Source organism: Arthrobacter monumenti (assembly GCF_054511255.1).
The window spans coordinates 54,133-164,857 of the sequence record NZ_JBTNCY010000008.1 but is presented as its reverse complement, the minus strand read 5'-3'; the positions used below and the strand labels follow the sequence as shown (position 1 = coordinate 164,857).

Sequence of the window (110,725 nt, the reverse complement as noted above, 5' to 3'; positions counted from 1 at the left end):
CCCGCTGGTTCTTTTAGAGGGTCTCCTGAACAGGACACCGGGGTCCGCACCGTTTTGGTGCGGGCCCCGGTGCGTTCTGTCCGAGGCCCGCCCGTCGAAATGAGTGGGTCTATGTATTGCAGCGTCTGAGTTTATGTATTGCCGCCTTGGTTGATATCGATGGTGATCAAACCTTGGTTCGAGCAGGCCGACAGGAGATTACGGTCGCCGGCTGCGACTGCAGTTGCCGGTCCGTTGACGGTCAAGGCCGAGACAAGGTGCACGGCATCGTAACCTCGGAGATCTTCGATGACGGCCAGGGATGCTGCCTGTTTGAGTATCGGCGTGGTTGGACTGATCAAGGCCATGTCGCCCAAAAGCAGGTCGAGCCGTTCAAGCGCGGGTTCCAGATCTCCCTGTTTAATGCGGTTCATCCGTGCGGCCATAGCCAAGGCGGCGGCGGCCTCGACACGGGCAAGCCCGGACGACACGAGCGTATCGGCGCTTTCCCACAGTTCGGCGACGGAACCGCTGGATGGTTCGCTGATAATCAGTGGGATCAGGGCAGAAGTGTCTAAATAGAGAATCACCGGCGCTGATCAGCAACCAGATCCGACACGGTTCCGCTGGCTGCGAGCGGGTGCGGTTTCGAGCGCCGGCTGCGCACCGGCGGGGTGGCCACTCCGGATTCAATTAGTTCTTCCAGGATGGACCGCTCTTCGATGGGCACAATCCTGGCGACGGGACGACCATGCTCCGTTACTGTCACTGTCCCCCCGCTCTTTACCTGGGAGATGTGTGCGCTCAAGTGGTTTTTCAGTTCCCGCAGGCCAACAGATTCCATGATTCCCTCATCGATAATGTGTCCTCATTATGTCGCTATTGTAGCTACACAATCAAGACCGGAGAACGCATCTGGATTGCCGGGACCGAAACCGCTGGCGCCCTTAAGCTTGGAGGATGACCACGCCCTTCTACCTCAGCCGCCGGTTCTGGCTGTGGTCCACGGGTTCGCACCTGTCGAACCTGCCGGCGGCAATGGCGCCGCTGACGTTCACCGCCCTGACGGCGACCCTGACGGGCTCGTATTCGGCCGGCGCCGGCATGGTGTCTGCGATGATCCTCAGCCAAGTGGCGTTGGCCATTCCGGTCAGCCGGCTGCTGGACCGTGCCTCCTCCAATACCGGACTGCGGCTGCTGTTACTGCTGCGCGCCGCGGTGTTCGGTATCCTTCTCGCCGCCGTCCTCATGTCAGCTCAGACCTATCTGCTAATCGGGTTGGCGGCGCTTGCGGGAGCGGCCGGTTCCGCCGTTCCGGGCGGCTTCCGGGCATTGCTGACCGGCATCGTCGGTTTCGCAGACCTGCGCCGCAGCGTCGCATTGACGGCAACGCTGAACGAGTTGATGTTCGTGATCGGGCCGGTCCTGGTAGGAGTCCTTGGACTCATCACCGAATCGATGCCCCTGATCGTCATGGCAGCCCTCACCGCGGCCGCAGCCGCTTTCGTCCCCGGCAACGCCCCGGCCGCCCCGAGCGCACCACAGGTCAAAGGTGCCTCCATGGTGCCCCGGCTGTTCGGGTGGATGCTGGCCGGTTTCGCCGCCGCGTCCATCGTGGCGATCGTCGAAGTCGGTGCGGTCGCGCTGGCGTTGCGGCTGGGCCGGGATGCCACTTGGGCGACCGTGATCGTCGTCGTACTTTGTATTGCCAGTGTGTCTGGTGGTGTTTTCTGGACATGGCGCAACTACCGCGGTTCGACAGCGATACTGCTGGTGCTGCTCGCCGGCATGATGGCCGGTGCGGTGCTGATCGCGCTGGGCCTGAACTTCGTGTTCGTCCTGGCCGGCGCGGTACTCGTCGGTTTGTGCCTGGCCCCGCTTGGAACGACAGCCTCGCTGCTGGTGGAGGACGCGCTGGACCCACACCGCAGGATCGAAGGATTTTCCCTGCTGCGGACGGCGTCCGGACTCGGCGCAGGCTTTGGCGCCCTGCTGGTAACGCTGGTTCCGATCGGCGCCGCCGCTTCTGCCGGAGTCGTTGCCCTGGCGGGTGCGGTAGCCGGCTTGTACTTCTGGGCACGGCTGTCCACACGGCGGAATCTGACCGAACCCGCGCCGACGTCCGAAGAGGTGGAGATTCCGGCCGCCGGCAGCGATTGATCCGCCGGCTGAGCGGCAGGCTTAGTGGCCGAAATCGTCCGAATCGGCGATGTCGCTGACGCCGGTGTCCATCGCGGAGATGCTGTCCATGTCGTCCGGAGCCAGCTCAAAATCGAAGATATCGATATTCTGCCGGATCCGCTCCGGTTTGGCGGACTTCGGGATGACGACGGCACCCAGTTGTACGTGCCAGCGCAAGACAATTTGCCCCGGCGTCTTGCCATACTTGTCTGCCAAAGATGTGATGGTCTGCTCCTGCAGCAGGTCCCCACCCTTGCCCAGCGGGCTCCACGACTCGGTGACGATGCCGTTCCGGGCATGGAAGTCCCGCGCATCAGGCCGGGTGTGCCGGGGATCGAGCTGGATCTGGTTCACATCCGGAACCAGTCCCTCATCGAGCACCCGCTGCAGATGGGCCGGCTTGAAGTTCGATGTGCCGATCGCCCGCACCCGCTTGTCCTCGAGCAGGGCGGCCAGCCCCTTGAAGGCGTCCACGTACCGGTCCTGCCCGGGATTCGGCCAGTGGATCAGCAGCAGGTCAATGTAGTCGACGTCGAGGAGCTTGGCGCTGTTCTCGAAGGCACGCTGGGCGCCGTCGTAGCTGTGCCAATCCTTGTTGAACTTCGTGGTGATGAACATGTCGCCGCGGTCGATCCCGGAACGGCGGATCCCCTCGCCGACGCCCGCCTCGTTCCGGTAGTTTTCCGCGGTATCGAAGAGCCGGTAGCCGGAACCGATGGCGGTTTCGACGGCGTCGGCCGCCTCCGCATCATCGAGCGGCCAGGTGCCGAATCCCAGCACGGGCATGGAAGCGCCGTTCTTGAGACGGACGGTGGGGGCGGTGGCATCTGTCATGAACTGCTCCTGAAAATCCCGGGTCGGACGGGGTAGGCATTCGAAACATTGCTGTCTGCCCCAGCCTATATTCCCCGTCCGACACTCAGAAGTGTTGCACCGCCCCACCGCGTGGATCAGGGGTACAGTCCGCGGATTTGGTGTGCTTCGGCAACGCGTTCGACGGCGGTCACGGTCGCCGCCTCGCGCAGGTTGAGGCTGCGGCGGTTCGCCACGGTCAGCACATTGTGCCAGGCGGCGAGCATCCGGCTTTCGAGCCGTTCCTCCACCTCCGCGGCGGTCCACCAGTAGGCCTGGTTTCCCTGCACCCACTCGAAGTAGGAGACGATCACGCCGCCGGCATTGGCCAGGATGTCCGGCACGACCAGGATCCCGTTGTCCGCGAAGATCCGGTCCGCTGCCGCCGTCGTCGGACCATTGGCGCCTTCGACAATTACCTTCGCCTGGACCCGCGCCGCATTGTCCGCATGCAGGACACCTTCGACGGCGGCCGGAACCAGCAGGTCGACGTCCAGTTCCAGCAGCAGGTCAGAGGGGATCGGATCAGAGCCGGAGAAGCCGACCACGCTTCCGGTGGTCCGGACGTGGTTGTTCAGCGAGCGGATGTCCAAGCCCTCGGCGGCATGGATTGCCCCGTACTGGTCCCCGACGGCGACCACCCGGACACCGGCGTCGGCCAGGAACTCCGCAGCACCGGCACCAACCTTGCCAAAGCCCTGCACGACGGCTGTGGAGCAGGCCGGCGCGAGGCCGGCGTGGTTCAGCGCCGCCAGGGCAATGTGCACGACGCCACGGGAGGTGGCGGAGGGACGGCCGAGCGAACCGCCGACACTTACCGGTTTCCCGGTGACGACGCTGGGCACGGTGTACCCGACGTTGACCGAATAAGTGTCCATCATCCAGGCCATCGTCTGCTCGTCGGTTCCGATGTCCGGGGCGGGAATGTCCTTGTCCGGCCCGATGATCGGCAGGATCTCGCTGGTGTAGCGGCGGGTAACCCGCTCCAGCTCCCGCTGCGAGTAGTTGCGCGGGTCGATGGTGATCCCGCCCTTTGCTCCGCCGTACGGCACGTTGAGCAGGGAGCACTTCCAGGTCATCCACATCGCCAGCGCGCGGACCTCGTCCAACGACACATTCGGGCTGTAGCGGAGGCCGCCCTTGGCCGGGCCGCGCGAAAAATTGTGCTGCACGCGGTACCCGGTCAGCATTTCGACGCTGTCATCGTCGCGGCGCAGCGGAATTCCGACCGTCATTTCGCGCCGGGCCTTGGCCAGATGCTGGTGCAGGCCGTTACTGAATCCGAGGGTCTGGACCGCGGCGGAGAGCTGTGCCTGGGCGTTTTCGAGCGCCTCGGCGCCGGTATCCCGGAAGGGAGCTGTGGCCGGAGCGGCGGGGGTGGCGGGAGCGGATAATACTTCAGTCGTCATTGACATGTTCCTTGTTGATGAAACGGGGAGGGTGCTTTCCCAGAGTATGGGGCTGTAGGTTTTCCGGCAGTAGGCAGCTGGCCAGTCCTTCAGTGATTGTGTTGTGCAGATGGTCAGCGGTCGGCCTTGGTGCTACGCAGCGTCAGCAGCACGATGACGGCAGCACTGACCATCAGCGCAACGCCGATCGCCGCCGTCGTCGCCACCCCCGAATCAAAGGCAGCCTTCGCTGACTCAAGCAGTGCGTGGCCGGGCCCGGACGGCAGGGAACCGGCGACGTCGATGGCCCCGCCCAGCGTTTCACCCGCCACCAGTTGGTCGGGACCGCTGAGTCCGGCGGGGATGGTCACATTGAGTTGATATGCCGCGGTGACGATGCTGCCCAGAATCGCGGTTCCCAGTACGGCGCCGAGCTCGTAAGCAGTTTCCGAAATGGCCGACGCCGCTCCAGCCTTGGTGGCCGGGACACTGGACAGAATCAGGTCGTTGGAGATGGTCTCGGCCGCTCCCACTCCCGCGCCGAGGATCATGAATCCGGCCATCACGCCGTGCACGCCGCCCTGATCCCCGGTCGAAAGCACAACGTAGTACCCCGCGGCGTTGAGCAGGAGCCCGCCGGCGACGACGTAGGACGGCTTGATCCGCCGGACCACGGGTACGACGGCGAGGCCGGCCAGGATGGTCAGCGCAAGTCCGGGAAGCATGGTCAGGCCCGCTTCGACCGGCGACTGTTCCGCCACCAGCTGCAGGTGCTGGGACAGGAAGAAGATGAAGCCGACCAGCGAGAAAATGCTGAGCAAGTTGGCAGCCAGTGCGCCGCTGAAAACGGGATTCCGGAACAGCCGTACGTCGAGCATCGGGATGCGGCGGTGGAGCTGACGCCGGACAAAGAGCACACCGAAGATCAGTCCGACGGCGATGGGAGCCACGGAAGCCGCACTGGCGCCGTCGACGGCAACAGCCTTGATGCCGTAGACGACCGGCGCCATGGTGAGCAATGCCAGGCCGATGCTGATGGGATCAACAGGTCCGGGCGAAGGATCGCGGGACTCCGGGACGAAGAACGGCGCGAGCACCAGCAGCGGAATCAACACCGGCACAGCCATCAGGAATACTGAACCCCACCAGAAATGCTCGAGCAGGAAACCGCCTGCGATCGGTCCGAGCGCGGCGCCACTGGAAAATCCGGCAGCCCAAATGGCGACGGCGGTCCGGCGTTGAGTCGCGTCGGTGAACATATTGCGGATCAGCGACAGGGTGGCCGGCATCAGCATGGCCCCGAAGAAACCAAGCACAGCCCGCGCCGCGATGAGCATTTCGCCGCTCGGTACGAAAGCGGCCAGCACCGAGACCACGCCGAAGCCTGCGCTGCCAATCAGCAGGAGACGGCGGCGTCCGATGCGGTCGCCCACGCTGCCCATCGGCACCAGCAAGCCGGCGAGGACGAGCGAGTAGACGTCGATAATCCACAACAGTTCCGTGCCGCTCGGATTCAGAGCCAGGGAGATGGAGGGGATGGCGAAGCTGAGGACCGTATTGTCTGCCGCGACAAGCACCACGGGCAGCATCAGCACCAGCAGCCCGAGCCATTCGCGGCGTCCGGCACGGCCCTTGGCGACTACAGGTGTGGCAGTGGAAGTGGACATGGAGAAATACTATACCGTCTAGACGGTACAGTAAAGAACCGGGTACGGTACAGATATGCCTGCCAAACCTTCCGCCCGTGACAAAGTCCTGTCGGCGTTCGAAAGCCTGCTCATAAAAGAAGGGGAGCGGGCCGCCACGATGGACGCCGTGATCGCCCAGGCCGGAGTGTCAAAGGGCGGGCTGCTGTACCACTTCAAGAACAAGGAAGCCTTGGCCGCGGCGCTGGTTCAAAAACTGCAGGCCCTCGCCGATGCCGACATCGAAGCCATGCGGACGGATCCTGATGGCCCGTCGATGTATTTCGTCCGTGAGTCGGTGTACGTCGGCAGTGGCCTGGATCAGACTTTGATTGCCGCTATGCGCATGAGCCAGACCTCGGAGGCCGAGGCCCGCGAGGAACTGCAGCGGATCCACCAGGCTTGGTTTGAGCTGATCGTCGAGGAGGTGGGGGATCACTCCATTGCGCGCGCCATCATGCTGCTTGGCGATGGCCTCTACTACAACGCGACCCTCGCCGGCATCTGGCCCGAGGAGGCCGGCATCGGCAAAGAGGAGTCTGTGCAGGGACTGCTCGAGGTGGTCCGGATGCTCAAGCGGCACGCTGCGGCTAAGGACTGACAGGTAAGGTCAGTGGCATTCACTGTGTGAGCAGAAAATGCGCCGGCCAGACGGACATGACGACATGATGTCCGCCTGGCCGGCGCTTCCGAATATCTAATGCGAGCGTGAAAGAGCGGATTTCTCGTCAGAGTTTGCTGGTGCGCAAGCGTTCAAGCAGTCGTTCCTCGCAGTCCTCACCGGCTGCAATGCCACCTGGAATCCGGATGAAGAAGGCAAGTCCAATCACCCACCACACGCCAAAGAGGATCCATGGAGCCGGCGTCAGTGAAGCCGGCATTCCGGGCATGTAGAGACTTAGTAGTGCCACGCAGAGAACCACTGCCGCAATTCCTATGATGCTGCCACCGGCGCCGCTTCCTCCAACTCTCAAAGGGCGGTCCATTTCCGGCTCCCGCCGGCGCAGGATCAAGAACACCAGGGACACGAGAATGTAGGCAATGATGATGCTCGGTGCGCCTGAATCAACCAGCCATCCCAGCATGGCTTCGCCAAAGAACGGTGCAAGAAAAGACAGGCTGCCAATAAAGACCAGGGCGTTGACCGGCGTGCGGAACTTTGGATGTAGTTTGCCGAACCAGGATGGAAGCATTCCCGAACGTGCCATTGAATACATCAGCCGGGAAGCGCCGAGCAGTAGGGAGTTCCAGGAAGTGAGGATTCCTGCGATTCCTCCCGCAATGAGTACTTTCGCCATGAAGTCGCTGCCAAATAGCGCTCCCATGGCATCCGCGGTCGCAATATCCGTCTCTGCTAATTCGTTGATCGGCAGGGCAGAAGATGTCGTAAGGATAGTCATCACATACCAAATCGTTGCCAGTACAACCGCGATGACTACAAGCTTCCCGACCTTACGTGCCGGAATATTTACCTCTTCGGCTGACTGCGGGATCACGTCGAAGCCGATGAATAAGAACGGTACAACGACCAGCACCGCAAAGTAGCCGCCGATACCCCCATTGAAGAGCGGCTCCATATTGACGGTTGAACCGCCGGTGAATGATCCCAATACCAGCAGCAAGCCGATAATCAACAAGAAAATTACGACGAAAATTTGGGCCGCTCCCGCCATCTTTACGCCGAGAATGTTGATGCCGGTGATCACTACCGCTGCGATGGCTCCTATCAAGGCCCACGTCAAATGAATTTGGTCACCGGCGACTTCCCACAAGGGAATTTGGCTTAGATTGGGAAAAAGATACTCGGCAGTGCGCGGCAGGGCTACCGCTTCGAAAGCTACGATCGTCACATAACCGCCGGTTATAGCCCATGAGCCGATGAAGGACCATCTAGGCCCCATGCCTCGGAGCAGGAAGTTATGTTCCCCGCCGGCCTTAGGCATCGCCGCTGTGAGCTCAGCGTAAGCAAGTCCGACCACTCCCATGATGACGCCGCCGGTGACCATCGCCAGAACCGCCCCCATCGTGCCTGCCGAAGAAATCCAACCTCCGGTTAGGACTACCCAGCCGAAACCAATCATTGCGCCGAAGCCGAGCGCAAGTGCGTCCCAGTTGCCCAGAACCTTCAGCAGGGATGAGTCCTGCGTATCTGACGTCGCTGTTGTCATATACTTCCTTTTTCTCTGTATGTGTTGGTAGTCACATTGATTTCCAAACAAGGGTAGTTCTGCAGTCCTGGCTCCACACTGTGCATCTGAACAGCTGGATCCAGCCTCTCGGGAACATTGGACAATGAGGGAGTGTCGTACCCGCCGCGATCGTGGAGTAGCGACGAACTGCCTTCGGCTAATTCTCCTTCGCGCAGCTGGCGTTGGCCTGAAAGTACCGGTTCGGTTTGCGCGAAGTCATGGCCCGCTTCCGGCGAGCGATTGGTTGCCTCCCATGAATGAAGCGCCGGGGGCGGTCGTCATAAAATTTAAATGAACGATTTTCGTTTTCATCTTGCCAAGCGGGTTTGTCGTCGTTCATACTAAACGAACGCTATTCGTTTATGTGACCGCCGTCTCTCTCTGGAGAATCATGATTGAACTGACCCGCCTCGACCCGCCGGCTTCTTTCGCCCGCACCGCCGACCCGTCCCGCAAGCCACTGCGCGTCGGACTGGTCCAGCACCGCTGGGATGCAGACCCGCATCGTTTGCAGTCTGAACTCAACGAGGGCATCGAACGGGCTGCTGCGCACGGAGCCTCGGTGGTGTTCCTGCCCGAACTCACATTGTCCAGGTATCCGGCCGATACCCTCCCGGAGTCGGAACCCGCAGCTGATGCCGAAGACCTGCTGACGGGGCCGACCTTTACGTTCGCCGCAGCTGCGGCCCGGGCCAATAATGTCTGTGTCCACGCCTCGCTTTACGAAAAGGCCGACGCCGGCGACGGGCTTGGGTTGAACACGGCCATCCTTGTATCCCCCGAAGGGGAGCTGCTGGCGCGGACGCATAAGCTGCACATCCCGGTCACCGCCGGATACTACGAGGACAAGTACTTCCGCCAGGGCCCGGCGGCAGAGGATTCGTACCAGATCCATGCCCCGGCCCAACTGGGGGGCGCCCGCCTGGGGATGCCGACTTGCTGGGACGAGTGGTTTCCGGAGGTCGCACGGATGTATTCGCTGGGCGGTGCCGAACTTCTGGCTTACCCGACCGCCATTGGCTCCGAACCAAGTTTCCCCGCCTTCGATACCCAGCCGCTGTGGCAACAGGTCATTGTTGGAAACGGCATCGCGAACGGCCTCTTCATGGTTGTACCAAACCGCTGGGGCGACGAAGGAAACGTGACCTTCTATGGTTCCTCCTTCATCTCGGATCCCTACGGACGCATCCTTGTGCAGGCGCCGCGGAACGAGTCGGCCGTGCTGGTCGCGGATCTGGATCTCGAACAGCGCAACGACTGGCTGGAGCTCTTCCCCTTCCTGACCACCCGCCGTCCCGAAACGTACAGCCGGCTTACCGAACCGGTGCGCCCCGGCGCCCCGTACGGTGACGTCCCCTCCGCCGCCATCCGTGGGGTTGGCTGACCATGGACACGTTGAACAGCGGATGGAGGATGCCGTCGGAGCCGGCGCCGCAGGAGAAAATCTGGATGGCTTTCCCGCCCGGCGGCTATGCTTTGGGCGATACCCCGGAGGAGGCGCACGCCGCGCGCTCCACCTGGGCTGCCGTCGCAAATGCTGTGGCCGAATTCGAGCCGGTCACCGTCGTCGCCACCGAGGACGACGCCGGCATTGCCCGCAGCTACCTTAAGCCTGAGGTGGAGATCGAAACCGCGCCGCTCAACGATGCCTGGATGCGGGACATCGGACCTACCTTCGTGATGAACGACGACGGCGGGCTGGCGGCGGTCAACTGGGTCTTCAATGGCTGGGGCCGGCAGGACTGGGCCGAGTGGGACAAGGACGAGAAGATCGGCACGGCAGTTGCCAACTGGGCCGGCGTCGAACGGATCGATTCACCGCTCGTCAACGAAGGCGGCGGCATCCAGGTCGACGGCGAAGGCACCGTCCTGGTCACCGAGACCGTGCAGCTGGACCCGGACCGCAATCCCGGACTGACCAAGGCGGACGTCGAGGCCGAACTTGCCCGTACCATCGGCGCCACTCATGTGATTTGGTTGCCGCGGGGGCTGACCCGCGATGCGCAGAAGTATGGAACCCGCGGGCACGTGGACATCGTGGCAGCCATCCCGTCGCCGGGCGTGCTGCTCCTTCATGCACAGAACAACCCGGATCACCCCGACTACCAGGTCAGCCGCGACCTGAAGAGCTTCCTGGCCGGCACACACGACGCGGCCGGACGCAGCTGGAACATCATCGACGTTCCGGCCCCCGAAACCCTGACGGACGAGGAGGGGTATGTGGACTACAGCTACATCAACCACCTCGTCGTCAATGGTGGGGTGATCGCCTGCAGTTTTGATGACCCGAATGACGAGCAGGCCCGATCCATCCTCGCAGCCGCCTATCCCGGACGACGCGTGATCAGCGTAGACGCACGCGAACTTTTCGCCCGCGGCGGCGGCATCCATTGCATTACGCAACAACAACCCCGAAAGGCCCAATGATGAGCCAGACCACCCGTACGCCGGCCCCCGGCGGGAACAAGCCATCCGGCGGAATTACCGCCAAGGGGCTGCAGAAAGGGCAGCTGGGGCTGCTCGCCGTCGTCGTCATCGGTATCTCCACGATTGCCCCCGCCTACGTGCTGACCAGTTCCCTCGGTCCCACCGTTCAGGCCATCGGCGTCCATCTGCCCGCGATCTTCATTGTCGGCTTCATCCCGATGTTCCTGGTGGCGCTCGGCTACCGCGAACTCAACGCGGATTCGCCGGACAGCGGCACCACCTTCACCTGGGTGACCAAGGCCTTCGGCCCGTACATCGGCTGGATTGGCGGATGGGGGCTGCTCGCGGCGAACATAATAGTGCTCTCCAACCTGGCCGGCGTTGCGGTCGACTTCTTCTACCTGTTCCTGGCCCAGCTGACCTCGCAGGGCTGGATCGCCGACCTGGCCGGCAACATCTTCATCAACGTCGCCACCTGCCTGGCCTTTGTCGGGCTCGCGGTGCTGGTCTCCTGCCGCGGCATGCGCACCACCAAGACCGTGCAGTACATCCTGGTCGGTTTCCAGCTGGCTGTGCTGGCCTGGTTCGTGATCGGCGCATTCTCCGGAATCTCCCGTGGCATCACCGGATCCAACCTGGCCTTCAGCTGGGACTGGTTCAACCCGCTGCAGATTGAAAGCTTCTCCGCCTTCGCACTTGGCCTGTCGCTGTCCATCTTTGCCTTCTGGGGCTGGGACGTCTGCCTGACCGTCAGCGAGGAAACCACCAACGGCCGCCGCACCGCCGGCGCCGGAGCCACCTGGACCGCCGTCGTCATCCTGGGCATCTACCTGCTGGGCGCGATCGCCACCGTGATGTTCGCCGGAGTCGGCGATACCGGCCTCGGGCTGAACAACCCCGACAATGCGGGCAACGTCTTCACGGTCTTGGCGGCGCCGGTGATGGGTCCATTCGCGATCCTGTTGTCGCTGGCGGTGCTGTCCAGCTGCGCCTCGTCGCTGCAGACCACGATGGTCTCGCCGGCACGGAGCCTGCTCGCGATGGGCTACTACAAGGCACTGCCGGATAAGTTCGCCTCCGTCAGCGACCGCTTCCACTCGCCGGTTTACGCCACCATCGCCGCCGGTGCCATCTCGGCCGGTTTCTACGCCGTGATGCGCTTCCTCAGCGACAACGTCCTCAACGACACCATCATGGCGTTGGGTCTGATGATCTGCTTCTACTACGGCCTGACCGCCATCGCCTGCGTCTGGTACTTCCGCCAGACCCTGTTCACCAGCATGCGGAACTTCTTCTTCCGGTTGCTCTGCCCGCTGTTGGGCGGGATCGGCCTGCTGGTCGTGTTCCTGCAGACCGCCGTCGACAGCTGGGATCCGGCATTCGGCAGCGGCTCGGAAATCTTCGGCGTCGGGCTGGTCTTCATTATCGGCGTCGGGATCATTGCCCTCGGCATCGTAGTGATGCTCTTCATGCGCCGCAGCCGGCCGGAATTCTTCCAGGGCGAAACGCTGCAGAAAGACACCCCGGCCCTCGTGGTCCCCGAGTAACGCCGCCACGGTCAGGCGCCGGCCGCAGGCCATCTGCCGGCGTCGGGGCCACCCAGCTGCCGGCGTCGGGGCCGCAACAACTGAACAATGAATCAACCGCTACACCAAAAGGAACCCACCATGAGCACCATCGAGCGCGACGTCGTCATCATCGGCGCCGGAGCATCAGGTCTGACCGCCGCCCACGAACTCACCAAAGCGGGGCTCAGCGTCGCCGTGCTGGAGGCCCGCGACCGGGTCGGCGGACGGCTCTGGACCGAGAACATCGACGGCGCGATGCTCGAGTTGGGTGGCCAGTGGGTTTCGCCGGATCAGGATGCGCTGATCGGGATGCTCGCGGAACTGGGCCTGGAGACCTATTCCCGCTACCGCGAGGGCGACAGCATCTATGTCGACGAGGCCGGGGAGAAGACGCGTTTCACCGGCGACATTTTCCCCGTCGCGGCGGAATCGGCGGCCGTGATGGAGGAGCTGATCGGACGGCTCGACACGTTGACCGCGGAGGTCGGCGCCGAGGAGCCATGGAAGCACCCGCGCGCCGCCGAGCTTGACCGGATCTCCTTCAGCACCTGGCTGGAACAGCAGACGGACGACCAGATCGCGCGTGACAACATCGCCATGTTCATCGCCGACGCAATGCTTACCAAACCGGCGCATGCGTTCTCGCTGCTGCAGGCGGTGTTGATGGCGGCCAGCGCCGGCAGTTTCAGCAACCTGGTCGACGCCGACTTCATTCTGGACAAACGCGTCATCGGCGGTCTGCAGCAGGTTCCGCTGCGGCTGGCCGAACGGCTCGGCGATGACGTGTTGCTGGGCACCCCGGTGCGCAAGGTTCAATGGGACGACGACGGCGTCACAGCGGTGGCGGACGAGGTAACGGTGCGTGCCAAGTACTTGGTGATGGCCGTCCCGCCGAACCTGATCTCGCGGGTGGATTTCGAACCGCCGCTGCCCCGGCGGCAGCAGCAGATGCATCAGCACCTCTCGCTCGGGCTCGTCATCAAGGTGCACGCGGTCTATGCCACCCCGTTCTGGCGCGAGGACGGGCTTTCCGGAACATGTTTCAGTCCGTACCAGGTGGTGCACGAGGCGTACGACAACACCAACCACGGGGACACCCGCGGCACACTGGTCGGCTTCGTCTCGGATGAGACCGCCGACGGCGTCTTCGCCCTGTCGGCCGAGGAACGGAAACGGAAAATCCTTGCCTCGCTGGCCAGCTACTACGGCGATCAGGCGCTGACCCCTGAGGTCTACTACGAGAGCGACTGGGGCACCGAGGAATGGACCCGTGGAGCCTATGCGGCCAGCTTCGACCTCGGCGGACTGTCCCGTTACGGCGACAGCCTGCGCGACCCGGTCGGCCGGATCCACTTCTCCTGCAGTGACATCGCCGGAGCGGGATTCCAGCACGTCGACGGCGCCATCCGGATGGGCCACCGCACCGCCACCGCCATCACCGAACTCGAGAACCCGGCCTGAGGGAATCTTGGACCGGGACTCCCCGATGTGACATTTAGACCTGCGCGTCTGGGACGAAATGTCACAACGGGGAGCCAGCCCGGGCGTGTCTTCGATACGACCGAGAACGCGTCCCATTCCCGTGCGCGCCGACCGGGCTACTGCGCGAACCAATTCCGTTGCGGGTTCCGGACCGTCGGCGCGCTCCGGTGCAGCTCAGGTTTCGCCGCCCACCGGACGCCGTTGGCCAGGACGCGGCGGATCTCCGGCCGGTGGTACACCGGATACTCCTGGTCTCCCGGGCTGAAATAGAAGATCCGCCCTTTGCCGCGGTTGAACGTGACGCCGGAACGGAACACCTCCCCGCCCTCGAACGAACTGATGAAGATCAGGTCGTCCGGGGCGGGAATATCGAAGAACTCGCCATACATCTCGTGCTTGTCCAGCACAACCGGATGGTCAATCCCGTCGGCGATTGGATGTGTCGGGTTCACGTTCCAGACCATTTCCCGTTCGCCGTCATTGCGCCACAACAACGAACACGTGGTGCCCAGCAGCCGGGTGAAAATCTTCGAGAAATGCCCGGAATGCAGCACCAGCAGCCCCATGCCGCCCAGGACGTGGCGCTGCACGCGGTCAACCACGACGTCGTCGACCGCGTCATGGGCGATGTGCCCCCACCACAGCAGCACATCGGTGTCCGCCAGGACCTCTTCGCTCAGTCCGTGCTCCTGATCGGCCAGCACAGCGGTCCGGATTTCCGCTTCCGGATAGTGCTTGGCCAGTCCTGCCGCGATGGCGCCGTGGATGCCATCCGGGTAATGATCCGCGATCGAGGCAGGCTCCTGCCGCGCCTCGTGCACGCCCTCGTTCCAGACGGTGATCTTCAATGCCGGGTTGCTCATGGTTACAGCTGCACCTCTCTGTGTTCGGCCGCCGATTGGTAGCAGGCGTCGATGATCCGGGCCCGGCTCAGTGCGACCGACCCATCGTGCTGGCCCCAGACCGTTTCGCCACCGCGGACGGCAGCGATGAAATCCTCGACGACGGCGCGGTGCGCCCGGCCGGGTTTTGCGTCCGGTGTGTAGTCCGCGTTCTTGCCGTCCTTTTCGGTGTAGACCCGCAACTCGGCCACGGGCGCCAACGGTGCACCGGCGGCACGCAGGTCCGCCCCGCCGTCGGTGCCGAAGACTGAGAAGTCCATCAGGTCCGCTTCATCGCGATAGCTGGCCCAACCGGACTCGATGATCAGGGTGGCGCCACCTTCCAGGCGGATGAAAGCCGACGCGAAATCCTCCACCTCGTAGGCGAAATTGGTGCTCAATGCTGTTGCCCTGTCGTTGCCGCCCCGGCCGCGAGGTCCCAGCTCGGCGAAGGTGGCAGCAGAAACACTCAAAACCTTCGGTTCACCAAGCAGGTGCAGCGAGTAGTCCAACACGTGCACGCCTATATCGGCCAGCGGACCACCGCCGGACATTTCCTTATTCGTGAACCAGCTGCCGAGCTTGGGGATCCCGGAGCGGCGGACCCATGAAGCCTTGGCGTAGTACGGTCGACCGAGATCGCCGTCGTCGATAATTCCCTTGAGCACCTGGATATCACCACGACGGCGGTGGTTGAAGGCAACATCGAGGACGCGTCCGGCCCGCCGTGCGGCGTCGACCATTTCCTGGCCCTCGTTCCCGTCCCGGGCTATCGGCTTCTCGCTGAGCACGTGCAGGCCGCGGTCCAGGGCAGCGACGGCGATCGGCGCATGCAGGAAGGTGGGAACGGCGATGCTCACCGCGTCCAGACCCTCCAGATCCAGCAGCTCTTCCCAGGTCCCGAAGGCATGCGGTACTGCATACTCCCCGGCCAGCTGAGTCAAGAGGTCAGCTTCCATCCCAGCCAACGCAACGACGTCGACGCCGTCCAGTTCCCGATACGCGTCCAGATGCTGCTGGCCGGCCCAGCCGAGGCCGATGACTCCGACCCGAAGAGTGTCGCCAGAGTGAGCGTCACCATCCGGGTCGATGCCGCTGTCCCTGGGGATGGTGTCGTCATGTCCAGCTGTCCGTTCCAAATTCAGGTCCTCAGTCTCTGGCTCGCATGCTCCGTCGGATGCAAACGTTTGCATCATTTTGATCGTATCAGCCGGGCACATGGCATGCTGGAATCAAGCAAAATTTCAACCGGCGAGGACAACCCATGAGCGCGAGCATCCACGATGTTGCCCGGGTCAGCGGTGTGTCCACCGCGACCGTCTCCCGCGCACTCCGCGGTCTGCCTACCGTTTCGGAACCGACCAGGCAGAAGGTCCTCCGTGCCGCGGATTCACTGGGCTATGTCATCTCCTCCAACGCCTCCAGCCTGTCGACCGGCCGGACCAACGCCATCGGCGTCGTTGTGCCGGCCATCAATAAGTGGTTCTATTCGTCGGTGCTCGAAGGCGCGGACCAGATACTGCGCAACGCCGGCTATGACCTCATCGTCTACAACCTCGGGGGCTCGGAAGAGAACCGGCAGCGGGTCTTCAACCGGGCCATGCTCCGGGAGCGAATCGACGCCGTCCTGATCCTGTGCCGCGCGCTGCTCGAAGTTGAACAGGCCGTGATCGCGGACCTGCACTATCCCTCGGTTGTGGTGGGTGGAAGGTTCGACGGCGGCATCAGTGTCAGTATTGACGACGGCGACGCCTGCCGGAAAGCCATCGATTACCTTGCGGCGCTTGGCCACCGGCGGATCGGATACATCGGCGGACAGACTGACGACACGTCGTCGTTCTCCGTTTCGAGGGCACGCAACGAAGCCTTCGGGGCGGCGATGGCCGAAGCGGGGCTCGAGGTTGATCCAGCGCATGTGGCCTACTCGGAATTCACCATCGCCGGCGGCGCGCGGGCAACAGAACAAATATTGTCCGACGCCGGGACCGGAGCTGGGTCGGTAACCGGGACTGGGATTGGGATTGCGACTGCGGCCGGCGCGGGCACAGGGACTGGGGCGGGATCTGGCAGCGGCGCCGGGCGGCCAAGCGCGATTTTCGCCGCTTGCGACGAGATGGCTTTCGGCGCCATCAGCGCTGCCCGCCGCAACGGATTGCGGGTTCCCGAGGATCTCTCCATCGTGGGGATCGACAACCATGAGGCCGCGGAAGCGCTGGGCTTGACCACCGTAGCGCAGGATCCGATCGGTCAGGGAGCGGCCGCGGCGCGGATTCTCCTCGATGCCCTGCGCGGTTCTGAAGCGAAGCCGGGTTGGATTGTCACTCCCAGCGAGTTGGTGGTCCGGCGTTCGGCGGCGCCGCTGGCCACGACGACCGGCCGCTGACCACCCGGTGACCACCACCCGCCGCTGAGGGCCCGCCTTGCTCCTCGGCTGGTTCCACTTGGTCGCCGACCCGTCTCACATTCAAATGCAACCGTTTGCATCCCGCCTTGATCACTTGCTAGCGTGAACCGCGTCACAGAGCTGGGTGGGCATCACGTCTCCCGGTCGTCTCATCGAGGAGAAGCAATGTTGAACAACAAGAGATTTGCGCCCATCGCAGCCGTGGCCGTCCTGACGATGGCCTTGACCGGATGCGGAGGCTCCACAGGCGGTGATGGAGGAGGAGCCGGAAGCGAGGGTCCAGCCGCCGAGAATCTGGATGCACGCGGGCCGATCACCTACGTCCGCGGCAAGGACAACAGCGATGTCGTGCGCCCGTTGATCAAGAAATGGAACGAAGCACATCCGGATCAGAAGGTCACCTTCAAGGAACAGTCCGATACGGCCGACCAGCAGCACGATGACCTCGTTCAGAACCTTCAGGCCAAGAATCCGGATTACGACATCATGGAAGTCGATGTTGTGTGGACGGCGGAGTTCGCCGCAAAGGGCTGGTTGCAGCCGCTTGAGGGCGACATGGCCATTGAGACCGAAGACATGCTGGATGCGACTGTCGAAACCGGGATGTACAACGACGTCCTCTACACCGCACCCCAGCGCAGCGACGGCGGGCTGCTCTACTACCGCAAGGATCTGGTTCCCAAGGCGCCCGAGACCTGGGACGAGATGATGGGGATGTGCGACATCGCCGAGGAAAACGATATGGGCTGTTACGCAGGGCAATTCGCCCAGTACGAGGGGCTCACGGTCAATGTCGCCGAGGCCATCAACACCGCCGGCGGAACGATCATTAATGAGGAGGGCCAGCCGACGCTGGAGACGCCGGAAGCCAACGCGGGGCTGGGCAACCTGGTGGAGGGTTTCGAGAGTGGGAACATTCCAGAGCAGGCCATCACTTTCCAGGAGGAAGAGAGTCGACAGGCCTTCCAGAGCGGCAACCTGCTGTTCCTGCGCAACTGGCCGTATGTCTACAACCTGGCCAAGACCGAGGCATCGTCCAAGGTGCAGGACAAATTCGGCATCGCTCCGCTGCCCGGCAAGGATGGCCCCGGTGCTTCATCGCTGGGCGGACATAACCTCGGCATCAGCGTCTACTCGGACCACAAGGCGACCGCGCACGACTTCATGGAGTACATGATCAGTGCGGAATCCCAGACGTTCCGGGCAACGCAGGGGTCACAGGCGCCCACCCTTGCGGCTCTGTATGACGATCCCAAACTGATCAAGCAGCTTCCCTACCTTCCAGTGCTGAAGACCTCGATCGAGAATGCCGTGCCGCGTCCAGTGACGCCGTTCTACCCCGGCGTATCGAAGGCGATCCAGGAGAATTCCTACGCCGCACTCCAAGGGGAGAAATCGGTGGACCAGGCGCTTGCGGACATGCAGCAGGCGATTAAGTCGGCCGCCGCCGGCTCATAGTTCAAAGGGCGGTGACGAAGTCCTTCAGCGCTTCCAACTGGGCGAGCCGCGCTTCCGGTTTGAGATACATCATGTGCCCGGCCTCGTGGTAGTGGTGGCTGAACCGGTCGCGTGCCTGCTGGCTCAGGTTCATGTGGGCAAAGACGTATTCCGCCGCGAAATGCGGCGTGGCGCCGTCCTGGTAGCCGTAGTCCACGTGAACGCGCATGTTCGGGTTGTGCACCATCAGCCGCTCGAGGACATCCGATACGTCCACCGGCGCACCCTCGAACGTCTTGTAGCTCCACGGTTGGACCCTGGCGGTGAGAATTTCGTAGGGCAGGTCGTTTTCGTACCCGAGTTCCACCCGGACATAGTGGTTGATCGCCGCGGCGTAGGGACCGTTGATGGCGCGCAGGCTCGGATCGTCCATGTTTTTTGAATCCTGCTGCCTGGCCGGTTGGGCGGTGAACCGGCCATCGATCCGGCCGACCACCAGGTTGTCTTCACGCAGCAGTTCGGCCGCGAATTCGAAGTAATTCCAGCGCAGATCCGTCCGCCTGATGAACCCCTCATCCAAGGTGGTGATGGCGGCGAGCCGGCTGACGACGTCGTCGTACTCAGCTTCGGTGAGCCGGTTTCCCCGGGTGAGCGCGTAACCGAAGTCCTTGGCCGCAAACTCCTCCGCTTCCTGCACGACGTCGGTCAGCTCCCGTCCGGGATGCCGGCCGTGGTAGTGCGCAATCGCGGCGTAGGTGGGGATGTGCAGGGCGTAGGGCTGGTCGCTGCCGGCGAAGAACCGCAGCGTCGACATGTTCAGCACGGTGGAAATCAGGCCGAGACCGTTGACCGCCATACCGTAGGCGTCGTAGAGCCGGCCGGCGACGGCAACCGCGCGGAGGGTGCCATATGACTCGCCGGCGATGTACTTGGGGGAGAGCCAGCGGCCGTTGCGCGTGACCCAGAGCCGGATCACTTCGGCCACCAGGTCCCGGTCCTCGACAAAGGCGTGGAACTCGTCCGCTTCGCCGCCTTCAACGACGCGTGAGTAGCCGGTGTTCACCGGGTCGATCAGCACCAGGTCGCTGTGCTCAAGCAGGGTTTCAGGGCTGTCGACGATTCCGTAAGGGGGCGCGGTGAGATTGCCGACGTCGCCCGAATCCACTAGGCGGGGGCCGAGCAGGCCCATATGCAGCCAGACCGACGCCGATCCGGGACCGCCGTTGAAGGCGAAGGTCACCGGACGGCTGCCGGGTTCGGCATCGTCCTTCGTATAGGCGACGACGAAGATTTCCGCCTTGGGTTTGTGCCCTTCGGTCTTTCCGTCCTTGTTGACCGATTCCGCCCGCAGCACCAGTCTGCCCGTCGTCGTCGTGTATTCAAGACCGGATGGCCCGTGCTTGTGTTGGCGGATGACGAAGTCGTCGGAGACCTCAGGTGTTGCCTGCTCACCGCTTGTGCCGTCGTCGTTTTTTGTGTCCTCAGTCATAAACCGAGACTATCGTCCGGCTGTGACATTTCTATTTTTGCACCGGTCGTTGGCCGACAGACCGTAAAATGGATGGGTGAACCCTCCCGAGCTGAGCCACGACGAGATCCAGTCGTGCCTGAAAGTCCTCAACGCCATCCACGTCTACGACGAGGAGCACCCGGACTATGTGCGGGTGCGGCAGGCGACGGGCAAGATGTTCAAGGCGGTGAAGCGGTACCGGCGCAACGTCAAGCGGGACGCCGCCAATGAGGCCGACCGGGCCGTGATGGCGCTGACTGCGACTGCCGCTCCGGACCGCATTGACGACGAGACGCGCGGTAACAAGCTCGCGCCCTCGACGACGGGGCGCAGCGCGGGCACTTTGACCCGGTCGCGGCCCTGCTATATCTGCAAGCAGCACTACACGCAGGTGGATGCGTTTTACCACCAGCTCTGCCCGGCGTGCGCCGAATTCAGCCACGGCAAGCGGGATGCCAGAACAGACCTCACTGGCCGCCGCGCCCTGCTCACGGGAGGCCGCGCCAAGATTGGCATGTACATTGCGCTGCGGCTGTTGCGGGACGGCGCCCACACCACGATCACCACCCGCTTCCCCAAGGACGCCGCTCGGCGCTTCGCAGCTATGGAGGACAGCACCGACTGGCTGCACCGGCTGCGCATTGTGGGCATCGACCTGCGCGATCCGTCCCAGGTGATCTCGCTGACCGATTCATTGAACGAGGCCGGTCCACTGGACATTCTGATCAACAACGCCGCGCAGACGGTGCGGCGGTCCGGGAACGCCTATCAACCGCTGCTGGAGGCCGAACTGGAGCCGCTGCCTACCGATAGGCCTATGCCGGAGCTGCTCTCCTTCGGTCACACCCAGGACAAACACCCACTGGCTTTGGCCGCCCAAATGGCGGAGCACCCGAAAATGGCCGGCGATGAAGTAGCCGCGCTGGCCCTGTCCATGGGATCGACATCCCCGGAGCGTATCGCCGCTGGAAACGCCATCGACGCCGGTGGCTTGGCTCCGGACCTGCATACAGCCAACAGTTGGACTCAGGTAGTTGAAGAGGTGGACCCGCTGGAAATGCTGGAGGTGCAACTTGCCAATGTGACCGCGCCTTTTCTTCTGGTGTCCCGGCTCCGGCCCGCGATGCGCCGTTCGATGGCCCGCCGCAAGTACATCGTCAACGTCTCCGCCATGGAAGGTCAGTTCTCCCGCGCCTACAAGGGCCCGGGGCATCCACACACCAACATGGCCAAGGCGTCTCTGAACATGCTGACCAGGACCAGCGCGAAGGAAATGCTGGAAGCCGACGACATCCTGATGACGGCGGTTGACACCGGCTGGATTACCGACGAACGTCCGCACTACACCAAGGTCCGCCTGGCGGATGAGGGCTTTAAGGCTCCGCTGGACCTGGTCGACGGTGCTGCCCGGGTCTACGACCCCATCGTGATGGGCGAAGCAGGCGAGGATCAGCACGGCGTCTTCCTCAAGGACTACAAGCCCAGTCCCTGGTAGGTCGCGGACACAGCCGGGCGGGTCGCTCCAGCGCCCAACACTTCAACGCACGCGCTTATCATTCCGCCGCTATGCCACCGCCGCTAAGATGTGGCCATGGGAGAATCCGGCCGGCTGCGGCAACTGTTGCGCGACGTAGACGTCTTCCCGGAACAGATGCCGGAATTCGATCCGGAGCAAACTCCGGACGAACCTGTGGAGTTATTCCTGCAGTGGTTGGGCGCCGCCGTCGACGCCGGAGTTCTGGCTCCGCACGCGGTCAATGTAGCCACCATGGGGGCCGACGGTATGCCGGACGCGCGGATTGTGATCCTCAAAGATGTCAGTGACGGGTGCTGGTGCTTTGCCAGCAGCAGCACGAGTCCCAAGGGCCAGCAACTGCAGGGCAATCCGACGGCGGCGCTGACGTTCTTTTGGCCCGCGGTAGGGCGCCAGATCAGAATCAGGGGCCGCGTGCACGTGGGTTCGCCCGTGGAGAACGATCAGGACTTCAAGCGTCGTAATCCGGTCGCCAAAGCTTTGGTTCTCGCCGGTCGGCAGAGCGAGGTTTTGCAGAGTGGGGAGTTCCTCGACGCTGCGGCTGCCGGCGCCCGCGAACAATTCGATGTTGACCCGGAAACCGGTTCGCCGTCCTGGACTGTTTACAAGGTCACGGCGCAGACTGTGGAGTTCTGGCAGGCGGACCCTGACCGCCGCCATATTAGACTGCGTTACAGCCGCAACGATGGACACAGGACGTGGAGTAAAGACCTGCTCTGGCCGTAGTCAGATCACCTCGCCCGCCAAGCGTGACTTCCGTTGAACGCTTGGCGGTTTAACGGCCGGCCGCAGGGAAACCGAGGAAGTCGGCGAGGTACATGCGCACAGCCGCCATCGTTTCGGGCAGAACGTGTCCGGACGGCCTCACCAGCCGGCTCCTGGTGACGGTCATCAGTTGTTCCGTCATCGCCCAACTATCCGACTCCAGCCCGGTGGGACCCGCCAACTTAACGTGGTTCGGCCAGTTCCGTCTCACGGTAGTGACCGGTAGGACCATGGCCAAGGCAGTGACGGTTTCCAGATACTCCTCGGAGGCAACTATGAGCACCGGCCGCCGCCCCGACTGTTCGCGGCCTTGGACTGGGTCAAGGACGGCCCAGCAGACCTCGCCGCAATGAAGTTCCATTAATGTTTGGGCCAAGGGGCTTCGATGCGTGCCGCGTCGGAGGTTTCGTCCTGGCAGGAAGCCCAGTCGTCGTCGCTTGTCGCCGCAAAGGCTTTACGCATTTGCTCGAAACGCAGTCGCCGGGAATGTTCAGCCAGCAAGGTCTCCAGAACGCTGTTGACGGGTACGCCGCCGCGGCGGGCCTCCTCGTTGAGGCGGTCGCGAACGGTTGACGAAACCTTGATTGTGGTCATAGCCATAAAATCAGTATACCCAAAGTATACTGAGGGGCAGCCGGTTTCGTGGGGAATTTATGCGAGACCGAACTGCTCCGGGGATTATCAGTGAGCGGACGTTTTCCAGAAGGTGAAGTCGTCCTGGTTCAATGCGCGGCGGGTTCCATCCGCGGCTTGGCGGATCCAGACGGTGCCGAGGCCGGGCGCGGTATCTGCAACCTGGCCGCGGTAGTAAACGCGGGCGCCTCTTCGGACCTCGACTTCATCGCCCCGGTTGAGGGCGCCAAGACTGCGAATACGTTTGGGGAGGGAATTGATCGGTTCCTGACGGATATTTTCAGCTAATGAGATGGCTGACCCCTTTCGTTGATGGCTACAGTTATGTCAACCATCAACGACGCAATGTTATTCCCGTTTATGCATAATCCTGCATTTCCACCGCTACGGTTTCACCAGTTCCCGGCGGACGACCGTTGGCTCCGGATTGGTGTGAACAACGCCATCGAGGATCACAGTTGGCACGGTTTCGTTGCCATTGTTGTGCTCGCGGACGAACGCCGCGGCGTCGGCATCGCGCCAAATATTCACCCAATGCGCCTTCCTTCCGGTCGATCCGAGCAAGGTCTTCATCCGGATACAGAACACGCATCCGGGCCGCCAGAAAATCACTACGCCACGCGACGCCGCCGGCATGTCCCTCAGCTCCGCCCACGCTTCACCCTTGCGGCCAAAGAGCGGGCTCAGCAGCCAGGCGATAACCAGAAGTGCGACGGCGGCAATCACCGCTGAAGCCCAGTTGCCCTCCTGCCCATAGATAAAGACGACGATGACGGCCATGGCCGCGACGGCGATGGCGTTGGACCAGCGAACGAGTGAACTCATAGCTCCACGTTAACGGTATTTCCGGTGCAGGTTCTCCGTGTTTGATGGTCCGGAGACCGGCTCGGTGATCCAGGGACCGGTGCCTTCGGACGGGTCCAGGATGCCGCCTTCCAGCCAGTTGTAGTTGCCCTCCAGGATCCGGTTGGAGAGCTTCCGGTCCGGCCCATCGCTGTTCCGCCACAGGTCCGTGAACAACTGCCGGATGCGTTCCCGGGACTGCAGGCAAAAGGCGTCAGCCAGTTCGTAGGCGCTTTTGCCTTGGGCCGGGTCCTCTGACCTGAGCTGCTCCGCCCGGATGCACGCCGCCGACATGGCAAACAATTCCGCACCGATATCCACGATCCGCCCCAGGAACACCTGCTGGTGCTCGAGCTTTGCCTGCCAACGGCCCATCCCCATGAACGTATGGCGTGCGAGCTTTCGGGATGCGCGCTCAGCGAACCGCAAGTGGCGTGCGAGCTGGCCGAACTCGTTGTAGGAGGCCGGGTTCATGCCCTGCCCGGTCAGCAGGCGTGGCAGCCAGCGTGCATAGAACCCGCTGGCTCCGGCGGCCGCTTTGATCTTCGCGTTCAGATCCGCCTCGACCGAGGCAAGGTCACCGGCGGCGGCGAGGTGCGCGTCGACCGCCTCGCGGGCAATCAGCAGATGCATGATCTCGGTGGAGCCTTCGAAAATCCGGTTGATGCGCAGGTCCCGCAACTGCTGCTCGGCCGGAACAGCCCGCTCGCCCCGGGCTGACAGCGATGCCGCCGTTTCGTAGCCACGGCCGCCACGGATCTGGACCAGCTCGTCCGCAATCCGATAGGCCATTTCGCTGGACCAGAGCTTGGCCAGCGCGGCCTCGATCCGGACGTCTTTCATGCCGCTGTCGGCGAGCCCGGCGGAGAGTTCGAAGACTGCTTCCAGGGCAAACGCCGTCGCTCCGATGAACGCGATTTTCTTCCCGACCGCCTCATGTTTGCCCACCGGCCGGCCCCACTGCACCCTGGCGTTGGACCATTCGCGGGAGATCTTCAACGACCATTTTCCGGCGGACGCGCACATCGCTGGAATGGACAACCGGCCGGTGTTCAGCGTGGTCAGGGCGATCTTCAGGCCCTGCCCTTCCTTCCCAAGCCTGTTGGCGACGGGCACTCTAACGTCGTTGAACCGGGTGACACCGTTTTCGATCCCCCTCAACCCCATGAAGGAGTTCCGGTTCTCCACCGTCATCCCGGGTGCGTCCGCCTCGACGACGAACGCGGAGATGCCGCCCTTGTCGCCGTCGTGCGGGGGAACTTTGGCCATTACGACTACGAGCTCCGCGATCACGCCGTTGGTGGTCCAGAGTTTGCTGCCGTTAATAAGGTATGAAGAGCCCTCCTCGCTGAGGGTCGCGGTGGCGTTCATCCGCGCAGGGTCGGAACCGACGTCGGGCTCGGTGAGCAGGAAGGCGGTGATCGCACCGGCGGCGCAGCGTGGCAGGTATTCCTGTTTCTGCTCCGTTGTGCCGAAGACTTTCACCGGTTCGGGAACGCCGAGGGACTGGTGCGCCGAGACGAGGGCGCCGATGCTCGGATGAATGGAGCTGAGCAGCATGAGTGCGCGGCCGTAGTAGGTCAGCGACAGGCCGAGCCCGCCGTACTCCTTCGGGATTTTCATGCCGAAGACGCCGAGGTCCGCAAAACCGCGGAGATACTCGTCCGGGATCTTTGCATCGCGCTCAATCCGGCCGCCCTCGAGGGACCGCGCATAGGCTTCCAGATCAGCGAGGAACGCTTCGCCCTCGGACTTTTCGCTGGGCGTGGGGGAGGGGTGCGGATGGATCAAGCCGAGATTGAAATCGCCCAAATAGAGGCCTTTGGCGAAGCTTGGCCGCGTCCATTCAGTCTCGCGTGCGGCCTCGGCGGTTTCCCTGGCGGTGCGCTCGCTGACGTGGGTGGAACTGCCGTTGCCGGCAGGCGCAGCGGCATTGTCGCTGACGGATTCAGAAGGCTGCTGCTCGGTTCCGGTGCTCATGGCGTCCCCCTCGACACGGGTCCGCCGTGGCCCAGCGGACCTTGGTTATATCCTCAGGTTACTACCGGGTAACCAAAATGCCGAGAGGGCCGGACAAGTTCATCCATCACGATGTCGTTACCCTCCTGCCGGTATAGACGGTATTGGTCGCGTCCCGGCCCTGCAGCGGATTGGCGAAGCTGACGACTGTGGCCTTGACGTCGTCGAACACCGCGCCGAGTGCCGTCGTGTACTCATCGTCGGGCGGATCGTTCGACCACAGCGCGAAGACGCCGCCGCTGTGCAGATGTTCCCTCAGGCGGCGCATCCCATCCGGCTCATAGAACGGCGCGTGGCTGGGATGCAGAAGGTGCCGCGGTGAGTGATCGATGTCGACAATAATCGCGTGGAACCGCCGGTGCGGGTTGTCCGGATCAAGGCCCGACGGCGATCCCGCCATCGCGAAAAAGTCACCGTGGACATAGCGGCAGCGGGGGTCCGCTGTCAGTGATTTGCCGAGCGGGATCAGCCCGCTCTGATGCCACTCAACCACCTCGCCGAGCGCCTCGACGACGAGCAGCGACTGCACCCGGTCTGATTCCAGAACGGTTTGTGCGGTGTAACCCAGACCAAGCCCGCCGACGACGACGTCGAGGTCAGCTGCCGCAACTTCCGCCAGTCCCAGCCGGGCAAGTTCGATCTCGGCGACGGTGAACAGGCTGGACATCAGGAAGTCGTCGTCAAGCTTGACCTCGAAAACGTCCTTGTCGAAGGTTGGGTCCCACCGGCGTCGGAGGCTGATCTCGCCGAGCCTGGTCCGTCGCCAATCCAGCTCCTCGAAGCGGGCGCTCACGCGCTGTACTCCTGGCGGAGGATGAAACGTTGAACCTTGCCGCTTGGGGTTTTGGGGAGTTCGCTCACGAAATGCACATCGCGAGGATAGGCGTGTGCCGCATACTGCTGCTTGACCAGTCGCTGCAGTTCAGTCACCAGTTCAGGTGTCCCCAGCGACGGGTCCTTCAGCACCACGCACGCCTCGAGCCGCTCGCCGCGCAGTTCGTCTGGAACGCCGATGACGGCGACTTCGCCCACCGCCGGATGGGTGGACATCACCGACTCGACCTCGAACGGGCCGATCCGGTAGCCGGCCATGATGACCACATCGTCGTCGCGCGCCGAGAAGAAGAAGGAGCCGTCGTCGTCGACCCGACCGCTGTCTCCAGTGATGTACCAGCGGCCGTCCGCGCTGTAACGCTCGGCCGTTTTCGTTTCGTCGCTGGTGTAGCCGGGGAACCACATCAGCGGGCTCGCCGGCACGTCGATGGCCACTCGTCCCGTTGTTCCGGACGCGGCGACCTCGTCCGATTCCATTTCCAGCGCGGCAGCGGTGTAACCGGGCATCGGCTTGCCCATTGAGCCGGGCTTGAGCTCGGTCCTGACCTCCTCATGCCAGCCGTTGATGATGCACATGCCCATCTCGGTCTGGCCGTAGTGGTCACGGATCACCGTGCCCAGATGCCCGCGCGCCCAGTCGATCGTGGCGGCGTCGAGCGGTTCGCCGGCACTGGAGGCAACCCGCAGCGCAAGCCCTGGAACGCCGTCGGGCCGTGCTGCCCGCATGGACCGGAAAATGGTGGGCGCCGCCGCGAAATTAGTGATCTGGAACTTCTCCAGCACCTGCCACGCGAGGTCGGCGTTGAACCCGGTGGTCAGCAGCAGGCTGGTCCGGCCGGCGTAGAGGGGTCCGAGAATGCCGTAATAGAGGCCGTACGCCCAGCCCGGATCGGCCGCATTCCAGAACACATCGTCCCCGTGCACATCCAGTCCGTAGTGCAGATAGGCCTCGAACGCGACCAACGCTCCGACCGGTACGACGACGCCCTTGGGAGCGCCGGTGGTGCCCGAGGTGAAAATTTCCACCAGCGGGTCGGCGAGCGTCCGCGACACCGCGGGGAAGCCCGGGCCATGCGAGTCCAGCAACGGATTCAGCGCCAGTTCGCCCTCGGCCGGTTCGGTGTCGCCGCCGGCAACCACCAGCCGCAGGCCTAGTTCATCCGCGAGCCCATCGTCCACGAGCTTGTTCCGCTGCCCGGCATCGACGACGACGAGGGCCGTACCGCTGCGCTCGAGCCGGATCTTGATGGCCGGCGGGGCAAACGCGGTGAACAGCGGCACATGAACCGCACCCAGCCGCCACAGCCCTAGCAGTACGACGACGAGATCCGCGCTTTTGCCCATCAACGTTGCGACCCGGTCACCTGGTTTCACACCGAGCGCGGCAAACGCGGCCGCTGCCTGCTCGGACCGGTCCTGCAGCCAGGCGTAGGTCAGGGGAGTGGCGTCGAGGTCGGCACTAACAATGGTGAAGGCGCTGGCCGACGGATCGTGCCGGTCGCAGAGCAGGTCGGCCGGAATCAGCGACCCCTGTGGCTGCTCGCCCGGTTGAATAGACGCTGACATGAACACCGCTCCGTCCTGCTTCGGATGCGGCCACGTGAACAGGAAGGGCCGCTAGTTGGAATCTACCGCGCAAGCGTCCGGAGCGAAAGCTCGCGCAATCCTTCCTCTAAAGTCCTAATATGACCTTCGCCAATATTGGAACACTCGGCGTCAAGCCTGGAATGCGTGCTGAAGTGGTTGCGATCCTGACTCGCCGCAACGAACAGATGAATGAAGCCGGCTGCCTGCTTTATGAGGTCGGCGTGAACGACCACGAACCGGACACCGTGTTTGTCGCCGAGTTGTGGACTTCCGCCGAGGCGCATCAGAATTCACTGCACCTTGAATCAGTCCGCGCCGCCATCGCAGAGGCGATGCCCCTGTTGTCTGGCGAAATGGGCGGCAACCAATTCTTCGTCAAGGGCTCCCCACTCCGCGACAGCATCGCCGACACCGATGAAGAGCCGCCATCCACGAGCTAAGCCCCATCGTCGCAAGAGGATTTCGGGAAAGTAACCACCGCGGTCAATTTCCTGAAGATATGCGGACTATTCGGCGGACGGCCGTTTTCGTTGCCGTTTCGTTGCCGCCCGCTGTTCTTTTGCGGCGAGGCGCCGGCGGATTGATCCCCGGGTTGGTTTGGTCGCCCGGCGGCGGGCAGCTTCGGGAGCCAGGCCCCTTGCCACGAGATCGGCGAGCTTCGTCCGGGCGATCTCGCGATTGCGCAGCTGGGAGCGCCGCTCCGAGGCAGTCACGGTGATCACGCCGGCGATGAGATGTCGTCTGAGACGCCTAACCAGCATCAACCGTTGACTCTCCGAAAGCGCCACAGAGCCGGCGACGTTCCAGGAGAGCTCGACGCGGGTGTTCGAGGTATTGACGTGCTGGCCACCAGGTCCGGACGAACGCGAGAACCGCCAGTCGAGTTCCGACGCCGGAATCGTGAGCGCGGGCGATACTTCCAGATCCATGCACCCAGCGTTGCACGATTTGGACGCAATCGAGACTTTTACGGCAAGTGGTCCATGGCTTCGCAGGGGCTGGATCCTGGCTGTGAGCGGTGGACGTCCATTGCCAGGCGGCCGATCAGTGCGGCCAGCGTGTCCGCTTCGGATGTCTCGAGTCCCGACAAGAGCCCGGATTCGGCAGCGGCCACGCGTTCCTCGTACCGGGCCAGCGTTTCCCGGCCGTTGTCGGTGGCCACGATTTTGCGTGCCCGGCGGTCCGAAGGGGCCGGGACGCGTTCGACGACTCCGGCGTCCACGAGGGTGTCCAGCAGGTAGGTCAGGACGGTCCGGTCGATGGCCAGATGGGCTCCCAGCGCCTGCTGGTTGGGCGGATCGCGGTGTATGACGGTGGAGAGTATCTGGAAACCGCGGATTCCAGCCGGTATGCCTTCGACGGCGACTTCGAAGCGGGACTGATAGCCGCGCAACACCATACCCAAATGCCAGCCCAAGTCTCCGGGCGCGGTGGCAACGGGACCATTCCGCAGGGCTTGCACGCTTTCACTCATGCGCCCATCCTACCGCAAGTACGCATTTGCGCAGATAGTCTGTTCAGCATATAGTCTGTTTCACAACATAGTTTGAGCTAAGGAAACCCACGCATGAGCACGCCAGCCACATCCACCCGGACCATAGGGATCCTCGGCGCTGGACGCGTCGGAGCCGCCGTGGCCCGTCAGGCATTGCAGGCCGGCTACGCAGTCAAGATCGCTACGGCCAAACCCGCCGAAGAGATCAGTATGCTCGTCGAGATCGTCACACCGGGCGCTGCGGCCGTCGATTCCGCCGAAGTCACTGCGGCGGACCTGGTCGTTGTCCGGTCCCCTTGCACAAATACCGCAGCCTGAATCCTGGGATATTGACCGGCAAGACCGTCATCGATGTCATGAACTACTGGGCACCCACTGACGGCGAAGTCGATGGCTTCGAGAATGAGCATCGCACCAGCAGCGAAATCATTCAGGACTTCCTCGCAGGATCAGCAGTGATCAAAACGCTCAACCACATTGGGTACCACGAACTCGAAGAAGACGACCAGGTGCGCGGCACCCCCGGTCGCAGAGCGCTGGCCCTGGCGGGCGATCACGAGCAGTCCAAACGGTTGGTCGAGTCATTTATCGATCGACTAGGCTACGACCCGGTCGACGCCGGCCCTCTCGCCGCCGGGCGGGCATTTCAGCCCGGCACGGAGATCTTCAACGGAACCCACACCGCTGAACAACTCCATGAACTCCTCAATGCGGCCATCCACCCGACGTACGCCTGAAAACCGGCCACTCGTCGAACCCCACCACACAGACCCTGGAGACATCATGGAAATAGGCGCTTACAGCTTCGGTGACACACCGCTGGATTCCGACGGCACCCCTCGCTCCACCGCCGAGGCTATCGGCAACCTGCACCAGGCCATTGTGCATGCCGACACCGCTGGCCTGGACTACTTCGGTGTTGGCGAGCACCACACCGGGAGCATGCCCGCATCCTCCCCCGGCGCGCTGATTGCTGCTGCGGCCGCCACCACCAACCAGATCACCCTCGGCAGTGCTGCCAGCATCATTAGCACCGACGATCCTGTCCGGATTTACCAACAGTTCGCCACCGCTGATGCGATCTCTGGTGGCGGCCGCGTGGAGATTACAGCCGGACGCGGTTCCTCCGTGGAGACGTTCCCCTTGTTCGGTCACGACTTGGCGGACTACGACGAGCTCTACGCCAACAAACTCGACCTGCTAATGACCATCAACAACAGCACCTCCGAAGAAGTGACTTGGCAGGGAGCGCGGCGCCCAGACATCCCGGGACTGGCCATTGTGCCCCGCCCGGTGAAAGGGAGGTTGCCGATCTGGCTCGCAACTGGAGGCAACGCAGGGTCCTCGGCCCGGGCCGGGCAGCTGGGGCTCCCGGTTTCATACGGGATTATAGGCGGAGCGCCCCAGCGCTTCGCCCCGTTGGCCGAGCTCTATCGCAAGTCCGCAGCGCAGGCCGGCCACGCTCCTGAAAGCACCAAAGTTTCCGTCGCAGCCCTCGGACTGGTCGCACCCAGCAAGAAGGAGGCCCTCGAGCGGTTCTACCCCGGATGGCACAACCTTAACGTCGAGATGGGCCGGCTGCGGGGTTGGCCCGCCCCGGACAAGCGCGCCTACCTGGCCCAGGCAGAAGCTCCCGGCGCCTACTACATCGGTGACCCGGACGAGGTTGCCGACCGCATCGTGCACCTGCACGGCTACATGGGTCACATGCGCCACTTCCTGCAGATGGATATCGGTGGCCTGCCCCATGAGCACTTCCTCGAGTCCCTCACCCTGCTGGCCACCGAGGTCAAACCCCGCGTCGAGCGCCTGCTCGCTGCCACCTGACGATGAACTGTTAGCGGTCCTTCCACCACGAGCGCATGCGCTCCCGGAGTTGCCGCCTGGTCTGCAGCGACCGGAGACGGGTTTCCCTTTCCCGGTCATGTTCCATGCTCCGTACCGCCAGAAATGCCTTTGCTCCAGCTTGGGTGCTCACGCGTCCAAACGATGCGTTTCCTGCCATGATTCATCTCCATCTACTTTGCGGATAACTTCTGATGCGGTCCGCGGTGGGAAATTCGTACCGGTGCCAATCTGCGGCTGGACGAGTGATGCTTCTGCTATTGGCCGCGGCGGAGTTCGGGTTGTAAACAGAATTGCTGCTCCGATGAGGGGTACGAGTACGGCGGTGGCTGCGCTGAGCCACGAGACCGCCAGGGTGAGGGGCTGCCAAATAGTCAGCAATCCGACGGCGACTGCAGGGGCTCCGGCACCGAGGTAAAACGCGAGATACAGGGCGGCGTTAACTCCTCCACGGTTGTGGGCAGGAGTGGCTGCATCCACGGTGGCCGTGGCGCTGCCGTAGGCAAGTCCGTGTCCGATTCCGGCTGCCACGGCCGCGAGCATCGTCGCCACAGGTGAACTGCCAACAGTCAGTATGAGGATGACGAGACTGGCCAGCAGCGCTGCGAGACCCATGAGCTGTGCGAGACGGGAGCTGAGCCGCAGCACGAGGGGCTGGACGAGCATGGAGCAGGTCAACATTGCGGCGACGATGCCGCCGGTGATCGCCAGGTTCGTTATTCCGGTTACCCGGGTGAGGATCGTGGGAATGGTCGCCAGGAAGATCCCGGCGACGGTCCAGGCGAGAAAGCCCGTGGCCGCAGCGACGGCGAACCGTTGTCGCATTCCATCTGGAACTTGTGGTCGGGTCGGCCGCCACTGCCGTAAACGTTGGGTGGGCGCAGAAGTCAGTGTGGAAACGCGGCGCCACCCGACTGCCAGCAGGGCCACGTGAATCAGATAGGGCAGCAATTGCGGCGCAGGTGCGTACTGTGCCAATACCCCGGCGGCCAACGGGCCTGCTGCGGTCCCGGCCACAAAGGCCATGGTGGCTAGGACCGACGCCCAGAGCCGTTTCTGTTCGGTCCTGCTCTCTATGATCAATGCGGTTGCGGGTCCAGTCGCCGCGCCCAGGGCCAGGCCTTGCGCCGCACGGCCAACCAGCAGCAGCGCTGGTCCGTCGGCGATCAGGAAGCAGAGTGAGCCGAGTCCGGCCAACAGCAGGCTGACCCTCAGAACGGACCGCCGTCCGAGCACATCCGAGGCCGGCCCGAAGAGCAGGAGTGCGGGGGCGCTGACCAGCGCGAAGGTCGCATAGATCAGCACCATCGTCAGGTCGGTAAATCCGAAGGCCTGCTGGTAGGCCGGGTAGAGAGGAGTGGGCAGATAAGCACCCGCCGTCAGCACCAGGAGCAGGTATACCGCCGTCCGCGCCTCGGCCTTGGAGCCGTGAATCACTTGGGGGCGGAGAGCGCGCCTGTCATCGGCGGCAACGGAAAAGTTGAGGGACATGGCTTCAGCTTGGCAGTGATGATTACTGAAGAGAAGCAAACAATACCGCACACTATTGTGTAATATTCTTGCATGATCGATTCGAAGTTGCGGGTGCTGCAGATGGTTGCTCATCACGGCACGGTGACCGCTGCGGCGGCGGCACTGCATTACACGCCGTCAGCCGTTTCGCACCAGTTGCGTCAGCTCGCCGCCGACCTGGGGGTCGAGTTGTTGTCTCAATCGGGCCGGGGCATCCGGCTGACCGCCGCGGCAAGAACGGTGCTCCGCCATGCAGACGTGCTGTATGCGCAAGTCGAGCGCGCAAAGGCTGAACTGGCTGCCGCCGTCGATGAACCCGGCGGATCCTTCACGTTGTGTGGCTTCTCCACTGCGGCCACGCACCTGCTTCCTCCCGCTGCAGCGGCGCTGCGGGACCGCTACCCTCAACTCAGCGTACGGGTGATCGAAGCCGAACCAGGGAGGTGCTTTGACCTGCTGTTGGCCGGCGATGCCGATCTCGCACTATTGACCGCCACGGCCCAGACCCCGCCGTCGTCCGATAGCAGGTTTGATCAACGGCCGCTTCTTGATGACCCACTCGACCTGATCGTTCCTGACGAGCATCGCCTGGCCAGCCGGGCCACCGCCACTTTGGCTGACGCCGCCGACGAACCGTGGATCGTGGGACGGCCGGGCAGCGCGTACCACCACCTGGTGGTTACGGCGTGCATGGCGGCCGGATTCACCCCCAATATCGCTCACCATGCCGATGAATGGGATACCGGAACCGCGCTGGTGGCACATGAATTCGGTGTCATGCTCGTCCCACGACTCGCGCGGTTGCACGAAGAATGGCCAGTCACACGCATCCCTCTGCGCGGCGAACCCGCACCGGCCCGCCGTATCCTCGCGGCAACCCGTCTCGGCGGCCGGGACCATCCGATGGTTGCGTCCGCCCTGGGAACTATCACCACCACAGCCGCGTCGCTTCTTCCGCCACCTCAACCCGCCGGAGATGCAGCGTAATGACCGGCACTATCACTTATGACAGCGGATCACAGGCCCGATCCAACACGTTGATCCAGTAGCGCCACACGGGAGCGTTGTCGGGTGCATCTTCGCAGATGCCACCCCGGCGCTCTATCGTCTTTGCCGAGACGGCGTTGCCGGCTTGGCAGACAACCAGTACGCGGTTCATGCCGAGTGTGCGAGCCTCGTCGAGGATCTGCCCGAGTGCCCAGGTTGCCAACCCACGCCCCCGCGCGGAGGGCCGGATGCCGTAGCCAATGTGGCCGGACGGTTGCACGACGTCGATGGAATGGTGCCGCAACGCGATGCCGCCGAGTACTTGGCCGCCTTCGACGATCCATCGGTGCGTGCAATGCTCCGACTCTTCGGAGAGCCGTCCAATCCACGCCGCAAACCCTGCTGGCGAGCTGACGTCATCGTTCGGCAGGAGACCAAAACCGTCTTCATGGAGACCGGGGCCCCACTCCTCGTGCGCCTCGGACCACGCTGCGTACAGCCTTTCAGCAGGCGCTATCAAGCGGGGCATGGTCACACTATATCCATGCGCATTATGGTTCCCGGTTGGCAGACGCGGTACCTGCCGGTCTACGGTGCCTGGGCCGCCGTCGTCGTCGTGGTCTTCCCTCCCGTATTCAACTTCGCCTGATCAGTACATCCCACAGCCAAGTGGTGGGATGATCGTCTGAACGGGATGTGGATTTCTTCAAAAAAGGACCTCAGATGAGCCGGCTGATCTACATGATTATCAGTTCCCTCGACGGTTACATTGCCGATGAGTCGGGGAGCTTCGACTGGGCTGTGCCGGACGAGGAGGTGCTGGCCTTCCTGAATCACCAGGAAGAATCCGTGGGCACCTACCTCTATGGGCGCAGGATGTATGAGTTGATGCATGTCTGGGAGAACGACCCGGCCGCTGCCGCCCAGTCGCCCGAATCCGCGAACTTCGCACGCGTCTGGCAGGCAGCGGACAAGATCGTATACTCCAGCACCCTGCCCGAAGTGTGGACACGGCAAACGGAGCTTCGTCGTGAGTTCGACGCCGATGAGGTCCGGCAGTTGAAGGACCGAGCCACGGCCGACATCAACATCGCCGGCCCGAATCTGGCCGCCCACGCATTCCGCGTGGACCTCGTCGACGAGATCCAGGTTATGGTCGTCCCGATCATCATCGGTTCCGGCAAGGCTTACTACCCCAGGTCCAAGGTTCCTTTAGTCCTGCGTGAGCACCGCCGTTTCGGAAACGGCATGATGTGGCTGCGCTACGACGTCGCCTGAATAATCAGCCGCAGTCCTCGATGAGCACACCGTCCTCACCAAACCGAACAGGTGGCAGCATCGCGTTGCTGGCCGCTCCCGTCCTGCTGGGCTTCAGCGTTCCGCTAATCGGAGTCGTCGCATCATTGTTCCTATTGCCGCTCATTGCCCATCGCGTCCGCCTGCGGCTTTGGCCGCGAAGTTCGGCACGCGCCACCATCGCGTGGTCAGTGCTCGCGCTCATTGGGTTGTGGCTGCCGGCGCTGCTGACGTTGTTCTCCCAAGGAGCGATCCCGCTGGGTGGTCCCACGGTATGGCTGCTCATCCCCTTATGCGCACCGGGACAATTGTCCACGCTCATCATTCCGGCACTGGCGGCGACGGCAGCCGTCCTCGCCGGGGCGGGCGTCGGTGCGCTTGCCCGTCATCCGTGGCCGTGGGTCGTAGGAGCGTGGATTGCCCCCATGGCCTACATCGCAGCCAGCCGATGGTTGGTGGACGGAACCTTCTACTGTTGACGATATGGAAATCAGCACCGAACTTGTCCGCCGCCTGATCTCCGAACAGTTCCCGCAGTGGAACCACCTCCCCGTAGAGCCGGTCGCGCAGCAGGGGTGGGACAACCGGACCTTCCGCCTGGGTGAAGAACTCACCGTTAGGTTGCCCAGCGCCGAAGGCTACGTGGCCGGCGTCGAAAAGGAAGACCGGGTCCTGCCGTTCCTTGCCGCTCAGCTTCCGCTCGCCGTCCCGGTCCCTGTCTCCACAGGCAGGCCGGGACCGGATTATCCCTTCCCTTGGTCGGTGCGACGCTGGCTGCCGGGAGACACCGTCGAATCGCGCCCGGTCTCCGACCGTTCAGCTCTGGCCGAAGAACTCGGAAATACACTCGCCGCACTCCGCGCTATCCGGACTGATGAAGGACCGGCGGCGGGTAGGCATTCCTTCTTCAGGGGCTGCCATCCAAGCGTCTACAGTGACGAAGTTCAGGATGCCCTCGCCAAGTTGTCCGACGACGTCGATGTGGCCGCTTGCCGGAAAATTTGGGTCGATGCGACCGCTTCAGCCTGGCATCAGGATCCGGTATGGTTCCACGGTGATGTCGCCGTCGGCAATATCCTGGTCCAAAACGGACGGCTCTCCGCGCTCATTGACTTCGGCACCTGCGGCGTCGGCGATCCAGCCTGTGATCTGGTCATGGCATGGACCTACTTCACCGGCGACGAACGACAGATCTTCCGTAAAGCTGTTGGCCTGCCCGACGACGTCTGGCGCCGTGCCCGCGGCTGGGCCTTGTGGAAAGCGCTCGTCACGATGGCCGGTCTATCAAGCCCCGACCCTGAAGGTGCCCAGAGGCGGTTGCTTGCTGAAATCCTTACGGACCCCGTAGCGTGAGCCAACGTCCGCGTGGTCCTTAGTGAAGAATGGAGTACAGGCGCTACGCCGGACGTGACCCCACTTCACTGGAGAAAGAGACCCAATCATGGACATTCTGCTCATTGCCGGCTTGTGGCTCGATGAATCTGCATGGAACGACGTCGTGCCGGGGTTGGAAGCAGCCGGCCACAAGCCCATACCGGTCAGCCTTCCGGGGCAGGGGGGTGGGTCTTCGTCCGCCACGCTCGATGACCAGGTGGCGGCGGTGCTCGCCGCCGTGGACTCGACGCCCGGAAGGCCCATGGTGGTGGGACATTCCGCCGCATGCACACTGGCGTGGCTGGCCGCCGATGCACGACCGGAAAAGGTGGCCAAGGTCGCCCTCATTGGCGGTTTCCCCTCCGTCGACGGCGAGACTTACGCCGATTTCTTTGAGACGAACGACGGCGTCATGCCCTTCCCCGGGTGGGCGCCATTCGAGGGGCCCGACTCATCCGACCTCGACGATGAGGTCAAAGAGCGCTTCGCATCTGCTGCGATCCCCGTTCCTGCAGGGGTGACGAAGGGCGTGGTTAAATTCGCGGACGAGCGACGTTTTGACGTCCCGGTCGTGCTCGTGTGCCCCGAATTTACTCCCGCCCAGGCTCAGGAGTGGATCGACGCCGGTGAAGTGGCTGAACTCGCCAAGGTCAAGGAGCTTGCCTTCGCAGACATCGATTCCGGTCACTGGCCCATGATCAGCAAGCCTGCCGAGCTCGCCCGGCTTCTCGCGTCAGCGGCTGCCGAGGCGTAATAGGCTGCCGTCGTCGTCGAGGCTCAGCCCCGGTACCAGTCGAGGACCCGCAGCGCACGGAGGGTGTTCCAACGGCTGGGTTTGCCTTCGCCTTCCTCCAGTTCGAAGTGCACGGCACCGCGATGGGTGTTCTCAAGCAGCCACCGGCCGTCGGCGCCGCGCTTGCTCTCAACGAGTTCGATGGCTTCCTTCGCACGTTCGTCGGGCACGGCCCCGGCTGAGCGCAGATAATCGAGCGCCCGAAGCACGTCGTAGTGCCAGCGGGTCGGGAAGGAGAACTCAAGCCAGCCCTCTTTCGGGACCTCGCCGGTCGAGAGCCTGCGCATCAGATGCCGGTCGAGGAGATATTCCTGCGCCCGCTCGCGTGCGGCCATGACCTCCGGCGAGCCGCCCGCCACCTGTTCGAATTCCAGCAGTCCCTCAAGCACAGCGATCGTGGAGTTGAAGGATGACCGGATCGACCCGTTTTCGGCCTCGCAGTTCCAGCCGCCGTCTTCGAGTTGCTCGGACAGCAGCCTGTCGACGAGGCCATGCACATCCTCACCGAAGTAAGAACCGATCGCTACCGTCATGCCGTTAATGCATGGCTCGACCTCGCCATCGAAAAAGGCTGAACCGTCGTACTCCCACCGGCTCCCCTTGCGGACAAGGGCAACCGCGGAGCGCACCCGCTCATTGGAGGGATCCACTCCGATCTGGCGAAGCAGCTGCAACGTCCAGGCTGTCGCCGTCCATGGTTGGTCCTTCGGCTCCTCAGTCAGCGGAGGGAAATACGTTCCGCCGGCCCACTGGCCGTCGTCGTCCTGAAGCGCCAGCAGACGGGCACCCCAACCCTCGTTCGCGATCCGTGCCCGCTCTGCGGCGGCCACCTCTTCGGGCTCATTGGTGAGATCGCGCATCACCTGCCAGCGGATGGCAGGATCGGAGTCAAGAAGCCAATCAGTGACCGTCATCCTCCGACTATAGGCAACTAAAGACCGCAGATTCCAGACCCACTGGCATCGAAATTACCGACGGCTACAGCGCGTTCCAATCAAGCAGGAACTTGGTAAAGCGCTTTTCTATGATGAACGCCGCATCGCCGGTACGCGTGCCGTGCGGATACGCCCGGATGCGGAGGTCGGCGGTTGAGGGCCGGCCCCGGACGTCCCATTCCCGCACCCGGGCAGCCAGCCGGGCTCCGGCGTCGTCCGCATCCCGGCCGAAGGTACGCACGGCGATCCCGCCAGCGTTGGTGCCGGCGCCATGCTGTGGGACGAGTGCGGCCAGTCCGTTCCTGCCGATGAGTACCGTGGTCAGCGCCATCCCCGGAAATGCGATCACGGCAGGTACGAGTCCGCGTTCGACGGCGGTGCCCAGCGCCGAGAGCTGACCGGTATCCGGCTCGTGCAGCACCAGCCAGACTCCCAGACCGCCCCGGATTTCCCCGGGCGACAAGGTGACGCCGATGGGAACGATGTCGCCGGGCTCATGCAAGGCGGAGTACAACAGGTCGGCGTCGATGACCCGGTCGCCCTCGAACTGGAGGAGGATTCCAGGCTCGTTGCCCAAAGAGCGTACTGGATCTGGACCGGCAAGCGCACCGCGCAGCGGCATGAATCCACAGTCGACGAGGGACACGCTGGCCAGGTGGTCTCCCGCTGCCTCGAATCCCACCGACAGTTGCATACCCCGCAGCGACAATGGCAGCACCATTCGCCCGCCGTCGGCCAGCTGATTGGTCCACGACGGTGTCAGGTCCCGCGCGCCGGCCGTGCATATGATGCGGTCGTAGGGGGCGTTCTCCGGCCAGCCGTCAGCACCGTCGCCGCACGCCACAGAGACCTCTGGGAAGCCCGCCGCCGCAAGGTTTCCCCGCGCCTGGTCCACCAGTTTCTGGTCGATGTCGATGGTCGTCACCGTTCCGCCGTCGCCGACGAGGCGGGCCAGCAATGCGGCGTTATAGCCGGTGCCGGCTCCGATCTCCAGCACACGCTGGCCCGGTTCGACCGCCAATTGCTCCAGCATGGCTGCCATAATCGCAGGTTGCGACGACGAACTGAGCGGGCGACCGTCGTCGGCCGTTTCAGTGACGACGGCTTCGTCGGAATAGGCCACCTCGGGATCCACTCCAGGGAGGAAGATGTGCCGCGGCACGCGGCTGAATGCTTCCGCCACGGCTCCGGACTCTATCCGCCCGCTAAGTTTGAGGTGTTCCACCAGCTGATCCGGAGAATTCATTCCACAGCTGTACCACAGGCCGCAATGCCTCGGTAGTCTAATGCTCGTGAACATGTTCGATGAATTCGACGCTCTCAGCTTCGACTGCTACGGCACCTTGATTGACTGGGAGGCCGGAATCGCCGCAGTGTTAGGGCCATGGGGCCGCGCCTCCAATCCGAACCTGACCGATGAAGAACTCCTGCTCGCGTATGCGGATGAGGAGGCCCGCATGGAGCGGGAAAATCCCACAGCCCTATACCCGGTGGTTCTGGCGGAAGCTTTCCGCGCAACTGGAGCTAAGCTCGGGATAGCAGTATCCGGCGACGACGCAGAACGCCTGGGTAATTCGGTCCCGGACTGGCCCGCATTCCCGGATTCGCACGAGGCGCTGGTGAAGTTGAGCGAACGGTTCAACCTGATTATCCTTTCCAACGTCGACCGCGCGGGTTTCGAAGGCAGCCGCCGGCGATTGGGTGTGGACTTTGACCACGTCATCACCGCCGAAGACGTCGGCAGTTACAAGCCGGCGCAAAAGAACTTCGACGTGCTGAAGGACTACGCCGACCAGCAGGGCTTCAAGTTGCTGCACGTTGCCCAAAGCCTTTTCCACGACCACGTTCCCGGCGCAAAGGCAGGGCTTCCAGGAGTATGGATCAACCGTCGCCATGACCGTCCGGGTTGGGGTGCGACGCCGGACCCGGGGCAAGACGTCCGCCCGGACTGGGAGTTCGGATCCATGGCCGGTTTCGCGGCCGCCGCAACGGAACACTGAGGAGATTCCGTCACCTTCGGCTGAGACTGCCCCGGAGTTCGACGGCGGCGCGGGCGTCCTCGGTCACGAGATCGGCGTTGATGGCGGCGCCGGCCATGACTCCTGCACCGGAGGAAACGCTGACCATCGCCGAGAGGTTGTTGACGTTTCCTGCCGTCCACACTCCCGGAATTTCCGTCCGTCCCATCGGATCCGCCTCAATGAACGCTCCCATTGGGTGTTCCGTGAGCGCACCGCCAAGCTGTTCGTACAGGTCAGCCCGCGCGATGAACCGGGGACCGACGGCGACAGCGTCCACCTCGAACTCATGCCCGTCCTCGAGGACGACAGTCTGCAGCACACCGTTCGCGCTGCCGAGCCGTTCGACCGTGCCGTTTACGACCTGGATGTCCAAGGCGGATAACTGCTCCCAGGTCTCTTCGTCCGGCTCCGGCATGGTGTGGAGGAAGAGTGTGACGTCGTCACTGAGCTGCCGGAACAGCAGTGCCTGGTGGACATTGAGCGGGCCGGTGCCGAGAATGCCAATCCGCTGCCCTCGCACTTCCCAACCATGGCAGTACGGGCAGTGCAGGACGCTTTTTCCCCAGAACTCGCGCACTCCTGGAACGTCGGGGAGCTCGTCGATAAGACCCGTCGCGAGCAGCAGCCGGCGCGCACTCAGGGTGCCGCCGCCGGCGAGGTCCACCTCAAATCCGTCATTATTGGCACGGACAGACTCTGCGCGGCCGCTGCGGATCTCCGCACCATATTGTTCGGCCTCGCGCCGGCCGGCAGCAAGCAGTTCGAGCGGCGCAATGCCCTCCCGCCCAAGCACGTTATGTGCACCGGCCGACGGCGCGTTGCGTGGTTCGCCGGCGTCCACGACGACGACGGAACGGAGGGAGCGTGCCAGGGTGACAGCTGCGCTCAGCCCGGCAGCGCCGCCTCCAATAATCGCGACATCATGTGTCAGTTCGGTATTCATGTCTGGCTCTCTTCTAAGGGTGGATTCGGACGATTGGGTTGTTAAGGGTCGATATGCGGGGATTCGGCGCGCGCCCGGGCGGCTTCCAGCGTTGGTATTCACGGCCGGCGGGCAGTCCACGCGGTGCGCGTGACACGGAGGTTCAGGTCCGCGCGGCGCAGGAGACCGTCTCCGGAGTCCCCGGACAGGAGCTGGTCGAGGGTGTCCAAATCGTCGGCCGCCAGCTTGCCTTCGACCCCCTTGCGGATATGTTGCATATTCGCTTGGGCGTAGCGGCTGCTGCCCGACGACGCCGGCCCGGCCTCAGCGGTGAAGCTGCGTTCCGCTGCAATTTCGAAGCCGGCCTGCTCCAGATGTGAGCGCCAGTTCGGGTGCGAGTTCCAACCGGATTCCGCCAAAACTTCGTGGCACCGGGACTCCAGGCCCGGCCGGCCGATGCCGACGTCGTCGGGCAGGAAGCGTGGCAGGGTGTCCAGCTCGACGACGACCAGCAGGCCGCCGGGTTTCAATGTCGCGTAAACGTCGCGGAGCACCTTGTCAGGATCGGCAACCTCATGCAGCGACGAAGACGCCCACACGACGTCGACCGGACCCAGCGCCGGCCAGCCGGCATCGACGTCGGCCCGCATGGCGCTTACGCGGTCGGTCAGTCCTTGGCCTTCCACCGCCGTCCGGATGCGGTCGAGCATGGATTCCGACTTGTCGATCGCGATCACTTTGGCTGCGCTGAAGCGCCGGGCCAACGCCAGACTCCCGGTTCCCGTGCCGGCGCCCATATCGACGACGGTGCGCGGAGTGCCAGGGGCGTACTTCCCGGCCCACCCGGTCACTTCGTCCAGATAGGAACCAAGGACTTCGGCATCGAGATCAAGTAATTCGGCAAGCCCGCCTTGATCGTGATCGCCGTGATCGTGATGGTGGTTGCCGTGATCGGGGCCGTGGTTTGTGTGTACGTCATTCTGATGCTGAGAGTGTTGTGCCATGTATCCATGGTAGGCACATCCTGCGTCAATGGCATACAATATTGCTTATGACGCAAGAACTCGCATTGGACGCCGTGATCCGCCATCGCATCCGTGGTTTGAGGCTGGCCCGCGGATGGTCACTGGATGCGCTCGCCGCCCGCTGCTATCTCAGTCCGTCCACCTTGAGCCGGATCGAAACCGGGCACCGGAGGATCGCGCTCGACCAGCTCGTTCCGATCGCCAAGGCGCTCGACACCTCGCTTGATCAGCTGGTCGAATCGGGCGAAGAGGAGGACGTGGTGATCCGGCCGGAGCCCGATCACATGCGTGGAATGACGACGTGGCTGTTGTCCAGCGAACGCACCTTGCACGGCGTGACGGTGGCGAAAATGCGCATCACTCCCGAACGTCCGTCCGGGGCAGAGCAGATGGGGGTCCATCCCGGCCGCGAGTGGTTCACCGTCCTGTCCGGCACGGCGCGACTGCAGTTGGGGGAGCGGACCATCCTGGTCCAGGCCGGCCACGCGGCAGAATTCTCCACCATGGTGCCGCACAGCATCGGTGCCCATGACGGTCCCGTGGAGATCATCAGCATCTTCGACCACGACGGCGAGCGCGCCCACCTGCATGCCCCGGACGAGCATCGGTGAACTCCGGTGGGCCGGTCCGTCATGCAGCACGACCGCGCATAGCCGGCAGCAGTTATTCCTTACCCCAGCAGCCGCACGTGTTCCGGTGTCAGCTCCTCGATCTTGTTCACGCCCAGCAGCTGCATGGTCCTGGCCGCCTGGCTCCCGAGAATCCCGATGGCCCGGTCCACGCCCGCCCGGCCGCCGGCCATCAGGCCATAAAGGTAGGCCCGGCCGACCAGCGTGAAGTCTGCGCCCAGCGCCAAGGCCGCGACGATATCCCCACCGCTCATGATGCCGGTGTCGAGCAGGATCGAAGTCTTGCCCTTGAGTTCGGCGGCGACTTCCGGGAGCAGATGCAGCGGGATCGGTGCCCGGTCCAGCTGGCGGCCGCCGTGGTTGGAGAGGATGATCCCATCGGCGCCGTGGTCTACCACCTTTTTCGCGTCGTCGAGCGTCTGCACGCCCTTGACCAGGAGCTTGCCCTTCCATACCTGGCGGAGCCAGTCCAGATCGGCATAGGTGAGTGTCGGGTCGAACATGGAGTTAATCAGGTCCGCGACAGTGCCGGAGTAGCGCGAGAGCGACGCAAAGGAGAGCGGTTCATGCGTGAGGAAGTTGAACCACCAGGCCGGCCGGTAGGAAGCGTCGAGCACGGTCTTGGCGGTCAGCGCGGGCGGGATGGTCATGCCGTTGCGGACATCACGCAGGCGTGCTCCGGCAACGGAAGTGTCGACGGTGACCATCAGGGTGTCGTACCCGGCCTTCGCCGCCCGGTCGATCAGCTCCATCGAACGCTCGCGGTCCGTCCATAGGTACAGCTGGAACCAGTTCCGGCCATTCGGTGCGGCCGCGGCGACATCCTCGATCGACGCCGTGCCCATAGTCGACAGGGTGTAGGGAATGCCGGCTTCCTGCGCTGCCTGCGAACCGGCGTATTCACCCTCCGACTGCATCATCCGGGTGAAACCGGTGGGGGCAATCGCGAACGGCAGGGCCGAGGTTTTTCCGAGGATTTCAGTGCTGAGATCCACGGTGGAGACGTTGCGCAGCACGCCGGGACGGAATTCGAGATTGTGGAATGATTCGCGCGCCCGTTGCAGCGTGATTTCCTCTTCCGCGGCGCCGTCGGTGTAGTCGAACGGCGCCTTTGGAGTGCGGCGCTTCGCGAGTGTCCGCAGGTCGGAAATGGTGTTGGCTTTGGCCAGGCGGTTCTTCGTTGTCGGAAGTGCGGGTTTCTTGAACTGCATCAGCGGTGCCAAGTCGCCGGCCTTGGGAATGCGGCGGCGCAGCGCGGCCGGAACTGCCTGTACGACGGCGGCACGACTGGTGGTCTGTTCGGCCGGCTGGCCTGCGGTTGGCATAGGTGGGCCATCCTGGACTGGCTGCGGCTCTTGTTCGGACATCTGCTGATCGGTCATTGGATTCCTCTTCACGGCGGGAAGCTGTGTGGTTGGACCACATGCATCTCCGACTCTAGCAACCAGGGGCCCGCTCACTTCGGTCCGGATGCTGCCGTGAATCAGCCGGTTACCCGTCAGTCAGCCCACTGCAGCGTGCTGACTGACGGGCCGAGGGCTGACCGGCCGACCTACTTGAGGCCCCCGAGGGCGACGGCGATGGGCACGGCCGACGCGGCGGCCCAGGCTTGCGGACGGCAGGACGCCGGGTAGGCAATGGGCGGCCACGTCTTGTCGGCGGAGTCGCCGGAGAACAGTTCCGGCAACCGGTAGTCGAATCCATCGGCGGCGCGGAGCAAGCCCCTTGCCAAGGTTTCGGCCTCGTCGGCGAATCCGTCCCGAAGCAGCCCGGCGAGGATCATGGCCGTATCGTGCGACCAAACCGATCCGGCGTGATAACGCAGCGGCCAGTAGCCGCCGTTGGTCGTTGAAACCGTCCGGATCCCGTAGCCGGAGAACATCGTGGGGTGCATCAGCCTGCGGGCGATGGCGGCTTTCTCTTCCTCGTTCAGGATTCCGGTTCCGAGCAGGTGCCCCATGTTGGAGCTGACGCCGTCGACCGGTTTCTTCTCCGCGTCCAACGCGATCGCCGGGTACCTGCTCAATTCGTCCTCGCACCAGAACGAGGCGCGGAACCGTTCGGCCATTTCAGCCGCGTATTGGCGCCAGCGCCCGGCACCGGGACGGCCGAATGCCTCGAGCAAGGCGGCGCCGTCGATGGCAGCCTCGTACGCGTATCCCTGGACCTCGCACAGCGCTATCGGTCCTTCGGCGAGGGAGCCGTTGTGCCAGCGGATGGAGTCGCCGGAGTCCTTCCAGCCCTGGTTTGCCAGCCCGTGGCCGGTGGTGTCCAGATACTCGAGGAAGCCGTCCCCGTCGGAATCGCCATATTCGCCCAGCCAGTTCAGCGCCGCCTCCAGATTGTCCAGCAGCGCCTCGACCTCCGACTCGGGCATATCTGCCTGCCAGGCGTCGTGCAGCAACGAAATCCACAGCGGCGTCGCGTCAATGGTGCCGTAGTAGACAGGAGGCAGTTGGACGCCGTCGTGCCCGGCCACTTTCAGCGTCGTGCGGCGGACTTCGTGCAGGATTTTGCCCGGCTGCTCGGCGGTTTCGACGTCGGTTTTGGTGCCTTGGCGTGCGGCGAGCGTACGCAGGGTGCCGGCGGCAAGTGTGGTGTCCACCGCGAGCAGCATCCGCGCCGCAATCAGCGAATCGCGCCCGAACATGGTGTAGAACCAGGGCGCCCCGGCGGCGAGGAACACGTCGTCGGGCAATGCCCGGTCCGCAATGCGGAGGCTGCTGAGGTCGGAGAAGGCACGGTGCATCAGCCGCTTCAGCCGGGGATCGTCATTGACGACGGCGGGGGTCGGCAGCGGCCGCAGCGGCGTTCCGATGACAGGCGCGGCCAAATCCTGCAGCCGCAGAGTCCAGCCCGTCCCGGCTGTGGAGCCGGCCGCGATGTCGACGACCCAGTTCAAGGCAATGGTTCCGTCGGGGAAATCGACCTTTGCGCCGGGCGCCTCGAGACTCGCGGTAGTGTCGTCGTCCCGCCAGTTCCACGTGGTATCCGAGACCGCGGTCCGCCGTCCGGCGGTCCGGCCGTCCTTGATCTGTTCCATTGGCGTGTTGTCGGTGGTCAACGTGAGTCTCAGGTCCAGCCGCACGTCCTGCTCATGCGCGGATTCGATCCGGAGTTGCTCCGAAATCCCCTCAGTCGTGGCCCGCCGCTCACGCACTACGGTCACCAGCGGGTCCGCGATGCTCGAGGGAACCATCACCACGTAGTGGAAGTCGACGGCGGTCGCGGAGTGGACCTGCGTCGAAAGCCACCGCAGTTCATGTCCGGCGACGGAGAGGCCGGCTTCGGAAATTACGCGGTCATCGGAGCAGTAGATGCCTTCGGCGCCGCCCCCGATCTGGCCGTCCGAGGCAGACCACGCCTGATAGGGAGCAAGAAACACTCCGGGCAGGTTGTGGAGGAAGGGCTGCGTGGAGGCCATGGGCGGTTCTCCTGATCGACGGAAGGCGGGTCGCGGCTCGACGGGTAAAGGTCACGTTAGGGAAACGGTCCTTGACAAGTCGAATGCCGCGAATTCATTATGAATCTATCTTATTTGAACGATCAAATTTAAGAAGTGCATCACTGGTTTGAACGTTCATAGTTGAAGAATCACCTTATCGCAGGCCGGATGGCCACCAACCCGGAAGGAGGACCGATGACGCCGAAGCACACGCTAGTCACGCTGGCCAACGAGCTGGGCGTATCCCGCCAGACGGTTTCCAACGCGATTAATTCGCCGCACCGGGTCAAGCCGGAGACGCTGGAACGCGTCCGCGCCGCCATCGCGGAGGCCGGTTATCGTCCCAGCGCTGCCGGACGCCAGCTTCGGACCCGCCGGTCAATGGATTTGGCCATGCGTCTATACCCTTCCACCGACGGCATCAACGGCTCCATCCTCGACCGCTTCCTGCATTCGCTCACCGAATCGGCACAGCTGGAGGGGTACCGCCTGACCCTCTTCACGGCCGACGACGATGCCGACGAGATTTCGGAGTATGAGCAACTGCTCGATACGGCGGACCTGGATGGCTTCGTACTCACCAACACCCACCACGCCGACGCCCGGACCGACTGGCTGCTGGAGCGGGACGTCCCGTTTGTCGCCTTTGGCCGCCCCTGGAGTGCCACATCGGACCCCTTCGACGCCGCCCATGCGTGGGTTGATATCGACGGCGGCGCCGGCACCGCGGCTGCCACGGAGATGTTCCTGGCGCGGGGGCACCGCAAGGTTGGATTCCTGGGTTGGCCGGAAGGCTCCGGCGCGGGGGACGACCGCCGGAGCGGCTGGCGCAGGGCAATGGCCGCCGGCGCTGCGGATACCGACTTCGCCGCGTTGACCGTGTCAGTGGAGGACAGCGTGCGTAATGGCGCCCGCGGCGCGGAAGCACTGGTCGCGCAAGGAGCCACCGCCATCGTATGTGTCAGTGATTCGCTGGCCCTCGGTGCTGCCGCAGCCTGGCGGCAACTAATGCCGGACGCGGGGGAACCCGCCGTCGTCGGCTTTGACGACACACCGGTGGCTGCCGCCGTCGGGCTTTCCAGCGTTTCCCAGCCGATCGAAGCGGCGGCACAACACACTGTTTCGCTGCTGACCCATCAACTGACTGGCCACAACGGCCAGACGGAACCCGAACAGCACCTGCTGCTCAAGTCGGAACTGGTCCACCGCCGCTCCGACCCGTTCATCACCACAGGTGAACCGGTCTCCTGACGGAGCGCCGGCAGTTTAGAGAAGAGGAATCACACAATGAAGAGTGGACACATGACCTCGCGCGCGCGGCGGTTCTCCATCGCCGTCGCCGTCACCAGCACCGCAGCGCTCGCGTTAACTGCCTGCGGAGGCTCCGGCTTTGAGGACTCATCAGGGGGTGGCGGCGGGTCCGAAGAGGCCAGCAGTGGCGGGCCCATCAGCGTTCTGATCGGTTCCTCCGGCGCGGCCGAAACCGAGGCCGTCACGGAGGCGGTCAAGGAATGGTCTGAGGAGTCGGGCGTCAAGGCCGAGGTCCAGGTTGCCTCCGACCTCAACCAGCAGTTGAGCCAGGGATTCGCATCCGGTGAGCCGGCAGACGTCTTCTACCTCTCCAACCAGTTCGTTGGCTACGCCTCCAACGGTTCGCTGGAACCCTACGCCGAAGACCTGGAGAACGCGGACAAGTTCTACGAGGGCCTGCGCGAAGCGTTCACCTATGAGGATCAGTTTTACTGCGCACCGAAGGACTTCTCCACCCTGGCGCTGGTGATCAACACGGAAATGTGGAAGGACGCCGGGCTCACCGACGCGGATATCCCCACCACCTGGGATGAGCTGCGGGCGGTCTCGGAGAAGCTGACCACAGACAAGACCATGGGACTCGCGTTCAGCCCCGAGTACCAGCGTGTTGGAGCGTTTTTCGCCCAGGCCGGCGGCGGGTTGGTGTCCGACGACGGCACTGAAGCAACCGTGAACAGTGTGGCGAACGTGGAAGCCCTCAGCTATGTGAAATCCATGATGAAGGACGGCATTGCTGCCTATTCCTCCGATCTCGGTGCAGGCTGGGGCGGCGAGGCGTTCGGCAAGGGCATGGCCGCCATGACCATCGAGGGCAACTGGATTGCCGGCGCCATGAGCAACGACTTCCCAAAGGTTGACTATCAGGTTGCGGAGCTGCCGGCCGGCCCCGAAGGCATGGGCACGCTGCAGTACACGAACTGCTGGGGTATCGCCGCAGACAGCGACAACGTCAAGGGCTCCGTTGAGCTGGTGGAGCACCTGACTTCGGAAGAGAGCCAGATGGCATTCGCCGAAGCCTTCGGCGTGATGCCCTCGGTCGAGTCGCTCGCGGACCAGTGGAAGGCGGAATACCCGAAACTAGGGGCCTTCATTGACGGTGCCGAGTACGCGCAGAACCTGCCCTCGCAGGAAGGGGCGGCGGACGTGATCGCGGAGCTGAATGCACAGCTGGCGACGCTGCAGTCGTCGGATCCGCAGCAGATCCTCGACAGCGTGCAGCAGAACATGCAAGCGGTGGTGCAGGACTAGAAGCAACAGGGCGGGCGTCCCGGAGATGGGACGCCCGCCGGATCGGTAGTGCAGATTGATGGAAACCAAGGCACCACTACGTGCCCGCCTGCGTGCCCGCCGCGGTGGAATCCGGGGACGACAGGAACTGGCCGGCTGGCTGTTCATCACCCCGATCATCATCCTGCTGGGACTCTTCCTGGTGGTACCGGTATTGATGGCCGCCTGGGTGAGTGTCTCCGACTGGACCGGGCGGGGCAGCCCGCTGGCCGCCGACGTCGGATTTGTAGGCGCAAAGCACTACGCCGACATCCTGGCCGGGGGCGGTCTGGCCACGCAGGACTTCGGCACCTCGATCCGCAATAACTTCTACTACGTGGTCCTGGTGGTGCCCCTGCAGACGGCGCTGTCGCTTTTCCTGGCCATGCTCGTCAGCCGGCAAATCCTCAAGGGCCGCGGATTCTTCCGGACGGCGTTCTACTTTCCGTCGGTGACCAGCTCGGTCGCCATTACGGTGCTGTGGCTCTTCCTGTTCAGCGCGACCGGTGCCGTCAACAACGTGCTGTCCTGGTTCAGTATTAACGGTCCCAACTGGTTCCAGGATCCGCGCGGCGTCCTGCACCTCATCTACGGCGTTTTTGGGCTGGACAGTGCCCCGGCCTTCCTGATCGAAAACGATTTCCTCGGGATCAGCTGGTGGGAATGGATCGCCGGCCCGTCGGTTGCGATGAGCGCCTTCGTCCTGATGGCCATTTTCACCACCTCCGGGACGTTCATGCTGCTGTTCATTGCGGCCATCCAGAACCTCAGTGGTGAAGTCCAGGAGGCTGCTGTGATGGACGGCGCCAACGCCTGGAAGCGGTTCTGGCATGTGACCCTGCCAATGCTCAAGCCCACTTTGTTCACGGTGATCACGTTGGGGTTGATCGGTACCTGGCAGGTTTTCGACCAGATTTACACAGGTACCCAGGGCGGGCCGGCCAAAACGACGCTGACGCCGGCGTATCTTTCATTCAACGCCGCGTTCAACCAGCAGGAGTGGGGCCAAGGTGCGGCGATTGCCTTTATCTTGTTTGCCATCATCGTCTTCTTCACCGTCGTCCAGCGTTTCTTCCTCCGGGACAACGACGCCGTGCCACGGAACCGGCGGCGGAACAAGCAGGCCGTTAATGTGAAAGCCAGGGGCAACTGATGAGTGTCGAAATTGAGACCGGGCGTACCGGTGCCGGAACTGGAAGCACACCTCCATCGGCGCCGCGGCCTGCCGGAATACGCCGGCGGCGCAACCCGCTGTCGTCGGCCTGGACGGCCTACTTGGTACTGATCGGTCTTGCGGTCGTCTACATCATGCCGTTCCTGATCCAGGTTGCCACCTCCTTCAAGACCGAACCGGAAGCGGCGAGCAACCCGATCGGACTGATTCCACAGACCTGGACTGCTGCTGCCTACGAGACACTGTTCCAGAATTCGGATTTCCTGCTGTGGTCAATGAACTCGACCATCGTCACTGTTTTCGTCACGTTGGGCAGGGTCTTTTTCGACTCCCTTGCCGGCTATGCCCTGGCCCGGATCAAATTTCGCGGGCGGGGGCTCGTGTTCGCGCTGTTGGTGGCAGTTATGGCTGTTCCCGGCGTCGTCCTGCTGATCCCGAAATTTTTGGTGATCAACCAACTCGGCATCTACGACTCATACACCGGCATGATCGTGCCATTGCTGGCCGATGCAGCGGGTGTTTTCATCATGAAGAATTTCTTCGAGTCCATCCCGGTGAGCGTGGAGGAGCAGGCGCGGATCGATGGCGCAGGGGTCTTCCGCACCTTCTGGTCCATCGTCCTGCCGATGGCCGTCCCCGCAGTAATGACCATTGTCATCCTGTCCTTCCAAGGGTCCTGGAATGAGCTCAACCACTTCATCGTTTCCACCCAGAGTCCGGAGCTGACCACGCTCACCAAGGGCGTGGCCCAGCTTGCCTCCGGCCAGCTCAGCCAGGGAACGCAGTACCCGTTGAAGCTCGCCGCGGCGGCGCTCATGACGGTGCCGGTGGCGGTCGTCTTCTTTATATTCCAGCGCAAGATCATGAACGCCAGCGCCGGAGCCGTGAAGGAGTAATTACCGGCCGTTCAGGGAGTCCCGGCTGTTACTTGAGGAGTTCGACGTCGGACACCAGGGCGATATGATCGCGCATCGCTTCGGCCGCGCCATCAGGGTCCTGGGCCCGGATGGCATCGGCGATCGTATGGTGCGACGCCAACGATTGTTCCGGCCGGCCGGGCTGTCCCAGGGATTCGAGACGGGTTTCCAACACCATTTCGGCGATGAATCCCATCAGCTGCCCCAGCACGCGGGACCGTGCAGCAGATGTGATGGCCTGATGGAAAAGCTCGTCTCCGTGGGCTCCTTTACCGCCGTCGGAAATTTCATTCTTCATCGTTTCCAGTGCCGAATCGATAGCCGCCAGATCCTCGTCTGTCCGGCGTGTGGCTGCGAGGGCGGCGAGCTTGACTTCCAAGGTGCTCCTGGCCTCGGTAATTTCCGGAAGCCGGCTCTTGTGTTCCTGTAGTCCCTTGAGGACGGTGGCGATGCTTGGCCGGTACACCAGGACGGCCCCGGCTCCATGCCGGACATCGATAACTCCAAGAACCTCCAGGGCAACCAATGCCTGGGACAGCGTGGCACGCGAAACGCCGAGCCTGTCCGCGAGCTCCCGTTCGGCCGGCAAGTGGTCTCCGGGTACCAGCTTTGCAGTCTCGATGTAGCTGTACAGCTGCTCCACGAGCTGTTCGTACAGGCGGGGTCTCGCGACACGTTCCAAGGAGCCGGGTGCGGCATTTTTAGCGATGATGTCCCCCTTTGGACTGGATGGATTTCTATGAGCCACATTACATCCGGGTATTGACAAAGTGGTCAAGTGCACTACAGGCTAGTCCACTGAGCCTGTAATTCATGTCACGTATCTTATCCCTGGAGGAATAGAGATGTCAGCCCCCGTCTTATCGATCATCGTCCTGGCGGCGATGTTCTTGATTGCAACAATTCTTCCCATCAATATGGGCGCCCTCGGGTTCGTGGGCGCCTTTCTGCTTGGGGCCGTCTTCCTCGGGATGGAAACGGATGACATTATCGCCAGTTTTCCCGGCGGACTATTCCTGACTTTGGTTGGAGTGACATACCTCTTTGCCATCGCGCAGAATAACGGGACCATCGATCTGTTAATTCACTGGGCCGTGAAACTGGTCCGCAACCGGGTGGCGATGATCCCATGGGTCATGTTCGTCATCACGGCCATCATTACTTCGGTCGGCGCGCTCGGTCCTGCCGCGGTGGCGATTATGGCTCCCATCGCGCTCGGTTTCGCCGCGAAGCACAAGATCAGCCCGCTGCTGATGGGCATGATGGTCGTCCATGGAGCACAGGCCGGTGGTTTCTCGCCAATTGCTGTCTACGGAGTCATTGTCAACAGCATCGTGGCCGATACCGGGTTCGAGTACAGCCCGCTGGCGCTCTTCCTCTCCAGCCTCATCTTCAACTTCCTGATTGCCGTCGTCTTGTTCATGGTCCTCGGCGGGCGGAAGTTGCTCTCGACCCGGGTCGGACAAATGGTCGAGCGGGGCGCCGAAGCCCGAATGAACGCCAGCGTGGGCCATCGGATCAGCGGCACCAATCGTGCCGACGACGCCAAGTACGACGACTCCGAAGCCAAGTCCGACAAGTCCGCCGGTGCAGCGCCGGCCACTACCGATGCGAAGTCCGATAAGGCTTCGCAGTACACCACGATCGCCGGATTGATCATCCTTGCGATCGTGGCCCTGGGACTCAGCATTGACGTCGGGTTCGTCTCCATTACCATCGCGGTTATTCTGGCCCTCGTCTTTCCGAAAGCGCAGAAGGGCGCGGTCGACAAGATCAGTTGGTCAACCGTTTTGCTCATCTGCGGCATGCTGACGTTTGTTGGTGTCCTGCAGGAAGCCGGAACAATCGATTACGTTTCCGACGGCGTCGCAAGCCTTGGCATGCCAATGCTGGCCGCACTGCTGATTTGCTACATCGGTGCCGTCGTCTCCGCGTTCGCCTCCTCGACGGCAATCCTTGCCGCCCTGATTCCGCTGGCCATTCCGTTCCTCGAGTCCGGTGAAGTCGGAGCCATTGGTGTCATCTGCGCACTCGCAGTGGCCTCCACGATTGTGGACGTTTCCCCCTTCTCCACCAATGGTGCGCTGGTCCTTGCCAACGCGCCTGAAGGCACCGACCGGGACCGTTTCTACAAGCAGATCCTCTCCTATGGCGCCATCGTCGTCGTCGCGGGGCCGCCGATTGCATGGCTGGTCCTGGTGGTTCCCGGCTGGCTCTAAGGCCACCACGAACCTAAAGACAGTTGGAAGAAGTACGAGAAAGAGGGTTTGCGATGAACGCTGAAACTGGAACAAATGGACCGTTGTCCGGTTACCTGGTGGTGGATCTGAGCCGGGCGCTTGCCGGTCCACATGCGGGCATGATGCTCGGGGACCTCGGCGCCCGGGTTATCAAGGTGGAGAACCCGGCGTCCGGCGATGACACCCGCGGTTGGGGTCCGCCCTTTGTGGGGCCGGAAGACGACCCGCAGGCCACCTACTTCCTGTCCTGCAACCGGAATAAGGAATCCATCGCGCTGGATTTGAAGAGCGACGACGGCCAACAAGTCCTCCGCGAGCTGCTGGAACGGGCCGACGTCGTCGTCGAAAACTTCCGCCCCGGTGTACTGGACCGGCTCGGATTCTCGACGGCGGCCATGCATGAGCTGAACCCAAAGCTGGTGATTCTTTCCATTACAGGCTTCGGCCATGACGGTCCCGAATCCAGCCGCAGTGGCTACGACCAGATCCTGCAGGGCGAGGCCGGATTGATGTCGCTGACCGGATCCGGTCCGGATGATCCGCAGCGCGTAGGTGTTCCGATCGCCGACCTGCTCTCCGGGATGTACGGTGCGTTCGGAACGCTCGCCGCCCTGCTTGAGAGGGAGCGGACCGGTAAGGGCCAGGTCGTGCGGACGTCACTTTTGGCGGCGCTGGTTGGCGTGCACGCCTTCCAAGGCACCCGGACGACTGTCGCGGATGAGGTTCCGCACGCACAGGGCAACCACCATCCCTCGATCGCACCCTACGGGTTATTCAACTGCCGGGACGGGCAGGTGCAGATCAGTGTCGGCAGTGAGCGGCTTTGGTCGAGCTTCGCCCAGGCCTTTGGTCTGGATTCGGGTAAGCCGGAGTTCGCGACCAACGGGAACCGGGTCCGGAACCGGGCCATGCTGATCGAAGAAATTGAGAAGGCCTTCTCCGGCTACGACGCCGCCGACCTGCTGGCCAGACTCAATGAAACCGGAACACCGGCTGGCAAGGTCAGGACCCTTGATGAGGTGTATGCGTGGGAGCAGGTCCATTCGCAGGGGTTGCTGATCGATGTGGAGCACAGCGTCCTTGGCAAGGTCGGCCTGCCCGGCCCGCCGCTGCGGTTCTTCAATGAGGAGGCGGGGGAGACGACGAACAAGTCCCATACTGCTCCTCCAGTCCTCAACCAGGACGGAGACCGGATCCGGCAGTGGCTTCGCAGCGCGGCCGGAGACGAGTGAGATGGCTTCGCCCGGGAAAAAGCCGCACCTGACGGCAAAGGAACTCATCGACGTCGTACTCGACGCTGATTCGTTTATCCGGTGGGACACCGCCGTCGTCGATCCGGATCCCAGCCCCCAGTACCAGCGCGAGCTGGCCGCCGCCCGCGAAAAAAGCGGACTGGACGAGTCAGTCATAACCGGCGAAGGGTTGATCCGCGGGCGGCGGGTGGCGGTCATCGTCTGCGAATTCAGGTTCCTGGCCGGTTCCATCGGACAGTCCGCCGCTGACAGGATCGTCACCGCGGTGGAGCGGGCCACGCGGGAGAAGCTGCCCCTGCTGGCCGGACCGGCTTCGGGCGGGACCAGGATGCAGGAGGGCACTCTTGCGTTCCTGTCTATGGTCCGGATTACGGCAGCAGTGCGCGGGCACCGTCAGGCTGGGCATCCGTATCTGGTCTACCTTCGCCATCCCACCACCGGAGGGGTCATGGCGTCGTGGGGATCGCTGGGGCATGTGACCGTTGCGGAACCCGGGGCGCTGCTCGGGTTTTTGGGGCCGAGGGTCTACGAAGCCCTCTACGGCAAACCGTTTCCGGAGAACGTGCAGGTTGCCGAAAACCTGTTCGACAAGGGGCTCATCGACGCGGTGGTGCCGCCGGAGGAACTCGCCACCACGGTCGACCGGGCACTGAACATTCTCGTCCGGGAAACCACAGCGCCGGTTCCCGAGCCGGCCACCGTGTCGATGCAACCTTCCCGGGCGGAAGCATGGACGTCGATTCAGATCTCGCGGAACCGGCGGCGACCGGATCTGCGCAGGCTGCTCAGCGTCGGGGCGCAGGATGTGCTCCCGCTCAATGGCACCGGCCAGGGCGAAAACGACCCGGGGCTGTTGTTGGCGATGGCACGGTTCGGAAATCAGCCGTGCATTGTGTTGGGACATGACCGTCCGAGGCGCGCCGACGGAGCCATGGGCCCGGCGTCCCTGCGCGAGGCCCGCCGCGGAATGCGGCTGGCCGAGGAGCTCGGACTGCCGCTGCTGACCGTCATCGACACGGCCGGGGCCGCGCTGTCCAAGGAAGCCGAGGAAGGCGGCCTGGCCGGTGAGATCGCGCGATCCTTACACGACCTCATCGGTCTCGAATCTCCGACCGTTTCCGTCCTGCTCGGCCAGGGTGCCGGCGGTGGGGCGCTGGCACTGCTGCCCGCCGACCGGACCATTGCGGCCCAGCACGCCTGGGTCTCACCGCTGCCGCCCGAGGGAGCCAGCGCCATAGTGCACCGCAGCACTGAATTTGCCCCGGCCATGTCAGCCGCCCAGGGGGTGAATGTGGCCGCGATGTATGCCAACGGAATCGTCGACCATGTCGTGGACGAGCGTGACGACGCCGCGGACGAGCCCCGGGCGTTCTGTCAACGGATGAGTGCCGCGATTGAGTATGAACTCTCCGCACTCTCGGCGCGTCCCACCGAAGAACTGTTGCCCACCAGAATCAGGAAATACCAGCAGCTGGGACGCAACCGTCAGGACGACGGCGTAGCTCACGGTTAGGCGTTGGGCCCGGGCGAGTTTAGGAGTTGGCGGTCTTCCATCGGCGCGCGGAGATGAATGAACGCACACCCACGATGACGTAGACGAGCAGCAGCACGAAGGTGATCGTGCTGGCGATCACGGCGGCAGGACGCTCGGCGTCGCCGGCGATAAGGGCACCGATTTCCAGCACATTCATCAAGGTGCCTGCGATGCCGATGACGGCAAAGGCCAAAGCGATGTGGATGCCGATCTTCGGCTTCTTCATGGCGATGACGCCGGAGACCAAGATGATGGCGCCGAGGATCGCCGGGATCAGCGCCGTCCAGCTGGCGAACGCGGTGGCGATGTAGGAGATGACGCCGAGGGCGATGAGAACGACGCCGAGTCCGATGGTGATGCGGGGCATGGTGATCCTAACGTGCTGAGAAGGTGCTGAGACTGTTGTGTTAATCCGAATTCTACACGGCGTAGTAAACGTCGACCATGTTGGTGAAGGTCAGGTGGCTTCGGCCAGCCGCGTTCGCAGTTCGGCGACGGCGGCGTTGTCGGTCGAACCGGCAGGGAGTGGGCCGCGTCCCCACAGCCACAGCAGCACCTCGCTGGCTCCGCCGGAGATCCTGCCCTCCGGCGAGCTGCTGTCCTCCCATCGGATCGACACCGATTCCGGTTCCAGGGTTGCCGACCAGAACTTGCCGCCGCTCTCGATGACCACCGTGCTCTCGGTGGCCGAATCGTCGGGCGCGCCGCGGCCGAGCATTACGGTGAGCACTTCATCTATTCCGTCGATAGCCAGCTCCTCGTCAATGGCGACCGGCCGGTCCAAGGCTGTTTCGGCGTCGTGCCGGTGCATTGAGGTTTCATGGGCAAGACGGCGGATCCAGAAGCCAACGGTCTGGTCATCCTGCACCCAGGACTCCGCCGGGTCGGCCGGGTCGTGCGTATCGAACTGCTCATTGACCTGGTTATAGCCCTCCTCCAGCAGGGGCAGTGAATCCAGACGGAGCAATTCCTCCGGCAGCCACCGGCCCTTCGGCTTGATCCCGGTGCGCATGGTTTCGGCCTTCTGCAGAAAGACCAGAGCGGTGTGCCGGGCCAGATCCTCGCCGGTCCAGCCGGGGCAGGACGGCACGGGGGCGGTCAAGGCTTCTCCGGCCGCCGCGTGCAGCGCTGGGAAGTCGCGGGCCATCAACTCGCGGTAGCGGGACAGCGGCAGGGCGTAGGGGTAGGTCGGCGTCATCTTCCTTAGTGTAGGCAATGAGGGAGCGACGGCGATTTCCTCCCCTAAGTTACTGATGGGTAATATGATCGCCATGCATCTGCTTTTGCGAACTCTGCTGCACCTGGTCCTGTCCCGCCGTCGTCCCAAACTCAGTATCTGGGGCAACTCATCCGTGCCGATGCGGGTGCTGCCAACGGATATCGACATCGCCATGCACATCAACAACGGTATGTATCTGTCGCTGATGGACCTGGGCCGGTTCGACCTGATGGTCCGCAGCGGAATCTGGGACAAGATGCGGCGCAACGGCTGGAGCCCGGTGGTCAGCGGCGAAACCATCAGTTTCCGCAAATCGCTCAATCTGGGACAGCGGTACAGCATCGAATCGAAGATCCTCGGCTTTGACGACCGCGCCATCTACTTTGAGCAGCGGATGGTGTCCGACGACGAGATCTACGCCCGCGCTTTCATCGCCACCCGGCTGGTCAGCGAATCGGGGCCGGTGACCAATGAGGAGATCTTCTCCACTTTCGGAAATCCACCGGCGGACCTGATCCTGCCGGAGTGGATCCACGAGTGGCGGTTGAACAATTCCCTGCCAAGCACCCGCCGTCCGGCGCCGCACGCCTGGGCGAGGTAGCCGTCGTCGTCGGCAATGGCCTTACTTTTTGAGCGCCTTCTCCACCAGTTTTTCCATATACGGCGCCAGGGTTGCGGCGTAAGTGGCGGAGATGTGGGAGCCGTCGAAGTAGGTGACGACACCGCCAATCGCGCTGTAGCAGGTTCCATCCCGGCAGAAGTACTTGTCCATGTTGAGCGTGCTGATGTTCGGGTCGTCCAGTTGTTGGGCGGCCTCATTCAGAGGCGTCATCACGGCCCAGTCCTCCTTCGGTCCGGCGCACTCGAAGTGATCATCGGGATTCTCCGCCAGGCATTCGGGCACCGACGACGGCTTGGGATAGGTCGGATCCTTAATCACCAGCAGGTTGGTTCCGGCGTCGGTCCACTTGCTCAGGTAACTTTTGTACCCCTTGCGCGCCGGGTCGTTGGATTCGTTGTAGCTGTAGCCCTGCACCGGGACTGATTGGCGTTCGGAGGTGACGACCAGGTCGTACTTGTCACCCTTGGTCTCTTCCATCACCCACTTGCCCCAGTCGGAGCAGTTTTCGGTCTGTTCCTCGGTATCGAATTCCAGCTTCACGTCCGTGGCATTGCAGCGTGACATCAGGTACGTCGTGATGGTCCAGCCATTTTCTTCGGCGAGGACCTCAAGGGCCGGCAACCAATGTCCGGCATGCGAATTGCCCACGAGTGCGACCTGTTTCGGGCCGGAGCCGAAGGTGCAGGTGGCACGGTCCTCATACGGCGGGTACGGCTGGCATTCCTCGACGGATCCCTTTGGCATGTCTTCCGCAGCCAGGGCGGGACCGGGAACCAGTTCGGCGTCGGTTTTCGGTGGTGGGCAGTGCTCGTTGCCCTCGGCGAGCGCAGCGGCACCGAAACAGGGGTTGTCGCCTTCGATAGCTGCCTGCAGTTGTTCCGCCGCCTTGCCCTCGCGGTATTCAACCTCCATGATTTGCACGGCTCCAACGGCGACGACGGCGGTCATCCCCGCGGCTGCGAAACGGTAGGACGCGACCAGCGGCGAGCGGGTCTTGCCGAACCGGAACCGGTCTTCCACCCATGCCTTGCTCAGCCCGGCGAGCAGCAGGGTGGCGACGAGGATGAAGAACTTGTCCAGCCGGCCCAGCTGGTCCCCGCTGGCAAACGGCAGCAGCGCAATCAGCGGCCAGTGCCACAGATAAACCGAGTAGGAAACGTTGCCGAGCCACTGGATGGGACCGTGTTCAAGCACCGCCGTGGGCGAGTAGGGTCCGGTGGCCCCGGCCCAGATTACGAGCGCTGCGCCGAGGACGGGCAGGAGCGCGGTGTAGCTGGGAAAAGGCGTCGACGAGGTATAGAACACTCCCGCCGCCACCATTGCGCCGATGCCCGTCCAAGCGAGGATGGGCGCCGCCACGTCGCCAATCCGCCCGGACTTCAACGCGGGAAGGGTGGCGATCAACCCTCCCATGGCCAGTTCCCACATGCGGGTCGGCGTGATGAAGTACGCGCTCGCCGGGGAGGCGGCGGTCGCGGCGACAGAGGTGATCAGGGAAGCGCAAATCACGGCGCCAATAACCACTTGTGCAACCCGCTTGGGAGCGAGGTTGCGCCGGGCGGCGAACCAAAAGGCGCCAAGCAGGAGGATAGGCCACGCGATGTAGAACTGTTCCTCCACAGACAGTGACCAGAAATGCTGCACAGGGGAGGCATCCCCGCCTCCGGCCAGATAGTCGGTCGACGACGACGCCAGCAGCCAGTTCTCGACATAGAGTGCCGAGGCGATGATCTCCTGGGCAATCTGGTGCCACTGCGTTACAGGAGCCACGAGCCGGGTGGCGACGGCGGTGGCCACGAGGACCAGCAACGACGCGGGCAGCAGCCGGCGGATGCGTCGGCTCCAGAACCTGCCCAGGTCGGCGAAGCCCTGCGGCGGTTTGGCCAACAGGTGCGACGTGATCAGAAAGCCGGAGATAACAAAGAAGATGTCGACGCCGACAAAACCACCGGTCAGACGGTTCGGCCACAAGTGGTACAGCACAACCAGCGAGACCGCCAGGGCCCGCAGTCCCTGGATGTCCTTGCGAAAGCCTTTCACCGGCACCGCCGACGGCGGCGCAGACCGGCTTGTATAACGGTTTCGCATCAATTCATACCATCATTGAAGCGGGACCATCCGCAAGTTTTACCCTGTGGCGGTTTCCTTCCAGCTTCGACGCTGTGCCTTAAGACCGCTGATCATGCCTTCGAGGCCCAGTTCGAAGGCCGTATCGGCGGAGGATGAACCTTCGCTCTGGTGCTGGAGGCGTACGGCGTCGGCAAAATTGGGATTGGAATCGGCCAATTGGCCGGACTCGAAGATATCCTTCGGCGCAATGGCGTCGAAGGCAGAACCGAAAATGAAGGATTCCAGCGCCACGATAGCTGGCACGATCAACGGCGTCGGCCAGCCGTCCTTCATGAATCCTGAAGTCACGGCCTCGTACATCTGCATGGTGTGCTCAGCGCCAGTCACGGGCAGCACGGCGATCACCGGGATCAGCGGCGTGTGGCTGCTGAAAACCGTGCGGTAGGACCACGCCCACTGGCGGACTGCTTCATCCCACGGCTCGGTTTCGAAGCTGGCGATGGCCACCTTGGTCATGATGTGGTCCTGGATCAGCACGAGTACGTCCTGCTTGGAGGAGACGTGGTTATACAGGGCCGACGGCGCAACATTCAGGGCGCGGGCCAGCTCCGACATGGTGAACTTCTCGTAACCGCCGGCCTTGATCAGCTCCAAGGCCCCCAGAGTGATGAGTTCCCTGGAAAGCACCTTTTCCGTCGGCCTTCCGGCGGAACGATGTCCCCCGGTTGTCGCTGTAATCGCCATCAATCTCCCTCCAGGGCACAACCTGACCGCCCGTCGAAGGGCTACTTCAACATCTTACGTTCCGGACAGGATTAGTCTTCCTTCACCGCGGCGGCGATGGCCCCTCCCAGCGAAGTTGTGGATCCTGTTCCCTGCAGGTCGGGTGTCAGTTGTCCTGCCTCCGGTCCCCTGGCGAGGACCTTCTCGATTGCCCGGACGACGGCCTCGCCGGCGTCGGTGTGACCCAGGTGCTCCAGCATCATCGCTCCACACCAGATCTGCCCGATCGGATTGGCGATGCCCTTGCCGGCGATGTCGGGGGCGGAGCCGTGCACGGGCTCGAAGAGGGAGGGGTATTCGCCCTCGGGGTTGATGTTGGCGCTGGGCGCTATGCCAATGGTTCCGGTGCAGGCCGGACCCAGGTCGGAGAGAATGTCTCCAAAGAGATTGCTGGCGACGACGACGTCGAACCAGTCCGGGTGCAGCACAAAGTTGGCGGCCAGGATATCGATGTGGAACTTGTCGGTCCGGATCTCCGGGAACTTCTCAGCCATGGCCTCGACTCGCTTGTCCCAGTACGGCATTGAGATGGAGATTCCGTTGCTCTTCGTCGCCGATGTCAGGTGCTTCTTCGGCCGGTTGCTGGCGAGTTCATACGCGTATTTGAGGACCCGGTCGATGCCGTGGCGGCTCATGACCGTCTCCTGCATCACGATCTCCCGGTCGGTTCCTTCATACATCAGCCCGCCGACGCTGGAGTATTCACCTTCGGTGTTCTCCCGCACCACGTAGAAGTCGACGTCGCCAGGTTCCCGCCCAGCCAGCGGGCTCCGCACCCCCGGCATCAGGCGCACCGGGCGCAGGTTCACGTACTGGTCGAAGACACGGCGGAACTGCAGCAAACTGTCCCAGAGCGACACATGGTCGGGGACGACGTCGGGCCAGCCGACGGCACCGAAATAGATCGCGTCGAACGTGGACAGGGTCTTTTCCCAGTCCTCCGGGAGCATCCGTCCATGCTCCAGATAGTAGTCCGCCGAGGCGAAGTCGAACTCCACGAACTCAAGGTCGAGGTTGAAGACCTCAGCGGCTGACTTCAGCACCCGGATTCCTTCCGGCATGACCTCCTTGCCAATACCGTCACCCGGAATGACAGCGATTCTTTTCGTGGTGTCCATCTTGAAATCTCCTTCAGTGACGCGTCGTCGTCCCATCGCAGGGCGTTCCTGCAGAACCTGAAACACAGCCTAGAGGAAATTGGGACTTGACTCACATCATGAGATCGTGCTCACATTATGGGGACGTGATGTTGATTACAGCATCCCAGGATTGAGGACGACAAGGAAAACTTATGGAAGATTGGCAAATACTAAGCATCACGGCGGCGTCCATCATCGCCATCGTGGTGATGATCCTGAAGCTCCGGGTGAATCCCGCCATCGCGCTGGTGATCGGCGGAACAATCCTCGGTCTCGCCACCGGACTGGGCGTGACCAAAACGACCGAAACGATCATGCGCGGCTTCGGCGACATCATGTTCGAAATCGGCTTGTTAATCGCCTGGGGCGTTCTGATGGGAGCGCTGCTCAACGAGATGGGCGCCATCCGCAAACTGGTCGACAAGCTGCTGCACGTCTTCGGGCCCAAGGGCGTTCCGTACGCGCTTGGCCTCACTATCGGAACGGCCCTGCAGTCAATCTTCCTCGATGTGCTGCTGGTGATGAGCGCGCCGCTCGCCCGCCGCATCGCCCCCAAACTGGGCAAATACGGAACCGCCAAAATGGCCACCGCGATGGCGATCAGCCTCGAGTGCGGCATCGTCCTGATGGTTCCCGGCGTCGCCACCGTCGCGCTTGCGGGTCTCCTGAGTGTCCCGCTCGGCGAGATGCTGATCTACGGTCTTCTCGTCATCGTTCCAACCATCATCGTGGCGATCATGATCATGAACTTCTTCATCCACCGAGGACTCTGGAATGCCGAATCGGACGAGCAGCAGCTCCTCCTGGAGACGTCCGGTCCGGCTGAATCCGGCGAATCCGGGGAAGCCGGGCGGCACGCTAACGGCGGCACGTCCGGCCCCGCTGCACCCACCTCGGGCACCTCCACGTCAGGCACCTCCACGTCAGGCACCTCCACGTCAGGCTCAACCTCCGACGACGGCAACCTCGCCACCGAAAGACAAGGCTCCAAGCAGCACACCGGCGTCGCAGTCCTCTCTGATGAGACCCGCCCCCATGACGCCCCGGCCCGCCGTGAACCGGGCCTGCTGGTGATGTTCGCCCCGATGCTCCTCTCGCTGGTGCTGATCGGTGGCGGCGCAATTTCCACCATGGTCGGTTTCAGCTCAGCCGTCACGGAATTCCTGTCGACGCCGGTAATCGCCCTGCTGATCGGTCTGCTCGGTACCAGCCTGGTTGCCCGGATGACCATCGGCACCAAGCGCGTCGAGACGGCCGTGGCCAGTGGCTTCAACGATTCCGGTCAGATCCTCATCCTCACCGGTGCCGGCGGTTCGCTCGCCGCAATCGTCGCCACCAGCGGAATGGGCGACGTCCTGGGACAGTACTTCTCCGCCTCGACGGTGGCGCCGCTGCTGGTGGTCTGGGGCATAGCGGCAGTGCTGCATATCGCCGTCGGCTCCGTCTCCATCTCAGCCATTACGGCCGCCGGACTGCTGGCTCCTGTCGCTCCGGCCCTTGGACTCAACCCGGTGCTGATCGCCTTGGCCGCCGGTGCCGGTTCACTGTTCCTGGTCCATGTAACGTCCAATACCTTCTGGCTGCTGCAGTCGATGCTCGGCCAGACAACCCGCGGAACCCTGAAGACCTGTTCTTTGGGAGTCTCCGTCGCCTCGGTGGTCGCCCTCGGCTTCACCCTGGTGCTCAGCATCTTCATCTAGGAATGGTTCACTTGACGGAAAACACGAACGACATCGCGCCGCTGCAGGGCATCAGGGTGCTCGAATTGGGCAACTACATTGCCGCACCTACCGCGGGACGGCTGCTGGCCGACTTCGGCGCGGAAGTGATCAAGGTTGAGCGTCCCCGCACCGGAGACGAGCTGCGGAACTGGCGGCTGTATGCCGGCGACACGTCCATGCTTTACCGGACGATCAACCGCAACAAAAAGTCCGTGGTGATCGACCTGCGCACCGAGGAAGGCCGCGCGATGGTTCTTGACCTCGCCGCGAAGTCCGACATCGTGCTGGAGAACTTCCGGCCCGGAACCCTGGAAAAGTGGGGCATCGGCCCGGAGGTCCTCAACGAAGTGAACCCGGAACTGATTGTCACCCGGATTTCCGCCTTCGGACAGACGGGCCCGATGTCGGCACGGCCGGGATTCGCGGCAGTCGCCGAGGCATTTGGTGGCTTCCGGGAGCTGGTGGGCGACCCGGACCGGCCCCCGGTACGCGTCGGCGTCTCCATCGGCGATTCGATCGCAGGCCTGTATGCCGCGTTCGGGTCGGTGATGGCGCTGTTTGAGCGGGAAACCAAGCGCGGCCGTGCGCCGATTCCGCTCGGACACCGGATGATCGACGTCGCTCTCAACGAAGCCATGCTTTCGATGATGGAATCGCTCATCCCGGACCACAGCGCCTACGGCGTCAACCGGGAACGGACCGGCGGACGGATGGAGGGGATCGCACCGTCGAACGCCTACATATGCAAGGGTGGCGGCAGCATCGTCGTCGCCGGTAATGGAGACCGGATCTTCGCCCGTTACATGGAAGCCATTGGACGACCCGATCTGGGCAGCGACCCGGGACTCCAGACCAACGCCGACCGGTGGGCCAGGCGCGAGGAACTGGACCAGGCAATCGGCGAGTGGACAGCGGCGCGCACGGCGAAGGAAGCGCTGGAGGTCCTCGACGGCGCCGGGGTTCCCGCCGGGCCGATTTACACGGCCGCCGATATTGTCACGGATGAGCAGTACGCCGCCCGGAACATGATCCAGCGGTTTGATGTCTCCACCGGCGAAGAGACGCTGTCCGACGTCGCGTTTGTCGGGGTCACGCCGGTCATCGGCGGACAGTCGCTGCCGATCAGGAACCTGGGCCCGGATCTGGGCGCCGATACCCGCGAGGTGCTGGAAAACCTGCTGGGCAAAACGCCGGAAGAGGCTGCGGATATCATGGCACGGATGGAAATGGAGCTGGTATGAGCCCGACTGGAAATGGACCGTTGCTGCGCGATGTAACCCTGCGCGACGGCTTGCAACTGACTGGCGGAGTGCTTTCGGTCGAGCGCAAGGTGGAGATCGTTCGGTCTCTGCTTGCGGCCGGCGTGCCCTCGATCGAAATTGGTTCAATGGCGCGTCCGGACCTGGTGCCGCCGATGGCCAACACGGTCGAACTGATCGAGGCGCTGACGCCGGAGGAACTGGAAAAATGCTGGGTCTGGGTCGCAACGCCCCGCCATGTGGAAAAGGCGGCAGCGGCCGGCGCGCGGAACATGCAGTACTGCCTGAGTGTTTCCGACGCCCACAATAAGGCCAACATCGGCCGGACCACCGAAGCCAGCATGGAGGCACTGCCGCAGGCAATCCAGAATGCGCGCGACGCCGGGGCAACCATTCAGCTGTGCCTCGCCACGTCCTTTACCTGCCCTTTCGAGGGCCGGATCGACCCGGACCGGGTGCTGAAGCTGGTGGAGGACCCGCGCGGCGAAGGCGTAAACGACGTCGTCATTTGCGACACGCTCGGCCATGCGGTTCCCGCTGAAGTTTCTTCATTAATCGGTCGGGTACGGCAGTCGGCGCCGGAACTCGGCGTCGTCTATCACGGCCATGACACCTGGGGAATGGGAGTAGCCAACTCGCTGGCAGCCATAGAAGCCGGTGCGACGACGGTCGACGGTGCGCTGGGCGGCCTCGGCGGCTGCCCGTTCGCTCCCGGAGCTTCGGGCAACACCTCCTCCGAGGACCTGCTGTTCGCCATCCGTCCTGACTGGTTGAAGCCGGATAACTTTGCCGATCTGGTGCGGCTCGGCGAGGGCATCATCAGCGAACTGGGGGAGAATAACCGCTCCAAATCGGCACAGGGAACACGGTCCAAGGCCTCGGCCTTCGAATGGGTTATCCAAAGCGCCTGACTACTGCGCGGAGCCAGACGGGCGGTCCAGTTACTGTGTGAGTCAGCCGGGCCGCCCGGTTACTGCGCCTTGTCGGCCGGGCCGCCGCGCTCGGATGGCCAGCGTCCGCCCACCATCCGGGTGATCTGTTCGGCTCCCTCCAACAGTTTCTCCACCCACTGCTCGCAGAGTTCGCGTGGCATCCGGAGCGTCGGACCCATAATGGTCAACGCGCCCACCAGATCCGCCTGGGCGTTGAACACCGGTGCCGATAATCCGCTGGCGCCCGACTCGCGTTCGCCTGTCGTGATCGCGTACCCGTCATTCCGGGTATGTTCGATGGCCAGGCGGAGCGAATCGGTGTCCGTAATCGTGCTTTCCGTCAACTGGTCCAGGTCCGTGGCGAGGACGCGTTTGGCCAGATCTGGATCCCACGCCAGCAGCACCCTCCCGGCCGAACCGGCGTGCAACGGCAGGATCCGGCCGACGCGCATGTCACGGCGCAGCATGTGGTGCGTTTCGGCCACGGCAACGCAGACCCGGTAGTTCAGCGAGCTTTGGAAAAAGCCGACCGTTTCGCCCAGCTCATCCCGAAGTTTGTTCAGGACCGGCTTGAGGATTTCCAGAATTTCCACGCCCTGCGTCGCGGGGGCGGCCCAGTACGACATCTTGATGCCCACCCGATAGCGGTCATCGACCCGGTCCAGGAACCCGTGCGTCACCAGATTGCCGACCAGCCGCTGCACGGTCGACGTCGGAAGTCCGGTAGCTTCCCGGATTTCGGTCAACGACAGTTCAGGACGGGCCAGCGAGAAGGCGCCGAGGATATCGCTGATCTTGTTCAGGACGAGCAGAGGGGCAGGACCACGGCTGGTTTGGGCAGGCATGTATCAATCCTATGGTCCGCGTCCCCGGCAACATCACCGGAAGGCGGGCGTCCCCGTGATGTGGTTCCCGAGGATCAGGGTGTGGACCTCGTCGGTGCCCTCGTAGGTGCGGACGCTTTCCAAGTTGTTGGCATGCCGCAGCGGCGAGTAGTCCAGGGTGATGCCGTTACCGCCGAGCATCGCCCGGGCGTCGCGGCAGATCTGGATGGCTTCGCGGCAGTTGTTAAGTTTGCCCACCGACACCTGGTGCGGCTGCAGTTGGCCTGCGTCTTTCAACCGTCCGATCTGCAGCGCCAGCAGGGTGCCCTTGTTGATTTCCAGCGCCATGTTGACCAGTTTTTCCTGCGTCAGCTGGTAGCCGGCCAATGGTTTACCGAACTGCAGCCGCTGCTGCGAGTACTCGAGCGCGGTCAGATAGCTGTCCCGGGCGGCACCCATCGCACCCCAGATGATTCCGTAGCGCGCTTCGTTCAGGCACTCGAACGGGCCCCGGAGTCCCTTCGCGTCCGGCAGCATGGCGGAGGCCGGAAGCCGCAGGTCTGTCAGTTCAATTTCGCACTGGATGGAGGCTCGCATGGACATCTTCTGGTCGATGACCGTCGCCTTGAAACCGGCGGTGTCGGTTGGCACCACGAAGCCGCGGACGCCGTCGTCGGTCATGGCCCAAATGATGGCAACCTTGGCGACCGAGGCGAGGCCGATCCAGCGCTTGGTTCCGTTCAGCACCCAGTCGGCATCCGGGCCGGTGCCGTCGCGGCGGGCGAAGGCCTGCATGCTGCCCGGGTCGGAGCCGGCCGTCGGTTCGGTCAGTCCGAAGCAGCCAATCGCCTCACCGGAAGCCATTTTGGGCAGCCACTCGTTCTTCTGCTCCTCGGAGCCGTGCTTGTGGATCGCCGACATCGCGAGTGAGCCTTGGACGCTGACAAATGTCCGCAGTCCGGAATCGCCGGCCTCGATTTCAAGCGCGGCAAGGCCGTAGTCGACGGCGGTCCGTCCCGGGCAACCGTAGCCGTCCAAGTGCATGCCCAGCAGGCCGAGCTTGGCCATTTCCGGCACGATCTCCAGCGGGAAGGCCGCGTTTTCGTACCACTCGGCGATGTTCGGTTTGATGGCGGTATCGACGAAGGAGCGGACCTCCGCCCGCAACGATTTTTCGTCCTCGCTCAAGAGCGAGTCGACGGCGATCAGGTCTGCTGTGTCAATCATTGGTGTCTTTCGGTTTGAAGGGCTTGAGGGCTTGAGGACTTGCAGGAAAGGCGAGGTTAGTCGTCGACGTTGACGAGGCTGCGCGCCTCGAAGGTCGCTCCGTTGTGTTCGCCGAGCAGCGGCGGCAACCGCCGGTACTGGGCAGGGGTTCCGGAGAGGCGGATCGGATTGGCAACCTGCTGGCTCACACGGGAGCGCGTCGCGTCGGAAATTTCCACGACCGGGGAGAGACCAAGGCTGTCCGCCAGGTCGAGGGCCTCCACAATCGAGTTGACCTTCCCGGCCGGGACGCCGGCGTCGGTCAGCAAGTCCGCCCACTGCTCTGCCGGCTTGGACTGCAACTGTTCCTCCAGCATCGATTTCAACACGGTCCGGTTGGCGACGCGGCTGGAATTGCCGGCGAACCGCTCATCCCGGGCGAGTTCCGGCACGCCGAGCACCCGCACCAACGCTGCAAACTGCCTGTCGGTTCCGACGGCGACCGCCAGCGGCCCATCCGCGGTTTTCAGCGTCTCATAAGGGGCGATGCTCGGATGCGCGTTCCCCATCCGCTGCGGTGCCTCCCCGGTCGCCAGGGTGCTGGACGCCTGGTTCACCAGACCGGATAGCAGCGATGACAACAGATTCACGTCGATCCGCTGGCCAACACCCGTCTGGTCCAGGGACCGCAGCGCGGCAAGGATTCCGACGACGGCGTTTTGCCCCGTGACGACGTCGACCAGCGCCACGCCGACCTTGCTCGGCTCGGAATCCGGCGATCCGGTCACGCTCATCAGTCCGCCAACCGCCTGGACGAGGAGGTCGTAGCCGGGCAGGTGGGCGCCGCCGGTACTGCCGAATCCCGTGATGGAACAGTAGACGATTCCGGGCCGCTTGGCGCGCAATGTTTCATAGTCGAGGCCGTACCGTTCCATCACGCCGGGGCGGAAATTCTCGATAACGACGTCGGCCTCCATGGCGATGGCGGCAGCCTCATCCAGCCCCTGCCCGGTGGCGAGGTCGCAGACGACGGAGCGCTTGTTCCGGTTCACGCTGGAGAAGTACGTGCCGACCCCGTAGTCGTCGACCGGCGGAACCCAGGACCGGGTGTCGTCGCCGGAGGGCCGTTCAATCTTGATGACGTCCGCGCCGAAGTCGGCCAGCATCATGGAGGCGAACGGTCCGGCGAGGACGCGGGAGAAGTCCGCCACCTTAACGCCGGAAAGCGGTCCCTGGCTCATTTGGAGACCTCCTGTCCGACCACCGGGTTCGTCAGTACTCCCACGCCGGGAATGCGGCATTCGGCAACGTCCCCTGACCGGATATGTACCGCACCCGGAGTCCCGGTGGAAATGATGTCGCCCGGATACAGCGGCATCACCTTGCTGTGGAAACTGATCAGGTAGGCAGGGTCGTACCGCATGTGGGAGACCGTGTTGCGCCGGTGGACTTCACCGTTGATCACGGTGGAGACTTCGACGCCGGCCAGGGAACCGTCGTCGTCGGTCACCTCTGCCAGCGGAACGATCCGCGGACCGAAGGAAAAGAATCCGGGAAAGTTTTTTGCCCGGGTGAGGAAGCGCGGATTGCGCTGCAGGATGTCCTCGGCCGTCTGGTCGAGCACGGGAACGACGCCGGCGGCATACGACAGCGCCTCCTCCGGTTCGACGTCCCGGCAGAAACGTCCGATGACGATGCCCAGTTCGGCTTCGGCGGTGGTTCGCTCGCTCTGCCACGGAATCGGAATTTCCTCGCCGGGACCGATTACGGTGTGGTCGCCCTTGATGAACGACGCCGGTTCCTCCGGGACGCCTTCAGCGAGGTCGGAGGCATGTTCCACATAGTTAAGGCCGATGCCCCAGAGCATCCGCGGGTGCCGGTATGGAGCGCCGAAAGTCACCTCATTGACGCTGCGGAACACCCCCGCCGGCGCTTCCGCCGCAGCGGTTTCGAGACATTCGAGCAGGCCGGAGGAGAGCACCTCGAGTACGTCGCCGGTGAAGTCCGGCAGCAGGTCGCGGATCAGCGCCACCCCGCGCTGGGGGTCGACGACGGCGGCGGACTCGCCCCTGAAGTCGAGGATTGAACAGAGCTGCATAATGGAATCCTTTCGATCAGTAGCTGCGGACCAGGCCGCCGTCGCAGCGGACCTGTTCTCCGGTGACGTAGGAGGCCGCGGTGCTGGCCAGGAAGGTCACGACGGCGGCAAATTCTTCCGGGCGCCCGTAGCGCTTCGCCGGAATGGAGGCCTCCGAGGCAGCGCGGACCTCTTCGGCGCTGCGGCCGGTCCGTTTCGCTGCGCCGGCGTCGATGGTACTGACCCGGTCCGTGTCGATGCGTCCGGGCAGCACCATGTTGATGGTGACGCCGTCGGCCGCGATTTCCGTGGACAGTGTCTTGAGGTAGCCGGCCAGTCCGGCTCGGCCGATGTTGGACAGGGCAAGTCCCGGCAGCGGTGACTGAATGCCGCTGGAGCCGACGGCGACAATCCTGCCCCAGCCGCGTTCGCGCATCCCGGGCAGCACGAGTGAGGTCAGCCGCTGATGCTGCAGCAATAATTGGTGCACCGATTTCATGATCTGCTCATCGTCCACCTCGGCGGCGGTACCGGGAGGTGGACCGCCGCTGTTGAGCACCAGCACATCGATCGGCCCAAACGCTTTTTCCACCTCCGCGACGAGCAGCGCCGGAGCGTCGTCGCTGGCCAGATCGACTTCGACGCCGACGGCGGAGGGCAGCCGGGCGGCCTCTTCCCGGACGAGTTCGCCCCGGCGGGCGGCGAGCACAACATTGGCACCCTCCGCCGCCAGCGATTGGGCGATGGCGAGTCCAATACCCGAACTCGAGCCCGGAACGAGTACGTTCTTTCCCTGCAGTCCGGTGTCCATTAAGAATTTACCTCCACGGTTATTGCCTTCAGATGGTCGTCAATCAAAGCAGCGAGCGGTTCCGGAAGCGTCTGCGCGGGTGGGCGCACGAGCGCGTCGGCGATCACGCCGCGGCGGCGCAGCACCTCCTTGCGCAAGGCCAGTCCGACGCCGGGTTGGGCTTCGAAGTTGACCAGCGGCAGCCAGGGAGCGAAGACCCGGCGCGCTTCGTTGTAGCCGCCCCGGTGCCAGGCGTCGAGGGCGGCGCGGAGTCCTTCAGGGTGCGAAAATCCGGTCATCGCGCCCGCCGCACCGGCGGCCAGTTCATCGAGCAGCCCGACGCCGCCGAGCCCGCCGAAGACGGGTACCGCCGTCGACGCCGTCAGCTCGGAAATGGCCAATGCCGTCGGTGGCGCTTCGGATTTAATGGCGACGACGAAGGGACAGCGCTCGACGGCGGACAGGAGCTGAGCGGCGGCAATCCGCACCCCGGACGCCACCGGATAATCCTGGACCACGATTCCCGCTCCGGTTGCGTCGTGCACTGCCGTCAGATGGGCCATCAGGACATCAGGATCGGAACTGTTGACCTGCACCATTAAACCGTCGAGCGAATCGCCGGCCGCAGCGGCAGCGTTCCGTGCCTGCTCAACGGCCACCGCCGTCGAACGGGCTGATAATCCCACCACCAACGGGGTTGAACCGGCCTCCGCAGCGACGGTCTGAACCACTTCAGCCTGTTCGGCGGAGTCAAGGGCGGCGCCTTCGCCGAAGACGCCCAACACCACCAGCCCGGTGGCCGGGACGGCGGCGAACAACTGCACCTCGCGGCGCAATGAATCCGTATCGACGGCGAAATCCGGACCGGAGAAGGGTGTGGCGAGCACGCCCCACAGACCGGATTCGAGGGGAGCTGTTTGGTTGCGCATCAGGCTGCGGCGTCCTTTCGGTCGAGAAGCACATCGACGACGTGCTCGGCAATGGCCAGCGAGGATGTGGCCGCGGGGGAGGGAGCGTTGCGGACGCTGAGGACCGAGCCGCGGCGGGTGATGCGGAAATCGTCGACCAGGGAGCCATCGGCGTCGAGCGCCTGGGCGCGGACGCCGCGGGGGCCGGGGACGACGTCGTCGGTGCTTAGCTCCGGCACATACCGCCGTGCGGCCCCAATGAACTTTTGCTTGCTCAAGGAGCCGATCATTTCGGTGGCGCCGGTGCGCCAGTGCTGCTTGGCGAAACGGCGGAAACCCGGCCAGGCAACGGCGTCGCGCAGGTCGCGGGCGGAGATCCGGGACCAGCCGTAGCCTTCCCGGGCGAGCGCCAGCACCGCGTTGGGCCCGACCATCACCTCGCCGTCGACGCGCGGGGTCAGATGCACTCCGAGGAAGGGGTAGCGCGGGTCCGGAACCGGATACACCAGGCCGTTGACCAGCTCCCGGCGCTCGGGGCGGAGCAGGTAGTACTCGCCACGGAACGGCACAATCCGCGGGTCGGCTTCGTCGCCGGCCAGCGCTGCCACGCGGTCCGCCTGAAGGCCGGCGCAGACCACGACATTGTTATAGCCTTCCTCTTCGCCACCGGCGCCGCGGACAACTGTCTGCGATCCGCGCGGCGTCAGACCGGTGACCTCATAGGAGGTACGTACGGTTCCTCCGGCCGCTTCAAAATCCGCTGCGAGGGCACGTGCGACGGCGGCATAGTCAACGATTGCCGTCGTCGGGGAGTGGATGCCGGCCACGCCGTGGACGTTCGGTTCAATCTCCCGCAACTGCCCGGCGTCGAGCTGGCGCACACCGGGAACACCGTTGGCCACCGCCCGCGACATGATGTTTCCCAGCCGCGACTTTTCGGTTTCGTCCAGGGCGACCAGCACCTTGCCGCATTCGTCGTAGGTCAGGTCGTGGCTTTCGCAGTAATCCCGGAGCAGGCCGACGCCGCGGCGGCAAAGGCGCGCCTTGAGCGAGCCGGGCGTGTAGTAAAGGCCGGCATGGACGACGCCGCTGTTGTGCCCGGTCTGGTGCGCGGCCAGCGTTACCTCTTTCTCCAGCAGAGTGACCCTGGCACCGGGCTGGACCTGCAGCAGACGGCGGGCCGTAGCCGCCCCGACTATGCCGCCACCGATCACCGCGTAGCTCGATTGACTCATCGATTCTCCTTCGTATTGGTCTGTACTTCGCTCTGAATGTTTGTGGGACGTTTCCGCAGAGTCCGCAGAGTCCGCAGAGTCCGCAGAGTCCGCAGGGTCCGCACCGGCAGTCCGCGTGAGCGCCGGATCATCCGGCGTCCGATCCGGAATGTTGCCGCAGCAAGGAGTGCCACCGCGGCCGCTGCCAACCACGCCGTTTGGTACGACGTCGCTTCCACCAGCAGCCCGAAGAGGAGCGGTCCACCCGCGGAACCAAAGGAGAGGCCGGTCTGCAGGATCCCGGTCGCCGATGCTGCGGCCATCCGGTTGTCCCGGACGATGGCGAAGTGCAGCAGGCCCGTCCAGGTCCAGCCGGCGGCATACGCCAGCATGGCGCCGACGGCGAAGAGTGCCGTGCTGCCACTGGCCAATAGGACGTATCCGACAGTTCCGCCGGCCAGTAGGTTGGCCATCAGGATGTAGGGACTCCGGGTTGGATGCCGGTCGATGGCCGCTCCGAGCCCGATCCGGATCAGCAATCCACTCAACGCAGCTGCGGCGAACAGCAGGCCGGCCGAACCTGGCGATATTCCGGACTGGACGGCGGAATCGACGAGAAAGACTCCCAGCGACGTAGCTGCCGCCGCGGCCAGTCCGCCCCCTATTGTCAGGACCAGCAACCCGCCCAGCGGCGTGCCGCGGTCGGGCTCGACGGCGGGGCTCTCGACATCCGGCTGCAGCCGCGGACCACGACCGCTCGCCGCTGCCCAAATTGCTATCCCAACCGCGGCGGCCGCGCCAAAAACGAACGCCCAGCGCCAGCCGAGAACCAAGGCGATCCCCGGGACGGCCAAGCCACCCAGCAGGGTGGCCGCCGGGATGGAGGACTGCTTGATGCCGAAAGCCAGCCCGAGCCGCTGTGAATTGACGGCACGGGAAATCCGCAGGTTTGCTGATGGTTGCGCCATGGCGTTCGCGACGCCGCCGACCACCAGCGCCGCAATCAGGACGGCGAAGGAGAGCGCGGCCGAGACGCCCGCCAGCGACACCGCAGCCAGCGAGGCCGAGATCATAATGCCCCGCCCGGCGCCGATCCGCTGCACAAACCGGCCCAGCGGCCGGGCCAGGACGCCGGCCACCGTGAACAGCGTCGCCGCAGCCAGCCCGATCTCGGCCGGTCCGACGTCGAGATCGTCCCGGATCTGCACGGCCAGAGCACCCACCAGGAACGCCGGCAGAACACCGGTGGTCGTCACGGAGACGGCCTGCAGCAATGCGGCTGCCGTGCCGCCCCTGGTGGAGGCCATTACGCCTCGGCCCGGCTCGAGGCGGTGCTGCCGTTGCCTGCCGTGTGGTTACTCTTATCGCTTTTTGGTGCCCCCGGAGATTCCCCAGCACCGCCGTCGTCTCCGCCACTGTCAATTGCAGCGGATGGCGTCGGGGCATCATCGCGCCGGTGGCGCCGCCGCATGGCGAGGTGGATGAGCAGTCCCGCCACAATCAGTGCGGCGCCGATCGCCATAGCGGTCGGTTCCATAATGAGCAGCGGGATGCTGCCGGCTCCGAGGAGCACCCGTTCAGGCCAGCCGGCCGGGCCAATCAGCCAGGCGCCGGTCGCCACGGCCAGGGCAGCGACCGCGACAGCGGAGGTAACAAGGGCCAACAGCACTGTCTGCCAACCGCCCTGCATCAGCAGGCCAATTCCGGCATCCGACAGCACGAAGATGAAGGGAACCAGGAAGGCCGAAAGCGTGTAGCGCCAGGTCAGCCACATCGTCTTGATCGGCTTGCCTCCGGTGATGGCCGAAGCGGCAAACGGCGACAGCGCTGTCGGCGGGGAGACCTCGCTGAGCACCGAGTAGTAGAAGATGAACATGGCGGCCGCAAATGGTGCGACGCCGACATCCTGCAACGCCGGTCCGATGATCACCCAGGAAATAATGAAGCTTGCCGTCACGGGAACCGCGAGCCCAAGCAGGATGACCGACACGGCCGACAGCAAGGCGGTCAGGATGAGGTTCCCGCCGGCGACCAGGACGATAATGTTGGCCAGTTTGAGGCCCAATCCGGTCAGCGTCATGACGCCAACAATCAGCCCGGCCGCAGCCATCACGGGAATTACCGAGAGGGCGCCGGTGGCACCGGCGGCGAGGGCATCCCACAACCGGCGCGGCGTCATCCAGGATTGGCGCTCCAGGAAACTGAGCACGAACGCCAGCAGGGTCGCAAACACCACCGCGCGGAACGGCGTCATGCCCAGTGCCATGAACAAGACGATGGCGACCAGTGAGCTGAAGTGGTACCCGAAACGCAGCAGCAGTTTGCCGACCGGTTTGGTTTCAATTTTGACGCTGGACGTTTTGAAACGCCGGGCGTCCATCTCGATGGCAAGAATGATGCCGAGGTAATAGAGCAAGGTCGGAATCGTGGCCCAGATCAGCACCTGCAGGTAGGATTCGCCCAGCAGCGCGGCAATGATGAACGCCGCGGCGCCGAGGGTTGGCGGGGACATAATGGCACCGATACCCGCTGCGGCCAGCACGGCACCGCCATGTTCCTTCGGGTAGCCGGCCTTGCGCAGCAGCGGCCAGGAAATTCCACCGAGCGTGACGGTGGTGGCAACACCGGAACCGGACACCGTACCGAGTAGAAAGCCTGCCATCGTGACGGTCCGTCCCGGGCCGGCCTTCGACTGGCCGAAGGCCGAGAAGGACAGATCGATGAAGAAGCGGGTGGCGCCGGAGGCGCTGAGCACGGCACCGTAAATGGTGAACAGGATGATGTACGTGGCGGCAACGTCGGTCGGAACGCCAAACAGGCCCTGGGTGCCCATCACGTTGTGGCTCATCAGCCGCGGCCAATCAAACGACGGGCTGGCGAACGGGCCGGGGAAATACGGACCCCAAAAGGCGTAGGCGAAGAAGAAGATCACGACCAGCGGAACGAGTAATCCCACCGTGCGCCGGGCAGCTTCGAGGGTGACCAGAATGGCTACCGTGCCCATAATGAGGTCGAGTTCGGTCGGTATGATCGCCCTGCGGAAGAAGGCGTCCCAATCGGAGATAATGTAGGCGAATGGTACGACGGCGAGCGCCGCCAGGATCCAATCGGCGATATGCGGGTTGTCCTTCCGCCCGGCTTCCTTGGCCTTATCGGGGCGTTTCCAGCCGCGGTACACGAGGAAAGTCAGCGGCAGTCCGATCATCAGGAACGCCGGCAGGTAGAACTGCGCAGCCATCGGATTGAACACCCAGTACAGCCCGAGCAGGGACAGCCCCACACCGATGACCTTGACGATGACCAGCGGGACCCCGGTGAGCCGGCGGGCCGGTTTCTCCGACTCGTACTCTGCCAGCAGGGCCTCTTCGTCGATTGCCTTGTCGTCGCCCGGATCGCGGTCATCGGCGACGGGCGTGGTTTTTGCCCCCTTTGCCGGGGCGTTGCGTGGCTCGGTCATTGGAGCTCCTTGATGTCTAACACGATGTAGGGGTTCTCATCCTCGACCAAAGGCCACAGCGGCAACGGCTCCTCGCCGGGAACGTGCAAAGTGCGCTCGCCGAGGTCGGTGGCGGCAATCGAGAGTTCCTCGAATACCGCAGGATGCGCCGGATCCGGGGGAACAGCCCAGTTGCGGCGGTCTGCTTTGTCGGTCTCGAAAGGGGTGCCGGGAACGCCGTAGTACTCCTCAAGTACAGCCAGCTGCTCGGCGGCTATTTGCTCGAGGCGGTACCTGCCGTCGGGCAGAATTTCATATCGTTCCTCGGCCATGGTCTGGTAGATGGAGTTGCGGTAGCTCACGGCGAAGGTATTGCCGTGCAGCGGAGCGCTGGCCAGCACGTCGCCGTCGCTGTCCTCAACGACGACGGCCCGCTGATTGGGTGCCGGGTCGTGCCCGGCGGCAGCGGCGAGGCCAACGGCCCCGAAAGCGGCCGCGCAGGCAAGGGCAACGACGACGACTGCTGGCTTCAGCAATGAGCTAGCTTCCGGCCTGGTCGTAGTATGCCTGTGATCCAGGGCAGGTATCTATGAACGGAATCTTGCCCGCAGTGGAGGCGTCCAGCTCCTTCGCCGCCGGGTGAACCTGGACGAGCTTGTCCTTGTTCTCGAAGATGGCCGTCGTGACGTCCTCCTGGAGCTGTTCGTCCATCGATTTGCTGGCGACCATGATGTTCGGCGAGGCGATCACGGACACTGCCTCACTCTGGCCCTCATAGGTATCCGCCGGAACGTCCTGCTGCACGTAGTAGTCGCCGTACTTTTCGGCCAGTTCGTCGGCGTATTCGCCGATCTCCACCAGTTTCATATCGCCCGTGCTGGCCAGATCTACGAGGGCACCGGTCGGCAGCCCGCCGGACCAGAAACCGGCATCGATGGTGCCATCCCGCAGGGCGGCGACCGTTTCAGCGGCGCCGAGCTGGCGGCGGTCGATCTCGGTTTCAGGATCGATGCCGGCGGCCTCCAGCGTCCGGATCGCGCCGACTTCGGTGGCCGACCCCGGAGCACCGACGGAGATCGTCTTACCCTTTAGGTCTTCCACACTTTCTACGCCGGTACCTTGCGTTGTCACCAGCTGCATGTAGTTGCTGTACATCGAACCGATAGCGCAGATATCGAGCGGGTTGCCCTCGAAGGAGTTGGTTCCTGCGGCCGCGGCGGCCACGACGTCACCTACGCCCAGGGCAAGATCGGCCGCACCGTTTTCGAGCAGAAGCATGTTATCCACCGATGCGTTGGTTTCCTGAGCGGTGGCCTCGTAGCCTTCAACATTCTGCGTAATGACGTTTGCGATGCCGCCGCCCAGCGGATAATAAACACCGCCGGTACCGCCGGTGGCGATGGACAGGGTGCCGCCACCGCCGCCTCCTTCACCGCCCGCTTCGGAACCGCCTCCACCACCACCGCCGCAGGCAGTCAGGAAAAGAGCGGGAACGGCGAGCGCGGCGACGGCGACTCGGTTCCTGCGGTTTCGACGTGGAAAATAGTTACTTTTCGTCATGCGTTATCTCCCTTGATGGTGGTTGTTATTCATCATTGGTCTGTATTGCTGATTGCGGCTTCGCCATTGCCGGGTGCGGGCACATTGCCTGCCGCGAGCAGGCCGGCCAGCGTCTGGTAGTAACCGACGAGCACCGAAAGTTCGGTGACTCCGGCGTGGCCAAAGTGCTTCAGCGCTTCGGCATGCACTTCGTGCCCGACGGCCGTGCCGCGCAGCAAGGCGAAAGCGAGCTCGAGGGCAGCCTGTTCGCCACTGGCCAGGCCCTCCGGCATTTCACCGGCCTGCAGGCTTTGCAGTTCAACCGGACTGATTCCGGCTGAGCGGGCGACTCTACTGTGCGCGTACCACTCGTAATCCGACTGCAGCCAAGCCGCGACGGCGCAGATTACTAGTTCCCTCGTCCGGTCACTTAGCGCCCCGCCAAAACGCAGGGCCGAACCCAATGCCTGGACAGCTTGTCCGATAGCGGGGGAGTAGAGCAGGGCGTTGAAGGGGCCGGCCAAGCAGCCGTCGTCGTCGACAATCAGGAAGGGTCCACCTGCCCGAGGAGGTCCGGCGATGGTGTCATAAACGGCACGTTGTTCGCTGGACAATTCCCCCGGCGTCAGCAGGGGAAACCGACCGCCCGCGGCCCGGTCAGACAAGAGTGCGACCGCCGTCGATGTAGAGCACTTGCCCGGTGATAAATGCCGCCTGCCGGGATGTGAGGAACAGGACCGCTCCGGTCAGATCCTCGACCGATCCGAGGCGTCCGGCCGGAACCAGAGAGGTGTAGTGCTCCCTCATCCCCGGTTTGTCGAGGTGGTGCCGGGTAAGTTCCGTGTCGACATAGCCGGGGCCGATCGCGTTGACGGTCACGCCGCCGGACGCCCACTCCCGCGCCATCACGCGCAACAGCTGATCGAGCCCGCCCTTGCTTGCGGCGTAGGGTCCGTGGTCCGGGTGCGCGAGCAGTCCGGATACGGACGAGCAGTAAACCTGGCGTCCGTATCCAGCCTCGACCATCAGCCGTCCCGCCGCCTTGCCCAGACGGAAAGCGCTGGAGAGGTTGACGTCAATGATCCGCTGCCAATCGTCGTCGTCGACCTCCAGCACTGGAACCCGGTGGTTGATTCCGACCGCATGGACGAGTACGTCGAGGCCGCCCAGCTCCGTCCCGCAAGCGGCCACGGCTTCGGCGCAGCCCTGGGTAGTGGTCAGGTCTGTCCGGATTCCCGACACCCGGGAATCCAATACCGACAAGCGCTCCGCCGATATATCGGCGACCAAAACGATGGCTCCGGCATCAGCAAAGGCTGTGGCGCAGGCTGCTCCAATGCCGCCAGCTCCTGCGACAAGCACACGCTGACCGGCCATTCCGAGCCAGTCATAGGCAGATGCTGTGAGCTCACTGGTGGAAGTCATTTGGATACTGTATCCAATTTCACGAGCGAATGTAAGTCACATCACAGTAGAGTTTTCCGTGACTTTAGCCCGCCGCGAGGAACTTGTGGAGGGCTTCAACCGCGTGTTTGCGGTGCTCGTCCAGCATGGCGACCAACCTGTCTGCATCCCGGGCGGCGAATGCGTCGACAATCAACGCATGCTCATGCTTGACGACGGCACGGTTGGCTTCACTGCCGTAATAGACAAAGCGGTAGGTGTCCGTTGCGTCCCACAACACGCGGACGAGCCGCTCCAGCCGCGGCATCCCGGCGGCGGTGACGAGAACAAAGTGGAAGCGGCGATTCGCCTCGGTCATGGTCAGCAGGTCACCCGCCTCACTGGCAGCCTCGACTTCCTTGGCGGTCTGCTGCATGTCATGCAGAACGTCATCACCGGCCCGCATGACGGCAACACGGGCCGCCTCGGCCTCGAGGATCTGCCGGATCCGGTAGACCTCCAGCAGGTCGTCAAGGGAAAGAGTGGCGACTTTATAACCGCGGTGCGGTTCATAAACAACCTGACCCTCGCTCTCAAGGATCTTCAGCGCCTCGCGCAGGGGCACCCGGCTTACGCCGAACCGGTCGGCCAGCGCGTCCTGCCGTAGCGGTTCACCGGCCACCAGTTCCCCGGCCACGATCGCCTGGCGCAACTGTCCGAGCACGAAAGCCTGCGCGGTTGGTGGCCGCTTGCTCGATTCCTCTGCCTGGCTCATCCCGGCTGCTTCTGAAGACGCACTCGCATCACATAATTGACTCTAACTCAGTGCCCCGGTGTGCATCGGATGTTGATCAGGCACAGAAAACCTTGCCGGTCCAACAGCATGACGGGGCCAAAACGCAGCACTATGGAGGGGAAACCTCGCGCCGTTGGGGGCAAACACTGTCATTCATCGCGAAATTGCTACCGCTCGTCGCACAGCAGTTCCTCCGGCCCTTCCAGGAAATGCGCAAGTATGTGACCTACTGCACAATAGCGAGGAGGCCGTGCTTCCTCGCGGTCAGACGCGACGAAGGAGTTTCACATGGGTTGGCTCGACCGGGAGCGTACTGTCGCCCCACCAGGCTTTAACCGCTGGCTGATTCCACCGGCAGCATTGGCTGTCCACCTGTGCATCGGACAGGCCTATGCCACAAGCGTTTACAAAACCGCCCTGGTTGAGCATTTCGATGCGAGCCTTACCCAGATCGGTATTATCTTTTCGCTCGCCATCGTCATGCTCGGCCTGTCCGCCGCCGTGATGGGCACCTGGGTCGACAAGAGCGGCCCCCGCAAAGCCATGTTCACATCGGCGCTCTTCTGGACCACCGGATTCCTGGTCGGAGCGCTCGGAATTTTCACCAACCAGCTGTGGCTCGTCTACCTCGGCTACGGCGTCATTGGCGGTATCGGCCTTGGCATCGGTTACATCTCGCCGGTCTCCACGCTGATCAAGTGGTTCCCGGACCGCCCGGGACTCGCCACCGGCATGGCCATCATGGGCTTCGGCGGCGGCGCCCTGATCGCCAGCCCGCTGTCCGCCTTCCTTTTGTCCGCCTACGATCCGGATTCCGGCACGGAGGGTTGGGTTGCCAGCGGTGAAGCCGTGGGCATGCTGTTCATTACCCTGGCCGTCATCTACCTCGTCTACATGCTCTTCGGCGCCTTAACCATCAGGGTCCCCGCCGAGGACTGGAAGCCGGCCGGTTTCGACCCCTCAAAGGTGAAGGCGAAATCGCTCGTCACCTCCAATCAGGTTTCCGCCGCCAACTCGATCCGGACCAAGCAGTTCTGGCTGATCTGGATCGCGCTGTTCTGCAACGTGACAGCCGGCATCGGCATCCTCGAGCAGGCCGCACCCATGATCCGCGACTTCTTCCGCCAGCCCGACGGCGTCTCGCTGGTAAGTGTCGGCGTCGCCAGCGGCTTCGTGGGTCTGCTGTCCATCGCGAACATGGCCGGACGCTTCGGCTGGTCCACCACCTCGGACCACATTGGCCGCAAGCGCATTTACATGGTCTATCTCGGGGTCGGGGCAGGACTGTACTTGATCCTCGCACTCGCCGGATCCAGCGCCACCGCCCTGTATGTGGTTCTCGCATTCTTCATCATTTCCTTCTACGGCGGCGGCTTCTCGACCCTGCCGGCCTACCTGCGGGACCTGTATGGCACGTTCCAGGTTGGTGCTATCCACGGACGGATGCTCACCGCCTGGTCCGCCGCCGGCATCGCCGGACCGCTGATCGTCAACGCCTTCCTGGATGCGCAGGGCACGCCGGGCGAACTGACCGCAGCGGCCTACCAACCGGCACTGCTGACCATGGTCGGACTGCTGATCATCGGTTTCATCGCCAACCTCATGATCAAGCCGGTCGATGAGAAATTCCACGAACCGGCCGAGCCCCGGGACAAGATCCGGGCAGAAGCAAGGGAGTCATAGAAATGGAAAATGCACGAGTTACTGTTGCCTGGGCCCTGGTGGGAATCCCGCTTTGCTACGGCCTGTTCATCACCCTGACCAAGGTGACAGCCCTGTTCAGTTGACCAACTAAAAACCACAGAACGACGACGGCGGCACCCACCCAGGTGCCGCCGTCGTCGTCGTGCCAATCGCCTAGGCTGGCCTGCATGGCGATCATTTTCGATGCGGTCTTGAAACCGACAAAGCTGGACCTTCTCACGCACTGGCTGCCGTCCCAATCATGGTTCGATGGCGATCCGGAGGAGCTGGAGCTGGTTGGTTCCTTCCGTTTCGACGACCCCGGCGGCGAGGTCGGCATCGAAACCCACCTCGTCAGGGCAGGAGATAAGGTCTTTCAGGCCCCGCTGACTTACCGTGGCGCGCCGCTGGAAGCTGCCGGAGAGTGGCTGATCGGCACCATGGAACACTCGGTGCTCGGCCAGCGATGGGTCTACGATGCCTGTGGTGATCCCGTCTATGCCGCAGCCCTGGCCGCGACCTTGCTGGCCGGCCAGCCGCAGGCGAAGCAGTACCTGAACAACGATGGTGAGCTCAAGGAGTTGCCATCTTCCGTGCAGATCGAACCCGGCGGCGCGCCCGGAGACGGCCTGCCGGAACAGATTCACGCAGAACCGACGACGGCGGGTGACGTCACCACCATCAGGACCGGGGCGGAGGACCTGGCTATCAACCGCGTCCTCGATCTGAGCGGCAAAACCACCGGCACTCACTTCGTAACCGGTACCTGGCAAGGCAATCCGACGCCGGTCCAGCTCGCCTGGATACCTGACGCCTGATCCGGCTGCTCAGGCCAGCAGCGTGCCCATTCAGGTGCGTACCGTCGTCGTTCCGACGCCTCGCTCTTCACAGCGTCCGCCATGCAAGGCATGATTCAAGCTATGGGTGCAAACACTGCCTTCACCGACACCGAACTGATTTACGTTTCGTTCACCCGCGCCTGGGAACTGCTGACCGACTGGGACGCGGCTTCAGGATGGATGCCCGGAGTGACGCATATGTACGCGGAGGGGCGGCCGGAATTGGGGATGGCCATCGACTACAGCTCCAACGGGCATCAACGGACGGCAACCATTACCGCGCTGGACCCGGAACGAAGCATCACGCTCACGACCAGCGAGGGCGATGTGCAGACGGCGTACCGCTACGACTTCGCCAAGGACGGCGACAATGTACGGCTGACCATTACCGCCGACGTCGTGGTCAGTGAAGACTTGGCCGACATGGCGGATGAAATCCGTGCCGCGGTTGCAGAGGCTGATGGTGACCAACTGGCTCTGTTCAAACGGTATGCTGAGGCTGCTCCGTAAGGTAGCGACCCGAGGAGGCGCAGATGTTCGTTCTATTTGGTGTTAAGACCGTTTTCAACACCCTGTCCGTCAGGCCCGGCAACTGCCGTTACTGCCATCAGCATGTTGACCAACGGCTGCAGGAGCGGGCAAGTCGGTTCACGCTGTTCTTCGTCCCGCTCTTCACATTCAAGCGGCGGTATCAGGTCAGCTGCTCCAACTGTGGCGGATCGACTGAGATTTCCAGGCAGCAGAAAGAGAGCCTGGTCTAAGGAAGGAGACCGCGATGACGGAAGGATCCGCGCCGGGCCACGAATCGTACATGGTCGGCGGAAACCTGCTCAACGAGCAGGACGAAATTCTGCGTGCTAAACGAGACCACGAAGCGGCCCAGCGCGAGGCCGGGGATATCGTGGCCGATGAGGAATGCGTCGCGGACAATAAGCATTCCGGCGATGCTGAGGACAATGAGGAGCAGGAAGAAGACTCCGGCCTTCGGGGCGACGGCGCCACCATACCGGACGAACATGCCGATTCGATTACTGAAGAGCAGCACACCCATGGCGGAGGTGCTGTCCCGCCGGGTGACTTCGGTGACGAGGACAGAAACCAGCGGTAAATCCGTGGGGGCCGTAGCCCCCACGGATAAATGCCGTCAGGCCTGGCGGGTCTCGGGTGACTTGGTCATTGCCGGATCCCGTTCGGCGAGGGACCCGACGGCGTCGTCGATCCGGGACATGGTGTCGGCGTCCAAGGTCACGCCGGCCGCCTTCACGTTGGATTCGACCTGTTCCGGACGGGATGCACCGATAATGGCCGAGGCCACGTTCTGGTTCTGCAGCACCCAGGCGATGGCGAGCTGAGCCATGGTCAGTCCCGCCTCCTCCGCGATCGGCTGAAGCTTCTGCACCCCGGTGAGGACGTCGTCGGACATCCAGCGTTTGATCATGTCCGCACCGCCCTTCTCATCCGTGGCGCGGGTGCCCGACGGCGGCGCCTGTCCGGGCTGGTATTTACCGGTGAGCACGCCCTGGGCGATCGGGGACCAAACAATCTGGGACAGACCCAGTTCCTCCGACGCCGGAACAACATCGGACTCGATAACGCGCCACAGCATGGAGTACTGCGGCTGGTTGGAGATGAGGTGGACGCCCAGTTCTTCGGCCAGCTTGTGCCCGGCGCGGATCTGGTCGGCAGTCCATTCGCTGACTCCGATGTAGAGTGCCTTGCCTTGCCGGACGACGTCGGCAAACGCCTGCATCGTCTCCTCCAGCGGGGTTCCGAAATCGTACCGGTGTGCCTGGTACAAGTCCACGTAATCGGTCTGCAGACGGGTCAGGGAACCATCGACCGATTCCATAATGTGCTTCCGGGAGAGCCCTGTGTCGTTGTGTCCCTTCGGCCCGGTGGGACCGAAAACCTTGGTGAAGATTTCCAGTGATTGCCGGCGCTGGCCCTTCAAAGCCTCGCCGAGAACAGTTTCCGCTGCGGTGTTGGCGTACACATCCGCGGTGTCGAAAGTGCTGATCCCGGCGTCAAGGGCGGCATGCACACACTTGGTGGCGACGTCGTTCTCCACCTGTGAGCCGTGGGTGAGCCAATTGCCGTAGGTGATTTCCGAGATTTTGAGGCCGCTGTTTCCGAGATATCTAAAGTCCATGAGTTCGAGCCTATCGGAGGACTTTTGCCAGCGGTACGTCCCACCCCAAGGTATTTCCTAGGACGGACTGCGAAATTAACGGCATACGAAAGGAGGTGCGTGATGATCAGCGACAATTACATTGAGCTAACCACAGACCGGTTGGAAGCTGAGTTCGCCAAACTGACGGGGCATCTCGAAGCATTTCAGCACAGTCCCCAACGGCGGGAGCAGATTAACCGGGAAATCCGGTTGATTGCCTTCGAATTGCGGTACCGGAACAACCTCTTGGCGCGTCAGATTCAAGCATGCGAGGCGCACTTCCTGTAGGAAGGGATTTTCCTGTAAGCCGCCCAGGGCCGGATGTGGCCGGATCCTGACAGCTTGACGTGCCCGACGACGACAGTAACCGCCCGACGACGGCGGGAAATGCCGCGCCGCAGGTCAGTTGTTGGTGGAAGGCCGGGTCTCGTCGGATTGAGCCTGGAAAGGCTGCGGCTCGACCTTGTATGGGTCGCCACCGCTCGGCCCCGTCTCCGTAGCCTGCCCGTTGTTGCTGGCGTGCTTGCTGTGGCTGACCCGGTCCTGGATCTTTTTGGCAGCTTCGCTGGCCTGGTCCTTTACTTCGGGCGCCTTGTTCTTCAACGTCTGGGTTGTCTTAGAGACCTTGTCCTGAACCTTCGGGTCCTTCCATAGTTCATTGGCTTTGGTCTTCAGCTTTTCGTAGCTTTCCCGGCCGGACCGTGAACCGAGGACGTAGCCGACGGCTATGCCCGTTGCCAGTACAATTTTGTTTTTCATCGTGGCGCTCCTGTCATCAGTGTTGAACTGCTTAATTCGAATCTAGTCGGGAAGTCCATGGATGTCACCAGCAGATTCGGCCCATCGGCGAGGGTGAAACTTCGCCGCGCCGTTGACTCGGATGCCGGTGCAATCGGCGCCTTAATCCGTTTCTCCAAGTCGGAAGCCATGCCATGGCTGTATGTTCCGCACACGGCCAGGGAGGACTCATGGTGGGTCGCGAATGTCCTGCTGCCCGGCTCCAGCGTGTGGACCGCCGTCGTCGATAATGAACTCCTCGGCGTCCTGGCTCTGCGGCCAGGCTGGGTCGATCAGCTGTACGTCCTTCCCTCCGGACAGAGGACGGGAATTGGCCGGCTCCTGCTGCAGCAGGCCAAGGACCTCAACCCGGAGGGACTTCAACTCTGGACCTTTCAGCGTAATACCAACGCTCGTGGTTTCTACGAGCACGCAGGCTTCACCATCAGGAAGATGACCGACGGCGCCGGCAATGAAGAGCGCGAACCGGATGTGCTCTACGCGTGGCTGCCCGGCGCAGCGTCGTCGGAAACTGCGGCAGGCGCCCACGCGGCGACGTCTCTAGTGGACCGGCCTCGTTCCTAGGTGTACCAGGTCGGTTCCGGGATCTCACCGAGCAACGTGTGGCGGCCGACCTCCCGGTATTTGTAGGGGAGCGGGTCATGCAGGCTGTGGGTGCGCAGGTTCCGCCAGAAGATGTCCAGCCCGACGGCGTTGGCTGTCGCCCGGGCGCCGGTCAGCTCAAAGATCTTCGTGGCGGTCTCAAGACCGTCGTCGATGATGCGTGCCTTCGCCGCCGCAATCCGGACGGCGATTTCACCGCGGACTTCCGGCGTCAGGTTTTCGCGGTCGTCATGGAGGACAGCACTGATTTCCCGTCCTGCCTGGTCAATCAGCGCGGCGTCGGCCCACAGCTTGGACTGCAGCCGGCCGTAGCCTTCCGCCACGTACCACTCGTCGGTGGCGCGTTCCTTGTTGTCCCCGCCGTAGGGCCACGCTCGGCTCGTCGAGCGGGTGTACGCTGCCGCCGTCGTCAATGCGCCTTCCGCTATGCCCAGATAGAAGTTCGCGAACACCAGCTGGATGGCCGGCACGTTGAGGGTGTTGTAGACCAGCGGTTGGAATTCGCCGTCGACGAATCCTGCGGCATCCGACCAGTCGATGCGCACGTCCTTGATCTCTACGGATCCGGATTCCGTCAGCCGCTGGCCGAGGTTGTTCCAGTCCTGTCCGAAAATGATTCCCGGCTGGTCTGTCGGGACGATCGCGAAGACATGCGTTTCGGTTCCGTCCAGAACGCCTTCGATGACGGTAAGGTCGGCAACCTGCCCGCCGGTCGAAAAGGACTTGCGGCCGTTGAAGGCGAGTTGGCCGTCCACCTCGTGGATGATCAAGTCGCTGTCGCGGGGATTGACGGCTCCGCCAAAGAATAGATTGTCCCGTGTGTAGAGCTCTTCGACGGCGGCAATCTGGGCATCGGTTGCGACCAGGCGTGCGGCCCAGGCCCAGAGATAGTGGTAACCAAGCAGCTGCCCGATCGAGCCGTCGGCCCGGGCGATGATCCTGATGACCTTATATACGGTTTCCCAGTTCTGCCCGCCACCGCCGTGCTCGACCGGGCCGAGCAGAGTGACGAGGCCCGAACTTTTGAGCAGCTCAACTTCGGCCCGTGGTGTCTCGTTGGCTCTGTCCCGTTCGACGGCGTCAACCGCGAGGATGTCCGCGACTTCCTGGGCGCGGTACAGCCATTCGTTCGGGTTTTTTGGCCGGGGAGTGCCGGCCCATCGGTCGTTCAGTTGGTTTGTGTCCAAGGTGGTGGTCATTGTGGGGTCCTTTCATGGGGCCGTTGCGGCAGGTGAATTGGGCAGGGTGAAACGAACAGAGGGCAGGTAGGAAGCAGGGGCCGGGGCTGGAACAGGCAGGACTGCTGGAGTTACTGGAGCCCTTTTCCCCGGGGGAGGCCGATGGGCAGGAAGAAGACGAGTGCCCTATACGAGCGCGGGTTGCTTCAGATGATGGAAAGCAGAGGCATGGAAGACCAGCGGACCGGGCGAATTCTCCTGGGTGGAGGTGCCGTGGACCCGTAGCAGGACCACATCATGGTCGCCGGCCGGCATTTCCTGTTCGACGGAACATTCCAGCCAGAGAGCCGCGTTCTGCAACAGGATGGCGCCGGACTCGGTGGTATGGAGATCCAGCCCGGCGAACCGGTCGGCTGACTTCGACGCGATCTGCAGGCATACGTCCTCGTGCCCGGAGGCGAGGATCGAGACGCCAATCCGCTGGCTGCCGCGGAGAACGGGCCAGGTCCGTGACTTTTTCTGGACGGCAAACATTACCAATGGTGGATCGAGCGAAACGCCCACGGTAAACGAGGAGGCAACGATTCCCTCCGGCTTGCCATCGACGCTGGAGCACAGCGCGGCAACTCCCGAGGGGAATCCGCTGAATGCGCGACGCAGGGCGTCGGGACTTAGATCGGCATTTAGAGACACGCTCACACTTCCTCTGCAATGAGGCGATTCCACTCATCGGCTGTGAACGATGCGGCGGAAACGCCGTACTTGCCAGTCGGGGGTGTTTTCCCGATTGACCTAATCATCACCTGGAGCACCCCACTACGGCGAGAGGGTTGCTGTCCAGCCGGCCAGGGCCTGTGGCTGGAACTCATGATTGCGTAATAAACGCTAAGCCCGACAGGGCGAATGGTCAAAGAAGAGCGGGAAATAGTTCGTAAGATTCCGGGAATTCATTCCTCCTGGCTGGGCGGATGTTCAATGGCGGCACGCTCCTCCAGCCAGGCGAGGACATCATGAGGGCGGATACGTCGGTGGCTTCCGCGGTACTCAACAGCAATAGTTCCATCGTCAGTCAGATTGCGCATGTAGGTATTGGAGACGCCGGCAAGCTGCGCCGCCTGCGAGGTGTTGAGTAGTTTCTCGCTGGTGCTGATCGTAATGGCCTCATTGTTCGCAAACCGATTCAGCAGATCGAGAACGGCCGCCGTTGCTGCTTGGGGAAGCCGGACGCTGGTGCCGTTCACAAAAACGGTGGCATCCGGCGATTCGCCCAATGCGGCCGCAAGCCTTCCGGCATCGTCCGACGACAGGGCGTTGTGATGTGAAGTCTTGCTCAGTGCTGTGCTCTCCGAAGGCATGCCACCATCATGCCTTGGCCGGAGTTGCTCCCGGCAGACTAGGCGCGGTGGACCAATAGACGTGTCCAGTTGGTGTGGACGTTTTGGTCCTATACCGGCTGCCTCTGTCCGGACCGGTGTCCGGTGGGTCGGGAGCCGCCTGGACCGCCCATCCGGGTGCTTCCTTGGCGTAATTGCAGGCTTCGCAGAGCCCGCGACCGTTGGTTTCGTTGGTTTGGCCTCCGGCGGACCAAGGAACCACATGGTCGGTGTGGCGGATCGGTGCATCGCACCAAGGTGTTCCGCAGATTTGGTCGCGTGTTGCAATGAAGCGTGCCAATCCCTTGGGGAAAAGCCGGGACCGTGAGTCCATGCCGATGAGTTGGCCGGAGACCGGTGCTGTGTAGAGGCGGCGGATCCAAGCTTCTGCCGCCGCTGTGCCCTGCCGTGCGAGGTCCCGTCCGGTTTGGGCCGGAATGACTCCATAGCCTGGCAGGAAGGCAGGTTCGCCATCGCCGGCCAGCAAGGTCCGGTCTGTCATCACCACTTGTACGTCTACGGCGGGGGCGTCGGCCTGCCACTGCCCTGTGATGCGTTCGACGAAGGTGTCTGCCATGAACTGGCCGCGCCCTCGTTGATCACCTTCGGCGCGTGGACCGTTGGCTGCCCGCGTAAGTGCCGCCAGCACTGCCACTCCCTGGGAAGCGGGCAGCAAGGCCGTCACATAAGCCATGGCGTCAGGCGCGGGCCTGCCCGTGACACTGCGTTCATTAGTGGCCTTGGCAGCCCGCCGCACAACCGAATGCGGATCGAGTTTGTATGAAACCTTGCGTGCTTCCGCGGCGAGACGTCGATCGCTCAATCCTTGAAGGTAGTCCTGGTCGGAAGCTATTTGGTGGTCGACTTCTGCGCGGTCCTCAACTGTCAGGCAGGCGGTTTCTTTCACCAAAAGCGTGGCCCGCCATTCCGAAACCTTACCGGCGGTCAACGCCTTCAGGGTATGGGGCATTTCGTTGACAAGAGCTTTGGAAAAGCCGAGGTGCTGGTTTCCCTGATGGGGGGACACCCGCCGGGCAAGTGCGATTTCGCCAGCGATTCCCTTCCCCTGCTCCTTCTTCGGCATGCCCATGGCCGCTTGATCCTGTCGCTGACGGGAGTCGAAGTCCGCGGCGAATCTGGCCTGCGCTGCTGCGGCCGCTGCTTTGAGGTCCTCCAAAGCACCGATACTGTCAATGCACTCCTTCTTGGAGGCGACTTCCAAGTGCCTGAGCTCTTCTATCCATACTGCGATGGAATCCGGGGCGGTGATCGGGGCAGCCCAGGGGGAGCCGCCGTCGGCCGCATTGGCGCGGACCGACGTCTCAGTTGCCTCTGTAGCTGAATTGCCGAACATGTATCCACCGTATCCAGGGGCGCGGCGCAGTAGGGAGAAAAATGTTCGAATGTGGATGGCGAAGCCCGAATGGCAGGTTGTGGAGGACGAGTGATTCATGGAATGACGCTCGTGAATGGCCAGATGCGGCGCCTGCTTGCGGGACCGTGGTTTGGGAGGACTGGGACGGTGGGGGAGTCCGTTAGTCTCCGCGCCGGAAGCGTTCGAGCTCACGGCGGTCCTTCTTGGTGGGTCGTCCCTTACCTCGGTCGCGCTGGGGAAGGCCGAGCGCCGGCAGGGCCGGCCGTTTCGGAGTGCGGTCGGTGTAGCAACGGGTGGCGGCATCGGCACCCACACGCTTGGCGATCAGGCGCCGGACCTCGAGGACGCGTTCAAAGCCGGACTGGCGAATGCGGATGGTGTCGCCTGGAACCACGGTCTGCGAGGCTTTCACCGGGGTGTCGTTCAGGCGAACGTGATGGGCGCGGCAGGCTGCGGTGGCTGCGGACCGGGTCTTGTAGATGCGGATCGACCACAGCCAGGCGTCCACCCGCACGGTACTGAGGTTGCTGTTTGGAGTACTCATCGGAAATCGAGTCTAGTAGCCGTCATCATCCAGAGGCATGGCCGCCGTCGTAATTTCGATGCCGCTGCACCGTTCCCAGCGTCCTGACAGTTCGCGACCGGTGACTTCCCAAGGTGCGTTGTTAACGTTGTTTCTACCTCATGAAGGTGCGAGTGAAGAACGATCAGCCCAGGCTGGTCAACGGTGCCGGTGAGCGTTGGACATTCCCCCGTGTCCTTCGCTCACCGGCATTTTCCACTCGAAGCAGTAAGTCGGGCGGCAAGTCGAAGTACTAAGCCGGCAGGCGGCAAGGCAGAAAGCGGGGCGATCGTGGTCCGGCTCAGGCGCGTCCAGGTTAGCTCAAGCGCCGGCCAACGCGTGGGCAGCCTCGGCGGCGGCGGGCCGCTGTCCCGGATCGACGGCGGTCATCGACTTCAGCACCGCGGCCAGGCGTGGCGGCAGACCGGACGGGATTTGCGGGCGGCGCATTGTCCTGGCGAGCATCGCGGCCATCGGGATACCGCTGAAGGCGGGCTTTCCGCTGAGGCACTCGATCAGCACCAGGCCCAGCGAGTAGATGTCGCTGGCCGGACCGGCGGCGGACTCGCGGGCCTGCTCCGGACTGGTGTACAGCGCGGTCCCGAGGGAAAGTCCCGGCGCAACCGCTTTACCGTACGCGGCACTGCCGAAGTCGGTGAGTTTGGCATGCGTACCCGACCGGTGGGAGTTCGCCCCGATCAGGATGTTCGCGGGTTTCACATCCCGGTGCACGATCCCAAGACCGTGGATGTGCGCCAGCGCCCGCAGCAGGTCGAAACCCCAAGCGGTCACCTCTGCCGGCGTCCGGCGGGCCTTTCGGATCAACTGCCGCAAGTCCGCGCCCTCCACCAACTCAAGGCACATGTAATGATGTTCGACGCCGGCATCGGCGGCTTCGGTTCCGTGTTCCAACAGGCGGACGACGGCGTCGTGCCGGGCTTGGCCGAGCAGCGAGGCTTCGCGGTGACACCGGGCATGGAGGTCTGGATCCCCGGCGGGTTCGGAATACACCTTCAGGGCGACTGCCTTGTCCTGCTCCAGATCGAAGCCGCGGTACACGGTGGCGGCAGATCCACGGCCGAGTACGCCGTCCAAGCGATAGCGGCCGACCCTGTTCATGGGGACGCGGTGCGGCCCAGATCCGGATTTGGGGACAGGCATCGCCGGGGCAGCGGGACCAGTTGGCTGGCTGACCCTGCCCAGTTGTTCCTCGACGAGCCCGGATTGCAGTTTCATGATGTTAATTGTTCGGACCATTCGGGCTCAAAGATGGGTGGCTGACCGGCGTTTCGTGCATTATCTTTTTGGCCCTACCTTTCGGGCAGCAGGGCGCTTAGGCTGGGGAGCGAACGACGAGGGCGTGCTTGCAGCCCGAGCCGGAGGCTTCGTTGGAAGGTGAATTGTGGATCCAAGAGAGAACGAATATCGGGGGATGCCTGGCACCCTCCGCGTCGGCGAGGACCTGACGGTTGATGAGTGTTGGAATCTACTCACCACTCAGCAGACCGGGCGGGTCGGATTCGTGCGGGAGAATGCTGTAAACATCTTTCCCGTCAATTATACAGTGCTCGATCGTGGTATTTACTTCCGCACGGCTGAAGATGGCGATATCGGCCGGTCGTTGCCGCTGGAGCCCGGTGCGTTCCAGGTGGATGTGGTCAAAACTGCCGAAATGGCGGGCTGGGCTGTCCTCGCTCAAGGCACGGTGGAGCTGGTCGAGGATGAGGAATTGCTTACCAATCTTTGGGGCAGCGCGATGGAAGAACCGTGGGCGTCAGGCCGGCGGACCAGCTTCGTCGGAATCCGTTCTGCAAGCGTTACGGGCCGCAGGGTGCACACCGCCTGAGTACTGGGCTGACTGTTGAATTCCGAACTCCGGCGATGGTGACAGTTAAAGCGTTGAATTGTTGACCGCATGCAGAAGGGTGTCGACGGCGTCGTGCCCTTCGTCTTGCGGGCCTTCCGGATCCGCCGCAGTATTCCGGACTATCTGCTCCGCAGCGATGATGCTCAGTCCTTCGGCCGCGGCGAGCAGCATCCCCGGAGTGTAGAGAATGTCCGGGTCTTGTGGTCCTCCGGTGCCGCGGGTGAGGTTCTCCTTGTCGTGCCCGATCACCAGCAATGTCCCGCCGGGTGCGAGCCACTGTGCAGCGCGGCGGATCACGTTGCTGTTCGAGTCCGCATCCAGATGCAGATAGGTGATGATGATCAGGTCGTACTTCCGGGACGGTTCCCAGCGCGTGGCATCGCCGAGCTGCCAGTCAATGGCGATACCTCCGGCCGTGCCCCGGGCGCGCGCAATATCCAGGCCCTCGGCGGAGAAGTCGACGGCGGTGACTTGCCAGCCACGGTCGGCCAACCAGACCGCGTTCCTCCCGTCTCCGGTGGCCAGATCGAGCGCCGTGCCGGGATTGAGCGGCCCGCCGATTTCCTGCAGCTTCCTGTGCGGCCGGGTGGACCAGAGACCACCACCCTCTCCGCTGGAGCGTGCCTCCCGGTATCGTTCGTCCCAGGCTTCAGAATCCATGGCTATCCCTTCAGGTCGCTTCACTGGCGGCTCCACAGACGGCCACACTGGTGATGCTCATTTATGAGGCCGCGCGGAGACGGCCGCGTCCGACGTCGTCGTCCTGATCCGGTACATACTGGACGACGCCGTGATGTACAGGGCCGCGCCGTCGTCGCCACCGAAACACAGGTTGGCAACGCGCTCCGGCACGGGAATGCGCTCGATGAGTTCGCCAGCAGGAGAAAAGACCTGTACCGAATCCCAGCTCGAGGTCCAGACATTGCCGTCCCGGTCCACGCGGAATCCGTCCGGCAGCCCCGGGCTTACCTCGGCGAAGATCCTGCCGTTCTTGGCATGGCGGCCCTCAAAAACGTCGTAGGCGTGAATCGCATGCCCGCCCGGCCTCCCCGGAACAGGCGTTCCCGGCGGGTCGACTGACGAGTCCGAGACGTAGAGGATCGACTCGTCCGGCGAAAAGGCCAGCCCGTTCGGCATCTCGACGTCGATCACCACCGGGTCGAGTTTGCCGCTCGCCGGATCGTACCGGAACACGTAGTGGTCGCCGTACTCAAGTTCGCCAGCGTGTCCCTCGCCGGCTTTTCGGATGCCGTATGACGGGTCGGTGAACCAGATTGTGCCGTCGGAAGCGACGACGACGTCGTTGGGTGAGTTGAGCCGTACCCCGCGCCAGGAATCCACGAGCGTCGTCAGCTTTCCGTCGTCGTCGCGCTCCACCGCCCTGCGGCCATGGGAGCACTGGATTACAGCACCGTCGAGGTCAAGCGTGCGGCCGTTTGTGTACTCGGCATTGGCCGAATACACGCTCAGCTCCCCAGACTCCTCGCTGTACTCCACGATCCGGTTCGCGGGAATGTCGCTGAACCGGACGGCGCGGCGCTCCGCCAGCCACACCGGCCCTTCCGCCCAGGTGGTGCCGGTCGCAACTTTTTCCAGCTCGGCGCCTTCTGCAATCAGTCCGGATCCCACCATCGTCATTACCTCTGCCTCCGCTGTTTCCCAAAGTCCCGTCTAGAATAAGCGACATGGACAGCACGACGACGGCACTCAGTGTTTTGCCAGCCTGCACCCGGCAACCGGTCAAACTCGATGCGTACCGTGATGGCGCGTGACCACAATCGACGCTTCTCCCCGTTTCCTGCGCCCAGGTGCTCTGCATGAAATACTGCTGAAGCTTGCCCGGCTCCGCATTGTTGAGCCGGAAGTGGCGGGACTGCAGGCTGTAATCTGTCCGGGCGACCAGGTGTTCGACGTCGGCGCGGGGTACGGTATGTACTCATTTCCCCTGGCGCAGCTCGTCGGTGGAAGCGGTCGCGTGCACTCATTTGAACCGCAGCAGCATCAGGGACGGGTGCTTCGGCTGATCCGCCGGTTGAGCCGCTCGGGTCAAATCAATATCACCAAAGGGGCGCTTGGTGCCGGGCACGGCGAACACAGCCTCGTGTTGCCCACCCGTTTCGGCATCCCGATCCATGGCCACGCGCACGTGGCCGAGGGCGTGCAACAGGTGCGGACGCCCTCGTTTGGGAGTTCCAGGAACCAGGCAACCTCGATGACCACCATTGATTCCTGGTGCGCCGCGAACAATGTGGGACCGGTTTCGTTTATCAAGGTCGACGTTGAAGGTTTTGAACCGGACGTCCTCGACGGCACCACAGGCACCATCGATGCCTGGCGTCCCAGTCTCCTCCTTGAAATAGAGGACCGGCATGTGAGCCGCTACGGCCGGAACGCCAACGAGTTCGCCGATGCTATCCGCGACCGCTGGCCCGAATACGGGATGTACACCTGGTCGGGCCACTCGTGGCGCCCGGCTGACCGGGTGCGGTTGGGCGTTCGGAACTACCTTTTTGCGACGAAGACCGCGTTCTCCCGTGGAGGGAAAGTTGAAGCGCCGGAATCACCAGGAATGATGACGACGGCGGGTACCCCCGTCCCTGCCGCAACGGCACCGGCGGTGCCGTAGGGCGACGTCCCGCCACTGGGTCCGAGGCCTTCTGTCAGCCCTGTAGTCTGTGCGCCGGCCAGCTGGATGGAGGTGTCCCGTACAGTGGCTGTGTCAGCACGTCGGGCGGTTGCTGTTCCCATGGAAAACGGCCGGAATTGTCAGCCCAAACTGCCTGCAGAGCCTGCACTCTCCATGAATAGATTTTGGCGGCCATAAGCAGGACATCCCGCGGTTGTTCCATCGGTGCCAGATAAACATTCCGTTCGGGAAGTTCGAGGGTTAGCCCGGCAGTCAGCTCATCACCGTGGTCGAGGACCATATGGGTGAGGAGGGTCAGCAGGTCGGCCGTTTCCGGGCTGGTCCTGCCAGTGATCAATAGCTCCGGATGCCGACGCTCGGAAAGGCCAACCGTGTAGCCAAATGCGGGAGAGGTCAATTCTCCGTCGACCATCACCATTGACCAGCCATACCGGGCAACTCTGATTTTGGTTTCGGCCACTACCTGCCGATGGGACTTTCCATTGCAAATTTCGCACATACCGTCTCCTCAAACACGTTTCGTAGACTCAAGTGTGCTCGCGGTCCGTGAGGAGTGGTACGGGTCATCGGTGGTATGTGGATGTTCCTTGGGGCGCCCATCGCTGTGGAGGAGATGCGACCTTCGGGGCACCTCAGTGGCGGCTAACGCGCACTGATCACGTGGGTTTGGTGATCGTAGTGAAGCGTGACTGCACCGCCCGGATGATCCAGCGGTATATTTGCGCCATGCCGGATACCTCCGGCGCCATAGTTCTCCGTCCAGCTTCGGTCCAGTGCGGCCTTGAATTCGTATTGGCCAGAGGGGAGATCCTGAATTGTCAGCTTCCATGTGTGCTCTGACTCGACGAAGGTCATCTGCGCTTGGTAGCAATTTGGCTGCCAGTCTTCGGGGCAGCCGATCTCCGTGTTCAAGCTGCCCGCAACTGCGACTGTCTCCGGCTGCTGGACGTCGTTGCCGACCGTCACGGTGCGGATGTCGCTGACGACGTTTCCCAGCAGTGCCCTGTACCGGACCTGGGTTCCCTCAGCCAGTTCCAGTGTTGCCAGATCATCGGACACCGTGTAGGCAGGGGAGGAATCGTCGGAACCTATGGACGTCCATTCGCCACCGTCCACGCTCCGCTCAAAACGAACCGTGTAGGTGGCTTTCTCCGGTTCAGCGACCGCGCGGACCTCGACCTCATCCTGCACGTCGCTGTTTTCCTCCGGTAGCTCCATTGTCAGTATGGGAGAGGGGACATCGGCAGCCTCGACCTGGCTGATTGAAGTATGCCCCGCGTTATCAAGGACGACGGCCCGATAGTCGATCGGCATGCCTGGTTCCAGCCCACTAATGTCATGGAATACCTGATACGGCGAATTGTCGTCCGTGCCGATGGGCTTCCATTCCCCGTCTGCGACCTTGGCTTCAAAGGTGACCTCATAGAACGAGGAGCCATCGACGTCGGCCGCTACATGCATCCGGCCATTGTCCGCAGCCGCGGCAGCGGGTTCAGCCAGTTCTATATCCGGTGCCTCGTTGGAGTGCGGGATTCGCCCTGACGATTGATAGACGACGGTCGACAGCGCAGGAACCGACAACGAAAGGTTTCCTTCTTCGCTCGTTTTGACGTGCCCGGCGCCTTCGCCATAGATCTTCGTGAAGTTCCGTTTCGGTATGAAGGTATCGACCTGTGCGGAGGCTTCGCTCTCGCTGTTATTTACTGCGACGACGTATTCCCGCTGATCCTGCGCGTCGATCCGGGAAAAGGCGTAGATGCCGCGGCCGTTCGAGGCATACCGGTTCTGGTGGGCACCGTCACGCAGGGTCGGGTGCTCTTCGGTTATGGCTGCCAACCCGCTGATGTGCTGGTACAACGGATGCGAGGTGTTGAAATTGTCCGAGGCGTGGGTCGACGTCGTGCCCAGCAGTTCGTCGTCCTGATAGTCCGGAACCTGACTGGCAAACATGCTCTGCCGCGCATTCTGGTCTCCGCCCGGGCCGGTGAAGCCCTGTTCGTCTCCGTAGTAGACCACAGGGTTGCCGCGGGAGAAGTACATGAGCTCGTGCGCCAGTTCGGATCGCTCCAGCCATTCCGATTCCGCCCCTTGCGGGTTGTCCGCCATGATGAAGCTGCCAATCCGTCCCATGTCATGGTTCCCGAGGAAGGTGGGCAACTGGTATGCATTCGAGTCCGCATCGGTATACCAATCATCCGCGGCGAAGAAGTTCATCAGGGCGTCTGCGTCCTGCCCGCGGGAGGCAAAGTTGCGGGCGGCATCCTGGAACGGAAAGTCGAGGACGGCCTGCATATTGTTTTTGGTGGTAAACCGGGAGGTGTAGGCCTTGTCCGTATCGAAGACTTCACCAAACATGAAGAATTCTTCCTTGCCTTGAGCCTTCGCGAATGACAGCACTTCCGGACCGAATTTCTGCCAGAACTTGTCATTGACGTGTTTCATGGTGTCGATCCGGAAACCGTCGATGCCGAAGTCGGCGATCCAGGTCTGATAGATATCGATCATTCCGTTAACTACCCGCGGGTCTTCGGTAAACAGGTCATCCAAACCGAAGAAATCCCCGTAGTAGGAGTTTTCGCCGGCGAAGGTGGTGTCACCCCGGTTGTGGTAGAGCGATGGGTCGTTGAGCCAAGCCGGAACCTTCAGCGTCCGTTCCTCCGGCTCGAGCACCGGCGTGTAGGGGAAGGATGTTTCCGGATCGAGCTGCGGGAAGGCTTCCGTGCCGGCGTAGTCCCGGTCGTCGAAGGGCACTCCTGCGGCGGTTTCATATGGTTCAGCATCCTTCGGGATGTATGGAGCACGGGCTCCTTCCTCATATCCGATAACGTCCGCAGTGTGGTTGGTGATGATGTCGAAGTAAACTTTCATCCCCCGTGAATGCGCCTCGTCAATCAACTTCTTGAGCTCCTCATTGGTGCCCAAGTGCGGATCGATTTGGGTGAAGTCTGTAATCCAGTAACCGTGGTAGCCGGCCGAACCGTCTTCGGGCTGGACCGGCTTGTTCTTGAAGCTGGGAGTCAGCCAGATGGATGTAGTGCCGAGCCCCTCGATGTAGTCGATACGCTCCAGCAAACCCGCCAGATCACCGCCGTTGTAAAAACCCTTGTCGGTTGGATCGAATCCGGAAACCATCGGATCGTTGCCCAGTCCGGCGTCGTCGTTGGCCGGATCGCCGTTTTCGAAGCGGTCTGCCATGACGAAGTAGAAGTTCTCGTCGCTGACCGGCGCACGCAGCGAATGGAGCGCGGATGGTTCGTCGCTTCCGTCCTGTTCCGGTGTTGCCTGCGCCGGGAGCGCGGCTCCGCTGGAAGCGATGACTGCAGCTGCAACGACGGCGGCGCCACCGCGGCGTAGACCGCGGCGGCGCCTGGGACGGATGGCGGAAATGAGCGAAACCAAGACGGGTGAGCCTCCTAGTCGGGGAGTGATGCAGCTCACCACGCTAAGTGGTGACCCGTCTGGCGTCCATACGTCCTACCTCCTCCTGCGCAGGCGCGGTGTCCCTCAGACCGCCGGTACCAGCGATTCCCGAACCGACACGGCCGCCTGCACCAGGTGGCGCAGGGATGCGGTGACCTCCGCATAGCCTCGGGTCTTCAGCCCGCAGTCCGGATTGACCCACAACTGCGACGCCGGTACGTGGTCCAGGGCGGATTGGAGCAACTGCCGCACTTCGTCAGCGGAAGGCACACGGGGAGAGTGGATGTCATAGACGCCGGGCCCAACTCCTCGGCCAAAGCCGTGCTGCCTCAGGTCCGTGACGACTTCCATCTTCGAGCGCGCCGCTTCGATGCTGGTCACATCCGCGTCGAGGGCATCGATGGCGCCTATCACCGCCCCAAACTCGGAGTAGCACAGATGAGTGTGTACCTGGGTCGCGGCCGCCGCGCCGGAGGTGGCCAGCCGGAACGCGTTGACGGACCAGTCCAGGTAGTCGGCCTGATCGGCCCGGCGGAGCGGCAGCAGTTCGCGAAGCGCAGGCTCGTCGACCTGGACGATCGGGATGGACGCGGCCTCCAAGTCGGTGATCTCGTCGCGCAGCGCCAGCGCCACCTGGTTGGCGGTTTCACGCTGTGGCTGGTCGTCCCGCACGAAGGACCACGCCAGGATGGTCACCGGTCCGGTGAGCATGCCCTTAACCGGCTTGTTGGTCAGCGATTGAGCGTAGACGCTCCACGGAACGGTGATCGGGGCCGGCCGGCTGACATCGCCCCACAGTACGGCAGGACGGGTGCACCGGGATCCGTAGGATTGCACCCATCCATGCGTGGTGGCTTCGAATCCGTCCAGATGTTCGGCGAAGTATTGCACCATGTCATTACGTTCGGCTTCACCGTGGACCAGCACATCGAAGCCGAGGTCTTCCTGCAGGTCGATCACACGCTTAATTTCCACCTGCATCGCCTGCGTGTACTCATCGGCACCGAGTTCACCCTTCCGGGCCAGCGCCCGGGCGGAACGGATTTCGCTGGTCTGCGGGAACGAGCCCGTTGTGGTGGTGGGCAACGGCGGGAGGTTCAGGGATTCGGCCTGGGCTGCTTCACGGACCGCGTAGTCGGCGCGGCGGAAATCGGACGCGGCGAGGGCGGCCGTCCGGTGGCGGACTTCGGCCCGCCGGACGCCTGCGGCGTTAGGGCGGGAGGCCAGCACCTCTGCGGCCGCCGTGATCTCCGCATCAATGGCGCCGGCAGCTCCGATGGCGCGGGACAGCGCCACCACCTCGGCGACTTTCTGATCGGCGAAGGCCAGCCAGCTGTGCAGAGCCGGATCGAGCTGTTGCTCATCATCGGCGTCGTAGGGCACGTGCAGCAGGCTGGTCGAGGTGGAAACAGCAATCTGCCCGGCCAACTCCTCCAGGCGGGCCAGGCTGCCGGCGGCGGCTTCCAGATCCGCTTTCCAGATATTGTGTCCATCCACCAAACCGGCGACGAGGGCCGTACTGCCGAGATCCTGCAGTGCCGAAGCGTCCGGGACGGTGCCCTTGAAGACATCGATGTGCAACGCCTCAATGTCAGTGCCGGCCAGCACGGGCAGCAAATTCCCGGCCGAACCATACGGTGTGGTGACCAGGATCTGCGGGCGGTTGCCGTCCGTCAGGGTGCGGTAGGCGCGTTCGACGGCGGCGGCCAGTTCGCCGTCGTCGACCGGCTGATCGGCTACCAAAGCTGGCTCCTCCAACTGCACCCACTGGACCCCGGCGATGCTGAGGTCTTCCAGGATCTGCTGGTACACCGGAAGCAGATCGTCCAGCCGGGACAGTGGCCTGAACCCTTCTCCGGCGCCTTCGGCGGCCTTGCTGAGCAGCAGGAAAGTCACCGGTCCGATCAGCGTGGGGCGGGTGGTGAAACCGGCGTCCGAGGCCTGCACGAAGTGGTCCCTGACCCAGCTGTTGGCGTAGCGGAATGTGGTCTCCCGGCCGATTTCCGGCACCAGATAGTGGTAGTTGGAATCGAACCACTTGGTCAGTTCCAGCGGCGGGTTTTGGTCATTCCCACGCGCCAAGGTGAAGTAGGCATCGAGGCCGATCCCGCCGTCGTCGTCAAGAATTCCCGCGAAGCGCTGCGGCACGGCACCGACGGCGACTGCGGTGTCCAGCACCTGGTCGTAGAACGAAAACGATGCCGGAATGGACGAATTGCCGGCGTCCAGACCCAACCCGGCCAGCCGGGCATACTGGTTGTGCCGCAGATCCGCGGCCTCGCGCTGCAGCGTGGCGGCGTCGCTGCTGCCGGCCCAGTAGGACTCGACGGCCCGCTTCAATTCGCGGCGCCGGCCAATGCGTGGATAGCCAACGATGGTGGCTGACGGGAATGGTGTGGATATGGGGCTGGGCATGGTGAACTCCTTATTTTGGTGGCGGTCAGGCAGGTGCTGGTCAGGCAGGTGCTGGTCTGGCGGATGATGGTCAGGCACTGGTGCGGATACGCTGGCTTGTGGACGGGGTTGTCGGGTTTGTCGACGGACGGGCAAGGTCGAGACGGTTGACGATCTCGAGTGTGGCGGTGTGGTCATTGAAGGTGTAGAGATGAAGTCCGGGTGCGCCCGCTTCCAGCACCTCTTCGGCCAGTTCAACGGTGGCTTGTAGACCCCGTTCGTGACGGATGTGGGCGTCTCCGGCGCCGGTTAACCTGTCCATCAGCGCGGCGTCGGGTGCAATGCCTGCCAGTTCGCTGAGGCGGTTAATGCGCCGGATGCTGGTGAAAGGCATGATGCCCGGGATGACCGGGATCACCACTCCTGCGCGCTGTGCCCTTTTGAGCAGGTCCCGGTACTCTCCGGGCCGGAAGAACAGTTGGGTGACGGCGAAATCCGCCCCCGCTGCCTGTTTGGCCAGCAGCACGTCGACGTCGTGCTCCACACTGGGTGACTCCGGGTGCCGGTTCGCATAGGCGGCCACGCCGATGGAGAGTCGTCCGGCGGCCAGATGTGCGGTGCGGGTGCGCTCCACCTCGCGGACAAGTTCCACCAGATGGACTGCGCGCTCCAGCTCGCGGACAGCAGAACCGGATTGTGGCTCGTCGCCGCGGAGCGCCAGGATGCCGCGGACCCCGCGGTCGATTAACGCGTCGATCACAGCAGCCAGTTCCGCCCGGCTCTTGCCGACACAGGTCAGGTGGGCGAGCGGCCGCAGCGTTGTCCGGTCATGGATTCTGGCCAGCAGGTCGAGGGCTGTGTTGTGGTTGCTTCCGCCGGCCCCATAGGTCACGGATACGTAGTCCGGAGCGGTCGCTTCCAGTTCGCGGATGGTCCGCCACAGCACCGCTTCCGCGGACGGACTGCGGGGTGGATAGAGCTCGTAAGAAAGTGCCGGGTAGGTTGTACTTCCGGTTTTTGGGCACGGAGTAGCCACATTTGTAGTCATGGTGGATCCTTTGTTGTCGTCATCGCCGGCAACGGAAAATGGCCGGCTGAAAGATACACACTGCGTCAGGCTCGCACCCGGAGCACCCACACCCTCTTGTTCGAAGGTCGCTGACGCGGAAAGTTGTTTAGCAGCTGTCTGAAAACCGTAAGGGCCGGGTGCCCTCCACCACCAAGGAAATGCCGAACATGACGGTGCGTGAACCGTTCAAGCCGGTTTGTGACGAAAGACTAAGCTCCATCCAGATCCCCGTGCCCCGCGTCGTGTTTATACTCGAGACAGCTTCAAGAGATGCGGCCGGAAAGCTCCGACTTGGCCGCACACCAACCCCGGTACTGTGCAGGGTGGTTCGGATGAGGAAGCGGCCGGCATTCGCCCGTGGGCAACTGGTGCCGGCAAGAGCAGATTGAGAGGAACCGGCCCATCCGCGCCGATGACATGCAGAATCCTTCCCCGCAACATCAGAATGCGCTCACGCTTGAGGAGTATGAGTCGCTTACTTCCGCCCGGGCGGAGTTTGTCGACTTCCTGCTCGGCGCTGCCACCTCTGCAGCCGACGACGGCGGCACGGCTGTGGAGCGTGGGACCGCCACCGATCCGAGGCACGACGGCGGTGCCGAATGAATCAGGCATCCGGGCTGCTGCTGGATACCGACGTCGTGGTCGAGGTCCGCAGCGCCTCTCCCGATCCGTCGGTCATCAGGTTCCTGGAACTGCGCCGGCATCAGCGGCTCTACGTTTCCGTGCTGACCGTAGGCGATCTGTACGGGCTGCACAGCCACGAACAGGCTGATGAGGAATCCGGCCGTCAATGGGTCGAAGAGCTGCGGCGGCGGTTCCCGGCCAACATCCTGTCCATCGACCCGGCGGTCGCTGCGGAACGGGGGTCGCTGACATCGGCGCCGGACCTGCCTCCGATCGATTCCCTGATCGCCGCGACCGCGCTCCGGCACCGGCTCACCGTTGTCTGCCGCGACGTCAACCGGTTTGCCGAACTGGGGTTGAACGTGATCACGCCGTATGCCTACAAACAATGAGGAGCAGCCGATGCAACCGGTCCTGATCGCCTGCTCGCATGGCACCGCGAACGAGGTGGGGCAGCAAGCCATCCACCAGTTGCGTAGTGATATCGCGGCGCTTAGGCCGGGACTCGATGTGCGCGAGGCCTATGTGGACGTCCAGCAACCGCAGCTGCCCGCCGTGCTGGCGGGGCTGGCACCCGGCGTTCCCGCCGTCGTCGTTCCGCTGTTGTTGTCGGTTGGCTTCCACACCAGCGTGGACATCGCCCGCGCCGTCCGCGCCCGGGCAACAGGTCCAGCCGGGGGTCCGACGGCGGCAGCGGCACCTTTGGGCCCGGATGACCGGCTGGCTGACATGTTGCAGCGCCGGCTTGAGGAGGCAAAGGTCGCCGCGGACGAAAGCGTGGTTCTTGCGGCAGCAGGCTCCTCCCGTGCTGACGCCACTACCGCCGTCGAGGATGTGGCCGGTCGGTTGAGACAGCTGCGCGGAACCGAGGTGGTGGCCGGTTACGGCGCTTCCGCCCGTCCCACCGTTGCCGAATCTGTAGCCGGGGTGCGGGCCGTCAACCCGCGTGCCGCCGTCGCGTCCTATCTCTTGGCGCCCGGTTACTTCCATGACCAACTTGGCAGGAGTGGGGCCGACGTCGTGACGGAACCCTTGCTGCCGGATGCCTCGTTGGCACAGATCGCGCTGGACCGGTTCGACGCTGTCAATGGCGTGGGTTCCGCATTTCCGTGACCGCGGCCCGCATTAGCTTTGCGCAGCACCCTCGAGGAACGCCTCCATCAAAGGTCCCCCGGAGGTCGACCCGTACTCGCCTTCTTCGACAAAGACGGCGACGGCAAGGTCTCCATGGACGGCAACCATCCACGCGTGGGTCTTCGGTGGTGTCCCACTGCCGAATTCCGCTGTACCGGTCTTGGCGATCACGGGAGCACCCGGAATGTCGCGCAGCATCGAGGCACCGCCTTGAGTCACCACACCGCGCATCATTGTGCGCAGCATGGCTGCTTCTTCCTCAGTGACCGGTTTGGTACCACTGCCCGGTTTCCCGGATTCGGTAGGTTCAGCGCGGGGAGCCGCGGATTCGGTGGGTTCAGTGCTGGCGCCACGTTCACCGGCACTTTCATCCAGCAGTTTCGGTGTCACACGGTCACCTTCTCCGACTGAGGCAGCCATGGTGGCCAGGGACAGTGGCGAAACCTGGACCTCACCCTGTCCGAACATCGATACGGCATGCATCGCCGGATCGGCCTTCGCCGGTACGGAGCCGAAGAATGCCGGGTATCCCAGATCCGTTTCGACGCCAATGCCCAATGCCGCCGCAGCCGACGCCAAGTCGCGCTGGGACACTGTGCCGCTTTCCGAGATGAATGCGGTGTTGCACGATTGCGCAACGGCCAGCTTCAGTGGGATCTCGCCCAAGGCGCTGTCAGGGTACGTCGGCGCGTTCTGGAAGCCCTGGTAGTTGTCGGTGCAGGATACTGTCGATTCGGGAGTCATTCCCTGGCGGATCAAGCCAAGCGAAGTGGCAACCTTGAACGTCGACCCAGGCGGATACTGGCCCAACATGCTGTTCGCTTGCCCACTACCGTCCGGGCCATCAGCGGCGGCCAGGATTTCGCCGCTGGACGGGCGTATGGCCACGATCGCAGACGCTGAGTCTTCGGCTTGGAGAACGTCCTCAGCCAGCAGTTGGAGATCATTGTCCAGAGTCGTTTGAAGTGCCTTGCCCGGTGCCGGCTTCGAATTGAACAACACCCGCGCTTCCCGTTCGGTCCCTGCGGTTTGCCCTGAGCCCGTTCCCGGCGGGACTGCGAGGACCGTTACGCCCGGCGGCCCGCTGAGTTGCTTATTGTGGACGTATTGCAGGCCGGTCAGGCCAGTGGTATCTCCCGCCTCGAATGCGCCCTTCGAGGATTCAGCCATTTCAGCTGTCGCTTGGCCAACCGTCCCAAGAATCGGGCTGCCGGCCTCCAGTTCCCCGCCGTCGGAACCGCGGATCCCGGCACGGTCGCCCGGAGTGGTACGCATTGTCAGGGCCTCTCCCGGTTTAAGTCCAGGGGCGACGACGGCGGGAGACCAGGTTGGGTGCCACTCGTCCTCCCCACCAAGGACCAGCTGCGCGTTCGCAGTATAAGACCAGTCCTTGGTGCCCTCGAGATCCCAGGTGTAGCGAAGCTTGGCGGTGGCGGCGCCGTCGTCATCTTCAGCAATTTCGACGTCGGCAACAGAGACCTTGGGCTTCAACTCCTCCATGCCCGCTGTCATCTCTTCGAGCCGCTTATTCGCCTTGCCTCCGGCGGCGTCCGCGAAGGAGATTCCAGATACATCCATTGACGACAAGGCCGTGGCGAGTTTTTCTGCTGCAGGCTCGGGGCTCGGACCGTCAGCTGTGCAGGCAGACGCCGAGGCGGCCAGCGCAGCAACGACCGCGCACGTGATGAGGCGCTTGATCCCCTGCACTGGAGTAAGTCGTTTATCCCGGTGTACTAAGCGTTCCACCAACCGGATGCTACAGCAGGCTCCCTAACGGTAGCTGGACGCTGGATTACAGCGTCGAACCGCAAGCACCGGGGCATTTTCTTATGCCCGGAACATGACGTTTTATGTAGGTCGAAGAACCGAAGTTTCGGGTCGTGAATTGGCGTTGCGACGCCCTTTGTTTCCTGATCTGCACGCCAGTAGCGTCCCACTCATGACGACCTCTCAGACAGCGCAATTGGCACCGGCATCGCCTGCGGCCCTGACCGGCCCCGGCCCCAGCAAGCCACAGGGCCAGTGGAAAATCGACGGTACCGAACCGTTGAACGGAAACGAGGAATGGAAGAGCCAGGACAACGGGCTCAACGTGCGGGAGCGGATCGAGCAGGTCTACTCCAAGCATGGATTCGACTCGATCGACCCGACCGATCTGCACGGGCGGTTCCGTTGGTGGGGCCTCTACACGCAGCGCAAGCCCGGGATCGACGGCGGCAAGACCGCGACCTTGTCCGTCGAGGAGATCGAAGACAAGTACTTCATGCTGCGGGTGAGAATCGACGGCGGTGCGTTGACCACCGATCAGCTGCGGGTGATCGCGGACCTTTCCACCGAGTTCGGCCGGGATACCGCAGATCTCTCCGACCGGCAGAACATCCAGTTGCACTGGATCCGGGTGGAAGACGTTCCCGAAATCTGGCGGCGTCTCGAAGCGGCGGGACTGCAGACCACCGAAGCCTGCGGGGACGTTCCGCGGGTGATCCTCGGTTCGCCGGTCGCAGGCATCGCCGCCGATGAAATCCTCGACCCAACGCCGGCCATCCAGGAGATCGCCCGCAAGTACATCGGCGACCCGGACCTGGCGAACCTGCCGCGAAAGTACAAGACGGCCATCAGTGGCCATCCCAGCCAGGACGTGGTGCATGAGATCAACGACGTCTCGCTGATCGGCGTGGTCCATCCTGAGCTGGGGCCCGGCTACGACCTCTGGGTGGGCGGTGGCCTGTCCACCAACCCGAGGCTGGCCGAGCGGCTCAACGTCTTCGTCCCGCCGGAACGTGCGGCGGAAGTCTGGTACGGAGTAACCTGCATCTTCCGCGACTACGGATACCGCCGGATGCGCCACCGCGCCCGGATGAAATTCCTGCTCAAGGACTGGGGCGCCGAAAAGCTGCGCCGGGTGCTGGAGGAGGAGTACCTGCAGGGCCCGCTGCCGGACGGACCGCCCGCCGAGCGTCCATCCTCACCCGGCGACCATGTGGGAGTGCATCGGCAAAAAGACGGCCGGTTCTTCCTCGGCGTGGCTCCCACCGTCGGCCGGGCATCCGGAACGATGCTGCGCCGGCTGGCCGACATGCTGGAGGCCCATGGCTCCTACCGGCTGCGGACCACCCCGCATCAGAAGCTGGTGCTGCTCGACGTCGACGAGGCCGAGGTGGAACCGTTGCTGGCCGACGTCGAATCCCTTGGCTTGACCGCCCGGCCCTCCCTGTTCCGCCGCTCGACCATGGCCTGCACCGGCATCGAATTCTGCAAACTGGCCATCGTCGACACCAAGGACACTGCTGCGGCCGCCGTCGACGAACTTGAGGTACGCCTCGCCGATCTGGCCGACGCCGGCACGCTGCCGGAACAACTGACGTTGAACGTCAATGGGTGTCCTAATTCCTGCGCGCGGATCCAGACCGCCGACATCGGCCTGAAGGGACAACTGCTTCCCGACGGCGACGGCGGGCAGACGCCGGGATTCCAGGTCCACCTCGGCGGCGGGCTGGCGTCGAACGAACGGGACGAGGCCGGACTGGGGCGAACGATCCGCGGGCTGAAGGTCACCGCCGACGGGCTGGCCGACTACGTCGAACGGATGGTCCGCACCTACGTGGACCAGCGGGCCGACGGCGAGACCTTCGCCGAATGGTCGCACCGCGCAGACGATGAGGTGCTGAAGTGAGTGCCCAGCTGCTGCGCCGCCCGGCCGGCGAGCTCAAGGCGCTCGCGGACTCTGGTTCCGCCACGCTGGGCGCTGATGCTTCAGCCGCGGAGCTGATCGGCTGGGTTGCGGAACATTTCGACGTCCGCGCCGCCGCCGTCGCCAGTTCCATGGCCAACGCGGTGCTGCCGCATCTGGTAGCGCAGCAGCTTCCCGGTGTCGACGTTCTGTTTTTGGATACCGGGTACCACTTCGCGGAAACCCTCGGCACCCGCGCCGACGTCGCTCACAGACTGAATGTGAACGTGGTGGACGTGGAGCCGGAACAATCCGTCGCTGAACAGGACGCCGAACACGGCAAGGACCTGTTCGCCCGGGATCCGTCGTTGTGCTGCCAGCTCCGCAAGGTTGCGCCGCTGGCCCGCGCTCTGGCCAACTACGAAGTGTGGTTCACCGGAATCCGGCGGGAGGAGGGACCTACCCGGACCAAGGCCCCGCTGATCAGTTGGGATGAGCGGCACGGGTTGGTCAAAGTGAACCCGTTGGCGGCTTGGAGCTTCGACGAACTGCTCGATTATGCCGCCGTCCACGACGTGCCGGTCAACGTCCTGCTGGCCGAAGGTTACCCCTCGATCGGCTGCTGGCCATGCACCCGTCCGGTTGCCGACGGCGAGGACCCCCGCGCCGGTCGGTGGGCCGGATTGGCCAAGACCGAATGCGGAATCCACACATGATGGCCCCGCGCCGTCACCCTGTCGAGGTGCTGCTGTGTCTCGGGCTTGCCGCGGCGATCATCCTCGCCGGCATCGTCGCCTCCACACACGAAGAAAACCACAGACCGGAAGCTCCCGGAATCGAAGGACAGCCATGACCTATCCCATTTCCCTGCAACTGGCGGGGCGCAAGGTGCTCATCGCCGGAGCCGGCCCGGTGGCCGCCCGCCGCATCCCGGCGCTGCTGGACGACGGCGCCAATGTCACCGTCGTGGCACCGTTCGCCTGCGAGGACATCACCGAATGGGCCGGGACTGGAGCATTGCGCTGGGAACGGCGGGACTACCAACCGGCTGATCTGCAGGAGGCTTGGCTGGTATTTGCCTATACCGGCTCGCCTACGGTTGATGAGCGGATCGTGGCCGAGGCGGAGGCAGCCCACATCTGGGCCTCCCGGGGCGGCAGCCACCAGACGTCGCGGATGTGGGTGCCAGCGGTGGCCGAACGCGACGGCATCAAGGTCGCAGTCAACGCCGGAGGAGATCCGAAGCGTGCCGCGGCAGTGCGGGATGGCATCACCGCCGCACTCGACTCTGGCCAGTTGCCGCTGCGTAGATTCCGGAAAGCGGACGACGTCGGCACCGGGTGGGTCGCTCTGGTCGGCGGGGGACCGGCGGACGAAGGCCTCATCACCGCGACCGGACACCGGCTGCTCAGCCAGGCCGACGTCGTCGTCGCCGACCGGCTGGGCCCGCGCTCTATTCTGGGCAGGCTCGGTGACGGCGTGCGGATTATCGACGTCGGGAAGTCACCCGGCCACCACCCGGTGCCGCAGGAAACCATCAACCGGATTCTGGTCGAACAGGCGTTGATGGGCCGGCACGTGGTCCGCCTCAAGGGTGGAGATCCGTATGTGCTCGGCCGCGGCGGCGAAGAGGAACAATACTGCCGCAGCCATGGCATCGACGTCCAAGTGGTTCCCGGTGTCACGTCAGCTATCTCCGTGCCGGCCGCCGCCGGAATCCCGGTGACACACCGCGGGCTGGCGAAGGGGTTCAGCGTGCTGACCGGACACGAAGACCTCCGCATCCAAGCGGGACAGGTTCCGCCCGGTGCGGACCACACCTTGCTGCTGCTGATGGGCGTGGCCCGGCTTGAAGAATCCGTCCGGATCCTGATGGAGTACGGTCGCTCACCGGATACCCCGGTTGCCATCATCGAGAACGGCTGGATGCCGCAGCAGCGCGTCACCACCGGCACGCTTGCCGACATCGCCGGCACAGCCAAGGCCCGCGGCGTCGAGTCACCGGCGGTGATCGTCGTCGGGGACGTTGTCACCCTCTCACCGCATTACGCAACAAACCCGCCGCATTACGCAGCAAACCCACCGCACTATGCCACAGCGAAAGGAACACCATGGGAGAGCGCATTAGCCGCCCACTGAGAATTGCCATTATCGGAGCCGGACCGGCAGGAATTTACGCGGCCGATATGCTCGCAAAATCGGAACAGGTCCAATCCGGAGACATTAAGGTCAGCCTGGATCTGTTCGACAGGTATCCGGCGCCCTACGGGCTCATCCGGTACGGCGTTGCGCCCGATCATCCACGGATCAAGGGGATCGTCAAGGCGTTGCACAAGGTGCTCGACCGGGGAGATGTTCGTTTCTTCGGCAATGTCGAGTACGGAACCGATCTGACCTTGGCCGACCTGCGGGAACATTACGACGCCGTCATCTTCGCTACGGGTGCCATCGAGGATGCCGACTTGAACATTCCCGGTATTGAGCTGGACGGGTCGTTCGGCGCGGCTCAGTTTGTTTCCTGGTACGACGGTCATCCCGACGCCGGCCGTCACTGGCCTCTGCAAGCCCGCCAGGTCGCGGTGTTGGGCAACGGAAATGTGGCACTTGACGTGGCGCGGATGCTTTCCAAACATGCCGATGACCTGCTGGAGACAGAGATTCCGGACAATGTGTACCGGGCATTGAAGGATTCCCCGGTCACCGACGTGCATGTCTTTGGCCGGCGCGGCCCGGCCCAAGTGAAATTCACCCCCTTGGAACTGCGCGAACTGTCGCACTCGAAGGACGTCGACATTGTCCTGTATCCGGACGACTTCGAATTCGACGCCGCGTCGGACGAAGCGGTCAGGAGCAACAACCAGGTCAAGAACATGGTCGGCACACTGACCAACTGGGTGGCCGAGGAACAGGACACCGGGGCCAGCCGCCGGCTGCACCTTCACTTCCTGCACAACCCGGTGGAGATTACCGGTGTGGATGGGGAGGTCAATGGGATCCGGTTCGAGCGGAACGGGCTGGACGGCTCCGGCGGGGTAAGGGGCACCGGAGAATACCTCGATTATCCGGTGCAGGCTGTCTACCGGGCAGTGGGCTATTTCGGTTCTGCCCTGCCCGAGGTGGGTTTCGACCACAGCAAGGGCATCATCCCGAACGACGGCGGCAGGATCCTGGACCGGGACGGCGCACCGGCGGCCGGGCTCTATGCCACCGGATGGATAAAGCGCGGACC

112 protein-coding genes and 2 riboswitches (1 of these 114 cut by a window edge) are annotated in these 110,725 nt (G+C 63.4%); of the genes, 51 read left to right on the top strand and 61 right to left on the bottom strand.

Features of this window, described 5'->3' with window-relative positions; translation table 11 throughout:
* Nucleotides 1-131 precede the first annotated feature (131 nt).
* Nucleotides 132-569 carry a type II toxin-antitoxin system VapC family toxin gene (locus tag ACX80B_RS13770; RefSeq protein WP_459297077.1) on the bottom strand — a complete coding sequence of 146 codons (438 nt, stop codon included), beginning with the start codon at nt 567-569 and terminating at the stop codon, nt 132-134.
* The gene (locus ACX80B_RS13765) at nt 566-823 is read right to left on the bottom strand and encodes a type II toxin-antitoxin system Phd/YefM family antitoxin (protein WP_459297075.1); all 258 of its coding nucleotides are present in this window, start codon (nt 821-823) and stop codon (nt 566-568) included. Before ACX80B_RS13765 ends, ACX80B_RS13770 begins: the two co-directional genes overlap by 4 nt.
* Nucleotides 824-939: 116 nt before the next feature.
* Here ACX80B_RS13765 and ACX80B_RS13760 point away from each other — a divergent pair, with 116 nt between their 5' ends.
* Nucleotides 940-2,139, top strand: a complete 1,200-nt coding sequence (locus tag ACX80B_RS13760) for an MFS transporter (protein ID WP_459297073.1) — start codon at nt 940-942, stop codon at nt 2,137-2,139.
* Between the two features lie 21 nt (nt 2,140-2,160).
* Here ACX80B_RS13760 and ACX80B_RS13755 read toward each other — a convergent pair whose 3' ends face one another.
* The 3 genes from ACX80B_RS13755 to ACX80B_RS13745 form a co-directional block, all read right to left on the bottom strand.
* Nucleotides 2,161-2,994 (bottom strand): aldo/keto reductase, encoded by an 834-nt coding sequence (locus tag ACX80B_RS13755; protein WP_459297071.1) that lies wholly within the window; start codon nt 2,992-2,994, stop codon nt 2,161-2,163.
* 116 nt (nt 2,995-3,110) lie between these two features.
* A complete protein-coding gene (locus tag ACX80B_RS13750; RefSeq protein WP_459297069.1) occupies nt 3,111-4,421 on the bottom strand; it encodes a Glu/Leu/Phe/Val family dehydrogenase in 1,311 nt (436 codons plus the stop codon).
* Between the two features lie 113 nt (nt 4,422-4,534).
* Nucleotides 4,535-6,067: an MFS transporter gene (locus ACX80B_RS13745; RefSeq protein ID WP_459297067.1), complete on the bottom strand. Its 1,533-nt coding sequence runs from the start codon at nt 6,065-6,067 to the stop codon at nt 4,535-4,537.
* 55 nt (nt 6,068-6,122) lie between these two features.
* On the opposite strand from ACX80B_RS13745, the gene ACX80B_RS13740 reads away from it, so the two are divergent.
* Nucleotides 6,123-6,686, top strand: coding sequence for a TetR/AcrR family transcriptional regulator (locus ACX80B_RS13740; protein WP_459297065.1), 564 nt, complete (start codon nt 6,123-6,125; stop codon nt 6,684-6,686).
* A 127-nt stretch (nt 6,687-6,813) separates the two neighbouring features.
* On the opposite strand, the gene ACX80B_RS13735 is transcribed toward ACX80B_RS13740, so the two are convergent.
* Nucleotides 6,814-8,253, bottom strand: a complete 1,440-nt coding sequence (locus ACX80B_RS13735) for an APC family permease (RefSeq protein ID WP_459297274.1) — start codon at nt 8,251-8,253, stop codon at nt 6,814-6,816.
* Between the two features lie 412 nt (nt 8,254-8,665).
* Between ACX80B_RS13735 and ACX80B_RS13730 the strand changes: the two genes are divergently transcribed.
* The 4 genes from ACX80B_RS13730 (at nt 8,666) to ACX80B_RS13715 (ending at nt 13,730) form a co-directional block, all read left to right on the top strand.
* Nucleotides 8,666-9,658, top strand: a complete 993-nt coding sequence (locus tag ACX80B_RS13730; protein WP_459297063.1) for a nitrilase-related carbon-nitrogen hydrolase — start codon at nt 8,666-8,668, stop codon at nt 9,656-9,658.
* A 2-nt stretch (nt 9,659-9,660) separates the two neighbouring features.
* Complete coding sequence (locus tag ACX80B_RS13725) at nt 9,661-10,701, top strand: agmatine deiminase family protein (protein WP_459297061.1); 1,041 nt, start codon at nt 9,661-9,663, stop codon at nt 10,699-10,701.
* Entirely contained in the window at nt 10,701-12,248 is a 1,548-nt protein-coding gene (locus tag ACX80B_RS13720; protein WP_459297059.1) for an APC family permease, read from the top strand. Before ACX80B_RS13725 ends, ACX80B_RS13720 begins: the two co-directional genes overlap by 1 nt.
* 120 nt (nt 12,249-12,368) lie before the next feature.
* Nucleotides 12,369-13,730 (top strand): flavin monoamine oxidase family protein, encoded by a 1,362-nt coding sequence (locus ACX80B_RS13715; RefSeq protein WP_459297057.1) that lies wholly within the window; start codon nt 12,369-12,371, stop codon nt 13,728-13,730.
* Nucleotides 13,731-13,867: 137 nt separating this feature from the next.
* Here ACX80B_RS13715 and ACX80B_RS13710 read toward each other — a convergent pair whose 3' ends face one another.
* Together ACX80B_RS13710 and ACX80B_RS13705 are read right to left on the bottom strand one after the other, a co-directional pair.
* On the bottom strand, nt 13,868-14,614 hold the full coding sequence (locus ACX80B_RS13710; protein ID WP_459297055.1) for a ThuA domain-containing protein: 747 nt from the start codon (nt 14,612-14,614) through the stop codon (nt 13,868-13,870).
* Between the two features lie 2 nt (nt 14,615-14,616).
* Nucleotides 14,617-15,723: a Gfo/Idh/MocA family protein gene (locus tag ACX80B_RS13705; protein WP_459297272.1), complete on the bottom strand. Its 1,107-nt coding sequence runs from the start codon at nt 15,721-15,723 to the stop codon at nt 14,617-14,619.
* A 173-nt stretch (nt 15,724-15,896) separates the two neighbouring features.
* Here ACX80B_RS13705 and ACX80B_RS13700 point away from each other — a divergent pair, with 173 nt between their 5' ends.
* Nucleotides 15,897-17,015, top strand: coding sequence for a LacI family DNA-binding transcriptional regulator (locus ACX80B_RS13700; protein WP_459297053.1), 1,119 nt, complete (start codon nt 15,897-15,899; stop codon nt 17,013-17,015).
* A gap of 186 nt (nt 17,016-17,201) precedes the next feature.
* A complete protein-coding gene (locus ACX80B_RS13695; protein ID WP_459297051.1) occupies nt 17,202-18,494 on the top strand; it encodes an ABC transporter substrate-binding protein in 1,293 nt (430 codons plus the stop codon).
* A gap of 1 nt (nt 18,495) precedes the next feature.
* Here ACX80B_RS13695 and ACX80B_RS13690 read toward each other — a convergent pair whose 3' ends face one another.
* A complete protein-coding gene (locus ACX80B_RS13690; protein WP_459297049.1) occupies nt 18,496-19,962 on the bottom strand; it encodes a S10 family peptidase in 1,467 nt (488 codons plus the stop codon).
* Between the two features lie 76 nt (nt 19,963-20,038).
* On the opposite strand from ACX80B_RS13690, the gene ACX80B_RS13685 reads away from it, so the two are divergent.
* Both ACX80B_RS13685 and ACX80B_RS13680 read left to right on the top strand, forming a co-directional pair.
* A complete protein-coding gene (locus ACX80B_RS13685) occupies nt 20,039-21,478 on the top strand; it encodes an SDR family NAD(P)-dependent oxidoreductase (RefSeq protein WP_459297047.1) in 1,440 nt (479 codons plus the stop codon).
* Between the two features lie 96 nt (nt 21,479-21,574).
* On the top strand, nt 21,575-22,243 hold the full coding sequence (locus tag ACX80B_RS13680) for a pyridoxine/pyridoxamine 5'-phosphate oxidase (RefSeq protein WP_459297045.1): 669 nt from the start codon (nt 21,575-21,577) through the stop codon (nt 22,241-22,243).
* A 49-nt stretch (nt 22,244-22,292) separates the two neighbouring features.
* Here the strand turns inward: ACX80B_RS13680 and ACX80B_RS13675 are convergent, their stop codons facing one another.
* Nucleotides 22,293-22,643 carry a type II toxin-antitoxin system PemK/MazF family toxin gene (locus tag ACX80B_RS13675; RefSeq protein WP_459297270.1) on the bottom strand — a complete coding sequence of 117 codons (351 nt, stop codon included), beginning with the start codon at nt 22,641-22,643 and terminating at the stop codon, nt 22,293-22,295.
* A complete protein-coding gene (locus tag ACX80B_RS13670; protein ID WP_459297044.1) occupies nt 22,643-22,882 on the bottom strand; it encodes a hypothetical protein in 240 nt (79 codons plus the stop codon). The genes ACX80B_RS13675 and ACX80B_RS13670 overlap by 1 nt, the downstream gene beginning before the upstream one ends.
* A gap of 84 nt (nt 22,883-22,966) precedes the next feature.
* On the opposite strand from ACX80B_RS13670, the gene ACX80B_RS13665 reads away from it, so the two are divergent.
* Nucleotides 22,967-23,203, top strand: coding sequence for a hypothetical protein (locus tag ACX80B_RS13665; protein WP_459297043.1), 237 nt, complete (start codon nt 22,967-22,969; stop codon nt 23,201-23,203).
* 96 nt (nt 23,204-23,299) lie between these two features.
* Here ACX80B_RS13665 and ACX80B_RS13660 read toward each other — a convergent pair whose 3' ends face one another.
* From ACX80B_RS13660 to ACX80B_RS13645, 4 genes are all read right to left on the bottom strand, one after another.
* Nucleotides 23,300-23,740 (bottom strand): glutaredoxin family protein, encoded by a 441-nt coding sequence (locus tag ACX80B_RS13660; protein WP_459297041.1) that lies wholly within the window; start codon nt 23,738-23,740, stop codon nt 23,300-23,302.
* A 9-nt stretch (nt 23,741-23,749) separates the two neighbouring features.
* Nucleotides 23,750-25,738 carry an acyl-CoA dehydrogenase family protein gene (locus ACX80B_RS13655; protein WP_459297039.1) on the bottom strand — a complete coding sequence of 663 codons (1,989 nt, stop codon included), beginning with the start codon at nt 25,736-25,738 and terminating at the stop codon, nt 23,750-23,752.
* 106 nt (nt 25,739-25,844) lie between these two features.
* Nucleotides 25,845-26,570, bottom strand: coding sequence for a spermidine synthase (locus ACX80B_RS13650; protein WP_459297037.1), 726 nt, complete (start codon nt 26,568-26,570; stop codon nt 25,845-25,847).
* Complete coding sequence (locus ACX80B_RS13645; RefSeq protein ID WP_459297035.1) at nt 26,567-28,177, bottom strand: AMP-binding protein; 1,611 nt, start codon at nt 28,175-28,177, stop codon at nt 26,567-26,569. The genes ACX80B_RS13650 and ACX80B_RS13645 overlap by 4 nt, the downstream gene beginning before the upstream one ends.
* Nucleotides 28,178-28,296: 119 nt before the next feature.
* Here ACX80B_RS13645 and ACX80B_RS13640 point away from each other — a divergent pair, with 119 nt between their 5' ends.
* Nucleotides 28,297-28,638, top strand: coding sequence for a putative quinol monooxygenase (locus tag ACX80B_RS13640; RefSeq protein WP_459297033.1), 342 nt, complete (start codon nt 28,297-28,299; stop codon nt 28,636-28,638).
* A gap of 66 nt (nt 28,639-28,704) precedes the next feature.
* Here the strand turns inward: ACX80B_RS13640 and arfB are convergent, their stop codons facing one another.
* Both arfB and ACX80B_RS13630 read right to left on the bottom strand, forming a co-directional pair.
* Complete coding sequence (gene arfB, locus ACX80B_RS13635; protein WP_459297031.1) at nt 28,705-29,127, bottom strand: alternative ribosome rescue aminoacyl-tRNA hydrolase ArfB; 423 nt, start codon at nt 29,125-29,127, stop codon at nt 28,705-28,707.
* A 38-nt stretch (nt 29,128-29,165) separates the two neighbouring features.
* On the bottom strand, nt 29,166-29,672 hold the full coding sequence (locus ACX80B_RS13630) for a MarR family winged helix-turn-helix transcriptional regulator (RefSeq protein ID WP_459297029.1): 507 nt from the start codon (nt 29,670-29,672) through the stop codon (nt 29,166-29,168).
* A 93-nt stretch (nt 29,673-29,765) separates the two neighbouring features.
* Here ACX80B_RS13630 and ACX80B_RS13625 point away from each other — a divergent pair, with 93 nt between their 5' ends.
* From ACX80B_RS13625 to ACX80B_RS13615, 3 genes are read left to right on the top strand one after another with little or no spacing between them, the layout of a single operon-like run.
* Nucleotides 29,766-30,011 carry an NAD(P)-binding domain-containing protein gene (locus ACX80B_RS13625; RefSeq protein ID WP_459297027.1) on the top strand — a complete coding sequence of 82 codons (246 nt, stop codon included), beginning with the start codon at nt 29,766-29,768 and terminating at the stop codon, nt 30,009-30,011.
* Nucleotides 30,012-30,022: 11 nt separating this feature from the next.
* A complete protein-coding gene (locus ACX80B_RS13620) occupies nt 30,023-30,430 on the top strand; it encodes an NADPH-dependent F420 reductase (protein WP_459297025.1) in 408 nt (135 codons plus the stop codon).
* 46 nt (nt 30,431-30,476) lie between these two features.
* Nucleotides 30,477-31,520, top strand: a complete 1,044-nt coding sequence (locus tag ACX80B_RS13615) for an LLM class flavin-dependent oxidoreductase (protein ID WP_459297023.1) — start codon at nt 30,477-30,479, stop codon at nt 31,518-31,520.
* A gap of 147 nt (nt 31,521-31,667) precedes the next feature.
* Here the strand turns inward: ACX80B_RS13615 and ACX80B_RS13610 are convergent, their stop codons facing one another.
* The gene (locus ACX80B_RS13610) at nt 31,668-33,029 is read right to left on the bottom strand and encodes an MFS transporter (RefSeq protein WP_459297021.1); all 1,362 of its coding nucleotides are present in this window, start codon (nt 33,027-33,029) and stop codon (nt 31,668-31,670) included.
* A 72-nt stretch (nt 33,030-33,101) separates the two neighbouring features.
* Here ACX80B_RS13610 and ACX80B_RS13605 point away from each other — a divergent pair, with 72 nt between their 5' ends.
* Entirely contained in the window at nt 33,102-34,037 is a 936-nt protein-coding gene (locus ACX80B_RS13605) for a LysR substrate-binding domain-containing protein (protein WP_459297019.1), read from the top strand.
* A 16-nt stretch (nt 34,038-34,053) separates the two neighbouring features.
* On the opposite strand, the gene ACX80B_RS13600 is transcribed toward ACX80B_RS13605, so the two are convergent.
* Complete coding sequence (locus tag ACX80B_RS13600) at nt 34,054-34,566, bottom strand: GNAT family N-acetyltransferase (RefSeq protein ID WP_459297017.1); 513 nt, start codon at nt 34,564-34,566, stop codon at nt 34,054-34,056.
* A 194-nt stretch (nt 34,567-34,760) separates the two neighbouring features.
* Here ACX80B_RS13600 and ACX80B_RS13595 point away from each other — a divergent pair, with 194 nt between their 5' ends.
* From ACX80B_RS13595 to ACX80B_RS13580, 4 genes are all read left to right on the top strand, one after another.
* On the top strand, nt 34,761-35,315 hold the full coding sequence (locus ACX80B_RS13595) for a dihydrofolate reductase family protein (protein ID WP_459297016.1): 555 nt from the start codon (nt 34,761-34,763) through the stop codon (nt 35,313-35,315).
* Between the two features lie 20 nt (nt 35,316-35,335).
* Nucleotides 35,336-35,812 (top strand): hypothetical protein, encoded by a 477-nt coding sequence (locus ACX80B_RS13590; RefSeq protein WP_459297014.1) that lies wholly within the window; start codon nt 35,336-35,338, stop codon nt 35,810-35,812.
* 4 nt (nt 35,813-35,816) lie between these two features.
* The gene (locus ACX80B_RS13585; protein ID WP_459297012.1) at nt 35,817-36,686 is read left to right on the top strand and encodes an aminoglycoside phosphotransferase family protein; all 870 of its coding nucleotides are present in this window, start codon (nt 35,817-35,819) and stop codon (nt 36,684-36,686) included.
* Nucleotides 36,687-36,774: 88 nt separating this feature from the next.
* The gene (locus ACX80B_RS13580) at nt 36,775-37,461 is read left to right on the top strand and encodes an alpha/beta fold hydrolase (protein ID WP_459297010.1); all 687 of its coding nucleotides are present in this window, start codon (nt 36,775-36,777) and stop codon (nt 37,459-37,461) included.
* Between the two features lie 23 nt (nt 37,462-37,484).
* Here the strand turns inward: ACX80B_RS13580 and ACX80B_RS13575 are convergent, their stop codons facing one another.
* On the bottom strand, nt 37,485-38,414 hold the full coding sequence (locus ACX80B_RS13575; RefSeq protein WP_459297008.1) for a prenyltransferase/squalene oxidase repeat-containing protein: 930 nt from the start codon (nt 38,412-38,414) through the stop codon (nt 37,485-37,487).
* A 64-nt stretch (nt 38,415-38,478) separates the two neighbouring features.
* Complete coding sequence (gene fxlM / locus ACX80B_RS13570; RefSeq protein ID WP_459297006.1) at nt 38,479-39,681, bottom strand: methyltransferase, FxLD system; 1,203 nt, start codon at nt 39,679-39,681, stop codon at nt 38,479-38,481.
* Nucleotides 39,682-39,733: 52 nt separating this feature from the next.
* Between fxlM and ACX80B_RS13565 the strand changes: the two genes are divergently transcribed.
* On the top strand, nt 39,734-40,435 hold the full coding sequence (locus tag ACX80B_RS13565) for an HAD-IA family hydrolase (protein WP_459297268.1): 702 nt from the start codon (nt 39,734-39,736) through the stop codon (nt 40,433-40,435).
* A gap of 10 nt (nt 40,436-40,445) precedes the next feature.
* Here the strand turns inward: ACX80B_RS13565 and ACX80B_RS13560 are convergent, their stop codons facing one another.
* Both ACX80B_RS13560 and ACX80B_RS13555 read right to left on the bottom strand, forming a co-directional pair.
* Nucleotides 40,446-41,399 carry an NAD(P)/FAD-dependent oxidoreductase gene (locus ACX80B_RS13560; RefSeq protein ID WP_459297005.1) on the bottom strand — a complete coding sequence of 318 codons (954 nt, stop codon included), beginning with the start codon at nt 41,397-41,399 and terminating at the stop codon, nt 40,446-40,448.
* A 98-nt stretch (nt 41,400-41,497) separates the two neighbouring features.
* Complete coding sequence (locus tag ACX80B_RS13555) at nt 41,498-42,382, bottom strand: class I SAM-dependent methyltransferase (RefSeq protein ID WP_459297003.1); 885 nt, start codon at nt 42,380-42,382, stop codon at nt 41,498-41,500.
* A 47-nt stretch (nt 42,383-42,429) separates the two neighbouring features.
* Between ACX80B_RS13555 and ACX80B_RS13550 the strand changes: the two genes are divergently transcribed.
* Nucleotides 42,430-43,014 carry a helix-turn-helix domain-containing protein gene (locus ACX80B_RS13550; protein ID WP_459297001.1) on the top strand — a complete coding sequence of 195 codons (585 nt, stop codon included), beginning with the start codon at nt 42,430-42,432 and terminating at the stop codon, nt 43,012-43,014.
* A gap of 59 nt (nt 43,015-43,073) precedes the next feature.
* Here ACX80B_RS13550 and ACX80B_RS13545 read toward each other — a convergent pair whose 3' ends face one another.
* Complete coding sequence (locus ACX80B_RS13545; RefSeq protein WP_459297266.1) at nt 43,074-44,357, bottom strand: alpha-hydroxy acid oxidase; 1,284 nt, start codon at nt 44,355-44,357, stop codon at nt 43,074-43,076.
* 227 nt (nt 44,358-44,584) lie between these two features.
* Complete coding sequence (locus ACX80B_RS13540) at nt 44,585-46,456, bottom strand: amylo-alpha-1,6-glucosidase (RefSeq protein WP_459296999.1); 1,872 nt, start codon at nt 46,454-46,456, stop codon at nt 44,585-44,587.
* A 216-nt stretch (nt 46,457-46,672) separates the two neighbouring features.
* On the opposite strand from ACX80B_RS13540, the gene ACX80B_RS13535 reads away from it, so the two are divergent.
* Genes ACX80B_RS13535 through ACX80B_RS13520 form a run of 4 tightly spaced genes read left to right on the top strand, consistent with a single transcriptional unit; the run spans nt 46,673 to nt 51,124 of the window.
* Nucleotides 46,673-47,728 carry a LacI family DNA-binding transcriptional regulator gene (locus ACX80B_RS13535; RefSeq protein WP_459296997.1) on the top strand — a complete coding sequence of 352 codons (1,056 nt, stop codon included), beginning with the start codon at nt 46,673-46,675 and terminating at the stop codon, nt 47,726-47,728.
* A 51-nt stretch (nt 47,729-47,779) separates the two neighbouring features.
* A complete protein-coding gene (locus ACX80B_RS13530; RefSeq protein ID WP_459296995.1) occupies nt 47,780-49,036 on the top strand; it encodes a sugar ABC transporter substrate-binding protein in 1,257 nt (418 codons plus the stop codon).
* A 58-nt stretch (nt 49,037-49,094) separates the two neighbouring features.
* Nucleotides 49,095-50,207 carry a carbohydrate ABC transporter permease gene (locus tag ACX80B_RS13525; protein WP_459296993.1) on the top strand — a complete coding sequence of 371 codons (1,113 nt, stop codon included), beginning with the start codon at nt 49,095-49,097 and terminating at the stop codon, nt 50,205-50,207.
* Entirely contained in the window at nt 50,207-51,124 is a 918-nt protein-coding gene (locus ACX80B_RS13520; RefSeq protein WP_459296991.1) for a carbohydrate ABC transporter permease, read from the top strand. The genes ACX80B_RS13525 and ACX80B_RS13520 overlap by 1 nt, the downstream gene beginning before the upstream one ends.
* Before the next feature lie 28 nt (nt 51,125-51,152).
* Here ACX80B_RS13520 and ACX80B_RS13515 read toward each other — a convergent pair whose 3' ends face one another.
* A complete protein-coding gene (locus tag ACX80B_RS13515; RefSeq protein ID WP_459297264.1) occupies nt 51,153-51,854 on the bottom strand; it encodes a FadR/GntR family transcriptional regulator in 702 nt (233 codons plus the stop codon).
* A 136-nt stretch (nt 51,855-51,990) separates the two neighbouring features.
* On the opposite strand from ACX80B_RS13515, the gene ACX80B_RS13510 reads away from it, so the two are divergent.
* The 3 genes from ACX80B_RS13510 to ACX80B_RS13500 are packed head-to-tail and all read left to right on the top strand — an operon-like array spanning nt 51,991 to nt 56,151.
* Nucleotides 51,991-53,364 (top strand): SLC13 family permease, encoded by a 1,374-nt coding sequence (locus tag ACX80B_RS13510; protein WP_459296989.1) that lies wholly within the window; start codon nt 51,991-51,993, stop codon nt 53,362-53,364.
* A gap of 53 nt (nt 53,365-53,417) precedes the next feature.
* Nucleotides 53,418-54,617: a CaiB/BaiF CoA transferase family protein gene (locus ACX80B_RS13505; RefSeq protein ID WP_459296987.1), complete on the top strand. Its 1,200-nt coding sequence runs from the start codon at nt 53,418-53,420 to the stop codon at nt 54,615-54,617.
* Nucleotide 54,618: 1 nt separating this feature from the next.
* Complete coding sequence (locus ACX80B_RS13500; protein WP_459296985.1) at nt 54,619-56,151, top strand: carboxyl transferase domain-containing protein; 1,533 nt, start codon at nt 54,619-54,621, stop codon at nt 56,149-56,151.
* Between the two features lie 19 nt (nt 56,152-56,170).
* Here ACX80B_RS13500 and ACX80B_RS13495 read toward each other — a convergent pair whose 3' ends face one another.
* The gene (locus ACX80B_RS13495) at nt 56,171-56,539 is read right to left on the bottom strand and encodes a hypothetical protein (RefSeq protein ID WP_459296983.1); all 369 of its coding nucleotides are present in this window, start codon (nt 56,537-56,539) and stop codon (nt 56,171-56,173) included.
* A 90-nt stretch (nt 56,540-56,629) separates the two neighbouring features.
* Nucleotides 56,630-57,370 carry a maleylpyruvate isomerase family mycothiol-dependent enzyme gene (locus ACX80B_RS13490; protein WP_459296981.1) on the bottom strand — a complete coding sequence of 247 codons (741 nt, stop codon included), beginning with the start codon at nt 57,368-57,370 and terminating at the stop codon, nt 56,630-56,632.
* A 73-nt stretch (nt 57,371-57,443) separates the two neighbouring features.
* Here ACX80B_RS13490 and ACX80B_RS13485 point away from each other — a divergent pair, with 73 nt between their 5' ends.
* On the top strand, nt 57,444-57,992 hold the full coding sequence (locus ACX80B_RS13485) for an acyl-CoA thioesterase (RefSeq protein WP_459296979.1): 549 nt from the start codon (nt 57,444-57,446) through the stop codon (nt 57,990-57,992).
* Between the two features lie 21 nt (nt 57,993-58,013).
* Here the strand turns inward: ACX80B_RS13485 and ACX80B_RS13480 are convergent, their stop codons facing one another.
* From ACX80B_RS13480 to ACX80B_RS13470, 3 genes are all read right to left on the bottom strand, one after another.
* Complete coding sequence (locus tag ACX80B_RS13480; protein WP_459296977.1) at nt 58,014-60,053, bottom strand: acyltransferase family protein; 2,040 nt, start codon at nt 60,051-60,053, stop codon at nt 58,014-58,016.
* 87 nt (nt 60,054-60,140) lie between these two features.
* Nucleotides 60,141-60,827 carry a TetR/AcrR family transcriptional regulator gene (locus ACX80B_RS13475; RefSeq protein WP_459296975.1) on the bottom strand — a complete coding sequence of 229 codons (687 nt, stop codon included), beginning with the start codon at nt 60,825-60,827 and terminating at the stop codon, nt 60,141-60,143.
* Between the two features lie 71 nt (nt 60,828-60,898).
* The gene (locus ACX80B_RS13470) at nt 60,899-61,984 is read right to left on the bottom strand and encodes a tartrate dehydrogenase (protein WP_459296973.1); all 1,086 of its coding nucleotides are present in this window, start codon (nt 61,982-61,984) and stop codon (nt 60,899-60,901) included.
* A 173-nt stretch (nt 61,985-62,157) separates the two neighbouring features.
* Here ACX80B_RS13470 and ACX80B_RS13465 point away from each other — a divergent pair, with 173 nt between their 5' ends.
* Genes ACX80B_RS13465 through ACX80B_RS13455 form a run of 3 tightly spaced genes read left to right on the top strand, consistent with a single transcriptional unit; the run spans nt 62,158 to nt 65,896 of the window.
* Nucleotides 62,158-63,705: a GntP family permease gene (locus ACX80B_RS13465; RefSeq protein ID WP_459296972.1), complete on the top strand. Its 1,548-nt coding sequence runs from the start codon at nt 62,158-62,160 to the stop codon at nt 63,703-63,705.
* Nucleotides 63,706-63,716: 11 nt separating this feature from the next.
* The gene (locus tag ACX80B_RS13460) at nt 63,717-64,967 is read left to right on the top strand and encodes a CaiB/BaiF CoA transferase family protein (RefSeq protein ID WP_459296970.1); all 1,251 of its coding nucleotides are present in this window, start codon (nt 63,717-63,719) and stop codon (nt 64,965-64,967) included.
* Nucleotides 64,964-65,896: a hydroxymethylglutaryl-CoA lyase gene (locus ACX80B_RS13455; protein ID WP_459296968.1), complete on the top strand. Its 933-nt coding sequence runs from the start codon at nt 64,964-64,966 to the stop codon at nt 65,894-65,896. Before ACX80B_RS13460 ends, ACX80B_RS13455 begins: the two co-directional genes overlap by 4 nt.
* Before the next feature lie 59 nt (nt 65,897-65,955).
* On the opposite strand, the gene ACX80B_RS13450 is transcribed toward ACX80B_RS13455, so the two are convergent.
* The 14 genes from ACX80B_RS13450 to ACX80B_RS13385 all read right to left on the bottom strand — a co-directional run bounded on the left by ACX80B_RS13450 (nt 65,956) and on the right by ACX80B_RS13385 (nt 80,069).
* Nucleotides 65,956-66,762: an IclR family transcriptional regulator gene (locus ACX80B_RS13450; protein ID WP_459296966.1), complete on the bottom strand. Its 807-nt coding sequence runs from the start codon at nt 66,760-66,762 to the stop codon at nt 65,956-65,958.
* Between the two features lie 33 nt (nt 66,763-66,795).
* On the bottom strand, nt 66,796-67,968 hold the full coding sequence (locus ACX80B_RS13445; protein WP_459296964.1) for an acyl-CoA dehydrogenase family protein: 1,173 nt from the start codon (nt 67,966-67,968) through the stop codon (nt 66,796-66,798).
* A gap of 56 nt (nt 67,969-68,024) precedes the next feature.
* On the bottom strand, nt 68,025-69,188 hold the full coding sequence (locus ACX80B_RS13440; RefSeq protein ID WP_459296962.1) for a CaiB/BaiF CoA transferase family protein: 1,164 nt from the start codon (nt 69,186-69,188) through the stop codon (nt 68,025-68,027).
* Nucleotides 69,185-70,045 (bottom strand): fumarylacetoacetate hydrolase family protein, encoded by an 861-nt coding sequence (locus tag ACX80B_RS13435; protein WP_459296960.1) that lies wholly within the window; start codon nt 70,043-70,045, stop codon nt 69,185-69,187. The genes ACX80B_RS13440 and ACX80B_RS13435 overlap by 4 nt, the downstream gene beginning before the upstream one ends.
* A 16-nt stretch (nt 70,046-70,061) precedes the next feature.
* Nucleotides 70,062-70,835, bottom strand: a complete 774-nt coding sequence (locus ACX80B_RS13430; protein ID WP_459296958.1) for an SDR family oxidoreductase — start codon at nt 70,833-70,835, stop codon at nt 70,062-70,064.
* Nucleotides 70,835-71,743, bottom strand: coding sequence for a dihydrodipicolinate synthase family protein (locus tag ACX80B_RS13425; protein WP_459296956.1), 909 nt, complete (start codon nt 71,741-71,743; stop codon nt 70,835-70,837). Before ACX80B_RS13425 ends, ACX80B_RS13430 begins: the two co-directional genes overlap by 1 nt.
* Entirely contained in the window at nt 71,743-72,957 is a 1,215-nt protein-coding gene (gene lhgO, locus ACX80B_RS13420) for an L-2-hydroxyglutarate oxidase (protein WP_459296954.1), read from the bottom strand. Before lhgO ends, ACX80B_RS13425 begins: the two co-directional genes overlap by 1 nt.
* Nucleotides 72,954-74,243, bottom strand: coding sequence for an MFS transporter (locus tag ACX80B_RS13415; protein WP_459296952.1), 1,290 nt, complete (start codon nt 74,241-74,243; stop codon nt 72,954-72,956). Before ACX80B_RS13415 ends, lhgO begins: the two co-directional genes overlap by 4 nt.
* Nucleotides 74,243-76,393 (bottom strand): TRAP transporter permease, encoded by a 2,151-nt coding sequence (locus ACX80B_RS13410; RefSeq protein ID WP_459296950.1) that lies wholly within the window; start codon nt 76,391-76,393, stop codon nt 74,243-74,245. Before ACX80B_RS13410 ends, ACX80B_RS13415 begins: the two co-directional genes overlap by 1 nt.
* Nucleotides 76,390-76,908 carry a hypothetical protein gene (locus ACX80B_RS13405; protein WP_459296948.1) on the bottom strand — a complete coding sequence of 173 codons (519 nt, stop codon included), beginning with the start codon at nt 76,906-76,908 and terminating at the stop codon, nt 76,390-76,392. Before ACX80B_RS13405 ends, ACX80B_RS13410 begins: the two co-directional genes overlap by 4 nt.
* A 4-nt stretch (nt 76,909-76,912) precedes the next feature.
* Nucleotides 76,913-77,932, bottom strand: a complete 1,020-nt coding sequence (locus ACX80B_RS13400; RefSeq protein WP_459296946.1) for a TAXI family TRAP transporter solute-binding subunit — start codon at nt 77,930-77,932, stop codon at nt 76,913-76,915.
* 32 nt (nt 77,933-77,964) lie between these two features.
* The gene (locus ACX80B_RS13395) at nt 77,965-78,576 is read right to left on the bottom strand and encodes a carboxymuconolactone decarboxylase family protein (protein ID WP_459296944.1); all 612 of its coding nucleotides are present in this window, start codon (nt 78,574-78,576) and stop codon (nt 77,965-77,967) included.
* A complete protein-coding gene (locus ACX80B_RS13390; protein ID WP_459296942.1) occupies nt 78,569-79,336 on the bottom strand; it encodes an SDR family NAD(P)-dependent oxidoreductase in 768 nt (255 codons plus the stop codon). The genes ACX80B_RS13395 and ACX80B_RS13390 overlap by 8 nt, the downstream gene beginning before the upstream one ends.
* Before the next feature lie 64 nt (nt 79,337-79,400).
* Nucleotides 79,401-80,069, bottom strand: a complete 669-nt coding sequence (locus ACX80B_RS13385; protein WP_459296940.1) for a GntR family transcriptional regulator — start codon at nt 80,067-80,069, stop codon at nt 79,401-79,403.
* Nucleotides 80,070-80,378: 309 nt separating this feature from the next.
* Here ACX80B_RS13385 and ACX80B_RS13380 point away from each other — a divergent pair, with 309 nt between their 5' ends.
* Nucleotides 80,379-81,773 (top strand): OFA family MFS transporter, encoded by a 1,395-nt coding sequence (locus tag ACX80B_RS13380; RefSeq protein WP_459296938.1) that lies wholly within the window; start codon nt 80,379-80,381, stop codon nt 81,771-81,773.
* Between the two features lie 2 nt (nt 81,774-81,775).
* Entirely contained in the window at nt 81,776-81,877 is a 102-nt protein-coding gene (locus tag ACX80B_RS13375; RefSeq protein WP_442853284.1) for an MFS transporter small subunit, read from the top strand.
* Here the strand turns inward: ACX80B_RS13375 and ACX80B_RS13370 are convergent.
* Entirely contained in the window at nt 81,829-81,963 is a 135-nt protein-coding gene (locus ACX80B_RS13370; protein WP_459297280.1) for a hypothetical protein, read from the bottom strand. The genes ACX80B_RS13375 and ACX80B_RS13370 overlap by 49 nt on opposite strands.
* On the opposite strand from ACX80B_RS13370, the gene ACX80B_RS13365 reads away from it, so the two are divergent.
* The 4 genes from ACX80B_RS13365 (at nt 81,962) to ACX80B_RS13350 (ending at nt 83,720) form a co-directional block, all read left to right on the top strand.
* Nucleotides 81,962-82,591, top strand: a complete 630-nt coding sequence (locus tag ACX80B_RS13365) for a CG0192-related protein (RefSeq protein ID WP_459296936.1) — start codon at nt 81,962-81,964, stop codon at nt 82,589-82,591. The two genes, ACX80B_RS13370 and ACX80B_RS13365, sit on opposite strands and share 2 nt — an antisense overlap.
* A gap of 102 nt (nt 82,592-82,693) precedes the next feature.
* Nucleotides 82,694-83,122, top strand: a complete 429-nt coding sequence (locus ACX80B_RS13360) for an SRPBCC family protein (RefSeq protein ID WP_459296934.1) — start codon at nt 82,694-82,696, stop codon at nt 83,120-83,122.
* 23 nt (nt 83,123-83,145) lie between these two features.
* Nucleotides 83,146-83,373, top strand: a complete 228-nt coding sequence (locus ACX80B_RS13355; protein WP_459296932.1) for a zinc-ribbon domain-containing protein — start codon at nt 83,146-83,148, stop codon at nt 83,371-83,373.
* A gap of 14 nt (nt 83,374-83,387) precedes the next feature.
* Nucleotides 83,388-83,720: a hypothetical protein gene (locus tag ACX80B_RS13350; protein ID WP_459296930.1), complete on the top strand. Its 333-nt coding sequence runs from the start codon at nt 83,388-83,390 to the stop codon at nt 83,718-83,720.
* Nucleotides 83,721-83,756: 36 nt separating this feature from the next.
* Here ACX80B_RS13350 and ACX80B_RS13345 read toward each other — a convergent pair whose 3' ends face one another.
* On the bottom strand, nt 83,757-84,761 hold the full coding sequence (locus ACX80B_RS13345; RefSeq protein WP_459296928.1) for an aldo/keto reductase family protein: 1,005 nt from the start codon (nt 84,759-84,761) through the stop codon (nt 83,757-83,759).
* A gap of 102 nt (nt 84,762-84,863) precedes the next feature.
* On the opposite strand from ACX80B_RS13345, the gene ACX80B_RS13340 reads away from it, so the two are divergent.
* Entirely contained in the window at nt 84,864-85,070 is a 207-nt protein-coding gene (locus tag ACX80B_RS13340; RefSeq protein ID WP_459296926.1) for a hypothetical protein, read from the top strand.
* Between the two features lie 114 nt (nt 85,071-85,184).
* Here ACX80B_RS13340 and ACX80B_RS13335 read toward each other — a convergent pair whose 3' ends face one another.
* Nucleotides 85,185-85,541 carry a YtxH domain-containing protein gene (locus ACX80B_RS13335; protein WP_459296924.1) on the bottom strand — a complete coding sequence of 119 codons (357 nt, stop codon included), beginning with the start codon at nt 85,539-85,541 and terminating at the stop codon, nt 85,185-85,187.
* A 57-nt stretch (nt 85,542-85,598) separates the two neighbouring features.
* Here ACX80B_RS13335 and ACX80B_RS13330 point away from each other — a divergent pair, with 57 nt between their 5' ends.
* A complete protein-coding gene (locus tag ACX80B_RS13330) occupies nt 85,599-86,144 on the top strand; it encodes a GNAT family N-acetyltransferase (protein ID WP_459296922.1) in 546 nt (181 codons plus the stop codon).
* Here ACX80B_RS13330 and ACX80B_RS13325 read toward each other — a convergent pair.
* The 6 genes from ACX80B_RS13325 to ACX80B_RS13300 form a co-directional block, all read right to left on the bottom strand.
* On the bottom strand, nt 86,141-87,382 hold the full coding sequence (locus tag ACX80B_RS13325) for an acyl-CoA dehydrogenase family protein (RefSeq protein WP_459296920.1): 1,242 nt from the start codon (nt 87,380-87,382) through the stop codon (nt 86,141-86,143). The genes ACX80B_RS13330 and ACX80B_RS13325 overlap by 4 nt on opposite strands.
* A 165-nt stretch (nt 87,383-87,547) precedes the next feature.
* Complete coding sequence (locus ACX80B_RS13320; RefSeq protein WP_459296918.1) at nt 87,548-88,060, bottom strand: flavin reductase family protein; 513 nt, start codon at nt 88,058-88,060, stop codon at nt 87,548-87,550.
* A 54-nt stretch (nt 88,061-88,114) separates the two neighbouring features.
* Nucleotides 88,115-88,234: riboswitch (SAM riboswitch) on the bottom strand.
* 74 nt (nt 88,235-88,308) lie between these two features.
* Nucleotides 88,309-88,716, bottom strand: coding sequence for a helix-turn-helix domain-containing protein (locus ACX80B_RS13315; RefSeq protein ID WP_459296917.1), 408 nt, complete (start codon nt 88,714-88,716; stop codon nt 88,309-88,311).
* Between the two features lie 7 nt (nt 88,717-88,723).
* Nucleotides 88,724-90,088: an HNH endonuclease gene (locus ACX80B_RS13310; protein ID WP_459296915.1), complete on the bottom strand. Its 1,365-nt coding sequence runs from the start codon at nt 90,086-90,088 to the stop codon at nt 88,724-88,726.
* Nucleotides 90,089-90,269: 181 nt separating this feature from the next.
* The gene (locus tag ACX80B_RS13305) at nt 90,270-90,653 is read right to left on the bottom strand and encodes an RNA-binding S4 domain-containing protein (RefSeq protein WP_459296913.1); all 384 of its coding nucleotides are present in this window, start codon (nt 90,651-90,653) and stop codon (nt 90,270-90,272) included.
* Between the two features lie 339 nt (nt 90,654-90,992).
* Nucleotides 90,993-91,907: a serine/threonine-protein kinase gene (locus ACX80B_RS13300; RefSeq protein ID WP_459296911.1), complete on the bottom strand. Its 915-nt coding sequence runs from the start codon at nt 91,905-91,907 to the stop codon at nt 90,993-90,995.
* Between the two features lie 196 nt (nt 91,908-92,103).
* Between ACX80B_RS13300 and ACX80B_RS13295 the strand changes: the two genes are divergently transcribed.
* Nucleotides 92,104-92,517, top strand: a complete 414-nt coding sequence (locus ACX80B_RS13295; RefSeq protein WP_459296909.1) for a pyridoxamine 5'-phosphate oxidase family protein — start codon at nt 92,104-92,106, stop codon at nt 92,515-92,517.
* Nucleotides 92,518-92,562: 45 nt separating this feature from the next.
* Here the strand turns inward: ACX80B_RS13295 and ACX80B_RS13290 are convergent, their stop codons facing one another.
* Together ACX80B_RS13290 and ACX80B_RS13285 are read right to left on the bottom strand one after the other, a co-directional pair.
* The gene (locus tag ACX80B_RS13290) at nt 92,563-93,198 is read right to left on the bottom strand and encodes a class I SAM-dependent methyltransferase (protein WP_459296908.1); all 636 of its coding nucleotides are present in this window, start codon (nt 93,196-93,198) and stop codon (nt 92,563-92,565) included.
* 57 nt (nt 93,199-93,255) lie between these two features.
* On the bottom strand, nt 93,256-94,176 hold the full coding sequence (locus ACX80B_RS13285; protein WP_459296907.1) for an SMP-30/gluconolactonase/LRE family protein: 921 nt from the start codon (nt 94,174-94,176) through the stop codon (nt 93,256-93,258).
* A gap of 130 nt (nt 94,177-94,306) precedes the next feature.
* Between ACX80B_RS13285 and ACX80B_RS13280 the strand changes: the two genes are divergently transcribed.
* A complete protein-coding gene (locus ACX80B_RS13280; RefSeq protein WP_459296905.1) occupies nt 94,307-95,164 on the top strand; it encodes an FkbM family methyltransferase in 858 nt (285 codons plus the stop codon).
* A gap of 34 nt (nt 95,165-95,198) precedes the next feature.
* Here ACX80B_RS13280 and ACX80B_RS13275 read toward each other — a convergent pair whose 3' ends face one another.
* From ACX80B_RS13275 to ACX80B_RS13260, 4 genes are all read right to left on the bottom strand, one after another.
* Nucleotides 95,199-95,684: a DUF4262 domain-containing protein gene (locus tag ACX80B_RS13275; RefSeq protein ID WP_459296903.1), complete on the bottom strand. Its 486-nt coding sequence runs from the start codon at nt 95,682-95,684 to the stop codon at nt 95,199-95,201.
* A gap of 143 nt (nt 95,685-95,827) precedes the next feature.
* On the bottom strand, nt 95,828-98,584 hold the full coding sequence (locus tag ACX80B_RS13270; RefSeq protein WP_459296901.1) for an alpha-amylase family glycosyl hydrolase: 2,757 nt from the start codon (nt 98,582-98,584) through the stop codon (nt 95,828-95,830).
* A gap of 105 nt (nt 98,585-98,689) precedes the next feature.
* Nucleotides 98,690-101,020: a 5-methyltetrahydropteroyltriglutamate--homocysteine S-methyltransferase gene (gene metE, locus ACX80B_RS13265; RefSeq protein WP_459296899.1), complete on the bottom strand. Its 2,331-nt coding sequence runs from the start codon at nt 101,018-101,020 to the stop codon at nt 98,690-98,692.
* A gap of 70 nt (nt 101,021-101,090) precedes the next feature.
* Complete coding sequence (locus ACX80B_RS13260; RefSeq protein WP_459296897.1) at nt 101,091-102,047, bottom strand: methylenetetrahydrofolate reductase; 957 nt, start codon at nt 102,045-102,047, stop codon at nt 101,091-101,093.
* Between the two features lie 282 nt (nt 102,048-102,329).
* Nucleotides 102,330-102,455, top strand: a riboswitch (SAM riboswitch).
* A 30-nt stretch (nt 102,456-102,485) separates the two neighbouring features.
* Here ACX80B_RS13260 and ACX80B_RS13255 point away from each other — a divergent pair.
* Genes ACX80B_RS13255 through ACX80B_RS13245 form a run of 3 tightly spaced genes read left to right on the top strand, consistent with a single transcriptional unit; the run spans nt 102,486 to nt 103,805 of the window.
* Nucleotides 102,486-102,671, top strand: coding sequence for a hypothetical protein (locus ACX80B_RS13255; RefSeq protein ID WP_459296895.1), 186 nt, complete (start codon nt 102,486-102,488; stop codon nt 102,669-102,671).
* Nucleotides 102,668-103,084, top strand: a complete 417-nt coding sequence (locus ACX80B_RS13250) for a PIN domain-containing protein (protein ID WP_459296893.1) — start codon at nt 102,668-102,670, stop codon at nt 103,082-103,084. The genes ACX80B_RS13255 and ACX80B_RS13250 overlap by 4 nt, the downstream gene beginning before the upstream one ends.
* A gap of 10 nt (nt 103,085-103,094) precedes the next feature.
* On the top strand, nt 103,095-103,805 hold the full coding sequence (locus ACX80B_RS13245; RefSeq protein WP_459296891.1) for a sirohydrochlorin chelatase: 711 nt from the start codon (nt 103,095-103,097) through the stop codon (nt 103,803-103,805).
* A 12-nt stretch (nt 103,806-103,817) separates the two neighbouring features.
* Here ACX80B_RS13245 and ACX80B_RS13240 read toward each other — a convergent pair whose 3' ends face one another.
* On the bottom strand, nt 103,818-105,572 hold the full coding sequence (locus ACX80B_RS13240) for a penicillin-binding transpeptidase domain-containing protein (RefSeq protein WP_459296889.1): 1,755 nt from the start codon (nt 105,570-105,572) through the stop codon (nt 103,818-103,820).
* Nucleotides 105,573-105,765: 193 nt separating this feature from the next.
* Here ACX80B_RS13240 and ACX80B_RS13235 point away from each other — a divergent pair, with 193 nt between their 5' ends.
* The 5 genes in view from ACX80B_RS13235 to ACX80B_RS13215 are tightly spaced (each overlapping or abutting the next) and all read left to right on the top strand, a layout consistent with a single transcriptional unit that may run on beyond the window.
* Nucleotides 105,766-107,499: a nitrite/sulfite reductase gene (locus tag ACX80B_RS13235; RefSeq protein ID WP_459296887.1), complete on the top strand. Its 1,734-nt coding sequence runs from the start codon at nt 105,766-105,768 to the stop codon at nt 107,497-107,499.
* Nucleotides 107,496-108,212, top strand: coding sequence for a phosphoadenylyl-sulfate reductase (locus ACX80B_RS13230; protein ID WP_459296885.1), 717 nt, complete (start codon nt 107,496-107,498; stop codon nt 108,210-108,212). Before ACX80B_RS13235 ends, ACX80B_RS13230 begins: the two co-directional genes overlap by 4 nt.
* Entirely contained in the window at nt 108,209-108,349 is a 141-nt protein-coding gene (locus ACX80B_RS13225; RefSeq protein ID WP_459296883.1) for a hypothetical protein, read from the top strand. The genes ACX80B_RS13230 and ACX80B_RS13225 overlap by 4 nt, the downstream gene beginning before the upstream one ends.
* Nucleotides 108,346-109,635: a uroporphyrinogen-III C-methyltransferase gene (gene cobA / locus ACX80B_RS13220; protein ID WP_459296881.1), complete on the top strand. Its 1,290-nt coding sequence runs from the start codon at nt 108,346-108,348 to the stop codon at nt 109,633-109,635. Before ACX80B_RS13225 ends, cobA begins: the two co-directional genes overlap by 4 nt.
* Nucleotides 109,608-110,725: the 5' portion of an FAD-dependent oxidoreductase gene (locus ACX80B_RS13215; RefSeq protein ID WP_459296879.1), read on the top strand. It continues 316 nt past the right edge of the window; only the first 1,118 of its 1,434 coding nucleotides appear in the window; its start codon is at nt 109,608-109,610; the stop codon falls past the right edge of the window. The genes cobA and ACX80B_RS13215 overlap by 28 nt, the downstream gene beginning before the upstream one ends.

Excerpts from the sequence above, each read along its gene's own strand:
- ACX80B_RS13495 (WP_459296983.1), bottom strand. The coding sequence starts at position 56,539 with ATGCCCCGCATCACCATCGGACTCGGCGTCGTTCTCATCGCCCTCGGC.
- ACX80B_RS13610 (WP_459297021.1), bottom strand. The coding sequence starts at position 33,029 with ATGTCCCTCAACTTTTCCGTTGCCGCCGATGACAGGCGCGCTCTCCGC.
- ACX80B_RS13390 (WP_459296942.1), bottom strand. The coding sequence starts at position 79,336 with ATGACTTCCACCAGTGAGCTCACAGCATCTGCCTATGACTGGCTCGGA.
- ACX80B_RS13750 (WP_459297069.1), bottom strand. The coding sequence starts at position 4,421 with ATGACGACTGAAGTATTATCCGCTCCCGCCACCCCCGCCGCTCCGGCC.
- ACX80B_RS13355 (WP_459296932.1), top strand. The coding sequence starts at position 83,146 with ATGTTCGTTCTATTTGGTGTTAAGACCGTTTTCAACACCCTGTCCGTC.
- ACX80B_RS13410 (WP_459296950.1), bottom strand. The coding sequence starts at position 76,393 with ATGACCGAGCCACGCAACGCCCCGGCAAAGGGGGCAAAAACCACGCCC.
- ACX80B_RS13735 (WP_459297274.1), bottom strand. The coding sequence starts at position 8,253 with ATGACAACAGCGACGTCAGATACGCAGGACTCATCCCTGCTGAAGGTT.
- ACX80B_RS13305 (WP_459296913.1), bottom strand. The coding sequence starts at position 90,653 with ATGAGTACTCCAAACAGCAACCTCAGTACCGTGCGGGTGGACGCCTGG.
- ACX80B_RS13595 (WP_459297016.1), top strand. The coding sequence starts at position 34,761 with ATGAGCCGGCTGATCTACATGATTATCAGTTCCCTCGACGGTTACATT.
- ACX80B_RS13415 (WP_459296952.1), bottom strand. The coding sequence starts at position 74,243 with ATGGCCTCCACCAGGGGCGGCACGGCAGCCGCATTGCTGCAGGCCGTC.
- ACX80B_RS13290 (WP_459296908.1), bottom strand. The coding sequence starts at position 93,198 with ATGGATTCTGAAGCCTGGGACGAACGATACCGGGAGGCACGCTCCAGC.
- ACX80B_RS13485 (WP_459296979.1), top strand. The coding sequence starts at position 57,444 with ATGCATCTGCTTTTGCGAACTCTGCTGCACCTGGTCCTGTCCCGCCGT.
- ACX80B_RS13245 (WP_459296891.1), top strand. The coding sequence starts at position 103,095 with ATGCAACCGGTCCTGATCGCCTGCTCGCATGGCACCGCGAACGAGGTG.
- fxlM (WP_459297006.1), bottom strand. The coding sequence starts at position 39,681 with ATGAATTCTCCGGATCAGCTGGTGGAACACCTCAAACTTAGCGGGCGG.
- ACX80B_RS13380 (WP_459296938.1), top strand. The coding sequence starts at position 80,379 with ATGGGTTGGCTCGACCGGGAGCGTACTGTCGCCCCACCAGGCTTTAAC.
- ACX80B_RS13235 (WP_459296887.1), top strand. The coding sequence starts at position 105,766 with ATGACGACCTCTCAGACAGCGCAATTGGCACCGGCATCGCCTGCGGCC.
- ACX80B_RS13640 (WP_459297033.1), top strand. The coding sequence starts at position 28,297 with ATGACCTTCGCCAATATTGGAACACTCGGCGTCAAGCCTGGAATGCGT.
- ACX80B_RS13300 (WP_459296911.1), bottom strand. The coding sequence starts at position 91,907 with ATGAAACTGCAATCCGGGCTCGTCGAGGAACAACTGGGCAGGGTCAGC.
- ACX80B_RS13630 (WP_459297029.1), bottom strand. The coding sequence starts at position 29,672 with ATGAGTGAAAGCGTGCAAGCCCTGCGGAATGGTCCCGTTGCCACCGCG.
- ACX80B_RS13350 (WP_459296930.1), top strand. The coding sequence starts at position 83,388 with ATGACGGAAGGATCCGCGCCGGGCCACGAATCGTACATGGTCGGCGGA.
- ACX80B_RS13590 (WP_459297014.1), top strand. The coding sequence starts at position 35,336 with ATGAGCACACCGTCCTCACCAAACCGAACAGGTGGCAGCATCGCGTTG.
- ACX80B_RS13555 (WP_459297003.1), bottom strand. The coding sequence starts at position 42,382 with ATGGCACAACACTCTCAGCATCAGAATGACGTACACACAAACCACGGC.
- ACX80B_RS13385 (WP_459296940.1), bottom strand. The coding sequence starts at position 80,069 with ATGAGCCAGGCAGAGGAATCGAGCAAGCGGCCACCAACCGCGCAGGCT.
- ACX80B_RS13615 (WP_459297023.1), top strand. The coding sequence starts at position 30,477 with ATGGAAATAGGCGCTTACAGCTTCGGTGACACACCGCTGGATTCCGAC.
- ACX80B_RS13670 (WP_459297044.1), bottom strand. The coding sequence starts at position 22,882 with ATGGCTATGACCACAATCAAGGTTTCGTCAACCGTTCGCGACCGCCTC.
- ACX80B_RS13275 (WP_459296903.1), bottom strand. The coding sequence starts at position 95,684 with ATGTGCGAAATTTGCAATGGAAAGTCCCATCGGCAGGTAGTGGCCGAA.
- ACX80B_RS13330 (WP_459296922.1), top strand. The coding sequence starts at position 85,599 with ATGGATGTCACCAGCAGATTCGGCCCATCGGCGAGGGTGAAACTTCGC.
- ACX80B_RS13360 (WP_459296934.1), top strand. The coding sequence starts at position 82,694 with ATGGGTGCAAACACTGCCTTCACCGACACCGAACTGATTTACGTTTCG.
- ACX80B_RS13540 (WP_459296999.1), bottom strand. The coding sequence starts at position 46,456 with ATGGCCTCCACGCAGCCCTTCCTCCACAACCTGCCCGGAGTGTTTCTT.
- ACX80B_RS13475 (WP_459296975.1), bottom strand. The coding sequence starts at position 60,827 with ATGGCGATTACAGCGACAACCGGGGGACATCGTTCCGCCGGAAGGCCG.
- ACX80B_RS13500 (WP_459296985.1), top strand. The coding sequence starts at position 54,619 with ATGGCTTCGCCCGGGAAAAAGCCGCACCTGACGGCAAAGGAACTCATC.
- ACX80B_RS13335 (WP_459296924.1), bottom strand. The coding sequence starts at position 85,541 with ATGAAAAACAAAATTGTACTGGCAACGGGCATAGCCGTCGGCTACGTC.
- ACX80B_RS13325 (WP_459296920.1), bottom strand. The coding sequence starts at position 87,382 with ATGACCACCACCTTGGACACAAACCAACTGAACGACCGATGGGCCGGC.
- ACX80B_RS13285 (WP_459296907.1), bottom strand. The coding sequence starts at position 94,176 with ATGACGATGGTGGGATCCGGACTGATTGCAGAAGGCGCCGAGCTGGAA.
- ACX80B_RS13365 (WP_459296936.1), top strand. The coding sequence starts at position 81,962 with ATGGCGATCATTTTCGATGCGGTCTTGAAACCGACAAAGCTGGACCTT.
- ACX80B_RS13720 (WP_459297059.1), top strand. The coding sequence starts at position 10,701 with ATGAGCCAGACCACCCGTACGCCGGCCCCCGGCGGGAACAAGCCATCC.
- ACX80B_RS13530 (WP_459296995.1), top strand. The coding sequence starts at position 47,780 with ATGACCTCGCGCGCGCGGCGGTTCTCCATCGCCGTCGCCGTCACCAGC.
- ACX80B_RS13725 (WP_459297061.1), top strand. The coding sequence starts at position 9,661 with ATGGACACGTTGAACAGCGGATGGAGGATGCCGTCGGAGCCGGCGCCG.
- ACX80B_RS13575 (WP_459297008.1), bottom strand. The coding sequence starts at position 38,414 with ATGACGGTCACTGATTGGCTTCTTGACTCCGATCCTGCCATCCGCTGG.
- ACX80B_RS13255 (WP_459296895.1), top strand. The coding sequence starts at position 102,486 with ATGCAGAATCCTTCCCCGCAACATCAGAATGCGCTCACGCTTGAGGAG.
- ACX80B_RS13375 (WP_442853284.1), top strand. The coding sequence starts at position 81,776 with ATGGAAAATGCACGAGTTACTGTTGCCTGGGCCCTGGTGGGAATCCCG.
- ACX80B_RS13645 (WP_459297035.1), bottom strand. The coding sequence starts at position 28,177 with ATGTCAGCGTCTATTCAACCGGGCGAGCAGCCACAGGGGTCGCTGATT.
- ACX80B_RS13260 (WP_459296897.1), bottom strand. The coding sequence starts at position 102,047 with ATGACTACAAATGTGGCTACTCCGTGCCCAAAAACCGGAAGTACAACC.
- ACX80B_RS13715 (WP_459297057.1), top strand. The coding sequence starts at position 12,369 with ATGAGCACCATCGAGCGCGACGTCGTCATCATCGGCGCCGGAGCATCA.
- ACX80B_RS13560 (WP_459297005.1), bottom strand. The coding sequence starts at position 41,399 with ATGAATACCGAACTGACACATGATGTCGCGATTATTGGAGGCGGCGCT.
- ACX80B_RS13425 (WP_459296956.1), bottom strand. The coding sequence starts at position 71,743 with ATGCGCAACCAAACAGCTCCCCTCGAATCCGGTCTGTGGGGCGTGCTC.
- ACX80B_RS13455 (WP_459296968.1), top strand. The coding sequence starts at position 64,964 with ATGAGCCCGACTGGAAATGGACCGTTGCTGCGCGATGTAACCCTGCGC.
- ACX80B_RS13310 (WP_459296915.1), bottom strand. The coding sequence starts at position 90,088 with ATGTTCGGCAATTCAGCTACAGAGGCAACTGAGACGTCGGTCCGCGCC.
- ACX80B_RS13565 (WP_459297268.1), top strand. The coding sequence starts at position 39,734 with ATGTTCGATGAATTCGACGCTCTCAGCTTCGACTGCTACGGCACCTTG.
- ACX80B_RS13675 (WP_459297270.1), bottom strand. The coding sequence starts at position 22,643 with ATGGAACTTCATTGCGGCGAGGTCTGCTGGGCCGTCCTTGACCCAGTC.
- ACX80B_RS13225 (WP_459296883.1), top strand. The coding sequence starts at position 108,209 with ATGATGGCCCCGCGCCGTCACCCTGTCGAGGTGCTGCTGTGTCTCGGG.
- ACX80B_RS13370 (WP_459297280.1), bottom strand. The coding sequence starts at position 81,963 with ATGCAGGCCAGCCTAGGCGATTGGCACGACGACGACGGCGGCACCTGG.
- ACX80B_RS13585 (WP_459297012.1), top strand. The coding sequence starts at position 35,817 with ATGGAAATCAGCACCGAACTTGTCCGCCGCCTGATCTCCGAACAGTTC.
- ACX80B_RS13660 (WP_459297041.1), bottom strand. The coding sequence starts at position 23,740 with ATGAGTTCACTCGTTCGCTGGTCCAACGCCATCGCCGTCGCGGCCATG.
- ACX80B_RS13625 (WP_459297027.1), top strand. The coding sequence starts at position 29,766 with ATGAGCACGCCAGCCACATCCACCCGGACCATAGGGATCCTCGGCGCT.
- ACX80B_RS13490 (WP_459296981.1), bottom strand. The coding sequence starts at position 57,370 with ATGACGCCGACCTACCCCTACGCCCTGCCGCTGTCCCGCTACCGCGAG.
- ACX80B_RS13695 (WP_459297051.1), top strand. The coding sequence starts at position 17,202 with ATGTTGAACAACAAGAGATTTGCGCCCATCGCAGCCGTGGCCGTCCTG.
- ACX80B_RS13605 (WP_459297019.1), top strand. The coding sequence starts at position 33,102 with ATGATCGATTCGAAGTTGCGGGTGCTGCAGATGGTTGCTCATCACGGC.
- ACX80B_RS13430 (WP_459296958.1), bottom strand. The coding sequence starts at position 70,835 with ATGGACACCGGACTGCAGGGAAAGAACGTACTCGTTCCGGGCTCGAGT.
- ACX80B_RS13505 (WP_459296987.1), top strand. The coding sequence starts at position 53,418 with ATGAACGCTGAAACTGGAACAAATGGACCGTTGTCCGGTTACCTGGTG.
- lhgO (WP_459296954.1), bottom strand. The coding sequence starts at position 72,957 with ATGAGTCAATCGAGCTACGCGGTGATCGGTGGCGGCATAGTCGGGGCG.
- ACX80B_RS13525 (WP_459296993.1), top strand. The coding sequence starts at position 49,095 with ATGGAAACCAAGGCACCACTACGTGCCCGCCTGCGTGCCCGCCGCGGT.
- ACX80B_RS13535 (WP_459296997.1), top strand. The coding sequence starts at position 46,673 with ATGACGCCGAAGCACACGCTAGTCACGCTGGCCAACGAGCTGGGCGTA.
- ACX80B_RS13295 (WP_459296909.1), top strand. The coding sequence starts at position 92,104 with ATGCCTGGCACCCTCCGCGTCGGCGAGGACCTGACGGTTGATGAGTGT.
- ACX80B_RS13740 (WP_459297065.1), top strand. The coding sequence starts at position 6,123 with ATGCCTGCCAAACCTTCCGCCCGTGACAAAGTCCTGTCGGCGTTCGAA.
- ACX80B_RS13450 (WP_459296966.1), bottom strand. The coding sequence starts at position 66,762 with ATGCCTGCCCAAACCAGCCGTGGTCCTGCCCCTCTGCTCGTCCTGAAC.
- ACX80B_RS13315 (WP_459296917.1), bottom strand. The coding sequence starts at position 88,716 with ATGCCTTCGGAGAGCACAGCACTGAGCAAGACTTCACATCACAACGCC.
- cobA (WP_459296881.1), top strand. The coding sequence starts at position 108,346 with ATGACCTATCCCATTTCCCTGCAACTGGCGGGGCGCAAGGTGCTCATC.
- ACX80B_RS13700 (WP_459297053.1), top strand. The coding sequence starts at position 15,897 with ATGAGCGCGAGCATCCACGATGTTGCCCGGGTCAGCGGTGTGTCCACC.
- ACX80B_RS13445 (WP_459296964.1), bottom strand. The coding sequence starts at position 67,968 with ATGATTGACACAGCAGACCTGATCGCCGTCGACTCGCTCTTGAGCGAG.
- ACX80B_RS13600 (WP_459297017.1), bottom strand. The coding sequence starts at position 34,566 with ATGCCCCGCTTGATAGCGCCTGCTGAAAGGCTGTACGCAGCGTGGTCC.
- ACX80B_RS13440 (WP_459296962.1), bottom strand. The coding sequence starts at position 69,188 with ATGAGCCAGGGACCGCTTTCCGGCGTTAAGGTGGCGGACTTCTCCCGC.
- ACX80B_RS13680 (WP_459297045.1), top strand. The coding sequence starts at position 21,575 with ATGGGAGAATCCGGCCGGCTGCGGCAACTGTTGCGCGACGTAGACGTC.
- arfB (WP_459297031.1), bottom strand. The coding sequence starts at position 29,127 with ATGGATCTGGAAGTATCGCCCGCGCTCACGATTCCGGCGTCGGAACTC.
- ACX80B_RS13435 (WP_459296960.1), bottom strand. The coding sequence starts at position 70,045 with ATGCAGCTCTGTTCAATCCTCGACTTCAGGGGCGAGTCCGCCGCCGTC.
- ACX80B_RS13345 (WP_459296928.1), bottom strand. The coding sequence starts at position 84,761 with ATGGACTTTAGATATCTCGGAAACAGCGGCCTCAAAATCTCGGAAATC.
- ACX80B_RS13745 (WP_459297067.1), bottom strand. The coding sequence starts at position 6,067 with ATGTCCACTTCCACTGCCACACCTGTAGTCGCCAAGGGCCGTGCCGGA.
- ACX80B_RS13760 (WP_459297073.1), top strand. The coding sequence starts at position 940 with ATGACCACGCCCTTCTACCTCAGCCGCCGGTTCTGGCTGTGGTCCACG.
- ACX80B_RS13765 (WP_459297075.1), bottom strand. The coding sequence starts at position 823 with ATGGAATCTGTTGGCCTGCGGGAACTGAAAAACCACTTGAGCGCACAC.
- ACX80B_RS13465 (WP_459296972.1), top strand. The coding sequence starts at position 62,158 with ATGGAAGATTGGCAAATACTAAGCATCACGGCGGCGTCCATCATCGCC.
- ACX80B_RS13690 (WP_459297049.1), bottom strand. The coding sequence starts at position 19,962 with ATGACTGAGGACACAAAAAACGACGACGGCACAAGCGGTGAGCAGGCA.
- ACX80B_RS13730 (WP_459297063.1), top strand. The coding sequence starts at position 8,666 with ATGATTGAACTGACCCGCCTCGACCCGCCGGCTTCTTTCGCCCGCACC.
- ACX80B_RS13510 (WP_459296989.1), top strand. The coding sequence starts at position 51,991 with ATGTCAGCCCCCGTCTTATCGATCATCGTCCTGGCGGCGATGTTCTTG.
- ACX80B_RS13545 (WP_459297266.1), bottom strand. The coding sequence starts at position 44,357 with ATGCCAACCGCAGGCCAGCCGGCCGAACAGACCACCAGTCGTGCCGCC.
- ACX80B_RS13710 (WP_459297055.1), bottom strand. The coding sequence starts at position 14,614 with ATGAGCAACCCGGCATTGAAGATCACCGTCTGGAACGAGGGCGTGCAC.
- ACX80B_RS13550 (WP_459297001.1), top strand. The coding sequence starts at position 42,430 with ATGACGCAAGAACTCGCATTGGACGCCGTGATCCGCCATCGCATCCGT.
- ACX80B_RS13755 (WP_459297071.1), bottom strand. The coding sequence starts at position 2,994 with ATGACAGATGCCACCGCCCCCACCGTCCGTCTCAAGAACGGCGCTTCC.
- ACX80B_RS13250 (WP_459296893.1), top strand. The coding sequence starts at position 102,668 with ATGAATCAGGCATCCGGGCTGCTGCTGGATACCGACGTCGTGGTCGAG.
- ACX80B_RS13580 (WP_459297010.1), top strand. The coding sequence starts at position 36,775 with ATGGACATTCTGCTCATTGCCGGCTTGTGGCTCGATGAATCTGCATGG.
- metE (WP_459296899.1), bottom strand. The coding sequence starts at position 101,020 with ATGCCCAGCCCCATATCCACACCATTCCCGTCAGCCACCATCGTTGGC.
- ACX80B_RS13400 (WP_459296946.1), bottom strand. The coding sequence starts at position 77,932 with ATGACGAAAAGTAACTATTTTCCACGTCGAAACCGCAGGAACCGAGTC.
- ACX80B_RS13470 (WP_459296973.1), bottom strand. The coding sequence starts at position 61,984 with ATGGACACCACGAAAAGAATCGCTGTCATTCCGGGTGACGGTATTGGC.
- ACX80B_RS13520 (WP_459296991.1), top strand. The coding sequence starts at position 50,207 with ATGAGTGTCGAAATTGAGACCGGGCGTACCGGTGCCGGAACTGGAAGC.
- ACX80B_RS13340 (WP_459296926.1), top strand. The coding sequence starts at position 84,864 with ATGATCAGCGACAATTACATTGAGCTAACCACAGACCGGTTGGAAGCT.
- ACX80B_RS13655 (WP_459297039.1), bottom strand. The coding sequence starts at position 25,738 with ATGAGCACCGGAACCGAGCAGCAGCCTTCTGAATCCGTCAGCGACAAT.